The organism is Halochromatium roseum (assembly GCF_016653315.1).
Lineage (GTDB): Bacteria > Pseudomonadota > Gammaproteobacteria > Chromatiales > Chromatiaceae > Lamprobacter > Lamprobacter roseus.
The window spans coordinates 1-115,343 of the sequence record NZ_NHSH01000046.1; the positions used below are offsets into that span (position 1 = coordinate 1).

A 115,343-nucleotide genomic window follows, 5' to 3' on the forward strand; every position below is an offset into this window, starting at 1 on the left:
GGGTGGCTTGTCCTTCGCCAAGGTGCCTCGTCCGGGAGCCCCCTTGAGCCGCCGTCGACGTGGTGGACGTCCCAGGATCCGATCCGCTCGACTCTTGTGTCCGGCCACGATGTACACCTCATCGCACTCCACCTTGCCGCTCAGGCGCACCGTGCGACGGCGTTTGACGATCCCCTCGCGCAGCTGCTCGGCCATCCACTGACCGTCGCTTTCATTCAGACCGAGCGCTTCGGCGATCTGCAGGTTCGACTGGTTCAGGCCCATCAAGTACAGAGAGGAAAACCACACCGACAGCGGCTGGTGGCGTCCCATGAAAATCGTCCCTGTCAGATCATCGAAGCGTTTCTCGCAGTTTCGACAGGTGTAGCGGCGACAGGCCCTGTGTCGGTGGTTGCGGCCACGCTTGACGATCTTGTTGGAACCACAACGTGGACAATCAACGACGTACGGCCAACGCATCCGTCGGATTTTGTCGTCGCATTTCTCTTCGTCGATCAAGTCGTTGAGACGGCACATCGGAGCAGCACGTGTTGAGTCAGATGCCTGACCTTAGCATGTCCTCAAAACCCACTATGAGCCTCTTGTCTTTGCCTGCGACAGCTGCACCGGCTAGGCCTTGCTTGCTCTTGACGCCGATTCAGCAACACAGAAATCTCGATCTATATAGAAGCAACGCTCGATATCCACCACGCATGATATCGCCGCGTCAAGCTTGAAGCTGTCGTGCAGAAGGTAGTTTTGGGCGAACGGCAAGACTGAGTCCCTGCAGGCTGACCAAGCCTGATGACGTTTGGCGTTTGCGAGCGCTCAGCCTAGCCTGTTGGCAGCGTAAGGCTCGAGGCTGGCGTTCTTGCGCTTGCGTGTATGTCGCTGCAGCACGACTGACTTAATTAGGGAGCGAGGCGTTCAATCTGCCAAGGAGCGTCGGGCGCTTCTCGTCGGTAGCGGAAGCGATCGTGCAGCCGGCTGTCACGTCCCTGCCAAAATTCGATGCTGGTCGGAACTACGCGATAACCGCCCCAGAAGTCTGGGAGCGGTATCTCGCCTTCGCTATATCGGTGCTTGATCTCGGCGACCTTCTGCTCGAGTAGCGAGCGTGAGCGAATCACCTGACTCTGCGGTGAGGCCCAGGCACCGATGCGGCTGCCGCGACCGCGGGTCATGAAGTAGCGCAACGACTCGCTGGTCGGGATGCGCTCGGCGCTGCCAAGGATGCTGACCTGCCGCGCCAGCGCAACCCAGGGAAACAGCAGGGCGACCTGGTTGTTGACGTCGATCTGCTGGGACTTCGCACTTTGGTAGTTGGTGAAGAAGACGAATCCCTGAGTGTCATACAGTTTCAGCAAGACGGTGCGCAGGCTCGGCTGACCATCGCTGTCGACCGTGGCGAGGGCCATTGCGTTGGGCTCCGGGAGCTGGGTCGCAAGGGTCTCTTGGTACCAACGCTGGAACTGAACAATGGGGTCAGCATCAAGATCCGCGCGGTCGAGCCCTCGCTCCATCGCTTGCGTGCGAAAGCGGGCCGGGTCGGGATTCGTCTGCTCCGGGGTTGCGAGATAGTGCATGGCTGCTGCGCGAGGCGTGGCTGTTCCTATGGCGTGCCTTTGCTCAGGATCGCGTGCTCAGGATCGCTGGCTCAGCAGGGCGTCGATTTGAGCCTCGGCAGCGGCCCAGTCGTCGGCGTGGTTGCCGGGTGCGAATCCGCGTTTCTCTGCGATGTAGTAGGCGGCTTCTTGAATCATGCGGTAACGTTCTTCTGCGCTGACCTCAGTTACCGGGCTTAGGGTCACTGGGCGCTCTTGGCGCGGTTTTGCGCTGGCCTTTTTGCTGGTTGTTTTCTTGGTGACCGGCTTGGTGGCGGGCTTGGCAGCCGCTGAGCTAGGAGTGGCTGGGGCAGCCGGACTCGGGCTCGATGCTGTGGGGGCCGCCTTCTTGGTCACCGTCTTCTTGACGACTCCGCTGGGGCTGGGTGCACTGCTGGTCTTGGCCGGCACGGTTTTCTTGGCCGCGGTCTTCTTGCTGCTGGTCTTTTTGGTGACCGGTCTGTTAGTGGCCGGCTTGTTTTCGGCCGCGGCGGCCTTTGTGGTTGTTTTCTTGGTTACGACGGTCTTTTCATCAGCCATGTCGCTCACTCGCCTCCGAGTACTGCATTGGTATTCAGCTCTGGTAGAGAATACACGACCTTTATGGTCAATCGAAGCATGTTGGTGTGCAGACTGTTATCGGGCTTTCCGCTTGCGCGTCTATTCTTCACGAAGCGCACGGGCGGGAACGGCTCTGGCGGCTCGGATAGCCGGGTAGATGCCAGCGAAGATGGCCGCAAGCCAGGCGAGCACAAGCCCCGAGATCAGCGTCTGCGGCTGCACCTGCATGGGCATGGTCCAGCCGAAGGAGCGCAGGTTGATGACGCTGATCAGCAGATCGCCCATCGCCAGGCCGAGCGGGATGGCGAAGAGGCCGGCGGCGAGGCCCATGGCCGAGGTCTGAATCAGGATGAGCGCGCGCAGCTGGCCGCGGGTCATGCCGGTGGCGCGCAGTACCGCGTAGTCGCGGGCGCGCTCTAGCTCGAGGGCCATGAGGGCGCTGAGGATGCCGACGAAGGCGACGCCGATGGCGAGCAGCCGCAAGACCTTGGTGATGGTGAAGGTCTGGTCGAAGATATCCAGCGAGAGCTCGCGGATGGCGCGATTGGTCTGGACGCTGGTGGTGATGTCGAGCTGGGCGAGGAGCGTCTCGACCTGTCGGCTGACGGCGTCGGCATCGGCCTCGTCAGCGAGGGTGATGCCGAACGAAGAGACGGCGGGATCATCCCATTTCTCAGCGTAGAGGGGGCGGGGCAGGATGAGGGTGCCGCTGTCACTGCCGTAGTCTTGGAAGATGGCGCCGATCTCGAAGCTCTGCCAGCCGCTGGTGGTGAACAGCTCGAGGTCGTCGCCGACCTGCAGCTGCCGGCGATAGGCAAGCGGTTGCGAGATGAGGATGAGCCTTCCGGCCTGCCAGCCTGGCCAGAGATCCGCTGCGGTCGGGCCTTGAAAGCGAAAGCCGCGTGGCTGGCCGGTGCTGGATTCGAGCGCGAGGCTGAGGACGGGGCCGTCTCGGGTCTCGATGCGGTTGCTGCGGCCTTGGCTCAGGGCGTCGACCTCGGGGAGCGCGAGCAGTTGATCAGCCAGCTCGGGGGGCAGGTCGCCACCGCGACTCGCGCCGCTGCTGGATTCGGCCGAGATGTAGATGTCGCTGGTCAGGGTGTTGGCGAGCCAGTCGGAGACGCTGGCGCGGAAGCTGCCGATCATGATGCTGACGCCGAGCGTTGCCGACACGGCAACGGCGAGCGCGGCAACGGCGAGGCCGGATCGCGTGATGGAGGCGGTGATGCCGCGCGCCGCGAGCCGGCCCTGGGTGCCGAACAGGCGACCGAAGAGGGGCGTGGTCAGGCTGGCGAAGCCATGCACGGCCAGCGGCATCAACAGTGCAGTCCCGACGATCACCAGGAACAGGGCGAGGAAACCGACGCCCATCGAGCGGGCCGAGAGGGCGATGAGGCCGAGCCCGATAAGGATCAGCAGAACGCCGCTGGCGGCGAGCCAGGGCAACAGCCGTCGGGCTTGGCCTTCGACGCGGGTGCGACGGATGACGTCGCGCGGTTGCGAGCGCGCGGCCTCGAGCGCAGGGCCGAGCGCGGCGAGCAGGGTCACGCCGAGACCCAAGCCAATCCCCTTGAGCAGTGACAGCGGCGCCAGGTGCAGGCTGCGGACACTGAGCTGGAAGTAGATATCGTTGATGGTGCGGGTGACCAGCTGGACAAGACCGGCGCCGACAGCGATGCCGAGCAGGACACCGAGCAGGGCGCCAATGAGGGCGAGGGCGAGGGTCTCCACCAGCACCAGCGCAAAGAGTTGGCTGCGGGTGGTGCCGAGCATGCGTAGGGTGCCGAGCAACGGTCGGCGCTGAAGCACGGCGAAGGTCATGGTGTTGTAGACGATGAAGGCGCCGACCAGCATCGCCAGCAGGCTCATCGCGGTGAGGTTGGTGTGGAAGGCGCGGGTCATCTGGGCGATGGCATTGCTGCGCTGCGCCGAGGCCTCGAGTCGCACGCCGTCGGGCAGGGCGGCGGCGACGCGCTCGGCCTCAGCGTCAGTCAGGATGAGATCGATCCGCTCGATCTCGCCGAGTCGGCCGAGCACCTCCTGGGCGGTGGCGATATCGGTGATGGCGAGTCCGCTCAGATTGGCCTGTTCAGGCAGGATGGCAGCGACTGTCATCGGCACGCTTGCGGCGCCCAGATCGAGCTTGAAGGTGTCTCCCGGCTTGAGCCCAAGGCGTGTTGCATCGTCGCGACTCAGCGCCAAGGTGGCTGGGTCGCGGAGCAGACGCAGCAGGCCGACGAGGCCGTTCGAGGTCCTAGTTTCGCCGCTACTGTTCGGTTGGCTAAGGGTTTCGCCGCTGGTTTCGGTCGCGGCCTGGTTGCTGGTTGGGCTGCTCGTCTGGCTGCCGGTCTCGGAGTCAGCTTCGGCATGCATAGGCCCTTCGGTCGATGCCGCGCGCGGTGGCGAGCCAGCGGGGCTTGCTGGCGCTGCTGCAGTGCCCGCGCTGGCTCGATTGAGACTGGCACGCAGATCCGGGCGCATCGAGGCGGCGGCGAGCAGGTCGAGCCCGAGCAAGGTCAGGCTGCGCTCGCCGATGCGCACCGGTGCATCGATGACCGGCGTTGCCTGGGTCAAGCCCTGCTCTAGGCGCAGTTCCGCGTACAGCGTTTCTGGGAGACTGCCGCCGGCGCTGATGACCTGATGGGTGGCGGGGCCAGTGACCTGTTCGACCGAGAGCCGAAAGCCGCGCTTGGCGCTCTCGTTGGCCAAGTCGACCGCGATGACGACGGCGACGCCGAGCGCGATGCCGGCGATCGACAGCCAGGTCTGCCAGGGGTGGCGCGTCAGATAGCGCCGGCTGGCGCTGAGAAGGGACTTGGTCAGCATGCCAGGCTTCGCCGTGCGCTCTGCATTGCGCTCTGCATTGCGCTCTGCATTGCGCTCTGCATTGCGCTAAGCGTTGCTCCCAGTGTTGCCCATGGCATTGCCCCAGGTATCGCTCCCGGTGCTGCCCACAGTGTTGCCCCCTGTGCTGCCCCCTGTGCTTCCCATAGCATTGCCTCCGTATCGAGCTTGCTGCGCGGGCCGCTGGCGCGCGTCTGTTCGACCGACGTCGGTTGGTCGTGGAGGAGTCCGAGATTTACCATGACAGTGCCTCGGTGTCGGTGCTGAGGCGACCGTTATCGAGCGCGAGCACGCGATCGGTGATCTCTGAGACCTTGCGGCTATGGGTGACCAGGATCAGGGTGCGGCCCTCATCGCGAAACAGGTGGGCGAGCAGTTCGAGCACCACTTGACCGGTGCGCGCATCGAGGTTGCCGGTCGGTTCATCGGCTAGAACCAGCGCCGGGTTGTGAATGAGGGCGCGGGCGATGGCGACGCGCTGCTGCTCGCCGCCGGAGAGTTCATCGGGGAAGGCGCCTTCGCGGCCGTCGAGCCCAACCTTTGCGAGCCAGTCGCTGATCTGGCCTCGGCGCTCGCGCGGCGGCGTGCCATTGAGTTCGAGCGGCAGGCCAATGTTCTCAGCCACCGTTAGGGTCGGGATGAGATTAAAGAACTGGTAGATGAAGCCGATGTGCTCACGTCGCAGCAGCGTGAGCTCTGGCTCGCCCATCGCCGCGACGCTGCGCCCCATGATCTCGACGTCGCCGGTATCGGGCTTGTCGATGCCGGCCAGCAGGTTGAGCAGGGTCGATTTCCCAGAGCCGCTCTGGCCGACCAGTGCAATGCACTCGCCGCGAGCAACCCCGAAGCCGATGTCGGCCAACACGGTGCGCCGCTGGTGGCCCTCAGCGTAGGATTTGCCAAGACCGGCGACGGCCAGTATAGGCGTTTGATCGCTATCGTTGCTATCCATTAGGGTCAGAGCCAACGGACCAGGTAATATAATCGCTGACTCTCAGACGAGGACGAGGGTCCGTAGACCACCGCGGGCTCGAGCTTTTTCGTCTGATCACGGCCGGCTCGCGCCGCCTCCTCGCTCTCGACGAGGGTTACGCACCCCTCCGGGAAACGGGCGCGTCGTTTGCTTGGCGCCTTGATCAACGCAAAGCGTTCGGCGAGCGATGTCGAGTCTGGGTCGATGATGACATGCGGCATGGTTGATTCACACTGGTTGCTGCGTTGGTCAGAGCGCTCGCGCGCTCAGCACAGGCCATTCAGCGCAGGGCCATGGCCTTAGTCTTGACCCTCTATGTCGCGTGGTTAGCCGTCTAGATCAACCCGGTTGGGCAGGATTGGCGAAAGAGCCGCCGGTTGCGTCGCCGGCCTGTCTCGGTCTGACTGGACCATAGCTCGAATCCATGACGATGCAGGGATTGTCAGCGACTGGAGCGAACGCTGATCAGGGTATGGCCGATCTGATCAACGGCCCCTGCTACAGCATGCCCTATTGATCTCGGGCGATGATGCGATGGCCTAATCCGCTATCATCTCGTCCTCAGCTGTTACCTCGGAGACCCCAGCCTCGATGCACGCCCATCATGCCCTGGTCCTGAACCTTCATCAGCCACCCGGCAACCTCGAGCACTTGCTCGATGAGCAGACCTGGGAGGCTAAGGAGATCCTGTTTGCGCTCGACCGCATGCCGCGCAGTCTATGGGGTCAGGAAGACCTGGCGCGGGTGCATCTGTCGCTCTCCGGCACCCTGCTCGAGACCCTCTCCAGCCCCGACTTCCAGGCCCGCGTCTACGGCATCGTCGACTGCGGCAAGCTGCTCTGGTTCCTGCAGAATCAACAACTGTTCGACATCCTCGGCACCGGCTACTACCATCCCGTGCTGCCGCTGATCCCGGCCGCCGACCGCCCCGAGCATCTGCAGCGCTGGCAGGGCATCGCCCGGCACCTGTTCTGGCGCTCACGCTTCGATGGCTTCTGGCCGCCGGAGATGGGCTTCTCGATGGAGCTGATCCCGCTGCTGCGCCGCTTCGGCTACCGCTACGTGCTGGTCGACAGCGAGCACGTCGAACCACTCACGCCGATGAGCTGGCAGGAGATCCGTTACCGACCCCACATCGCCCGCCATGGCGACGACCAGATCATCGTCGTGGTGCGCGACCGCGAACTCTCCGACGCCCAAGAGTCTGGCATGGACCCCGGCTGGTTCGTCAACGAGGTCGCCGAGCGCACCCGCTGGTGCGACTTCCCGCCACTGGTCACCACCGCCACCGACGGCGAGAACGGCGGCTGGTTCCGCAACGTCACCGACGGCGCCAACTACTGGTCCGCCTTCTACCGACCGCTCCTCGACATGATCCGCGCCGGCAAGGCCAACCTGAGACCCAGCTTCATCCACGACTATCTCGACACCCACGGCGCCCATGGCGAAGTCCATATCGCCACCGGCGCCTGGAACACCGGCTGGCATCACGGACGCGGCTTCACCCAATGGACCGGCTCACAGACCCAGCGCGACGTCATCGCCCGCTACGCCACGCTGAGCCAGCGATTACATGCCTGGCGCGAGCGCCAACTGGGCATCGAGGCCAGATCCGCTGGTGCCCCTGGCTCAGCCGTAGATGACACCATTGAGGCAGCCGCGGCAGCGACGGCCGCCACAGCCGCAGACACTACAGCTGAAGCCGCAGCCGCGGATGCAACGACCGCCGCCACCGATGCAACGAACGTAGCCACCGATGCAACGACCGCCGCCAGCGCCCCTGTTGGCAACGGTAATGCGATTCCGACTCCAGCAGCTCCCCCCGCACCTCCCGCAGCGCTCCCCGAGCGTCTAGACGACGCTCAATGGCATCTGCTCCGCGCCGAGACCAGCTGCAACATCTTCTGGGGCGAGGCCTGGTGCTATCGCGCGGCAGCCGATCTCGACCTCACCGAAGACATCCTCAACCGACTCGATGCTGAAGCCACCGAACAGGCGCGCACAACCGATCAGGGCGCCGAGAACCCAGCGTTGCCGGTAAAGCCTCACCAGACCTAATGCGAATGGCACAGCGCCACCTCGGAAGACTCTCCAGCCACCAAGCCAATCATCAACCCCAACAGGAGCCAAAACCTATGGCAGACCTCCCGGAACTCATCGACGGCCTCCCCAACATCTGCGGCCAAGAACCCAGCATCGAACAGGCCATCAAAGCCGGCCAAAGCAAAACCCTCAGCCAATCCCCAGGCGCCATCGACTTCGGCAGCATCCGCGCCGCCTGTGCGATCGCGCTGCATCAACACCAACCGCTGATCCCCGCCGGCGGCGACGACCTGCATACCGCCGCCATCATCAGCAACCTCAAATACATGATGGACCACCAGGACATCGGCGATAACTACAACGCGCCGGCCTTCGTCTGGTGCTACAAGCGCATGGGCGAGTTCATCCCGCAACTGATCCACGAAGGCAAATCCCCACGCGTGATGCTCGAATACTCCGGCACGCTGCTCTATGGCCTGCGGCAGATGGGCGAGCACCACGTCCTCGACGCCCTCAAGGGCATGACCATGAACCCCGATTACCACTGGGCCGTCGAATGGCTCGGCATGCCCTGGGGCCACGCCGTCGCGCCCTCGACCCCGGTGCAGGACTACCGGCTGCACGTGAAGGCCTTCCAGCACCATTTCGCCGCCCTGTTCGGCACCGAGGCCCTCGAGCGCGTGCGCGGCTTCTCGCCCTCCGAGATGGCGCTGCCGAACCATCCCGATGTCGCCTACGAGTTCGTCAAGACCCTCAACGACTGCGGCTTTCAATGGGTGCTGGTGCAGGAGCACAGCGTCGAGCAGACCGACAACGGCTGGCATCCGCAACGCCCGCATCTGCCGCACCGGCTGGTTTGCACCAACTCCAAGGGCGAGACCGCCAGCATCATCGCGCTGGTCAAGACCCAGGGCTCGGATACCAAGCTGGTCGCGCAGATGCAGCCCTGGTACGAGGCACAGAGCCTGCAACGCTGGGAACTGGCCGGCAAACAGGTGCCGCCACTGGTGACCCAGATCGCCGACGGCGAGAACGGCGGCGTGATGATGAACGAGTTCCCGGACAAGTTCTTCGAGGCCGCGCGCAACGCCTCGGGCTCCGATGTGCCGCTGATGAACGGCAGCGAGTACCTGGAGCACCTGTTCGCGATGGGCATCAAAGAGAGCGACTTCACCGAGATCCGGCCGGTGCAGCAGGGCAAGCTCTGGGCGCAGATGCAGCCCGGCGATGGCCCGGAGAAACTGGCCAAGGTGATCGAGGAACTGAAGCAGTCCGACCATCAGTTCCACATGGACGGCGCTAGTTGGACCAATGATCTGTCCTGGGTCAAGGGCTACGACAACGTGCTCGGGCCGATGGAGGAGGCCAGCTCGGTGTTCCACGAGAAGGTGCTGAAGCCCAAGACCCCGACTGATGATCCGAACTACCGCAACGCGCTCTATCATCTGATGGCGTCGCAGACCAGCTGCTATCGCTATTGGGGCCAGGGCCTCTGGACCGACTACGGTCGCGAGATCTGCCGGCGGGTGACCGAGATCGTCAAGCACGACTTCGGTTGATCGGCCGCTACCGATCCGCCGCGTCTGGATTCAACCTGTCGCGGCGGGTGTTGCGGTTTAGTGCTTAGAGATTGGTCACATCGTCCGCGTAGCCAAACACCTCGATGCCAAGACGCTCGGCCACCGGCCGAGCCTCAGGCCGGACCATCGGTGAGATGACCAGCTTGCGGGTCACCTCGCGGCCATGGCGGCGTTGGTAGTACTGAACCTTGCGCTCGAATGTGTAGATGTCGGATTTCGACATCGACGACTTGAGTTCACAGAGGATCAGGTCACCGTTACGGATGATGATGTCGATCTCGACCTGATCGGGCACGCCGAAGACCGTGCCTTCATCATCGAACTCGTTGACGTTGATGACCTTGACGCCAAAGGACTCCTCCAAGATCCCCTTGAGGGCGGAACGGAAGCTGGCTTCGGAGGCCAAGCCCCAGCGGGCGCCGACCGCGCCGAGACCCTGTTCCTGACGGATACGGGTCTTGCGGATCTCATCGAGCAATTCATGATTGAGACGGTTCTGCTCGTCCCACTTACGGTTCTGCTCGTCCCACTTACGGTTCTGCTCGTCCCACTTACGGTTCTGCTCTTCCCACTTACGGTTCTGCTCGTCTAAATGGCGATTCTGTTCTTCCCACCTACGGCTCTGTTCTTCCCACCTACGGCTCTGTTCTTCCCACTTTCGGTTTTGCTCGTCTAGATGACGGTTCTGTTCGTCCCACTTGCGCGCCTGCTCTTCGCGGTCAGCGGCCAGCTCTCGGAGCACCCGATCGAAGCGATCGTCGAAGCGCTCGGTGGTGACTGCGGTGCGGCGGATCAGGTCTTCTAGCCAGCGGCGAAAGCCGCTGTCTTGCTGCAGCAAGGTCGGTAGGTCTTTCTCAAGCTGGGATTTGATCTCATCGATAGACATTTTGGGCAGTCCTGGTCGCAAGCTTTATCAACCAAGGTTATATCGCGTGGTCTCGGCTTCGGGATAAGCCTAGGACAGTAAGAAACTGTCCATCAACTTCTTCCTGATTTGAGGGTCAGTGTTGGGCGATGATCGGGAAGTAGATAATGGACAGTCACTCAGCGCGATTTAGTCCACCTGCAAGAAATCACTCCCCGCCGGGCGCTCGAAGCGGAACATGGCGTAGTCGAGCTGCGGGTTGCGCTTCAGGTTGGTGAAGATGAACCGCGTGAGCTGGCCGAAGCGGTCTTCCATCAGCAGATTGTCGAGCTGACCGTCGGTAAAGGCGATACGGAGCTTCACGACCTCGGTGTCCTCGGTCTTGGGCACCAGTTCGACCCAGGTGCGACCGTCGCCCTCATCGAGATTGCTGAGTTTGAAATAGTCCTCGACCGGTTGCTCGCTGGCCAACAGCTGCGCCGGGGTGCCGTCGAGGATCTTCTTTTGGCTGCTGTGGGTGACCTGGTTCAGATCCTTGTCATGGACATAGATGCGCGAGCCATCGGCGAGGATCTGCTGATCGGTCGGCGTCTCATAATCCCAGCGGAAGCGGTTTGGCCGCAGCAGATAGAAGGTGCCGGTGGATTCGATCATCTGGCCACCATCAGCGCTGATCGTGATCTGGCGGAAGTCGGCGCTGAGGCTGTTAAGGCCGCGCAGATAGTCCTTCAATTCATTGATGCCATCGGCAACGGCGAAGGGCGATGTGAGCGCCATCAGCGCCATTAGCGCCAGGCTCAGGGGCAGGCTGCGTCGCGCGATCGCCCTCAGGGTCTGTCCGATCAAGTGCATGGTGACCTCAGCAGTCAAGGGTTGGGCGCTGAGCCCGAAGCGCAAGCGATTCAGGCTCAGCGGTGGCAGGGCAGGAAGCGCATGAGGGTTGATCTCAAGTGCCTCATCGTCCGGGTTGGTGGTGCGTCAGTTGTGCGGGCAACCGCATCTTATCGTCAGGGGTTGGCGAGGCGCCATCCGCGTGTGCGGGTGCTTGGACCATGATCGTCACGAGCGGTCATGGTCATGGCGCGCTCCGATCAGTCCACGGGCGCTGGCACCAACACCTCGCGGTTGCCATTGGTCTCGGCGGGACCGACGATCCCGATGCGCTCCATTTCCTCGACCATGCGCGCGGCCCGGTTGTAACCGATCTTCAGCCGTCGCTGCACCCCGGAGATCGAGGCGCGACGGCTCTCGATGACGATCTGCACCGCCTCGTCGAACAGCGGATCTTGATCCTCGACATCGCCACCGCCACCGCCCTTGGGTTCCGGATCGATGCCCGGCAGATGGTCCGACGGCTCTTGCAGGATGTTCTCGATGTAGTCGGGCGTCCCCTGCTGCTTGAGGAAGTCGACCACCCGATGCACCTCATGATCATCGACGAAGGCGCCATGCACCCGCTGCGAGATGCTGCCGCCCGGTGGCAGATAGAGCATGTCGCCATGGCCGAGCAGATGCTCGGCGCCCATCTGATCGAGCACAGTGCGCGAGTCGACTCGGGCCGAGACCTTGAACGCCATCCGGGTCGGGATGTTGGCCTTGATCAGGCCGGTGAGCACGTCGACCGAGGGGCGCTGGGTCGCCAGCAGCAGATGGATGCCCGAGGCACGGGCCTTCTGCGCGAGGCGCGCGATCAGCTCCTCGACCTTCTTGCCGACCACCATCATCATATCGGCCAACTCATCGATGATGACCACGATGTTCGGCAGCTTCTCCAACGTCGGGACCTCGGGCGGCGCGAGGCCCTCGGCGATGGCGGCGTTGACGATCGGCGCGTAGGTCGGGTCGGTGATCGGCTGACCGGCGGCGATCGCATCCAACACCTTGCGGTTATAGCCGGCGATGTTGCGCACGCCGAGCGCGGCCATCAGCTTGTAGCGGCGCTCCATCTCGCCGACGCACCAGCGCAGCGCGTTGGCGGCCTCCTTCATATCAGTGACCACCGGCGTGAGCAGATGCGGGATGCCCTCATAGACCGAGAGTTCGAGCATCTTTGGATCGACCATGATCAGGCGCACATCATCCGGGCCGGCCTTGTAGACCAGGCTCAGGATCATCGCGTTGATCGCCACCGATTTACCCGAGCCGGTGGTGCCGGCGATCAGCGCATGCGGCATCCGGCCGAGGTCGGCGACCACCGGCTCGCCGGAGATGTTGGTGCCCATGCTGATGGTGAGCGGCGATTTCGCCTCCTGATAGACGCGTGAGCCGATGATCTCGCTCAGGGTGACCATCTCGCGTTGATCGTTCGGCACCTCGATGCCGATCACTGACTTACCGGGGATGACCTCGACCACACGCACGCTGATCTTCGACAGGGCGCGCGCGATGTCCTTGCTCAGACCAGTGATCTTGCTGACTTTGACACCGGGGGCGAGCTCAAGCTCGAAGAGCGCGACGACCGGGCCGGGATGCACCTCGACCACCTCGGCGACGACGCCAAACTCAGCCAATCGCGCCTCGAGCTCGTGCGACATGGCTTCGATCTGCTCTGGCGTGGCGGCATTGCCGCTGCGCCGGGGTGGATCGAGCAGGTCGAGCGGTGGCCGCTGGCTGAAGTCGCCGCGGATCGCCATGGTGCCGCTCAGCGCTGGCTGCGGAACTGCGGGCCGGGCCGCGGGCGTATGGGCGGAGGTCGGTGCGTCGGCCCAGGCCGGCTCGACCACCGGGGGCGGAGGCGCGAGCGGCGTCATCGGACGGCTGGGCGGCAGGCTTGAGGTCGCAGCGGCGGCTGGCATCGAGCGCTCTGCCATCGTCGGCGACAGGGTCTCGGTCGCAGGCGTTTGTGTCTCTTCTGTCCGCTCGTGCGTTGGCTGCCGCCAGCCTGATCTTAGCGAGTCGGCGTCATCGTGCTCGACCGGCTCGTTTACTGGTGCTGAAGCTGGCGCGGAAAGGGGCTCGCTCGGTCCTCCTCGGGTGACGGCTCGGGTCGGCGTCGACGAGGGATCGAAGCCCGATCCGATCCTGATCTGGAGGTTCGGCTCGGCGCTATGCAACGGCGGCGCGCCTATGGTCGAGCCTATCTTGGCCAGTTCGCTTGGATCGCCTTGCGCCTCGTCATCGAGGCTCTGAATCGCATTCTCAGGCGTCTGCCCTGTTGTCTGCCCTGTTGTCTGTACTAGCGTCTGCTGCCGAGCCGTGGCCTCTGGAAGACCGATCTCGTCAAATCGGCTCGCGCTACTGCGCCATGGCTCGACGCCGTTTACTACTGCGTTATGGTCATCGTCATCGATCTCATCGAGCCAGTCCTGTTCGGAGTCGTCCTCGTCCTCCCATTCGGCCTCCCAATCCTGTCGCTGACGGCGCTCAGCGAGCGTTGCGCTGATGCGCCGATAGAGCGGCACGGGGAAACGCAGTACCATCAGGGTCAGGTCGCCGATGCCATCGACGATGAGCAGCGGCGAGAGTCCGGTAAACAGCGACAGGCCAATCAGCAGCAGCCCGAGCAATAACAGCGAACCGCCGCCGAGGCCGATAGCAGCTGCGGCGAGTTCAGAGACCATCTGGCCAAGGCCGCCGCCGATGCCGTTTGGCAGATCGCCGAATGGGCCAGCAAACTGCAGGCTGGCGAGGCCAGCGCCGGCGGCGAGGGTGAGCAGCAGTCCGATCCAGCGTAACACCAGCCAATAGAGCTTGGTCTCGGGTTCTGGCTCGCGCTCGCGGAAGATGAGAAAGGCGCTCGCGGCCAGGCCGATCGGGATGAGATAGGCAAATATCCCGAATAGGAACAGCGATAGGTCGGCAAACCAGGCGCCAAAGCGCCCGCCGGTGTTGGCGATCGTGGCTTGTTCTCCGGCGAAGGACCAGCCGGGATCATCCGGTGAGTAGGTGGCGAGCGCCAACACCAGATAGAGCGAAATAATGACGACGGCCCAGAGTGCTCCTTCGCGCCAGGCACGCTCTAGATATTCACCGAGACGGGTGTGTCCGAGTCGAGTCGCTTGTTCCACATGATCCTCCTAACGTTTGGCGGATTATAGCCTTAGACGGGGAACTTCGTCGTGTTTCGATGATGTTGATTGGGTTGGGCTGAAGGCTATGATGCTGGCGTGCTGCTTTACCCTGGTCGGGTGCCTGCGTACCATCAACGGTTTGAATCTGGGCGCATTGGAGTATCACGATGAGCGACACCAAACACTGCCGGCTGCTGATCCTGGGCTCAGGACCGGCTGGCTACACCGCGGCCGTTTATGCGGCGCGCGCGAACTTGCAGCCCGTGCTGGTGACTGGCCTGGAGCAGGGGGGGCAGCTGATGACCACCACTGAGGTCGAGAACTGGCCGGGTGATCCGGATGATCTGCAGGGGCCGGATCTCATGGAGCGGATGCGGCGCCACGCCGAGAAGGTCGGCACCGAGATCATCTTCGACCATGTCAACAAGGTGGCGCTGGATCAGCGCCCGTTCCTGCTGAGCGGCGACTCGAGCACCTACAGCTGCGATGCCCTCATCATCGCCACCGGAGCCAGCGCCATGTACCTCGGGCTCGACTCGGAAGAACAGTTCCGTGGCCGCGGCGTCTCAGCCTGTGCGACCTGCGATGGCTTCTTCTACAAGAACCAAAAAGTGGCAGTGATCGGCGGCGGCAATACCGCGGTCGAAGAGGCGCTCTACTTGGCCAACATTGCCTCGGAGGTGACGCTGGTGCACCGTCGCGACGCGTTGCGCGCCGAGAAGGTGCTGCAGGATCGGTTGTTGGAGAAGGCCGACAGCGGCAATGTGCGCATCGCCTGGAACCACGTGCTCGACGAGGTGCTTGGTGACAGCAGCGGGGTGACAGGGATGCGGATCAAGAACGTGCAGGATGGCAGTACCGAGGAGGTTGAGCTGCAGGGCGTCTTCATCGCCATCGGGCATAAGCCGAACACGGGGATCTTTGACGGACAGCTCGAGATGTCGAACGGCTACATCAAGGTCAAATCGGGCACCGAAGGCAATGCCACGGCGACCTCGATCCCAGGTGTGTTCGCGGCTGGGGATGTGATGGATCATGTCTATCGGCAGGCGATTACCTCTGCGGGTAGTGGTTGCATGGCGGCGCTGGACGCCGAGAAGTATCTCGACGGACTCGCGGGTTGAGCCTGCGGCGGCTGGCTTGGAACCGAGTGCGGAACCGAGTGCGGAACCGAGGAGGAATGCGGCGATGAAGCGTCACCAGTTTCCGGCTATTGCGCTGACCCTGGCCGTGCCTCTTCTCGGGGTGCTCTGGATCGGTGGTGGGAGCCGGTCGGCTGATCCCGAGTCTGGTCCCTTGTTACCATTGCTGACGCTGCTGATGGTCAGCGAGTTTGGCTTGATCCTGTGTCTTGCCGGTGTCGTGCTCGGCATCCAGCACGGCCGGCACCAGGGCTGGACTGGCCGTTTTATCTTGATCACGGCCGGTTGCGCGCTGGCCGCTGTGGCCTTCCTCTTGCAACTGATTCGATGGTGGCCATTCTAAGGGGCGATGTATCAGCTCCGCGTTCACTCATCGATCGACCAATTCACTGCGGCCGACTGGAATCGGCTCGCGGGTGATGACCTGCCGCATCTGCGGCACGAGTTCCTCGCGGCGATGGAGCGGCACGGCTGCGTTGGCGAGCGTTTCGGTTGGCTGCCGCGTCATCTTGGCCTGTTCGATCAGGCCGAACGGCTGGTTGCGGTTACCCCCTGTTACCTGAAGTTCAATTCCTACGGCGAGTTCGTCTTCGACTGGGCCTGGGCCGATGCCTACCGGCGCTCCGGGCTCGAGTACTATCCCAAGCTCGTGGTTGCCTCGCCCTATACGCCAGCAACCGGGCAGCGTGTGTTGACCGGTGACGCGCCAAATCGGGCCGAGCTTGCGGCGGCCTTGATCCAGGGGGCGCTCGAAGCCGCCAAGCAGATGGGTGTCTCCGGACTGCACTGGCTCTTCAGTAGCGATGAAGAGACCGACTGGATGCGCACGGCGGGGTTGATGCCGCGGTTAGGCTGTCAGTTCCATTGGCAAAACCAGGGCTACGCCGATTTTGACGCCATGCTCGCCCGCTTCAGCGCCGAGAAGCGCAAGAAGATCAAGCGTGAGCGCCGTCGGGTGGCAGAGGCTGGCGTCTCGATTCGCCGGGTGCCGGGCAGCGAGGCGACTGCTGAGGAATGGACGATCTTCCACCAACTCTACGAGGACACCTTCGACAAGCGAGGGGGCATCCCGACCCTATCGTTACCCTTCTTTCGCGAGATCGGTGCTCAGATGGGCGACAATACACTGCTGGTGCTCGCAGAGCATGCGGGTGAGATCGTTGCCGCGGCCTTCTGCTTGGTCGGTGCGCGAACCCTCTATGGTCGACACTGGGGCTGCTCCAAGGCGTTCCACAGTCTGCACTTCGAGGCCTGCTACTACCAGGGGCTGGAGCACTGCATCGCTCATGGACTCAGCGGCTTCGAGCCAGGCGCGCAAGGCGAGCACAAGGTCGCGCGCGGCTTCTTGCCGACCCGCACCTGGTCCGCGCATTGGATTGCCGAGCCCGGATTTCGTGAGCCGATCGGCAAGTTTCTCGAGCACGAGATCGAGGCGGTGGAAGAGTACATCGCCGAGATGAATGAGCGCAGCCCTTACCGGCGCGATCTCGGTTGATTGGGACATTCGTGGAGGGAGCCCGGTCGGGGTCAGCAATGTCGATGCCCTACCTCTTAGCACCGAATGACCCCAGCGGGTCGTTTCCTGACCCAGCCGAGGCCATGCGCGACCCCGATGGCCTGCTCGCGGTGGGAGGGGATCTGAGCAACGGGCGCCTGATCAACGCCTATCGGCAGGGCATCTTCCCTTGGTACAGCGAAGGCGACCCCATTCTGTGGTGGTCACCGGACCCGCGCACCGTCTTGATTCCGAGCGATCTGCATTGTTCGCGCAGCTTGCGCAAGCTGCTGCGTCGGCGGGCGTTCGCTGTCACCATGGATCGCGATTTCCCGGCGGTCATCCGCGCCTGTGCCGGGCCGCGGCCGGGGAGCCAGGGAACTTGGTTGCTACCGGAGATGATCAGCGCCTACTGTGGCCTCCATGTGCATGGGATCGCTCATTCCATTGAGGTCTGGCAAGACGGCCACTTGGTGGGCGGTCTCTATGGGGTCGCGATCGGCGGCGCGTTCTTCGGCGAATCCATGTTCAGCCGGGTCGACAATGCCTCTAAGGTGGCACTGGTACACCTGTGTGAGCACCTGATCCGCCACAAAGTCGAGCTGATCGATTGCCAGGTTTTGACCTCGCATCTGCAACGCATGGGGGCCGAACTCATGCCACGCGAGCGCTTCTTAGCCCGCCTGCACGCGCTGCGCGATCGACCGTCGCCGATCGGTCACTGGGATGATGGCCAACTGCATTATCCTGGGTGTTCGGACGCTTGTTCAGACGCTTGCTCAGATGAGCGCGTTTGCGCAGACTGAGGTCTGCGACCGCTGTAGGACGTCATTGCAATGAACGCGAATCGGACCATCCCGGGCCATCTGCAGCTCTATCTCACTGGCGAGCATGACTGTTCCTATATCGAAGGGCTGCGAGCACGGACCCTGTTCGTCGATCCCATGGCGCGGATCGATCGCGAGCGGGCGCAGTGGCTGCAGCAGATCGGCTTTCGGCGCAGCGGGATGCACTTCTATCGTCCCGCCTGTCGCGGCTGTCAGCGTTGTATCCCGGTGCGGGTTCCGGTCGCCGACCTGGCGATGAGCCGCTCCCAGCGCCGAAATGCGGCCTTGAACGATACCGATGTGCGCATCGCCTTCAAGCCGGCGCAATTGCGGCCGGTGCATTACCAGCTCTACGAGCGCTATATCCTGGCGCGGCACAGTGACGGCGATATGGCCGACGATGTCTCGGTCGAGACCTACATGCGTTTCCTGCTCAGCCCTTGGGGTGGTCAAACCTGGTTCATCGAGGCCTATTTGGGCGAACGGCTGATGTCGGTGGCGGTCACCGATATCTTCCCGGACGGCCTCTCCGCACTCTATACCTTCTTTGACCCCGATCTCGCGGCGCGAGCGCCCGGCACCTATGCGGTGCTGACTCAGGCGCGCGAGGCCGCACGGCTGGGCCTGAGCCACCTGTATCTGGGGTACTGGATCGAGGAGAGTCCGAAGATGGCCTACAAAGATCGATTTCGGCCGATCGAGGCCTGGGATGGCCAGCAGTGGCAGCGTTTCGAGCGCGCTGAGCCGATCCGTTTCGCGTCTTGAGGGTATCCCCGATCCCAAGTGGCGGATTGGCCTGTGATATACTCGCGCGGTTTTACGGCGGCGATTCGCTAGGGCTGGTCGCCCTTGGCTGATCCTGAGTCCGCACGCGATATCACGACACAGATTTCATAGTCATGGCAAAAGAAGACGTAATCCAGATGGAAGGTGTGGTCACCGAGACCCTGCCAAATACCGTATTTCGGGTTGAACTCGAGAACGGTCACATCGTCACCGCCCATATCTCTGGCAAGATGCGTAAGCATTACATCCGCATCCTCACTGGCGATAAGGTCACGGTGGAGTTGACCCCTTATGATCTGACCAAGGGGCGTATCACCTACCGCGTTCGCTAATGCTCTTCTGGCGTGGTGATGCGGCTTCGACCGAAGCCATCTCTCGCTATTAGATCCCGCTTATCGCGATCAGCCTGCGCGGCTTGCGCATGATGGGGGCCTAAACGGTCGCCTTTCGGCTTGCTTCGCTCGGTCAACGGTGGCAAACATCCTATCCCTGTCGAGCCTTGAGTAAGCAGATCATCCTTGATTCCTGGCTCCTACTAAGATGCTGGCGTTACGCTTGGTAGAGGTTGTCCGTTGGGCCTTAGCCTCTCGCTCAAGCGGCGGTTTTCTCGGTCTCGAAGCTGAAGGTCAGCTCGTCGTCCTCACCAAGACGTACCACCACGGTTCCACCACCGCTGAGTTCGCCGAACAGCAGTTCGTTCGCGAGTGGTTTCTTGATGTGATCTTTGATCACGCGTGCCATCGGTCGGGCGCCCATCTTCGGGTCGTAACCCTTCTCGGCTAGCCAGGCACGGGCTTCTGGCTCCACCATCATCGCCACCTTCTTCTCAGCCAGCTGTGCCTCGAGTTCGAACAGGAACTTGTCGACAACGCTGCCGATGGTCTTGGCGTCGAGCGCACCGAATTGAACGATGGCGTCGAGCCGGTTGCGGAACTCAGGCGTGAAGTATTTCTTCAGCGCCTCCATGCCGTCGGTGGAGTGATCCTGCTCGGTGAAGCCGATCGAGCGACGGCTGGTCTCCTCGGCGCCGGCGTTGGTGGTCATCACCAGCACGACGTTGCGGAAATCCGCCTTGCGGCCGTTGTTGTCGGTCAGGCTGCCGTGATCCATGACCTGCAGCAACAGGTTGAAGACGTCCGGGTGGGCCTTCTCGATCTCGTCGAGCAGCAGCACTGAATGCGGATGCTTGGTGATCTCCTCGGTCAGCAGGCCGCCTTGGTCGAAGCCGACATAGCCGGGCGGGGCGCCGATGAGCCGTGACACCGTATGTCGCTCCATATATTCGGACATGTCGAAGCGGATCAGCTCCAGGCTCATGATGCGCGCGAGCTGGCGCGTGACCTCGGTCTTGCCGACGCCGGTGGGGCCAGTGAAGAGGAAAGAGCCGATCGGCTTGTCTTCGGTGCCGAGGCCGGAGCGATTCATCCGAATCGCCGAGGTGAGGGCATCGATGGCCTCTTCCTGGCCATAGACCACCATCTTCAGGTCGCGATCGAGATGGCGCAGCGATTCGGTGTCGGAGCTGGACACCTTGCGCGTCGGGATGCGCGCGATCTTGGCGACGATGGTCTCGACATCGGTCACGTCGATCCGCTTCTTACGCTTGGCGGCGGGTCGCAGTTGCACGTTGGCGCCAGCTTCGTCGATCACATCGATGGCCTTATCTGGCAGATGCCGGTCGTTGATGTACTTGGCCGAGAGTTCAGCGGCGGCGCGCAGCGCCGGGTTGGTATAGCTGACCTGATGATGCTCTTCGAAGCGGCTCTTGAGGCCCTTGAGGATCTCGATGGTCTCTTCGACCGAAGGCTCGTTGACATCGATCTTCTGGAACCGCCGCGCCAGTGCGCGATCCTTCTCGAAGATGCCGCGATACTCCTGATAGGTAGTGGAGCCGATGCAGCGCAGCTCGCCGGAGGCGAGCACCGGTTTGATCAGATTCGAGGCGTCCATGACGCCACCGGAGGCGGCGCCGGCACCGATGATGGTGTGGATCTCGTCGATGAACAGGATCGCGTGCGGCTTGCGCTTCAGCTCAGCGAGCACGGCCTTGAGGCGCTTCTCGAAGTCGCCGCGATACTTGGTGCCGGCCACCAGCGAGCCGAGGTCGAGCGCGTAAATCACGGCGTCGTTCAGGATCTCCGGCACCTCGCCGTCAACGATCTTCTTCGCCAGCCCTTCGGCGATGGCGGTCTTGCCGACGCCGGCCTCGCCGACTAGCAGCGGGTTGTTCTTACGCCGCCGACAAAGGATCTGCGCGGTGCGTTCGACCTCGCTGGCGCGGCCGATCAGCGGATCGATGCGGCCTTGGCGGGCCATCTCGTTGAGATTCGTAGCGAAGTTCTCGAGCGCGCTCGGCGCTTCTTTCTCGTCGCTGCGCACCTCGTCCGGCTCGGCATGCGCATCGTCATCTTGGTCCTCGCCCGGTACCTTTGAGATACCGTGGGAGATGTAGTTGACCACATCCAGTCGGGAGACGTCTTGTTGGCTCAGAAGATAGACGGCTTGGCTGTCCTGCTCGCTGAACAAGGCAACCAGGACGTTGGCGCCGGTGACCTCCTTCTTGCCGGCCGATTGCACATGGAACACGGCGCGCTGCAGGACGCGCTGGAAGCCGAGTGTGGGCTGGGTCTCGCGTTCGTCGTTGTCGGCGATCAGTGGCGTCGTCTCTTCGATGAAGGTCGCCACATCGATGCGCAGTTTGTCATTGTCCGCGGCACAGGCGCGAAGCACCTTGGCGGCAGCTGGATTGTCGATGAGACAGAGCAGTAGGTGCTCAACCGTCATGTACTCGTGCCGCTTCGCCCGCGCCTCTTTGAAGGCCTGGTTCAGCGTGAATTCAAGCTCTTTGCTCAGCATGGACTGTGACCCCGGAACGGTTCGTTGAAGACGGATTGCTGTTCAAGCGCATCTCAAGCCTCCTCCATCGTGCAGAGCAGCGGATGGTGGTTCTGGCGCGAAAAATCATTGACTTGTGAGACCTTAGTCTCGGCGATGTCGCGTGTGAAGACGCCGCAGACGCCGACTCCGCGCGTGTGTACATGCAGCATGACTTGGGTTGCCTTTTCCGGCGACATGCTGAAGAAGGTCTCGAGCACATGGACGACAAACTCCATTGGCGTGTAGTCGTCGTTGACGAGAAGCACCTTGTAGAGCGGCGGGCGCTTGAGCGCGGGCTTGGCCTCTTCCACCGACAGTCCAGTGCCGTCGTCACCTTCTTCCTGATTCGACAGGTGTATCTGGGTCCCGCGGATGACGTCGAGGGTGAAAGCTGTGGTGAATCGGTGCGGCATCGACCTAATGAGCGTGTTTCTGTGCCGGCGGGAGTCGCCCGTACGGCGCAAGGTTGGTGATAAGACGCTTGTCGCGCTTCTGGTTACGTTTCTGATCGCGTTTCTGATCGCGCTTCCAGATGAGTAGGGGCCATGAGCAGAAAAATACAGCCCCGAAGTGACATCGTCTACGCCTTGAATACCGTCTCCTCGCAGCATCCGGGCCGCACCTCCCTCATCATGACCGTGCTTGGCCACGGCAGATACCGGCTTTGTCCCGGCAAGATTGACCAAGCGGATCAGACAACTATACTTTCTAAACGCGCCGCCGACTCATCTGTGCGTGTGGGTGCGTCGAGGCAGTGCCGTTCAGCGTCGGCCTTGCCTACAACAACAAGCTGAGAAAACCAACCGAAGAAGTATGAAGGCGTAGAGGAGTTTCCGATGATCACAGGTATCGTCAAATGGTTTAACAACGCCAAGGGCTATGGCTTCGTCCAACCCGATGGTCGTGATGAAGATGTCTTCGTGCACTTCTCGTCGATCGAGATGGACGGCTACAAGACCCTGAAAGAGGGGCAGAAGGTCCAGTTCGAGGTCTCACAGGGGCCAAAGGGGCTGCATGCTGCAACCGTGCAGCGGGCGATGCAGTAGTCGCAATCGAGGACTCAGCTCAGGCCCTGCCAAACTGGACGCTGGGTCTGTCAATTGGCAACAGAAACCGCCGCGGCTCGCGCGAGCCGCGGCGTATCAGCGTCAGCCCATCTTGGCAATGACGGCGTTGCCGAAGGCCGAGCAGCTCAACTTGGTCGCTCCCTCCATTAAGCGTTCGAGATCGTAAGTCACCGTCTTGCTGGCGATCGAACCCTCGATGCCCTGAATCACCAAGTCCGCTGCCTCAGTCCAACCAAGGTGGCGCAGCAGCATCTCGCCCGAGAGCAGTAACGAACTGGGGTTGACCTGATCCTTGCCGGCGTACTTGGGTGCCGTGCCATGGGTCGCCTCGAACATGGCCACGGTGTCTGAGAGATTGGCGCCCGGCGCCATGCCGATACCGCCGACCTGAGCGGCGAGGGCATCGGAGATGTAGTCGCCGTTGAGGTTGAGGGTGGCGATGACGTCGTAGTCCTTCGGCCGCAGGAGGATCTGCTGCAGGAAGGCGTCGGCGATGACATCTTTGACGACGATCTCCTTGCCGGTGGTTGGATGTTTGAAGCGACACCAGGGGCCGCCATCGATCAGCTCGGCGCCGAATTCCTCGCGCGCGAGTTCGTAGCCCCAGTCTTTGAACGCGCCCTCGGTAAATTTCATGATGTTGCCCTTGTGCACCAGGGTCACCGAGTCGCGCTGGTTATCGATCGCGTACTGGATCGCCTTGCGCACCAGGCGTCTGGTGCCATCACGCGAGACCGGCTTGATGCCGATGCCGGAGCTGGCTGGGAAGCGAATCTTGGTCACGCCAAGCTTGTCTTGGAGGAAGTCGATGAGGGTCTTGGCCTCATCGGAGCCAGCGGACCACTCGATGCCGGCGTAGATGTCTTCTGAGTTCTCACGGAAGATCACCATGTCGGTGTCTTCAGGGCGTTTCAGGGGGCTTGGCGTGCCCTGAAAGTAGCGCACCGGGCGCAGGCACACGTAGAGGTCGAGGCGCTGGCGCAGCGCGACATTGAGCGAGCGGATGCCGCCACCGACAGGCGTGGTCAGCGGGCCCTTGATCGAGACCACATAGTCACGAACCGCGTCGAGGGTCTCGTCCGGTAGCCAGACATCTGCCCCGTAGACCTTGGTCGCCTTCTCGCCAGCGTAGATCTCCATCCAGGCGATCTGGCGCTGTCCAGCATAGGCCTTGCTGACAGCCGCATCCAAGACCTTCTTCAACACGGGAGTGATGTCGACGCCGATGCCGTCGCCCTCGATGTAAGGGATGATGGGCTGGTCCGGGACATTGAGACTGTGATCGGGATTGACGCGAATCGGCTCGCCGGTCGCTGGCACCTGGATCTGTTCGTAGGCCATGGTCGTGATGCTCCTGTTGATCGAATGCCCTGGATATTACCATCGCCGACGCGGCCGATGGGTTGCCGGTCGAGTCGATTGGTCTGCGGATACCCCCTTGTCTTAGCAGCATGGACATGTCATATCAGCGGCAATTCTGAGTCTATATGCTATTTGGGGAATCCTTGATGTCTGATGCCCGTAATGTCCTGGGTGAGCCACTCGAGATCTGCTCCACCGAGCCCATGACGGGCTTCATGCGCGATGGTGCCTGCGCGACTGGGCCTGAAGATATCGGCTCGCATACTGTCTGTGCGCGAGTGACGCGCGAGTTCTTGGAGTATTCGAGGTCGCGGGGCAATGACCTGATGACGCCAATGCCTGCCTTTGGCTTCCCAGGCCTGAAGCCCGGTGATCGTTGGTGTCTTTGCGCAGCACGTTGGCAGGAGGCATTCGAGGCTGGTTGCGCGCCGCGGGTGGCCTTGCGCGGCACCCATGAGCGTGCTCTCGAGGTTTGCGATCTCGGGGATCTGAAGCGGCACGCGGTCGACCTCTCTTAGGCGGCCTAGTGATGGCGTCGACTGCGTTGCGAGGTCTGCTGGCGCGATTGGGACTGACCCTGGTCGGTGTGTTGGGACTCAGCGCCTCAGTCGCGGCGATGTCGGTGCTGCCGGGCTGCGTGGTTCGCCAGGCTCAGGACGAACCTGCATTGGCCGCGCAGCCCTCGACGCCGCTGTTGGCCGATGAGGTCTTGGTCAAGAAGGGCCAGCGCCGGCTCTATCTACTGCGTGATGGCAAGCCGTTTCGCACCTATCGCGTCGCCCTTGGCTTTGCGCCGGAGGGCCACAAGGAGCGCGAGGGTGATGGCCGCACGCCAGAGGGGCGCTATGTGCTCGACTGGCGCAATGCGAGCAGCCGCTTCACCAAGGCGATCAACATCTCTTATCCCAACGCCGAGGATCGTGCTCGCGCGGCGATGCGCGGCGACAGCCCCGGAGGCGCGATCATGATCCATGGCGAGCCGCGTCGCCACATTGATCCGGCGTTGGCTGATCTGGTCCGCTACGAGGATTGGACCGAGGGCTGCGTGGCGGTCTCGAATCTGGCGATGGATGAGATCTGGCGCTATACCCTGGATGGTACGCCGATCGAGATTCGCCCTTGAGAGACCTGATATCGCGCGGGCAGGGTGTCCATTTCGGGGCGATTGCGGGGCGGGGTGGTTGGAGCAGGCTGCGACTTGACAGCGAGGCGAGTGATGATCAAAACGGCGATGGGCGATTGCAAGATCCGGAGGCGTCTACTGGGGCATTTCAGGCCAAGGCCGTTGCTATCGCTGCTGACCTCGGTGAGCTTGACGATGACGCTGCTGTCTTGCGCAACCGCCCCGGAAACGGGGCGGCGACAGCTGTTGCTCGTGAGTCCGGTGGAGGAGGCCCAGCTGGGGCTGCAGGCGTTTCAGCAGCTGAAGCAGCAGAAACCGGTGGTGACCAAAGGCAAGGATGCCGCCATGCTCCAGCAGGTTGGTGGGAGGATCAGCCAGGTGGCGCCGCTGCCGGATGCGCGCTGGGAGTTCGTACTGTTCAAAGACCAGTCGCCGAATGCCTTCGCGCTGCCCGGCGGAAAGGTTGGCGTGAATACCGGCATCTTGCCGATCACCAAGGATGAGGCCGGGCTAGCAACGGTGATCGGCCATGAGATTGCGCATGCGGTGGCGCGCCATGGTGCGGAGCGGATGTCGCAGGGCATGCTGGTGCAGTTGGGCGGAGCCGGACTCTCCGCCGCGTTGGGCTCGAACCCGGGCGCGACCGGCGATCTCGTCATGCAAGCGTACGGGCTCGGTAGCCAGCTGGGAGTGATGCTGCCGTATTCGCGGATTCAGGAGCTGGAGGCTGACGAGCTGGGGCTGTTGTACATGGCCCGAGCTGGCTATGACCCGCGCGAGGCGATCGGGTTTTGGACTCGTTTTGCGGCCTACAACGCGAAGCGGGGCGGGGCGCCGCCCGAGTTCTTGAGCACGCACCCGATGGATCAGCGGCGTATTGAGGCGCTTGATCGGGTCATGCCGCGGGCAGTCGCCGAGTATGAGCGCGCTCGGTCGCGATGAGCGTTCGCTGAGGCCGGTTGATTTTTTTGATCTAACTTTTTGGCCGAGCTTTTTTGGCCGAGCTTTTTTGGTCTAACTCTTTGGTCTAACGGTGGAACGTCTCGATGCGTTGGCTGGCATTGCCTGTGGCGTTGGTGATCTTGGCGGGGTTGGCCTACGGGCTCTGGCCGCGTGGTCCGATGCCCGCTTCAAGCGGCTTTGATGCGACTGCGCTGGCCGCGGCGCTTGCTGAGTTGTCCAGCGAGCCAGGGCCAGCGGCGGTCGCTGCTAACGCGCCGGTGTCGTTCCCCGCGGATCATGGCGCGCACCCAGAGGCTCGAGCGGAGCTTTGGGAAGTAAGCGCGGTGCTCCAAGATGCGAACGATCGGCCGGTCGCAGTGCGGCTGACGGTGGCGCGGCTCGGGCTGTCTGATCGGGCCGAGCCGCGAGCGTCGGCGATGGCTGCGGATGCCCTGTTTGCCGGTGAGCTGGTGGTGACCGCGGACGGCGACATGAAGGCCGGCGCGCTGCGCGAGCAACGCGTGAGCCGTGCCGCGCTGGGGCTGGCTGGTGCTGGGGCGGATCAGGCTGGTGTCGAGCGGGTTTGGATCGAGCAGTGGACGCTTTCGCGCGAGGCGGGGGACTCGGTGATGCTGCGTGCGGCCGCCGGCGAGGTTGAGCTGACGTTGGGCTTCTCGCCGCTGAAGCCGCCGCTGGTCCTCGATCCGCAGGCGTTCGCTAGTTCGACCTCTGAGGATGGGTCGGCAGCGTTGCGCCTTTACAGCCAGTCGCGTTTGGCCGTATCGGGGAGTCTGCGCCTAGAGGGCGTCGAGCAGCCGTTGCAGGGCTTGGGTTGGCTAGACCATGGCTGGGGAGACTTGTCAGAGGCACTGTCTGGAGGGCGCGGCCAGTTGGTGGCGAATCGCTTTCAGTTGCAGCTAGACGATGGCTCCGAGCTGGCCTGCTTGCATCTGCGTCGGCGCGGTGGCGGTGGCACCCCCATCCCGAGCTGCGTGCTGATCGGAGTCGATGGCAAGCAAGAGGTTTTGCAGCGCCGCGATCTGACACTGGCGGCAACAGACGCTGCATGGGTGGCTGTGGGTGGCGTTTCCTATCCTCTCGGTTGGCGGCTGATGATCCCCGCGCGCGAGCTGGAGCTGGAGATTAAGCCATTATTTGCTGGTGAGGGCTCAGGGCCGGCCCCGACAACACTGATGCAAGGCGATCAAACCTGGCGTGGCGCGGTCGAGGTGGATGGACGGCGCGGCGCCGAGGCGCTTGCTGGTCATGGGCGCATGGACCTTAATGGCTACGCTGAAGACGAGTTTGTGGGAACCTGAGCGATCCAGGGCCTGTCGGTGTTGAACAGAGAGGCCAGAGGCTGTCAACAAAGCAGCAGGGCTGTTACCAAAAGGGCGATTACTCGTGTTAACAAAGATCGACATTCGGTGTCATCGCCTCTGGCTCGCTGGCGTGATCCTGGTCATCAGTCTTGGGTTTCTGATCGGCTGTGATCGTGGTAAGCCGGTTGCGGTCACCAAGGCCGAGCCTGGGCCGATCCCTGAAACCCCGCAGCGCCCTGGTGATCCAGAGGTCGGCTACGACGTCCTGGTGAACCGGGCGGTGGTGACCTGCGGCCTACCTTACGACGCCTATGTTGAAGTGAGTGCTGGTGGAACCTTCGATCCAGCGTCCGATCATGCGCTTGCCGGTCGGCGTGGGCGCAACGCTGAGCTACCCTACGCGCTGACTGCCTTCACCGCTGAGAGTGGCGTGGAGCTGGTCACCAGCAACTGCCTCGGTTGTCATGCCGCGCCCTTGAATGGCAAATTGGTGATCGGACTCGGCAATGAGTTTCTCGACTTCACCGCTGATCCGGTGATGGCGGTCGAAGGTGCTGGCGCCTATGTTGATGGCGAGGCTCAGGCGGCAGAGTGGCAGCGCTGGGCGGATCGCATCGGGGCGATTGCGCCTTGGTCGATGACCGATACCATCGGTGCCAACCCGGCGCAGGCGATCACGCTTGCGTTGATGGCGCATCGCGACCCGGAGACGCTGGCCTGGTCCGATGAGCCGCTCTTGCCGCTGCCGCCGACTGAGGTTCTACCGGCCAGCGTGCCACCCTGGTGGAACGTCGGTAAGAAGCACGCGATGTTCTACAACGGCGAGGGGCGCGGCGATCATGTCGGCTACATGATGCTGGCGTCGACCACCTGCACCGATTCGGTCGCCGAGGCGCGTGAGATCGATGCCTGGTTCAAAGACGTGCGCGCCTATCTGGCAACGCTCGAGGCGCCCGCTTATCCCTATCCGATCGATGCGGAGCTGGCCGCCGAGGGCGAGCGCCTGTTCAAAGCGGAGTGCACCGAATGCCATGGTCGCTACGGCGAGCGTGAGCGGTACCCGAATGAGTTGGTTGCGTTGGACGAGGTCGGTACCGATCCGGCGATGGCTGAGCAAGCGTATCGGCATACGGACCGTTTCGCGCGTTGGTTCAATGCCTCGTTCTATGGTCGAAATGCCGATGCGCAGGCCGGGCTTGGCTATGTAGCGCCGCCCTTGGATGGCATCTGGGCGACGGCGCCCTACCTGCACAACGGCGCTGTGCCAACGCTGGCGGCGCTGCTCGACAGCCGTGAACGTCCGACCTACTGGCGCTTCGAGAGCGCCAGCCCAGACTATGACCAAGCCGAGTTGGGCTGGCGCTACGAGCGGCTCGAGCAGGGCCGAGAACAATTCGCGAGCCTGGATGAGCAGAAATGGGTCTACGACACCACCCGCCGCGGCTATAGTAATCAGGGCCACGATTTCGGCGATCTGCTCAGCGCTCAAGAACGCCTTGCGCTGCTGGAGTATCTGAAGACGCTATGAGCGAGCGCAATCGCGAGTATTGCGATATCGCGAGCATCCCGACCCACAACGCTTCGCCGCGAATCCTGATCGAACATCACGGTCGCAACGAAGTGACGGCAAAAGACGGCAAAAAAAGACTTGCGCAAATCTCGGTCTATGCCTATAGTAGGCGGCTCAGTTGCGGGGTGGAGCAGTCAGGCAGCTCGTCGGGCTCATAACCCGAAGGTCGCAGGTTCAAATCCTGCCCCCGCTACCAACTTATCCTACCAAAAGCCCAAATCGTCCAAAATCGACGATTTGGGCTTTTTCGTCGCAGTCGCGAGAATTCCCATCAAATCCCCGTAGAGATCGATCGCAAGTTGGTCTTTGCCGTCAATCGGGGTCGGTAGGATCATGTCGATCAAGCTCCCCAGCCTCGCCACGATGAACGTCACTCGTGAGCGCCGGGCTCGGATCTCCTCAAAGTAACCTGAGGCCATCATGGGGTGGACTAAGGTAGTGGGCTTCTCAGGCTGGTTGAGGATCGCTTCGAACTCCTCTCAACGCTGGGCGGTCTGCTCGAGCCCCCGGATTGCTTCAGCCCGAATGCCGTTATTGATCCTGGATGGATGAACTCAGGCGTTGACGTCGGTTCAAGCCTCGCCCACTCGCGGTTTTCATCCGAACGACTATCCTGTAAGACAGCCCTTTCAGCAATCCAAAAGGTTCGAGGGGGCTTGCATCGAACGTCGAACTCATCTAGGAGTCGATAGATGGCCGTCCACACTGACCTGAAGCCGGTTGCCCTGATCTGGATGTTACCTGCCATCCTGCTGTCATTCATGCCTGCAGCGGGATCGGCGGCTCTCTGCACGACGCGCGATTTCTCCGCTGCAGAGCAGCGCGTCACCGAGGCCTATGTCGCTTATTATGGGCGCCCCGCGGATGCGGCGGGACTGGCCTATTGGGCGGATCGGCTGGAGGCCGACGGCGGCGATTTGGCGAGCATTATCGACGCCTTTGGCGTCTCGGCGGAATTCGACGACCGCTTTGGCAGCCTCGATCATACCCAGTTGGTCACCAACCTCTATCAGCAGCTCTTCGGGCGTGATCCAGATCCCGCCGGGCTCGCCTTCTACACCGGTGAACTCGATGCTGGTCGCATGGGTTTGCAAACCATCGCGCTGAACATCCTCGACGGCACGCAAGGCGATGACGTGCCGGTGCGGGATCATCGGCTACAGGTGGCCAACTATGTCGTCTCTTGTCTCGAGCAAGGTCATGTCGTCTACCCACCCATCGATACGGCGGTTGCGATCATGGCCGATGTCGATGCCGAGAGCAGCTCGGTTGAGCGCGCCGTTGCTGCCGTCGACGCCTTAGCCCCGTCGACCAGCGCCAGGCTGCAGCCTGAGGACCTGGTCTATCAGGGCGCGTTCAGGCTGCCGGACAGCTTCGATTGGGGGGCGCGTGGCATGGGCTACACCCCCACAGGCGACAGCGGCAGCGGCTCCTTGCTGGTGACCGCTTTCCAGGGTCTGGTGAACGCGACGGGTGAGCCCTGCTGGGAGGGCATGACCGGTTGCGAGGCACGCTTCGGTGAGGTCGCGATCCCGGCGTCCGAGCGGGGAGCGAGCGCGTCGACCTGGGAAACGCTGCCCGTTGCGAGCCTGCTATTCGGCCCAACCGCCTTCGATGGTGGGCTTGCGGGCAGGGCGGACGATGAACATTATGTCTTCGTCGCTGGCATCGAGCAGATCGCCGTGCCGGGCTTGAGCGAACGGATGCTCTACGGCAGCCTGAATCAGTGGTATCCCGAGGGCGTGTTTGGCGACGCCAGTTTCCCAACCCTCTGGCGCAGCGACGAGAACGGCGCCAATGCCGAAGGACTGTTCCACGTTGGCCCAAGCGCCGACCCGATCTATCACGGACGCAAGATGGGCGAGTATCTGTTCGCGGTTCCGCAGTGGTATGCCGATGCCGCGCTCGGCGGCCGAAGGCTGATCACCGGCCGCGCACGCGGCACACCGCTACAAGCCGACCCAGACACCAATCCGGCGGCTGGTGGCTCGCAAGGCCCCACCCTGTTCGCCTTCCCGGCCGAGGCCAGCGCGCCCGCCGGGGCCGAGCTTGACGCCTTGCCCTTGCTCTACTATCGCGCCCGCTACCCGGACTGCGCCGGACCGGACATCGGCGTCGGCGGGCAAGTCGTCAGCTGCGATTTCCCCGGCTATAGCATGTCGGATGACTGGACCGGCGCCGGCTTCGTCAGCGATGGCAGCCGGCATGCGATTGTGATCCTCGGTCTGAAGGCCAGCACCAACTGCTACTACTGCGACCCTGCTGAGCCCGATCCAGAGTGTCCGGTCAGTCCCGCGCCCGAGGAGTGCCGGCGTTGGTGCAACGAAAGCCGCGGCTACCACGGCGGTCCCTATCGCCGCCAGGTCCTGTTCTACGACATCGATGAGCTGGCCGCAGTGGCCGCCGGCAGCCGCGAGCCTTGGTCAGTGCTGCCCTATGCCACCTGGGAGCCCCACGAGCTGCTGCTCCAGCCGGTCGATGGCAACGTCTGCGCCGGCACGGGTGGCGTCGCCTTTGATACCGATGGTCAGCGCCTATTTTTGGTCGAGCGCGGCTTGGGTGGTTACGACAACATCAACGCTGCTGTGGTCCATGTGTGGCAAATACCCTAAGCCAGGGTGGAGATAACATGACGATCAATGCACTCGACGCTGGCCTGCTTGGCCTGCAGCGCGGTTTCCAAACGGTGGGCAATGCTACCGGCAACATCGCGCGGCACACCAGCGGCTGCTCGCCAAGCGCACATCGCTCTTGCTGCCGTGCTTCCATGGCAGCGCCGGCAGGGTTGATTTGCACCCGGCAGTCACTCAGGATACGAATCCCTTTTGCCGTTGGATAACCTGCTCACCCATGCCCCTGTTTCATGCTCGACAAGGTCGCCTGACGCTACTCGCAACGCTTGGCCTCATCGGTTCGACGCTCGTGTTCGCGGCTGATCCACCCAAAGCCCCGCCCAAGCAGGGCTTGGCGAACCCGGCATCGGTGAACTGCATCAAGCTTGGAGGGACGCTGGACATACGCACGCGCCCCCATGCCGGCCAGTATGGCGTCTGTGTCTTCGAGGACAATCGCCAGTGCGAGGAATGGGCCTTGTTGCGCGGCGACTGCCCTGCAGGTGGCATCAAGGTCACCGGCTACGACAGCGATGCCGAGATCTACTGCGCCATCACGGGTGGCGAGGTTGATATGCAGACTGGCAGTTGTCAGAGCGCCGAGGGTGTGCGTTGCGGGCTGGAGGCCTTTTTTGCTGGACGCTGCCCAGCGTCTCGCTGAGTATCACGGGTCTCCTGCTTGGACCAACGACCCAGGTTGGCGATCACAGACTGAGGCGCGGTTGAGACCGCCACACCGAGACGGGCGATGAGCATGCAACCGCATGAGCGGCATTCACTGCTTGCGGCAGCTTGGCACGCGCTGATCGACACCGAACAGCGACCGGCGAAGCTGCGGCTAAACGGCCTTTTGGGCGCCTTACCCCTCTTGCTATGCCTACTGACGGGGTGCGCCATCGATGGGGCTCAAGACGTCCGCTTCGTGACTGATCCTGTTGGAGGATCAGACTCGACGTCGAACGTTTCCTGGACGGAGGTGGTCGGCATCGAGCGCGGCCTTCCTGGCGGCCGGGCTTACTGACCGCGCTTGCCTCTCTTTGGTCGTGACAGTTCCTTTAGTCTTCGCGTTCATCTTTGGGGGTGTTTTCATGAACACGTCCGAGCGACCGACCGTCAAGAAACCGACGTACTCCAGAAATCGTTCACGTGGCGCATCTCAAACCTGGCCGCGGTGTCAGGCCGATACGGATCTAGACCCGGAAGACGATCTGATCGTTTCGGCGAGACTCATTGAACGGGTTCTCGGTGGCGATCCAGAAGAGCAGCGTCACCGCGCTGAGCAGGATCGACTCATGCAATTGGAGCGTGCGTGCAAGGAAACCAACCAGCAGGTGAGCCAGCTACTGGACAAACTGAACGCGCGCAGCAAAACGCCGAGCAACCGCCCAGCGTCGCAGGAGCTGCAGGAGTTGTCGCGTCCGCAGGAAAAGACTGCAGCGGTCGCGCAGCAAACGGACGACATCCCGCGACACCAGTCACTCCTCTTCTGGCGCGATATTCAGCAACTGATCGACGCCTGCTATCACGTCAGCACCACACTGCTTGAAGGCGGCCCTGAAGCTCAACGAATTGCCCGGCGATTGCAGACGCGGTCAGTCGGGCTCGCGACGCTGATCGCCGATGGTTATCCGGGGTCGGCAAGTGGTCATCACACTGACAAAGGCCCACCATGGCAAGCCGTGCTCGTTGAGGTCGATGCGGTGATCGCAGCCATCAAGAACGATCTGGAGCAAAGCATAGAACTGGCTGCCGCAGCGGATGTTACGAACGCCCTGTGCGCCTGTGGCGCGGCGTCGGCGAAGATCGCCTTGGAATTTGGCGAATGACCGAGTGCGAGAATCCCGATGGGCTTGACCAACAATGCCGCTTATGCCGCGCGCGGCATAAGCGGCATTGTTGTTGCCAACGCTGTCGAGCTGGATCGGCCTCTCCTGAGCCGCGCCTTCCCGCGATGCTTCAAACCTCAACGCTTGAGAATCACTGCGAGCATGAATTACCAGCCAACGCTGTCATCCTTCGTCTCAAGACCGACGCTCTCGGTGCGGCTGCGCTGGCTGCTGTTGGCGATGATGATCTCCATCACCGCCGTCCAAGCCGAAGACGCCGAGATCGCTGCCCTGTTCGCAGAGGCAGGTGTGCAGGGCACACTCGTGCTCAGCCGTCTCGATGGCCAAGCGGTTATCGTGCACAACGCAGCACGGGCCAAGCAACGCCTGCCAGTTGCCTCTACCTTTAAGATCTTCAATACGCTGATCGCCTTGGAAGAGGGCGCGATCAGCGGCATCGACGAAGTCATGCGCTGGGACGGCCGCCAGCACCCTTATCCGGCCTGGAACCAGGATCAAACCCTCAAGAGCGCCTTTGCCGTTTCTTGCGTCTGGTGCTATCAGCGCCTGGCCGAGCGCATTGGCGCAGAACGCTATCGCGTCCATCTGGCTCAGGCCGACTATGGTGTACTTGAAGAGCCCTTTGTCACGAACGCGTTCTGGCTCGACGGCAGCCTCACCATCAGCGCCCAAGAGCAGGTGCGCTTCCTGCGCCAGGTTATCGAGCGCCGGCTGCGCTATCGCCCCGAGACCTACGCTGGCCTGCGCGCCATCATGCTGGCCGATGAGGGCCAGGATTACCGCTTGTTTGCCAAGACCGGCTGGGCCGCGCGCGCGACACCCCAGATTGGCTGGTACGTCGGTTACGTCGAGACAGCCGATGCCACCTGGATCTTCGCTCTGAACATCGACATCCAGGATGAGTCCGATCTGCCCTTGCGTCAGGCCCTGGCCCGCGCGAGCTTACAGGCGAAAGGGATCATTGACCGATGAGCCTGTTCGCCTGAGCCTAAGTCCGGCCGACGGCGGAGCCGGGTCTGGAAGGAGAGATCGAGGCCATAGGCGAGATGAACACCCAGCAGTGTCAGCAGCCCGAAGGCCAGGGCAATACCTGGATGATGGCCAAGCAGCATCCCGAGCTGTCCGCCGATGAGTGCAACCAGCGCTGCGATGGCGGCGGGCAGAGGAAGCACGAACAGGGGCCAATCCGCTTGTGAGGCGCCCGCTTGTGTCAGGTCGCGTTTGGTCTTGTCGGGTACGATCACGGCCAGGACGATCGGCCGCCGCTAGAGTGCCGAAGGCCTGCGCGTTGAGATCACTTCAGGCTGCAAGCCGAGGCATGGATGGTATTGCCCATGCGGTACTTGATCCTGCAACTGAAACTCACTGGGTCGCCGATCTGCAGCTTGGCGATCTCGGCCTGGGCCTTTTGAGGAAAGTGACAGCTGATCCACTGGTTGGGCGCGCCCGCGTCGAGCAGGACGATGGGGGCCCCCATGATCGCCTGCTTGAGCCCCGCCACCCGGCCGTCGATGCCGATACGGCGGCCGTTGTAGCTGTCTTCGGCGACGATCTCGTTTTGCTCGTAAGCCTGAAAAAGCGCACTTGCCGTGATGGTTTCCGCGTGCGCTGAGCTTGGCAGGATCAGTACAAGGATGAGCGTCAGCGCAAAAGGGTGTCGGCTCGGGATCATCGGGTCGATGCTTCTGATCAGCCGGCTGCTGCTGTCGATGATGTTTCGGACAACGATGCTTGGTAACGCGTTCAACCTTGCACTCTCCCAGACGGTCTATGGTGATTTCGGTCGTGACACAGGCCAATCGTAGCGCATCTTTACCAAGGGTTTCGGCGTTCAACCGGCGGTGCGAGCGCTGCCGCCCCTACAATCCCAGTTTGGCACGACCTAGTTTGGCACGAGCATGACGAACCGATCCCGCAGGCGGTCGGCAGAGATAGATCGTGCTCCTTTGCGCCTGCGCGGATGGTCCCCATGATGTCTTTATTCATCTAGGTTCATTCATCTAGGGTCATCCTGCTCGGCTCGCCATTCGCGGTTGGTCGGCGCGTTCGCCAAGGGTTGTCGACAATGGAGCCGAAAGACGCTACAAAAAACCAAGGTTTCAAAGGGTTTACGAACGAAAATTGTCCGTTTCTGCCCTGTCATTCTGGGGTCAAACGAGAATTTAACTGCCTTTTTTGTTATTGTCCCCTGATCGCGTACGACTGTCCTGGACCCTACGAGGTCTTCACCGACGCTCAGGGTGTGACCAGAAAGGACTGCACCGCTTGCACGCTTCCCCATGATGGCTACCAGGCCTCTTGGGCCTTCATCCAAAAATGGCTCGCGAAGCCTGTGGTCTGGGATGGCCAGCCTCAGCATGAGCGATATAGGCGCAAGGCGCGCCTCAAGCCGGATCAGCTTCCGGAACAGATACCGAAGGCGGCAGACGGCAGGGAAGACTGATTGCCGCGATGGACACTACATGCCGCAGTTGCGCCGGCGATAGGCTGATAGCCTAGCCGCCGGCCTTGTTAACCGGAATCTCACGCGATTCATCTTTCGGGGTGACGGCGCGCCATCTGATACTGGCGCTTGCGCGGCTGCGATCTGAACGCGGCCCGTCTTGGCCTGCTGACCGCCAGCGGCTGCGGACCCTCATTTAACCACCGGACCCAGCAACTTGTTATGAGTGATCGAACCAACCTCCTGAAGCAACGCCTCGAACAGACCATCCTCATCCTCGACGGTGCCATGGGTACCATGATCCAGCGCCGCAAGCTGGAGGAGGGCGATTACCGTGGCGAGCGCTTCAAGGATTGGCCGAGCGATCTCAAGGGCAACAATGACCTGCTGGTGCTAACCCGGCCTGACCTGATCGCCGACATCCACGGTGAGTACCTGGCCGCCGGTGCCGACATCCTCGAGACCAATACCTTCAACGCGACCCGCATCGCGATGGCCGATTACGGCATGGAGGAACTGGCGTACGAGATCAACGTCGAGGCCGCGCGACTGGCCCGCAAGACCGCCGACGGCTACGCAACGCCCGACAAGCCGCGCTTCGTCGCCGGCGTGCTCGGCCCGACCAACCGCACCGCGTCGATCTCGCCGGATGTCAATGATCCGGGCTTCCGCAACATCGATTTCGACACCCTGGTCACGGCCTATGCCGAGTCGACCCGCGGGCTGATCGAGGGCGGTGCTGACATCATCCTGGTCGAGACCGTGTTCGACACGCTGAACGCCAAGGCGGCGCTGTTCGCGGTCTGGAAGGTGTTCGACGAGGACGGCGTTGAGCGGCCGATCATGATCTCCGGCACCATCACCGACCAGTCTGGCCGCACCCTGACCGGGCAGACCACCGAGGCCTTCTACAACTCACTGCGGCATGCCCAGCCGCTGAGCATTGGTCTGAACTGCGCGCTCGGGCCGCAGGAGCTGCGTCCTTATGTCGAGGAACTGGCGCGGATCGCCGAGTGCCGGGTCTCGGCGCATCCTAACGCCGGCCTGCCGAACGAGCTCGGCGGCTATGACCTCGGCCCCGAGGAGATGGCCGAGGAGGTCAGCGACTGGGCGCGCAGCGGCTTCCTGAACATCGTTGGCGGCTGCTGCGGTACCGGCCCTGAGCACATCAAGGCGATTGCCGAGGCGGTCGCCGGGATGACCCCGCGCGAGGCCAAGGTGCTGGAGCCGGCCTGCCGGCTCTCTGGTCTGGAGCCGATGAACATCAAGGCCGACAGCTTCTTCGTCAACGTCGGCGAGCGCACCAATGTCACCGGCTCGGCGCGCTTCAAGCGGCTGATCAAGGAAGAGGATTACGATACCGCGCTGAGCGTGGCGCTGGAACAGGTCGAGGGTGGCGCCCAGGTCATCGACATCAACATGGACGAGGGCCTGCTGGAGTCGGCCGAGGCGATGCACCGGTTCCTGAATCTGACCGCCGCCGAGCCGGACATCGCGCGGGTGCCGGTGATGATCGACTCCTCGAAATGGGACGTGATCGAGACCGGCCTCAAGTGCGTGCAGGGCAAGGCCATCGTCAACTCGATCTCGCTCAAAGAGGGCGAGGAGAAGTTCATCGAGCAGGCGCGACTCTGCCGGCGCTATGGCGCGGCAGTGATCGTGATGGCCTTCGACGAGGTCGGTCAGGCCGATACCCAGGCGCGCAAGGTCGAGATCTGCACCCGCGCCTACAAGATTCTGACCGAGCAGGTCGGCTACCCGGCCGAGGACATCATCTTCGACCCCAACATCTTCGCCGTCGCCACCGGCATCGAGGAGCACAACAACTACGCGGTCGACTTCATCGAGGCCACGCGCGAGATCAAACGCACCCTGCCGCATGCCAAGGTCTCTGGCGGCGTCTCCAACGTCTCGTTTTCGTTCCGCGGCAACAACCCGGTGCGCGAGGCGATCCATGCCGTGTTCCTCTACCACGCCATCAAGGCTGGGATGGACATGGGCATCGTCAACGCCGGCCAGTTGGCGATCTACGATGATCTGCCCGAGGAGCTGCGCGAGGCGGTCGAGGATGTGATCCTTAATCGCCGCGACGACGCGACTGAGCGGCTCTTGGATCTGGCGCCCAAGTACAAGGGCGACGGCTCCAGCGCCGAGAAGGTCGAAGACCTCGAATGGCGCGGCTGGCCGGTGAACAAGCGGCTTGAGCACTCGCTGGTCAAGGGCATCACCGAGTACATCGAGGAAGACACCGAGGCCGCGCGCCAGGCCGCCGAGAAGCCGCTGCACGTCATTGAAGGGCCGTTGATGGACGGCATGAACGTGGTCGGCGACCTGTTCGGCGCCGGCAAGATGTTCTTGCCGCAGGTGGTCAAATCGGCGCGGGTGATGAAGAAGGCGGTGGCCTATCTGTTCCCCTATCTGGAGGCCGAAAAAGAGGCCTCTGGCACCCAGCACGAGAGCAACGGCCGCTTCCTGATCGCGACGGTGAAGGGCGATGTGCACGACATCGGCAAGAACATCGTCGGCGTGGTGCTGCAGTGCAACAGCTACGAGGTGATCGATCTGGGTGTGATGGTGCCGACCGAGACCATCCTGCAGCGGGCACGCGAGGAGAAGGCGGACATCATCGGCCTCTCCGGTCTGATCACGCCGTCGCTCGATGAGATGGTCCATGTCGCCAAGGAGATGAAGCGTCAGGGCATGACCCAGCCGCTGCTGATCGGCGGCGCGACCACCTCCAAGGTGCATACCGCGGTGAAGATCGCGCCACAGCGCGAGGAGCCGGTGATCTATGTGCCCGATGCCTCGCGCGCGGTCGGCGTGGTCTCCAACCTGCTGAGTAAGACCCAGCGCGATGGCTATGTCGCCGGTATCGTCGAGGAGTACGAGCAGGTGCGCCAGCAGCGCGCGGCCAAGGGCAAGACCAGCAAGCTGATGAGCCTGGCCGATGCGCGCGCGAACAAGACCGAGATCGACTGGGCCAGCTATGAGCCGCCAAAGCCGGCGATCCTGGCGGCTGGCGCTGAGCGAGGGCAGGGCGTTGATGCGGCTGCAGCGGCACAAGCGGCACAGGCAGCTGGTGGTGCAGCCGATAAGCTAGCCAAGAGTGCAGGCAGTCCAACGGGAGCGGGCGGCAGCGATCCAGCGACGGCACTCGCGGCTGCGCTGCCGGGGCTCAATGCCAAGGACATCAAGCTCGAGCGCAGCGGCGATGCGGTGATCCTGACCCTCGACAACTACCCGCTCGACGATCTGGTCAACTACATCGACTGGACGCCGTTCTTCAAGGCCTGGGAGCTGGCTGGTAAGTATCCCGCCATCCTCACCGATGAGATCGTCGGCAAGGAGGCGCAGCAGCTATTCGATGACGCGCGGCCCTTCCTCGAGCGGATCGTCAAGGAGCGCTGGCTGCAAGCACGCTGCGTCTGCGGCTTCTTCCCGGCCAATCGGATTGGCGATGACGATATCGCCATCTACTCCGACGAGACCCGTAGCGAGGTCAGCGCAACGCTGCGCATGCTGCGCCAGCAGATGCAGCGCACCGCCGGTCGCGGCCAGCCGAACGTCAGCCTCGCCGACTACGTGGCCCCAGCGGATTCCCGCAAGCGCGATTGGATCGGCGGCTTTGCGGTCACCGCCGGCATCGGCATCGACGAGCACCTGGAGCGCTTCGAGGCCGATCACGACGACTACAGTTCGATCATGCTCAAGGCCCTGGCCGACCGCCTCGCCGAGGCCTTCGCCGAGCGGCTGCATGAGCTGGTGCGCACGACGCTCTGGGGCTACAAGCCCGGCGAGCAGCTGGATAACGACGCGCTGATCGCCGAGAAGTACGAAGGCATCCGCCCGGCACCCGGCTATGCCGCCTGCCCGGACCACACCGAGAAGGGCACCCTCTGGGATCTGCTCAAGCCCGATCAGCGCATCGGCCTGACCATCACCGAGAGCTTCGCCATGCTGCCCACTGCGGCGGTCTCCGGTTGGTACTTCGCGCACCCGCAGTCGCGTTACTTTGGCACCGGCAAGATCATGAAGGACCAGGTCGAGGACTACGCCCAGCGCAAGGGCTGGACGCTGGAGCAGGCCGAGCGCTGGCTGTCGCCGGTGTTGGGCTATGATCCGGAGTAGGAGCGCTTTCGCTCAGCGTCGCATCAGGTAACCAACCATGACCGATAACATTGAGCATCTGATCTTGGAGCAGTTTCGTGCCTTACGAAATCAGATCGCGAGCCTTCAAACGGAGATGCGCGGTGAGTTTTCTGAGGTCAAACATCGGCTGAATCGGCTCGAGACCTCGGTTGCCGGCGTGCGACGCGATGCAGTTGGACAGGCGGAAGACGTCGCGCTTCAGCAGGCGATGATCGATCGGCTTGTTGAGCGGATTCAGCGCATTGAGCAGCGTCTTGAGCTACGCGAGGGTTAGGGAAAGGTAGAGCGGAGGTCAACATGTCGACTGATCTAACGATTGAGATTTTGCGCGAGATCCGTGACGGCATTAGTGGTCTGCGTACTGAGTTCATCGAGCGGCTCGATCAGACGAACGCGCGGCTCGATCAGACCAATGCCAGGCTCGATCAGACGAATGCCAGGCTCGATCAGACCAATGCGAGGCTTGGTAACGTTGAGCAAGGGCTTGCCGACCTCGGCAAGTTCATGCGCCAGATCGCGTTAGATCAGGCCAAGCATGAGCGTTTCCATACGCATCATGTCGAGATCCTCGAGGAAGACGTGAAGGACCTGAAGACCCGCGTCGAGAATCTGGAGGCCAGGCACTGATCGACCTCGACTGCCGACGCTGTCTTGATCGAGGAGAGCCGGTCGCGTCGATCAGCTGCAAGGGAATGGGTGGCGACCAGTGCTTTGGGTGCTGAGTAGACCAATGACCAACCACGTCTGATCTGAATGCGTGTCATTGTTGCTGAAAAGCCCAGTGTCGCCCGCGATCTCGCGCGCATCCTTGGCGCAACCTCGCGGCGTGAGGGTTACCTCGAGGGCCAGGGCTGGCGGGTGACCTGGGCGCTGGGCCATCTGGTGCATTTCGCTGAGCCGGATGCCTATGGCGAGGCCTGGGCCGGGCGCTGGTCGTTCGCGCAGCTGCCGATGCTGCCGGAGCGCTGGCGGCTGCGGACCGACAAGAAGACCGCGGCCCAGTTCAAGGTCGTCAAGGCGCTGCTCACCGATCCCGGCACCGAGCGGGTGATCTGCGCGACCGATGCTGGGCGCGAGGGCGAGTTGATCTTTCGTCTTATCGCTGAACATGCGCGTTGTCGCAAGCCGGTACAGCGGCTGTGGATCTCGAGCCTGACCGATGCAGCGATCCGCGCTGGTCTCGCGCAACTGCGCGACGGTCATGACTATGATGCGCTGGCAGCAGCGGCACGCGCCCGTGCTCAGGCCGACTGGCTGATCGGCATGAATCTGACCCGTGCCTATACCGTCCACAATCGGGTGCTCTGCACCATCGGACGGGTGCAGACGCCGACCTTGGCGATGATTGTTGTCCGCGATCAGGCCATCGATGCCTTTGTGCCGACGCCGTTCTATGAACTGATCGCGCAGTTGGCCGAGGGCTTCGAGGCCAAGTACCACAAGCCGCCGCCCAGTCAGCAGGCGGGACAGCAAACAGGCCAGCAGGCGGGACGACAAGCAGACGGGCAAATCGCCAAGCGAGCAGGCCAGCGCGGAGAGCAGCAGGGAGGTCCGCAGAGCGGCCCGCCGCGAAATCAGCATGGAGACCAGCAATCCGATAACCGGTCGGGTCAAGCAGGCCAGCCAGTCCAACCAGGTCTGCCAAGCCAGCCAGGCCAGCCAGCGAACAGCGATGCGCGTGAGCATCCGACTCGGCTCGACAACAAGGCCGAGGCCGAGGCACTGCGCGATCGACTGCGCGAGCGCATTCGCCCGGAGAACCTGGGGACGGTCGTCTCGGTCGAGACCAAGCCGCAGCGCAACCGCCCACCGCCGCTGTTCGACCTCACCACGCTGCAGCGCGAGGCCAATCGGCGCTACGGCTTCACCGCCGCCAAGACCCTGGAGCTGGCGCAGAGCCTCTACGAGACCCATAAGCTGATCAGCTATCCGCGCACTGAGAGCCGCCACATCGGCGAGGATCTGGTGCCGCAACTGCCCGGCATCCTGCAGCAGCTCGACCATCCGCTTGCAGGCGAGGCCCTAGCGCGATTAGCCGGTGGTCATCGGCTCGGGCGCGCCTATGTCGACCAAACCAAGCTGACCGACCACCACGCCATCCTGCCGACCGCCACGCGGCCACCATCCGCGCTACCCGAGCCGCTGCGGCGCATCTATGACTTGGTGGCCGCGCGCTTCGTCGCCGTGTTCCTGCCTGATCAGCGCGTCGATGAGACCGAGGTTCAGCTCGATATCGGCGGTGAGACCTTCATCGCCAAGGGTCGGGTGGTGACCGATCCAGGCTGGACGCGCGCCGATCCGCGCCAGCTCGGGCGAGTCGATGGAGCGGCCGCGGCTGGCGCTGCTGGACGGCACCAGGGCCGATCACAGCCCGGAGGCTCGGCACAACAAGCGCATGAGCAACAAGCACGCGGGCCACAGGCGCAGGCAGGTCGCTCCAGCGCTGATGAAGCCGACTTACTGCCGGCTTTGACTCAGGGGCAGAAGGTGCATGTCGCCTCATTGAGTCTCGTTGAGCGGGAGACGCAGCCGCCAAAGCGATTCGAGGACGCGACCCTGCTCAACGCGATGAAGTATGCCGGCCGCGAGATCGAGGACAAGGCCTTGGCCGCGGCGATGAAGGGCGCCGGACTTGGCACCCCGGCAACCCGCGCCGAGACCATCGAGAAGTTGATCCGCACCGGCTATGTCGAGCGCCAGCGCAAGCAGCTCGTCGCGACCGAGAAAGGGCGGGCGCTGATCGGTCTGGTCGCCGAGCCGCTGAAGAGCGCCGAGCTGACCGCCGGCTGGGAGCAGCGCCTCAAGGATATCGAGGAAGGGCGCGCCGAGGCGGCTGCCTTTCATGCCGATATCAATCGCTTCGTGACCGAGCTGATTCCGCAGGTAGCGCGCGGCGCCACGCTGCCACCTGAGCAGGTGGCGGCAGCGCGGGCGGCGCGTGGGACAGCCACATCGACCTCCTCCGGTCGTTCGCGCAAGAAGGCGTCTCCTGGCGACAGTGCGGGACGTCGAGGGCGTTCCGGGGGGCGCCAACTGCAAGGCGCGCGCCCCTCCGATTCAGGTATTCGCGGGCGCGCCACTGCGCCCGCGCCGCCAAAGCTAACAACGCCGCGAGAGCCGCGAGCGGATGCGGCGAGCGCGTTTTCAGCGCAGCTCGCCGAGATCCGCACAGCCTTGCACTTGAGGCCACTGGGCTGTCCGAAGTGTGGTCAAGGCCAGCTCATCGTCGGGCGCCGCGGCTATGGCTGCTCACGCTGGCGCGAGGGCTGCGACTTCGTGATCTGGCAGGTCATCGCCGGACATGCGTTGAGTGAGGCCGAGCTGCGCGCCTTGGTCGAACATGGCAAGACAGCGCCGATCGAGGGACTGCATGCGGATGACGGCCGCTCCGGCCGCGCTGTCCTCAGTCTTGGCCAGGATGGCCAGGTGGCTCCGGTCTGGTAACGCCTGCGATGCCTTGCGACAATCGGCTGATGACGGTGATCAAACAGCTGGCCTTTGGAGACATGATCAATGGAAGCCCATAAGCTCAAGACGATCGATGATCTGCTGATGTCTGACGATGAGCGCGTCGAGCTGATCGGCGGCGAGATTGTTCAGCGGCCGATGGCGAGGTTTCAGCATGGGATGGTGCAGGGCAATGCCCGCGCCGAGCTCAATGCGCTCACCCGCAGCTCCGGTCCCGGCGGCTGGTGGATTGCCACCGAGGTCAGCGTTGCTTACGAAGCGCACGAATGTCCATCGCACGATCTCGCAGGATGGCGCAAAGAACGGCTGCCGGGCATGCCGAGTGGAGTCATGGATCTGGCGCCGGATTGGGTGTGCGAGATCGTCTCTCCCGGCCATGAGCGCAAGGACACGCTGCACTTGCCGCTGCTGCTGCAGCGACACAAGGTGCCCTATTACTGGCTGATCTGGCCTGAGGACCGCACCCTGATCGCGCACGCCCTCGAAGACGGCCACTACAAGGTCATCGCCACCCTCAAGGATGAGACCAGCGCCCGCATCCCGCCGTTCGAGGCGATCGAGTTGGACCTGGCCTATATGCTTGGCATGGAGTAGGAACGTTATGCGCAACAGCTTGAGCAGCTCGCTATCCGTCTCGCTATCCGCCTCGCTATCCGTCTCGCTCATCACGGGCAGCGGCCAACAGCGCTTCGGCCCAATCCGGCAGAGGATCAAGATGCTGCAGGACACGGCCATCTTCGATCGACAAAACGGGCACAAAAGGATTGTCCGCGAAGGAATTATCGTAGACCCGGAGCTGATCACAGAGCGCAAGGGATGTCTTGACCTGCGCGAGCATTCTCGGGATTCGGCTGATCACCTTTTCATCCGGCACCCGATGGCCGCCTTCGGCGACCCGTTCCGCGATCCGGGCCTGGTTGAGCTGGGCGCTGTCGAGGTGAATCAGCACCATGATCACCCGGTATCCCAAGGCCTTGGCATGAGCGACGAAGTCGATCTTCGAGGGATGGGAATAGACTGTCTCGAAACAGAAGCTCGCGCCACTGAGCAGCAGGCGGTGGCGCTGCTGCTCGGCGAGCCTGGCGGCGTCGTAGCTGTGTGCTTCGGGTGCCTCTGGATAGACAATCCGAGCGAGGATGTCGGCATTGACGAAGGGCAGGCCGAGCGGCTCTAGGTAGAGGTGATAGAAGGTGCTTTTACCCGCTCCGTTGCCGCCGACGAGCAGCCAAAGCTGTTTAGCGTTGGTCAAACCGCCTGCTCTTCGAGCGGGACGAACACACCCTGGCGCAAGGTGCCAAGGGTACGCAGGCCGTTGGCGTCGATCTGCTCCAGATAGCCTGGATGCGTGCGCGAAGCCTGATAGCGTATCGCGGCCTGAGTGACCTTCTGCTGCAGCGCCCCGGAGCGCCGATCCGTCTCTACAGCCGCGAAGACCGCCTCGGAAGCGATGGGCTGAGCCATGATCGGCTCGACGCGCAGCCGTGCCAAGCCTGCGGCGACATCTAACAGGCTCTGTGGATCGACAAAACCGGCGATTTGCTGCCCCAGCGAGGCCCAGTATTCGATCTGTTCAGCGGCACTGCGATGAAGCTGCGATCCAGCCAGGCTAGCGCTTTGCATCAGGTTTTCTTGGAGCCGGACAGGGGAGGCGGATTTCGGCATGGTCCTGTTCTGCTTGCTTGCGCAGACTCTGCTCGGGTTCGGGGACATCAGCACTGTAGCAGATTGCTACAACGCGTCATAGACCCCGGTGCGGCGATCCTTCAGCTCATAGTCGCGCACCGTTTCTAGCAGCTTGAGTACCTTGTCCAGTCTAACGCCGTGCTGTTCGCGCAGCGCTCGCAGCAGTTGCCGGTCGTCATCAGCCAGTGTCATAGAGGCCTCTCCCTATTTGCCAGAGGGCTTGCCGGCAGGCAGGCGTTCGATCAGTTTATCGAAGTCGCTGCCCGCCTGGTCCTGCTTGCTGATTCGTCGTTGGCGGAATTTCGCATACTCGTCTTCCGCCCGCTGCTGCGCCATCTGGTGCGAGATCTTGCCCGCATGGGTCAGGATCTGGCGGTCGTTGATGTTCAGGAAGGCGTCGAGCTTGGCGACCCAATCGCCCATGTGCATCGGGATGCGGCGCATGGCCTGGCCCTCGGCGAAGATCAGGTATTGCTCAACCAGGTTGTTCAGGGCTGCCAGCTCGTCTTCGGTCAGGTAGTTCTTGGCGATGCCCGCGTCCTGCTTGCGGATCTTGGACCCGCGCCAGTTGGTCAGGCCCATGTTGGGCTGCTCGGCATCGGCGCGGCTATGGACGATCTCGGCGGCGGTCTGGCCGGTAATGGCCCAGTGCATCTTGTTCTGCACCGTCTGAAAGAAGCGGATGCTGATGTCCAGCGTCGGGTCGTAGTCGATGCTGGTGGCGTAGATGTCGGTGATCTTCTGGTAGAAGCGCCGCTCCGAGGTGCGGATGTCCTGGATGCGACGGGTCAGCTCCTCGAAGTAATCGAAGGGCTGGTCCGGATTCCGCAGACGCTCGTCGTCCAGCACGAAGCCCTTGATGATGTATTCCTTCAGCCGCTGGGTGGCCCAGATCCGAAAGCGCGTCGCCACATGGCTCTTCACCCGGTAGCCGACCGAGATGATCATGTCGAGGTTGTAGTGGTCGAGGTTGCGCTGGACCGCTCGACCACCTTCCTGGCGAACCGACAAGAATTTCTTGTTGGTTGCCTCCGCAGCCAACTCTCCCTCGTCATAGACGTTGCGGATATGCTGGCTGATGTTCTGCTGTGTCGTCTGGAACAGATCGGCCATGAGCGGCTGCGTCAACCAGACGGTCTCATCCGCCAACCGCACATCGATCTTGATGCGCCCGTCCTCGGCCGCGTAGACCAGGAACTGGCCCCTGGCGTCGTCGTCAGATGGCTGGTCCTTCTTCATCGTGTATCCTCCCAAATCTCGACCAAGAGATGCCGGACGCTGGATTCCACGTCACGCGGCATAGACCAGCTCCCGCGTCGCTGGAATGGCGAGGCCGCCTTTATGTCGAAGCATGCTCGTCTCTCAATTCATTCGTCGTTGGCGGATACTCGTACTTGATGATCCCGTCCTCGGAATAGACCACCGGCACGCCGTGGCGCCACGCCTTCTCGCGGGCGCGCAGGGCGGCACGCTGCAGAGCGATTTCGGCATTGACCAGATCGGGATCGCGTTCGCGCGGGACAGCTGGCGCTTGAGGATCGGTCATGCGTTGACTCCTTCTTCGTGCCGTTGCTGTTTGGAGCCTGCGTTGTCGTATAGTCTAGGACGCCGTGTGAATAACGCGGGCACGGTCTTCGCCTGGAAGGCGAGCATGGGCACAACTGAGATGATACATTCACTGAATTTCGAGCACCTGCGGCCACGCTGGCCTGAGCTGGCGTCGCTCTGCGGGTTTGCCGAGCAGTATGTCCACGGTGACCCTGAGAGCGCGGTCGTGAAGCTGCGCGCGTTCGCCGAGCGCTGCGTCAGCATTGTCTACCAGCAGGCAGGCCTGCCGCGTGCGCCCATGTCCAGCTTCATGGACCTGCTCAGCAACGATGCCTTCAAGTCCATGACGCCGGCCGTGGTCGTGGAGAAGCTCCACGCCATTCGCATCCACGGCAACAAGGCCGCCCACGGGGATACCGTCTCCAGCACTAGCGCGCTCTGGTTGGTCCGGGAAGCCTGGGATCTGGGGCGCTGGCTGTTCGCCACCCATGGCAATGGCGACGCCTCCGCGTTGCCCGACTTTGAGTCGCCGCAGCCTCCCGTCTCGGCCAAGAACCAGTACAAGAAGGAGCGCAAGGCACTGCTGGAACAGTACGCCAAGCAGGAAGCCCAGATGCAGGCGCTGCTCGGCGAACTGGAACAGCAAAGAGACAAAGCGGCGCGGCTTGAAAAGACCGCCCAAGAGCTGACCGCGCTGCAGGTCAAAGCGCGGAAGGTCGCCGATCAGCTGCAATTCAGCGAGCAGGCAACCCGCCACCGCCTGATCGATACGCTCCTGGCGGGGCGTGGTTGGGATCTTGGCGTCGAGGGCGCCAATACCGATCAGGTGACCCAGGAAGAGAAGGTTCTGCACCAGCCGACGAAAACCGGCGAGGGCTTCGCCGACTATGTGCTCTGGGATGACAACGGCAAGCCGCTCGCGGTGGTGGAGGCCAAGAAGACGGCGGTGGACGCGGAGCAAGGCCGTCACCAGGCCCGGCACTATGCCGACGGCTTGGAGAAGATGCATGGACAGCGTCCGGTGATCTTCTATACCAACGGCCACGACATCTGGATGTGGGACGATCACCCGGCCCAGGGCTACCCGCCGCGTCGTCTGTACGATTTCTACGCCAAGAGCAGCCTGCAGCACCAAATCAGGCAGCGCGCGGAGCGCCGCGCGTTCTCGACCGTCGCGCCGAAGCCCGAGATCCTGACCGATCGGCTGTACCAGCACGAAGCACTCAAGCGCATCTGCGAGCGCTACGAATCCAAGCAGCGCAAGGCGCTGGCGGTGCAGGCAACAGGGACCGGAAAGACCCGCCTGGCGATCGCGCTGTCCGATGTCTGCATGCAGGGCGGTTGGGCCAAGCGCATTCTGTTCCTGTGTGATCGCAAAGAACTGCGTAAGCAGGCCAAGAATGCCTACTCGGCGTTTCTCACCGCGCCCGTCACGGTGCTCAGCAGCAAGAGTGTCGATGACACCGCCAACCAGGTGTTCGTCGCCACCTATCCGGCCATGCTCCAGATCTACGGCACATTCGATCCGGGCTTTTTCGACCTGCTGATCGCCGACGAGTCGCATCGCAGCATCTACAACATCTACGGTGACCTCTTCCGCTACTTCGACGCGCTGCAATTGGGCCTGACCGCCACCCCGGTCGAGATGGTCAGCCGTTCGACCTGCCGCCTGTTCGATTGCGATTTCAAGCAGCCGACCTCGAACTACGACCTCGAACGCGCCATCGAAGAGGGCTATCTGGTTCCCTACCAGGTCGTGAAGCACACCACCAAGTTCCTCCGCGAGGGGATCAAGGGGCACGCCCTGACCCCGGAACAGGTCGCCGAGCTCGAAGACAAGGGCATCGACCCGAATGCGCTGGATTTCGACAGCCAGGAGATCGACCGCGCCATCTACAACAAGGACAGCAACCGCAAGATCCTGCAGAACCTGATGGACCATGGCATCCGCCAAGCGGATGGGCAGACCCTGGGCAAGACCATCGTCTTCGCCCGCAACCATCGTCACGCCAAGCTGCTCGAAGCACTGTTCGACGAGCTGTTTCCGCAGTACGCGGGCAAGTTCTGCCAGGTCATCGACAACTACGACCCGCGCGCCGAAGACCTGATCGACGATTTCAAGGGCGAGGGCAGCAACGACCAGCTCACCATCGCCATCTCCGTGGACATGCTCGACACCGGCATCGATGTCCCGGCAGTGGTCAACCTGGTCTTCGCCCGGCCGGTCAAGTCACCGGTGAAGTTCTGGCAGATGGTTGGTCGCGGCACCCGTTTGTGCAAGAACCTGTTTGGTCCGGGCAAGCACAAGACCCACTTCCAGATTTTCGATCACTGGGGCGTGGTCGAGTACCACGGACTCAAGCCGCGTGATGTCACGGTCAGCCAGTCCAAGTCCACCATGCAGCGCCTGTTCGAAGCACGGCTCACGCTGGCGAAAGCGGCCCTTAATGCGGCGGAAGTCGATTTCTTCGATGAACTGGCCCAGTGGATGCACAAGGCCGTCAACAGCCTCGATGAGAAGGCGCTGGCGGTTCGCGACAAGTGGAAGATCAAGCAACGGATGAGCGAACTGGACGTGATCCGGCAGTTCGCCGCCAACACGGTCGTCCTGCTCGAAACCGAAATCGCTCCGCTGATGCAGTGGGTCGATATCCGGGGTCATGCCGAAGCCTATCAGTGGGACCTGCTGATCACCAAGATCCAGCAGGAAAAGCTCAAGCAGTCTTCACGCTTCGATGATCATGTCGGTGAAGCGATCGGCCAGCTTCACCAGTTGCAGATGAACCTGAACCAGGTGAAAGCCAAGGCCGCGGAGATCAAGCAGGCGCGCGAGCCCGGCTGGTGGAGCAAGGCATCGCTGGAGGAGATCGAACGGGCACGGATTGCGTTGCGCGACATCCTCAAGTTCCGGGACACCGGCGGTGGCGGCTCCTCCGACCCGCCCATCATCGACATCGAAGACGGGGATGAGGTGCGCGAAGCGCAGACGACCTATCTCGCCACCGTGGACCTGAAAGCCTACCGCGTCAAGGTTGAGCAGGCGCTCAATGCGCTGTTCGACAAGGACCCGGTGATCGCCAAGATTCGCCAGGGCATGCCCGTGACCGAAAAAGAGCTGGAAGCGCTCAATGCCCTGGTCCATACCCATCATCCGGACATAGACCTGAATACCTTGAAAGGCTTCTACGACACCGCCGCGCCCATGGAGCAGATCCTGCGTGCCGTGATCGGCATGGATGAAGAGGCCGTGAACCAACGCTTCGCGGAGTTCGTGCAAGCCTACCCGAGCCTGAAGGCCAAACAGGTCCAGTTTCTCGGTATGCTCAAGCGCCAGATTGCCCGCAGCGGCGCCATCGAGCTCGAAAGCCTCTACGAGATGCCGTTCGTCTCGCTCGGCGATCCGGATAGCCTATTCGACAGCGACGACCAAATCGACCGGCTGCTGGCGATCGTCCAAAGTTTTGGTCGCCAGCCGGCTGAGCGCCGCTAACGCGGGAAAGCCGTCCCGACCATCAACCAGTCACCCGCGCCGAGGAGAATGAGCAACATGCAATCCATCACCACTCGAGACGCCAGCCGCCAATTGACCGAGCTCATCGAACAGACCGCCGCCAACCATCAACCCGTGGTCATTACCGGCGAAGGCGGTAATGCAATCCTGCTGTCCGAGGATGATTGGAACGCCATTGCCGAAACCCTCTACCTGAACGCCATCCCCGGCATGGCGGATTCCATTCGCGAGGCCATGCAGGCACCCGATAGTGAGTATTCAGAAAAGGTCGAGTGGTAGAGCATGATTACCGGCCAACTAAAGAACAAGATCGACAGACTCTGGCTCGAATTCTGGCAGGGCGGCATCGCCAACCCGCTCACCGTCATCGAGCAGATCACCTTCCTGATGTTCGCCCGCCTGCTCGACATCAACGAGACCCGCGACGAGAAGCGCCAGGCCCGCACCGGCAAGAATTTCACGCCGCGCTTCGCCAGCGACCAGCAGCACCTGCGCTGGAGCCAGTTCGTCCACGAGGGCGACCCGGACCGCTTGCTCGCCCTGGTCCGCGACCAGGTGTTCAAGCACTTTCGCGAGCACACCAGCGATATCCGCTTCGGCGAATTCATGAAGGATGCCCGCCTGGTCATCGAAAAGCCCAGCCTGCTGGTCAAGGCCATCCAGATGATCAACGACCTGCCGCTGGAGTCCGGCGACACCAAGGGCGACCTGTACGAGTACCTGCTGAGCAAGCTCACCACCGCCGGCATCAACGGCCAGTTCCGCACGCCGCGCCACATTATCAAGCTGATGGTGCGCATGCTCGACCCCAAGCCCGAGGAAACCGTCGCCGACCCGGCCTGCGGAACCGCGGGCTTCCTGGTCAACGCCATGGAACACCTGCTGGAGACCTACAGCTCCGAAGACGGCGTGATCCGCGAGCAGATCGAAGGGCCGGACGGCAAGCCGGCCGAGGCCGTCACCTACACCGGCGACCTGCTCGACCAAGCCCAGTGGAACCACATCAAGACCGCCATGTTCCATGGCTTCGACTTCGACAACACCATGCTGCGCATCGCCGCGATGAACCTCTACATGCACGGCGTCGAAGACCCGGACATCCACTACCAGGACACCCTGGCCCAGAGCTTCGCCGACCGCTTCCCGGCCAAGGAGAAGGACGCCTTCAACGTCGTGCTCGCCAATCCGCCGTTCAAAGGATCGCTGGATGAAGACACGGTCAACCCGGCCGTCTCTCGTCTGGTCAAGACCAAGAAGACCGAGCTGCTGTTCGTCGCCCAGATCCTGCGCATGCTCAAAACCGGCGGGCGCAGCGCCACCATCGTGCCGCAGGGCGTGCTGTTCGGCTCCTCCAAGGCCCATCAACAACTGCGCCAACTGCTGGTGAACGACAACCAGCTCGACGCCGTCATCAATCTTCCCAGCGGAGTGTTCAAGCCCTATGCCGGTGTTGCCACCGCCATCTTGATCTTCATCAAGGGCGGCGAGACCGACCAGGTCTGGTTCTACGACGTGCAGGACGACGGCTACTCCCTGGACGACAAGCGCGACCTGCTTTACCGCGACGAGCAAGGCCGCCCCCTGAGCTTTGCTGGGGACATGCCCAAGGTCCTGGCGGCCTGGAAGCGGCGCGACAAGGCGGTGGCGGAGACGGACGCCAACGACCGCACCGCACCCAGCTTCTGGGTCAGCCGGGCCGAGATCGCCGGAAACAAGTACGACCTGTCGATCAATCGCTACAAGGAAGTGGCCTATCAGGAGGAGGCATACGACCCGCCGCAGGAGATCCTGGCGCGGATGAAGGCGCTGGAGGGGGCGATTATGAAGGACATGGAAGAGTTGGAGGGGATGTTGTGAGTTGGCCGGTCGCGTATCTAGGAGAGGTAGGGTCGCTTCAGGCGGGATATGGCTTCCCGAACAAATACCAAGGGAAAAAAGCAGGAGATTATCCCTTTGCGAAGGTTGGAGATATTTCTGCGGTAGCCCGTGCCGGACAGAAATACATAGGTTCTGCGGGAAATTACATCGACAAAGAAGAACTGAACCAGATTCGGGGGAAGCCTCTGCCGGTTGGCAGCATTGTATTCGCAAAAATTGGCGAAGCGATACGGCAGAACTTTCGCGCTGTCACCACTACCGAGATGATTGTCGATAACAATTCGATGGGATTGGTGCCGAGAGAATCGATAGTCGATACAGATTATCTATATCACTTTATGTGTAGATTGGATCTCTACGCATATACAGGTGCAACGACTGTCCCCGCGTTACGCAAGAGTACTTTGGAAGCGATTGAAATCCCGTTGCCCCCGCTGTCTGAACAAAAACGCATCGCCGCGATCCTCGACAAGGCCGATGCCATCCGCCGCAAACGCCATCAAGCCATCGAACTCGCCGATCAGTTCCTCCGCTCGGTCTTTCTGAATCTCTTTGGTGATCCGGTTACGAATCCAAAGGGGTGGCATTCCAAGCCCTTTGGCGAGCTTGTAAGAGACGCCAAGATTGGGCTGGTTCGAAGCGCCTCCGAGTTCGGAGAGAGTTTTGAGTATCCGTATGTCCGTATGGATGCCATCACTTCAAGGGGCGGGTTCTTGCGAGAGCTTGTTCAATCGACATCTGCCACTGCGGCCGAAGTCAGTGAATACTCATTGAGAAACGGAGATTTCTTGTTCAATACAAGGAATTCGAAGGAGCTGGTCGGAAAATGTACCGTATTCAATTCTGATGAAAGAGATGTTTTGTTCAACAACAACATCATGCGCGTTCGCTTTGTCGATGGAGTGTCTCCGCACTTCGTCAGCTATTTTCTGAATTCGAAAGGTGGCCAACGGGAACTAGATAAACTCAAATCGGGGACCACAAGCGTTTTTGCTGTGTATGCAAAAGATTTGAACCGCTTGCCGATTCCACTTCCGAATTCAAATGTCCAACAGCAGTTCGAAGCTATGGTTCGCCATGTCGACGGCCAGATTGCAAAAGCATTTTGTTCAGCCGCGAGGAACGCTGGTGACCTAGCTGACGCGCTTAGTAAGCGAGCATTCGCTGGCGAACTTTGACCGAAGGAGAGCAAAAACAATGAACGGAATCTCAGCCAAAAAGCTTGCCCGAGACCGAGGCATCCCCATCAAGCGCCTGATGGCCCAGCTCAAAGAGGCAGGGATCGCAGTCAGCAGCGAAGACGACCCGATCTCCGGCAACGACCAACTGAAGTTTCTCCAGCATATCCGCGCTAATGAGAGCAAGGACGAACCCGGCAAGGAGGTCACCCTCAGCGACATCGAGCTCTCTGCCGATCTGCGCGAGTTGAATCAACTACTCACGCAGGCCATGGCCGAGCGGAAGATCCAGGCGCTGATCAAGGACAACAACCTGGATTCAGTCGTCGAGAAGGTGGTTGAGCTGAATCAGGAAACCGACGAGCATGAGCTGCTGTCCGCCGCGATCCTCGGGCGCCTAGCAGCGGTTGCGCGTAGCAGCCGCGAGCAGGTCATCTTCGATCGTGCCGACGAGATCTTCAGCAGTGAGCCAGCATCCATTGAGACGTTGGAGGACGGTGACGCCAAGTCCTACGCTGCCACTGTCATCAGCTACTGCAGCGCCTCCTGGACAAGGGAGTATTCCTACCGTGAAGCGCTTGCGATCGATACGGCGGATAACGCCAGGGGGGAGTTACTGGCTGCCAACCTTGTACGTGAGGAATCAATCGCTGCTTGGTTGAGCGCGATTACGGATCATGTCACTGTCCTGCGTGGTTTCGAGAACGCAGAGGCCCGTCTGAAGCGGGTGCGCCGGATCTTTGGCGTCATGCGGGATATCGCCGAACGCTGGCGGGGCGATGTGGGCGCGGAGGTCGGCGCGCGCCTGGCCGACTGCATGAAAGCCTTTCTGACAGGAAAGCTGGGCGAGTTGGACCAAGCTGTTTTGTTCGGGTCGATTGATCATCTGCTGACCATCTTGCGGCGTGTGATCGAGTTACGTTTCTCCACAGCGCTCTATGCGACGACTTACGGCATGCTCGACCAAGGAAAGAAGCTGCTTGGCCCGGGTGTCTGGGGGCGTTTCATTGACCAATCGGTCGTGCTCCCCGAGATTCGTGTCGCGTTGTTGGAAGCTGCATTGGTGCTTGCCCGCCAGAACCGTCAGTACAAGGAGATCCTGTCTTGTCTGCTGGCCTGCTATACCTCGCGTCCACAGGTTGCTGCGGCGATCAAGCGCCACTTCCAAGACGCCCGAGATCTCGACCCTGAGGTTGCGGAGTGGTGGAGAACCGCAGGGGGTGAATCGGAAGGGCGGCGGCATGTCGAGCACAAGGTAGGCAACAATGAGGATGCCCAGATCGGGGCGTTACTCATCGAGGTGGACAGCAACCGCGAGGCCATGGGCAAGGTGGGGCGTGCGGTCGTACCTTTGCTGGAGATATCAGAGCCGGTGCTGGCGTCCACCGTTAAGAAGGCCGTGGATGGCTATCAGGGCATCGACCAGACCGCTCGGCGTCTGGCACGAATGCGTAAGCTGACGAAGACAGATCTGAAGGGCGAGCGCCTCGAGTACAACCCGCTCGAGCACGAACTGCTTGGTGGCCACAAGGCCGGCGTGCGCCGGGTCAAGGTGGTCCGCGACGGCATCAAGAAAGAGTTTGCGGGCAAGATCAAGACCCTGGTCAAGCCCTGGGTGGAACCGGACGAGGAATGAGGAAGGGAACGAAGTGGACTCAGTCGAAGCCAAGATACTGTTGCGCAATCTGCTGAAGCGTATCAAGACGCAGGATGACGGTAGCCATCAACTGCCAGGGGTGCTGACCGACGCCGAAGTCGAGGCGTTGCAGTTGGCACTTGGGCTGTTTGATGACCCGGTCGCTCCGTCAATACCGATAGCGGTTAAACCGCCGGTCGCGCCGGTCAGTGCTCCGATATCCCCGATTCCTGCGTTTCCGGGACAAGAGGGATCAACTCCGGCGCCAGTTGAAACTCCGGAAGAACTAGAACCGCCTCCAGCGAGGCCGCGAATCGATCTGGATCTCAGTGCGCTGACGCGACCATCGCCCCCTAAGAATGTTCGCCTATGTCTCGATTTCGGTACGGCGATGTCAAAGGCAACCCTTGTGCAGGACAACGACGATACGAATTCCGAGGATATCCATGTTCTGCGCCTCGGCGTGCCGGGTGATCAGGAAGAAGTCAGCGAGGTGATGCTGATTTCCTCCGTCTATATTGATGCAAACGGAAAGCTGTGGTTCGGCAAGGCCGCAGTTGATCGATCGATGGTCGAAGGTGGAGATGGTTCCCGGCAGCGTCTCGACAATATCAAGCGTCGCCTCTCGGAAGAGGGTTGGAATGAACAGGTGGGGCCGCGCCTGAATCCGACCGATCTGGCGATCACCTACGGCGACATGGTGCTCGCTTATCTGATGTTCATGACGTGGGCGGTAAATTCCTGTCTCGAGGAAATAGGCTACCCTTGGAATCTTCCAAGGCGGTTTGCGATGCCCTGTTTGCCGGGAGAGAAGGGTCGGGAAACTGTTCACCGCCTGGGTCGGGTGGTGGGTGAGGCGCAGGTGCTTGCCGACACCTTCTACTCGACACTAAAGAACGGTATTGCCCTGGTTGAATTTCTGGCTGCGGTTGAAGAGCTCCGCAGCAAACCGCGCGACTATGTCTATGTGGCTGAGGATATCACCGAGCCACTGGGCGTCGCGGGTTCAATCTTGAGCTGGAAGACAGTCGTGGATATGTTGATCCTGGTCGTGGATGTTGGTGCCGGAACAAGCGATCTGAGTCTCTATCGCGTTCACTTCGACCCGACGTCCGACAAAAACGTGGCGTTAGAGATCAAGGACTCGTCGAGGGGGCTGACCGAGGCGGGAAATCACCTCGACCGGATGCTCATAGAGTTGATCATCAAGAAGAGCGGCATGACTTCTGATGATCCGATGTGGGTCAATGTTCGGAGCGCGCTGGAGCTACAAATTCGCGATCTGAAGGAATCGCTGTTCAACGACGAGTTCATCTTTGTATCGTTGATGAATGGAACTGAGGTGGACATCGAGCTTTCGGAGTTCCTTGAGCTGGACGCCGTGGCGCAGTTCGGCGCCAATCTGCGCGGAGCCATGGTCGATATTCTGGAAGCAGTCGATCCAAGCTGGATCAACTGGATCCTGGCTCATCCGAGCAGGCGGCTGGTAGTGGCGCTCACAGGTGGTGGTGCAGAGCTGCCCATGGTCAAGGCGCTGGCAGCGGGATCGATTAAAGTGAACGGACAGCACATTCCGGTGGCGCAGGCACTATCATTTCCGAACTGGCTGCGCAAACTCGATGAGAACCTGGAAGCAGATTATCCGCGAATTGCTGTCTCCCTCGGTGGTGCGCGCCGCCGATTGATTCAACGGGGCGCAGCCGCGCGTATTACTGCTGGTGATGTGACCCAGGCCCCAAAACTGGGGGGATACTACGTGAAGGGCAACTAGTGGAGCCTGTCATATTTGGAGAGGTGCCTCTATGAGGCCGACGCGGCTTCAACTCAGAAACTTCAAGGGGATCGGTGCCCATGCGCAACCGATTGACTTGGCACCGATCACACTGCTTTTCGGTCCGAACAGCGCGGGAAAGAGCACCGTTCTGCAAGCGCTGATATACCTGCGAGAGGTATTGGTCCACGGCAACTATGACCCTGATACCACCACGCTTGGTGGGAACTGGCTAGACCTAGGTGGCTTTAGGAATCTCGTCCATCAGCGCAAACTTGATGAGGCGATGACGATCGCGGTGGCCTTTGCCCTAGAGAGTGGTGAGGATTTGCCGGCTTACCTCACGGATCATGAGCGGCAGGAGCTTGAGCAGGCGGCATTGGATACAGGGGCTGCATTTCTGCCTGATGAGTGGTTGGATGCCGTCAGTGAGTTCTCGGTGGCTATCTCGCTCCGCTGGAGCGAGTTCCTGAATGCCCCTTTCTGCGAAACGCTGGATGTTTCTTTGAACGGCAGGCGCTTTGCCCGTCTGACCTGTACCACCGATCAGAAGCAGGTCTATTTCGATGCACTGGATTTGTCCCATCCGGTGTTCGCCAATGACTCGGACGACGAAAGTCTGCAAGAGCGATTGGCCCAGGTGTTCCAACCTAGTTTGGGGGAACGGGAGGCATATGGTGCCGGTCTTGGAGAACTGCTGAACGAACAGCAGCCGTACGCCAATCGGTCGTTGGACGAGCTCGCGGAGTTGATCGAAAGCGGTGTCCACCGCAATCGAAAACTTTTCGACAAGCTCCACGCTGAGCTTCGCAGCCGACCCTCCCGGAGGGCAGCCGAGTTGCGACAGCGGCTGGAGTCAGAGGCTGGCAACCTCGGAAAAGACAAAGAGCTGGTTTATATTGGCGTCCAGGACCAGCCTGATGCGCTGCCGAATCTGACCAAGGGAATACGGTTTGACGAGGCAGTTTGGGTGGACAAGACCGACTGGGTGGCTGGTGACGGTGCCGAGACCGCAGCTGAGTTCGTTTTCTCGTCAACAAAGTTGCTCGCCGAGTCCCTGATTTCCAGTCTCGTCGCTGGTGGCGTCAGCCTACTAAAGGATTGGGTGGATGATGTTTTCTACATCGGACCCATCCGCGATCTACCACCCAGAAACCTCCAGCCGCAGATCACACCGGATCGATCGCGCTGGGCCAAGGGTCTGGCGGCCTGGGAGTCTATCCACACGGCCTCGGACACCGTTGTCAGTGAGATCAACTATTGGCTCAGTGAGCGGTGCCTCAAAACCGGCTACCAGCTTGATGTCCAGCGGTACCGGGAACTTGCGGTCAACGAAGCGGCTTTGACCTTGCTCGATCGTGAGATGGACATGGACGACCAGTTGCTGCTGAAGGAGGCGATTGCGAAATTGCCCATTCGGACTCGCGTTGCGCTTCTGGAGGATGAAACTGGCCTCTCGGTCATGCCACAGGATATCGGAGTTGGTTTCTCGCAGGTCTTCCCGGTGGTGGTGTTGGCGATTAAGCAGAGAACGGGTGTTATCGCCATCGAGCAGCCAGAGCTGCATATTCATCCGGCGGTTCAAGTGGAGTTGGCGGATCTCTTCGCCAGGTATGCCCTACAGCACAATAAGCTGATGCTGATCGAAACCCACAGCGAGCATTTGTTGCTCCGGCTCTTGCGCCGGATTCGGACCAGTCAGGCGACAGTCAGCGACGCGTTGCCCGAGCAGGCACTAACGAAAGAAGACGTTTCGGTTCAGTATGTCCAACCCTCACCAGAAGGTACATCTTTTACTCGATTGCGGATCGATTCTGATGGCGATTTCGTCGATGAGTGGCCGAACGGCTTTTTCGATGAACGGGATGAGGAGCTGTTCTGATGTACAAGGAGGTTGCCTTTGATCCACGCTGCATGGCGGACATCGAGTATTACAATCTGGTCAAACAACACTTCGGGTTCGAGAAAGGGCGGTATATCTCGGCTGAAATCAAGTCATGGGCCAGGGAGGCCATGACTCATGTCAAGGAGTCCGATCTCAAGACGATCAGAAAACAATCGGTCAAGAACTATCTGAACAAGCTCGGTCGGTCAAAAACAAGCGAGGAATTTTTGCTAACCAGAGACAGGCAGGGCGTTGCTGCAAACTGCTGGCAGGATTGGGCCGAAGCGCAACGGAAGATCCGAGGGTTCTCGTGCATTGTTTCTGATGGAAGTGGCGAGGACAGAATCGACATTGACCAGGTCAACGAAGGGTGCGGAGAATGGAATGTCCCTGCCTCGATATCCGTGGACAGAAGCGACCCAAAAAGCATTGTCGAAGGCATTTTAACCCTTCTAGTGTTGAGTGATTGCGTTACGATCGTAGATCAGTTTTTTCGGCTTGCTGGGAATGCGGTCTTGGTGGAGCTATTCAAGGCTATTCCTAACACATCCGTACGCTGTTTACGGATTGCTACAGCGATGGAGACATGTGGCATCGAGGATGTGTATGACCGTGAATTTAGGTCCATGCATGCCAATGTTCGTTTTGAATGGATCAAGGCGCCGGATAGATATTTTCACGATCGATACGTGATTACTGAAGTGGGAGCTGTCCGTTCTGGTCATGGATTCATGACGGACGTTAAAAAGGGAACCCACGCTGATCTTGCAAACATCAATATTGTCGCCCGAGATGAAGCTCACAGAACATTGGCAGAACTGGATCAGTTGCTGGAAGCTGGTAAAGCTACTTTGGAGCTTTCCAGGTAAGTGATCGAGCCAATTAGTACCTGCTCCAGGGTAATCGCATCAACTTATTCGCGGATGCTGCTAACTTTCTGAGATCGCGTTTGGCTCGGGGTTTTGGCTGTTGCTGAAGATCTCGCGCAATAGATCGTCGGCGTATCAGCTCCCATCCTCAACCCCGCCGCTGCCGCAACCAACTCAACAGCAGCACGATCAGCCCGCTGAGCGAGAAGCTGAGCGCGATGGTCGCCTTGCCCCAGTGGCGGTGCAGATAGGGGCGCGCGGCTTCGACTTGCGCGCTGATGGAGCAGGTCCAGGTCTCGTAGTCGAAGGCGCCGCCGCGATCGAGGCAGGCGTCGGCGATCCAGGCTTCGTAGCCGTAGTGTAGGCCGAGCAACAGCAGCGGCAGTAAGAGTAGGGCGAGCCCGCCCGGCGGTGGGCGGAAGGCGGCTGTGGTCATGGGCAACTCCCGTGATAGTGCTTGCTGAGCGGTTTGGCCGACAACAGGGCTTAGCCGAGCCGGGGGGCCTGGAAAGCTTGGACGGCTTGGACGGCTTGGACGATCTTGCGATATTAAGCTGATCCGCTGGATCGGCTCCAATCTGGCTCGCGGTTTGCTTGTTCTTGCGCGTCCCTGTTTGCAGCAAGGCCGGTTCGCGAACGCCTGCGGTTTCTGTTCCAGCGAGGCTGGTTTGCCAGCGCCTGCGGTTCCTGTTCGAGAGAGGCTGGTTTATCAGCCTACGCGCATCCCTGGTCCAGCGAGGCTAGCTGGCGGCCGATTGCCGAGATGCACGGCGCTCGGGCCGTGGAGACGCCGCGCTCTGGCCAAGATTACGCGGCGCTCGGGCCGCGATTTCAGGGTAGAGTACCGCCCATCCCGTCCGCCTTTTCAGTGAGGAGCCACGCCGTCGATGGCCATCCTAGTCGCGCTTAATCATAAGACCGAATACCGCTTCGATCGATCAGTCGCGCTCGCGCCACATACCGTGCGCCTGCGCCCGGCGGCGCATTGTCGCACGCCGATCCGCTCCTACTCGCTGCGCGTCGAGCCGAGCGGGCATTTCCTCAATTGGCAGCAGGACCCCTTTGGTAACTATCTGGCGCGGTTGGTGTTCCCGGAGAAGACGCGGTCGCTGAGCGTCGAGGTCGACGTGGTCGCGGAGATGATCACCATCAATCCGTTCGATTTCTTCGTCGATGAGTATGCCTTCCACTATCCGTTCGAGTACGACCCGCAACTGATCAAGGAACTGGCGCCCTATCTGGAGCTGAAGGATCAGGGCGATCGGCTCGATCAGTGGATCGCCAGCATCGACCGCACCCGACGCGAGACGGTCTACTTTCTGGTTGATCTGAACAAGCGCCTGCAGGAGATGATCGGCTACGTGATCCGCATGGAGCCCGGCGTGCAGACCTGCGAGCAGACCCTGACCCTGGGCCGTGGCTCCTGCCGCGATACCGGCTGGCTGCTGGTGCAGACGCTGCGCCGACTCGGGCTGGCGGCACGCTTCGTCTCTGGCTATCTGGTGCAGTTGACCGCCGATGTGAAGGCGCTCGATGGCCCCAGCGGGCCGGAGCAGGATTTCACCGACCTGCATGCCTGGGCCGAGGTCTATATCCCGGGCGCCGGTTGGGTTGGGCTCGATCCCACCTCGGGACTGTTTGCGGGCGAGGGCCATATCCCGCTCGCCTGCACGCCCGATCCGGTCTCGGCGGCGCCGATCACCGGCGCGACCGATGAGTGCGAGGTCGAGTTCTATTTCCATAACCGGGTCAAGCGCATCCATGAGGACCCGCGGGTCACCAAGCCCTATACCGATGAGCAGTGGACGGCGATCGAGGCGCTTGGTCATGCCGTCGATGCCGAGCTGCAAGCCGGCGATGTGCGCCTGACCATGGGCGGCGAGCCGACCTTCGTCTCGATCGATGACATGGAGGGCGCGGAGTGGAACATCGCCGCGCTCGGGCCGACCAAGAAGCTGTTGGCCGAGGAGCTGTTGCTGCGCTTGAAGCGCCAGTTCGCGCCAGGCGGGATGTTGCACATCGGCCAAGGCAAATGGTATCCGGGCGAGCAGTTGCCGCGCTGGGCCTTGTCCTGCTACTGGCGCCAGGATGGCGAGCCGGTCTGGCGGGATGAGGCGCTGATGGGCGATGAGCGCGCCGATCGCGGTCAGGGGCCGGAGCAGGCGGAGCGGTTCATCCGCACCCTGGCGACCAAGCTCGGGGTCGATCCGAGCCATGCGCAGCCGGCCTATGAGGATGTCTTCTACTATCTGTGGCGCGAGGCGCGGCTGCCGGCGAATGTCAATCCGCTCGACAGCAAGCTGAAGGACCCGATCGAGCGCGCGCGCTTGGCGCGGCTGTTCAGTCAGGGCCTGGATCGGGTCGCCGGTTATGCGCTGCCGTTGCGCTGGGCGGGGTTGACGCCGGCACCCTTGGGGCCGGATGGCCAGCCGCGCTCGGGCTGGGTCAGCGGGCGCTGGGCGCTGCGCGATGGCAATCTGTTCCTGATCCCCGGTGATTCGCCGATGGGCTATCGGCTGCCGCTCGACGCGCTGCCCTATGTGCCCGATGGCGAGCTGGATACGCATCCGCCGCGCGATCCATTCGAGCCGGTGGCGCCGCTGACCTCGCCGCGTCGCGCCAGCGACTCGAAGGGGGTTCCGCAGGCCGCCTATGATGAGATCGCCCAGCGCTACAGCCGCTTGGTCGAGCCGACGCAGCCGCGCCAGATCATCAACGAGCAAGGGCCGCGGCCCGATGAGCTGGCCCGACGCCATGGCCGCGAGGCGTTGCCCGAGGATCATCGTCAACCGCTCGCCGAACAGGCCTCGCTGCCCGATGACTACCCGGCCGAGCTGGTGCGCACCGCGCTCTGTATCGAGCCGCGCGAGGGTCGGCTGTACTGCTTCATGCCGCCGCTGACCCATCTCGAGCACTGGCTGGAGCTGGTCGCCGCGCTCGAGGCCACCGCCGCCGAGACCGCGCAGCCGATCATCATCGAGGGCTACGAGCCGCCGCGCGATGCCCGGCTGCGCAAGCTGGCGGTGACCCCGGACCCAGGCGTGATTGAGGTCAATGTGCATCCGGCCAGCGCCTGGGATGAGCTGGTGCGCGATACCCAGATCCTCTATGAAGAGGCACGCCAGACCCGGCTCGGCACCGAGAAGTTCATGCTCGATGGCCGCCACACCGGCACCGGCGGTGGTAACCATGTGACCCTCGGCGGTCCGACCCCAGCCGACAGTCCGCTGCTGCGCAAGCCGGATCTGATCCAGAGCCTGATCACCTACTGGCAGCATCATCCAAGCCTGTCGTACCTGTTCTCGGGCACCTTCATCGGCCCGACCAGTCAGGCGCCACGGGTCGACGAGGCGCGCGACGATAGCCTCTATGAGCTGGCGATCGCCTTCCAGCAGATGCCGGCCGGGCAGGTGACCCAGCCCTGGATCGTCGATCGGGTGCTGCGCAATCTGTTGGTCGATGTCACCGGCAACACCCATCGCACCGAGTTCTGCATCGACAAGCTCTACTCGCCGGATTCGGCCAGCGGTCGCCAGGGGCTGGTCGAGTTTCGCGCCTTCGAGATGCCGCCGCATGCGCGCATGAGTCTGGCGCAGATGCTGCTGCTGCGGGCGCTGGTGGCGCGGTTCTGGAAGCAGCCCTACACCCGCGCGCCGATCCGCTGGGGCACCGAGCTGCATGATCGCTTCTTGCTGCCGCATTTCGTGCGTCAGGACTTTGAAGATGTCATCTGCGATCTGCAACGCGCCGGCTATGCCTTCGACGCGGCTTGGTTCGATCCGTTCTTCGAGTTCCGCTTCCCGCACTATGGCGACCTGATCACCGGCAATGGCATCAAGCTCGAACTGCGCGGCGCGATCGAGCCTTGGCATGTGCTAGGCGAGGAGGTGACCGCGCAGGGCACGGCGCGCTTCGTCGATTCGGCGGTGGAGCGGATGCAGATCAAGGTCGATGGCCTGACCAGCGCGCGTTACATCGTCAGTTGCAATGGCCGTCGGCTGCCGCTGCGCCCGACCGGACGCAAGGGCGAGTTCGTCGCCGGCGTGCGCTTCAAGGCCTGGAGCCCGCCCTCGGGGCTGCATCCGACCATCCCGGCGCAGAGCCCGCTGATCTTCGATGTGGTCGATCTCTGGAATCGGGCCAGTCTGGGTGGCTGCAGCTACTATGTCTCGCATCCGGGCGGGCGCGCCGAAGAGCGCTTCCCGGTCAATAGCTACGAGGCCGAGAGTCGACGCATCGCCCGTTTTCGGCACATGGGACATACCCCGGGCGAGATCGATCCGCCGCCCGAGGAGCCAGCGGGCGAGCATCCCTATACGCTGGATCTGCGGTGGACGCCGGGTTGTTTGTGACTGATGAGCGCGAGCCGGCCGTATGGAGCTGGGCGGCTTTGCGCTTGGCTTTTGGGGTGATGCTGAGCGAAGGGGGCTGAATTGGAGCCGATGAGGTCGACGGACGAGGCGAGAGGTTTGATGACGAGAGGAGGCCAGGCTTGAGGTTGTCGATCATCATTCCAACGCGGCAGTTCAGTGAGTCGCTGGCGGCGCGCATCGAGGGGCATCGGCGGTTGTTTCCCGAGGCCGAGATCATCGTTGTCGAACCGTCCGATCTGCCGCCTCTGGACGCGGAACCGCTGGACACGGCGGCTACCACGGCTACCACGGCTACCACGGCTACCACGGCTGGCACCGGCATTCAGCGGCTACGGGCAACGCGCGGGCGCGGGACCCAGTGCAATGCGGGTGCCGCGCGCGCGCTGGGGTCGTTGCTGCTGTTCCTGCACGATGACACCGATCTGCCTGCCGAGGCGCCCGCGCTCGCGCGGGATGCCTTCGCTGATCCCAGGACGCAGCTCGCCTGCTTCCGGCTGCGCTTCGACCAGGCGCATTGGCTGCTCGCTAGCTATGCCTTCTTCTCGCGCTTCGACAGCTCACTGACCAGCTTTGGCGACCAGGGGATTCTGATTCGCCGCGCCTTCTTCGGCGCGATCGGCGGCTTTCCCGACTGGCCGCTGTTCGAGGATGTCGACCTGCTGAGCCGCGCGCGCCGTCGCACCCGGATCAAGAAGCTGCCAGCGGCGGTGACCACCTCAGCGGTGCGGTTCCTGGAAAACGGCATCCTGCGCCAACAAGTGTTGAATGCCGAGCTGATGCTGCGCTATTCACTGGGCGCCTCTCCGGAATCGCTGCGACGACGCTATGAGGGGCGGCGCGGATTGGAGCCGTCGCCAGACCCGCGATATCAACAAGACCCGCAAGACCACGATTGACCGATCCCGATGACCCCAGACCTCATTATTGGCCTGATCGCGCTTACGCTGCTGTTGGTGCTGGAAGGCAGCATGCCGTTCTACCTCGGGCGCGAGCAGCGCTGGCGCCATGGCTTGCGCAACGGCACGCTGGCGGCGCTGAACGGCGCGATCGGCGTGCTGCTCGCGCCCTTGCTGCTGGCTGTGATCGCCTTTGCTGAGCAGCAGGGCATCGGACTGTTGCATTGGCTGTCGCTCGATCAGCGACTCGGCGCGGGTCCGATCACGACCCTGATTGAGCTGGCCTTGGCAATCCTGCTGTTCGATCTCTGGATGTATGCCTGGCATCGGGCCAACCATGAGATCCCGTTCCTCTGGCGCTTCCATCAGGTCCACCATACCGATCCGGCGATGGATGCGACCACCGCCCTGCGCTTCCATCCGGGCGAGTTGATCATCTCATCGCTGCTGAACCCGCTCATCATCCTCGCGCTAGGCATGGGCCTGACCCAGCTGATCCTGTACAAGGCATTGATGCTGCCGGTGATCCTGTTCCATCACAGCAATCTGCGGGTGCCGAGCCGATGGGATGCGCGGCTGCGCGGGCTAATCGTGCCGCCCTCGATGCACCGGGTGCATCACTCCAACATCCGCGCCGAGACCGATTCCAACTATGGGACGCTGTTCTCGTTCTGGGATCGGCTGTTCGGCAGCTTCCGACTGCGCCCGGATCTGGATCAGATCGTCTTTGGCACCGGTCATCATGACGAGCCTGCCTGGCAGACCATCACGCGGCTGTTACGGCTGCCGCTGGCGCCGATGCGAACTCCGGCTCAGTCAAGATAGCCAGACGTCAAGCGCGTCAGGCTCTGACGACGCGATGCACAAAGCGCAGTTTCTCGATCGCCGGGGATGCCAGCACGAACGGATAGGCATGCTCGTGGCCGATACTGCGATTCAAGCTATTGAGCGCCAGGGTCAGCGGTAGCCAATGCTGAAGGATGCTGTCGAAGGACATCGCCCGATAGGCGTCGAAGCCGTGGTCGACAGCCAGTGAATCGTCATTGCCGGCGCGCGGGCGGATGCTGAGGCCGAATTGGTAGGCGGTCTCCAGCGCGTCGACCATCAACAGATAATGCGCCCAGCTCTCGGCCCAATCTTCCCAGGGGTGCATGCTGGCGTAGGCGCTGATGAAGTGCTCGGGCCAGGTGCTGGGCGGACCGGTCTGGTAGTGCTGCTCGAGCGCTTGTCCATAGTCCCGCGTCTCATCCCCAAACAGCGCGCGAAACGGCGTCAACCATTGGCTGTCGCGGATCAGTCGATCCCAGTAGTAGTGGCCGGACTCATGCCGGAAATGGCCAAGGATGGTCCGATAGGGCTCGTCCATCTGCTCGCGCATGCGCTCGCGCTCGGCCGGATCGGCCTCGGCGAGATTGATGGTGATCAGCCCTTGGGCATGGCCGGTGATCACCTTGCCGCGCTCGCTGAAGCTGGCCGGCGTATCGGCGAGGAAGGCGAACTCGAGCCCTGCCGGGTCGAGCCGGCGCGGCACCACGGGGAGGCCGAGTTGGAGCATCGAGTAGATCAGGCGCCGCTTCTCGGTCTCCATCGTCTGCCAGCGTTCATGATTGCCGGCCACCGAGAGATCCGGGATGGTGCCGTTGAGGTCGCAGGCCGCGCAGAAGGTCTGCTCGCGCTCGGCCTCGATCATCCAATTGCAGACCCCTTGGTGGGCATAGTTCTGGCACATCCGATAGTGGCCCTGCCCGCCGACCGGCTGCCAGAGGTCGGCATCGACCTGCTTGAGTGGCGTGAGGCACAGCGGGTCCGGAAGGAAGCCGAGCGGCAGCCCGCAGTGCGTGCAGGCGGTGTTCTCGAAGTAGAGGACATTGCCGCAGTTCGCGCAGCTGAAGAGTTTCATGCGGACCTCGTCGGTGGCTCGGGGGATGCTTCGGCCTGAGTGGCCGGCGATCTCATCGGAGCATCGCGATCAGCGATTCGGCGCGCGTGGATGTCTTGCGCGTGACGAACGACCATGGCGACATGCGACCCCGACGGATGAATCGGAATCGGCCAAGATTCAGGTCAACGATGCAGGTCAACGATGCAGGAAACCCATGAATTCCGCGCGGGTGCGGGCATCGGATTCAAAGGTGCCGCGCATCGCACTCGACACCGTCGTGCTGTTCTGTTTCTGCACGCCGCGCATCATCATGCAGGTATGGCTGGCCTCGACGACGACGGCGACGCCGTGCGCGCCGAGGTGATCCATCAAGGCATTGGCGACCTGGCTGGTCAGGCGCTCTTGCACCTGCAGCCGGCGCGCGAACACATCGACCACGCGGGCGATCTTGCTCAGGCCGACGACCTTGCCGTTGGGTAGATAGCCAACATGCGCATGGCCGAAGAAGGGCAGCATGTGATGCTCGCAGAGGCTGTAGAACTCGATATCGCGCACGATCACCATCTCGCGGACATCTTCCTCGAACAAGGCCGCCTTGATGATCTCCTCGGCCGACATTGCATAGCCACTGGTGAGGAAATCGAAGGCCTTGGCGACGCGCAGCGGGGTGCGCTTCAGACCCTGACGCTGCGGATCTTCGCCGAGTTCGGTCAGCATCTCGTGGATCAGGTGCTCCTTGCGCGGGTCATAGACCTCCTGTTCGTTGGTTGGCTCAAAACTATCAGCGTAATGTCCCTCAGTGGTGAGGCGCGAGCGCTTGGTGTTTGCGGGCATATGTTTTTCTTCCAATCTGGCCTCCAATCTGGCCGGACGCCCCTGGGCGACCGACAGCTATGCTAGCGAAGACTCGAGCTCCTCGCATTGAAATGTGACCATCTGGTGACCGACCTGGTGACCGACTGGCGAGCGGTTGGCCTGCGGATCGGCAGCCCTGGATGGAAGGCTCGGGTCGGATTCGTTAAACTAGTGCTCAATCTGACGGTGCAGCCGTCTTCTCAGTGCGGCCCGATGTTCAACCTACGAGCTTGGGCAAGTGGGGCTGTAGACGCTCCCGCGCGATCAAATCGACCGGAGTCGCCTCATTCGATCTCCGCTAGTGCGTTCCCAGCGAGGGTGCACGACCGCCTATCGGTGCCCACAGCTCGAAGCTTGCAGACCGACTGACTGCAGCGACGGCCTCTTGGCGCCGTCTTGGTCTCTTGGCTCGGGCCTCCCTGTGTCCGGCCCGGCGCTTGCTACCCTCCATTGGCGATGCCCCTGGCACGCCGATTCGATACCCGTGCAGCCATTGCCTCGGCTTGAGAGCTGGCGACGCGCGATGCAGGCTACCGTGACGCAAGCGCGCCCTCTTCCGGGCAGGCGAAGCAGGGTGAAGCTCAGCCCTAACCCAATCTAGTCTTGAGGATGTCCAGATGTGTGGATTCTGCGGTGAAATCCGTTTTGACGGCCAGGCCATCGATCTTGGTGCGCTGGCGGCCGTTAACCAGAGCATGCAGGCCCGCGGACCCGACGGCAGTGGTCTCTTTCAGCAGGCGCAGATCGCGCTCGGCCACCGCAGGCTCAGCATCATCGACCTCAGCACCCATGGCAATCAGCCCATGGTCGACAGCGAGCTGGGGCTGACCATCGCCTTCAACGGCTGCATCTACAACTACAAGGCGTTGCGCGAGGAACTGATCGGCAAAGGCTATCGGTTCTTCTCGCACAGCGACACCGAGGTCATCATCAAGGCCTTCCATGCCTGGGGGCCGGACTGCGTGCAGCGCTTCCATGGCATGTTTGCCTTTGCGATGGCCGAGCGCGACAGCGGGCGGCTCACGTTGGTGCGTGATCGGCTCGGCATCAAGCCGTTCTACTATGCCGAGTTGCCCGGCGCCTTGCGATTTGCCTCGAGCCTGCCGGCGTTGCTCGCCGCCGGTGGTGTCGAGACCGACTTGGACCCCGTGGCGCTGAACTACTACATGAACTTCCATGCCGTGGTGCCGGCGCCTTACACCATTTTGCGTGGCGTTCGGAAGCTGCCGCCAGCGACGATTCGGGTTATCGAGCCCGATGGCCAGGTGCGTGATCATCAATACTGGCAACCGAGCTTCGTCGCCATTCCCGAAGAGCAGGCCATGAGCTTCGAGGACTGGCAGGAGCAGCTGCTGGCCGCGCTGCGCACCGCGGTCGAGCGCCGTCTGGTGGCCGATGTCGACGTCGGTGTGCTGCTCTCTGGTGGTTTGGACTCGAGCCTGATCGTTGGCCTGCTGGCGGAGCAGGGCCAGCGCGGGCTGAATACCTTCTCGGTCGGCTTCGAGAGCGTCGGCGATGAGGTCGGCGATGAGTTCCAGTACTCGGACATCATCGCCAAACACTATGCGACTGACCATCACAAGATCCAGGTCGACTCGCGCAACCGGCTGCTCTCGAGCCTGCCTGGCTGCGTGCGGGCGATGTCGGAGCCGATGGTCAGCCATGATGTGATTGGCTTCTATCTGCTCTCGCAAGAGGTGGCTAAGTACGTCAAGGTGGTGCAGAGCGGGCAGGGCGCTGACGAGGTCTTTGGTGGCTATCACTGGTATCCACCGATGCTCGAGAGCCAAGATCCGGCGGCCGATTATGCGCGCGTCTTCTGCGACCGCGAGCATGCCGAGTATCTGCAGGCGGTGCATCCGCGCCTGCATGGCGAGGACTACAGCCGCGCCTTCATCCGCGAGCATTTCGCGATCCCGGGCGCCGAGGCGGCGGTCGATAAGGCGCTGCGCATCGATCAGCAGATCATGCTGGTCGATGATCCGGTCAAGCGTGTCGACAACATGACCATGGCTGCCGGCCTGGAGGCACGCGTGCCCTTCCTCGATCATGAGCTGGTCGAGTTGGCGGCGCGGATGCCGGCGCGGCACAAACTTTGCGATGACGGCAAATGTGTGCTGAAAGCGGTTGGGCGGCGGATCATCCCGAGCGAGGTCATCGACCGACCCAAGGGCTACTTCCCGGTCCCGGCCCTGAAGTACCCGCGTGGCGAGGTGCTCGAGATGATGCGCGAGACGGTGCTCAGTCAGCGTGCCCGCGAGCGTGAGCTGTTCCAACCGGCCTATGTGCAGCAACTGCTCGATGCACCAGATGAGCACATTACACCGTTGCGCGGCTCCAAATTGTGGCAGGTGACGCTGCTGGAGCTCTGGCTGCAAGAGCAGGGGATCTGACGTGCTCGGCCTGCGGCGGAAGTTGTAACGAGAAACGATAACCGGACAATCCGGGCGAGGGGACAGCGCAATGAGCACGCGAGAGCACATCCATCACCGGCTCGAACGTCGGCGAGCGCAGTCGGTGAGTAGCTGGGACAACAAGCGCCGACACGAAAACGAGATCTGGTCGGAGACCGCTGTCGACTGCGGCTGGGGTCGGCTGATCTTTGGCCAGACCTTCAATGATCCGCAGCAACTGGCGCAGTGCCTGCAACAGGAGGGCGACGGCCGGCGCGACGTGGCCATGTACCTGCGTGATCCTCACGTGGTGCTTTCCTATGCGCCGCAGGATCTGTTTCTCGATCCCTCACATACCTTTCGCCTCTGGTTGGATCGCTATCAGTATTCGCCTCGCAGGCCAAAGGGCTTTGTGGTACGGCTGCTCAACAATCGTGCCGATGCCGAGGCGGTTCACCGGTTGTATGCATCGCGTCGGATGGTACCACCGAGTGCTGAGTTCATCTGGCAGCAGCGGGCCTCGCGGGTGGTGCAGTTCTGGGTTGCGATGGATGAGCAGGACGGTGGCATATTGGGCTGCGTCAATGGCATCGATCATGTCGAGGCCTTCAGTGACGTCGAGCGTGGCGCGAGCCTCTGGGCATTGGCGGTTGATGCGCAGGCGCCTTATCCTGGCATTGGTGAAGCGCTGGTCCGTCAGGTCGCTGAGTTTTATCAGGCGCGTGGCCGTGCGTTCTTGGATCTCTCGGTGATGCATGACAACAAGGGCGCGATCCGCCTCTATGAGAAGCTCGGTTTTGAGCGCGTTCCGGTGTTTGCGTTGAAGAACAAGAATGCCTACAACGAGCCGCTGTTCATCGGCAGGCAACCAGCGGCGAAGTTGAATCCCTATGCGGCGATCATCGTCAACGAGGCGCGGCGGCGGGGCATCGGGGTCGAGGTGGTTGACGCTGAGGCCGGCTACTTCGCCCTCGGGTTGGGCGCGCGACGGATCGTTTGCCGTGAGTCGCTGAGCGAGCTGACCACCGCGGTGGCGATGAGCCGTTGCGATGATAAGGCCGTGACCCAGCGTCTGTTACGAGGTGCTGGCCTGAAGGTGCCGGATCAGTGCGCCTATGAGGCACTGGATCAGGCGGAGGCCTTCCTGACCCGGCACGGCAGTGTGGTGGTGAAGCCGGCGCGGGGCGAGCAAGGCGCGGGTATCAGCGTCGATATCCGCGATCCGAATGATCTTGAGCGGGCGATCAAGAATGCCCGTCGGATCTGTGAGACCGTCATCCTTGAGCAATTCTGCAGCGGGGCGGACTTGCGTATTATCGTGATCGATTTCCAAGTGGTGGCCGCGGCCATTCGCAAGCCAGCGCAGATCGTCGGCACCGGGGCGCACAGTATTGGCGAGCTGATCCAGATCCAGAGCCGGCGTCGGCGTGCAGCCACCAGCGGCGAGTCAAGCATTCCGGTCGATGACGAGACCGAGCGCTGCGTGCGCGAGGCCGGCTTCAAGATGGATGACACCTTGCCTTATGGGCAGACGCTGATCGTGCGCAAGACCGCCAACCTCCACACCGGTGGCACCATCCATGACGTTACCGCTGATCTGAGCCCAGCATTAGCGCAAGCCGCCTGCAAGGCGGCTCGCGCACTTGACATTCCAGTCACGGGCCTGGATTTTCTAGTGCCAGACGTCACCGCGTCCGATTACGTCATTATCGAAGCCAATGAGCGTCCGGGGCTGGCCAATCACGAGCCGCAACCGACCGCTGAGCGCTTCGTTGACCTGCTCTTTCCGCAGACCGCAGCCCGGGAGCTTAGCGCTTGAAGCATCTTCGAATCGACACCGAGTACCTGCTCGAGATCCTGCTCAAACTTCTCTTCACGCCGAGTCCGGCCGGCTATACCGACCGCGTCGTGCACCTCGTCTGCGAAGAGCTGGAGCGTCTTGACGTGCCCTTCGAGTTGACCCGCCGGGGTGCCATCCGGGCGACCTTGAAGGGCGAGTCCGCGCGGCCGAACAAGGCCATCGTCGCGCACATCGATACCCTCGGGGCGATGGTCAAGGCGTTAAAGCCGAATGGGCGCTTGCAGATGGTTCCGGTCGGCCACTGGAACTCCCGCTTTGCCGAGGGCGCGCGTTGCACCCTGTTCACCGATATAGGCCAGCACCGCGGCACCATTCTGCCGCTGAAGGCCTCGGGGCATACCTTTGGGCCTGAGATCGACAAGCAGGAGGGCGGCTGGGATTTTGTCGAGTTTCGCATCGACGAGCGCGTCTACGACCTCCCCGGTCTGCTGCAGCTCGGGGTGCATGTCGGCGATTTCATCGCGATCGATACCTCGCCGGAGATCACGGCGACCGGCTACATCAACTCGCGTCATCTCGATGACAAGGCGGGTGCGGCCTTGTTGCTGGCGGCGGTCAAGGCGGTGCGGGAGAGTGAAGTCAAGCTGCCGGTTGATTGTCATCCGCTGTTCACGATCTCAGAAGAGGTCGGCTCCGGTGCGTCAGCGGCCCTACATAAAGATGTTGCCGAGATGCTGACCATCGATAACGGCACCACCGCGCCGGGGCAGAATTCGAGCGAGTTCGGCGCGACCATCTGCATGGCGGATATGGGTGGCCCGTTTGATTATCACCTGACGCATCGGATCATCCAGATCTGCCAGGAATTCCAGATCCCGCATCAGCGCGATGTGTTTAAGTATTACCGATCGGATAGTGCTGCGGCGCTCGAGGCCGGTAATGATGTGCGCACGGCCCTGGTGACCTTCGGCATCGATGCTTCGCATGGGTATGAGCGCATCCACCAGGAGGCGCTGGAGTCGCTCGCCGAGCTGGTCGCGATCTACATGCAATCGCCGCCACTGTATGCGCGTGACCGCTTCGAGATGGGGCCGCGCGCTGGGTTTCCGACCGTGCCTGGTTAACCTTCATTACGCCAGCGGTCCTTGGCGCTGCCATCGCTGTCGCGCGCTTCAACCCAGCGCTCGCCGTGCTCGGTGTGCTCCTTCTTCCAGAAGGGGGCGTCGGTCTTCAGGTAGTCGATGATCAGCTCGCAGGCGCGGAAGGCGTCACCTCGGTGCCGGCTGGTGACCGCGACCAGCACGATGGGGTCTTCCGGCTCGAGCCGGCCGACGCGGTGCAGGATACGAATCCCCTCAAGCGGCCAACGGCGTCGCGCCTCGTCGGCGATCGCCGCGAGGGCGCGCTCGGTCATGCCAGGGTAGTGTTCGAGCGTCATCGCGCGGATGTCTGCGCCCTGGTTGAGATCCCGCATCAGGCCGACGAAGGCGACCAGGGCGCCGATCTGCGGTTGGCCGCGGCGCAGTTCATCCTGCTCCGCAAAGGGGTCAAAGGGGGTCGCTTGGATGCGAATCTGCGTGTCGTTCATCGTTTTATCTCCCAATTACGTTCGCTCAATCAGATTGTCGCTCAATCAGATCGTCGCTAAGCGGCCGCCTTCAGGATCAGGATGGTCTGATCGCCATCGGTGCGTCGGTCGCTGGGTGTTGGCTGATCAGGTCTGAACCAGGGCGGCGATGACTGTCTAACCGGTGGCGGCTCAGGGGTGGGCCTAGTGCACCAAGACCAGTCGTCATTTCGCACCGAATTGGTGCGATTGCTTGACGTCAGGGCACCTGATGCTGGCATTATCGGGGCTGAACATCGAGTGCCGGCGCGCCACTCCGGAGCGTGGCGCAGAGTTTGCACAGATTGTCATGACTAGCCCGGCTGCCGAGGCAGACTCCCCGAGCAGATCCGGCTGTTCCCCGCAGAAGCACCGGTGGGGTCCCGGATGGCGTAAACGAAGGAGACGCTTGCATAACGGGCCTGGGGCGTTCATCTCTTAGAGAGCACAGGCCGAGATAACAGAATGACTGGCGCGCCCGTGCAGCGGCGGCGAAAGCCACGCTAAGGCAGCGCCTCCCGATCGTGATTTCCGAGCGAGGTATCTTGAATGTCGATCTTTGAGCGCTATCAGGCCAGATATGAGTCCTCCCGCGAAGAGGACATGAGTCTGCAAGAGTATCTGGATCTGTGCAAAAGCGACCCGATGGCCTACGCGGGGTCCGCTCAGCGCCTGTTGGCTGCTATCGGCGAGCCCGAGCTCATCGATACCCATGATGATCCGCGGCTGAGTCGCATCTTCCAGAACAAGGTCATCAGGCGCTACCCGGCCTTCTCTGACTTCTACGGCATGGAAGAGTCGATCGAGCACCTGGTCTCCTATCTCAAACACGCGGCGCAGGGGCTTGAGGAAAAGAAGCAGATCCTCTACCTGCTCGGCCCTGTCGGCGGGGGTAAGTCGTCTCTGGCTGAGAAGCTCAAGGAGCTGATGCAGCAGAAACCCTTCTACGCCATCAAGGGCTCTCCGGTGTTCGAGTCCCCGCTCGGGCTGTTCTCGCCCGAGGAGGATGGCAAGATCCTCGAGGAGGACTATGGCATCCCGACTCGCTACCTGCGCAGCATCATGTCGCCCTGGGCGGTGAAGCGGTTGCAGGAGTACAACGGCGACATCACCAAATTCCGCGTCGTCAAACTCTATCCATCGATCCTCGAGCAGGTTGCGGTTGCGAAGACCGAGCCTGGGGATGAGAACAATCAGGACATCTCCGCGCTGGTCGGCAAGGTCGACATCCGTCAGCTTGAGCATTTCGCCCAGAACGACGCCGATGCCTATAGCTACTCGGGCGCACTCTGCCGGGCCAACCAGGGCATGATGGAATTCGTCGAGATGTTCAAGGCGCCGATCAAGGTGCTGCATCCGCTACTGACCGCGACCCAGGAGGGCAATTACAACGCTACTGAGGGGCTTTCAGCGATCCCGTTCCAGGGCATCATCCTGGCGCATAGTAATGAATCTGAGTGGCAGTCGTTCCGTAACAACAAGAACAATGAGGCCTTTCTTGATCGCGTCTTCATCGTCAAGGTGCCTTATTGCTTGCGGGTCACCGAAGAGAAACAGATCTACGACAAGCTGCTGCGCCACAGCTCATTGAATCAGGCACCCTGCGCGCCAGGGACGCTGGAGATGATGGCGCAGTTTTCGGTATTGACGCGGATGAAGGAGCCGGAAAACTCCAGTATCTTCTCGAAGATGCGCGTCTACGATGGCGAGAATCTCAAGGATACCGATCCAAAAGCGAAGTCGGTACAGGAATACCGTGATTACGCCGGTGTCGATGAGGGCATGTCTGGCATCTCGACACGGTTCGCGTTCAAGATCCTGTCGCAGGTGTTTAACTTCGATCACACCGAGGTCGCCGCGAATCCGGTGCATCTGCTCTATGTGCTCGAGAAGCAGATCGTGCGTGAGCATCTTCCGCAAGAGGTGCAGGACCGCTACTTTGGCTTCCTCAAGCAATACCTGGCACCACGCTACGCAGAGTTCATCGGCAAGGAGCTGCAGACGGCGTATTTGGAATCCTACGCTGAATACGGTCAAAACATCTTCGACCGCTACGTGACCTATGCCGACTACTGGATTCAGGATCAGGAATACCGCGATCCAGACACCGGCGAGATGATGAATCGCGGTTCGTTGAATGAAGAACTGGAGAAGATCGAGAAGCCGGCTGGCATCTCCAATCCGAAAGACTTCCGTAACGAGATCGTCAACTTCGTGCTGCGCGCACGGGCCAACAACAATGGTTCCAATCCGCGCTGGACCAGTTATGAGAAGCTGCGCGTGGTGATCGAAAAGAAGATGTTCTCGAACACCGAGGAGTTGTTGCCGGTGATCTCGTTCAACACCAAGGCGTCAAGCGACGAGAAGAAGAAGCACGAACAATTCGTCGATCGGATGGTCGAGAAGGGCTACACGCCCAAGCAGGTGCGCCTGCTCTCCGAGTGGTATCTACGCGTGCGCAAGTCGCAGTAGCCTAGAGGCTCGTTAACCAATAGGTCGCCAGGTCAAAGGTCGCCAGGCCAAGATTAGTAACGTCAGCGAAGGACGAGTAACCGGAATCACACAGCCGCCTATGTCTCACTTCATCGACCGCCGTCTCAATAGCAAGAACAAGAGCACTGTCAATCGGCAGCGCTTCTTGCGACGTTATAAGACGCAGCTCAAGCGGGCTGCGTCCGATGCGGTCAATCGCCGGAGCATTACCGATATCGACGGTGGTGAGCAGGTCGGTATCCCGTCCAAGGACATCTCGGAGCCGCAGTTCCATCATGGTCCGGGCGGTCAGCGGGATATGGTCCATCCGGGCAATAAGGAGTTCGAGGCCGGTGACCGGGTGCAGCGCCCAGAAGGTGGCCAGGGTCAAGGGGCCGGGCAGGGGCGCGCTGGCCGCGGTGGTAGCGGTGAGGACGATTTCGTCTTCGAACTGTCGCGCGAGGAGTTCCTGGATCTTCTGTTCGACGACCTTGAGCTGCCGAATCTGGTGCGCAACCAGTTGGTTGGTACGACCGAGTTCAAGACCGTACGCGCCGGCTATGCGACCGAGGGCGCGCCGAGCAACATCGATGTGGTGCGCTCGTTGCGTGGTGCCATTGCTCGGCGGACGGCGTTAGGGGCGCCTTATCGTGGTCGTATCCGCGCGCTCGAAGAGGAACTGGCGACACTGCTGGCCTCCGGGATCGCGGAGACCGATGCACAGGTCGTTGCGCTGCGGGAGGAGATCGATCGGCTCAAGACCCGCATCGCGGCATTGCCCTTCATCGATACCTTCGATCTGCGTTACCAATCCTTCACCAAGCTCCCCGAGCCGACGAGTAAGGCCGTGATGCTCTGTATCATGGACGTCTCCGGTTCGATGGATCAGGTGCGCAAGAATCTCGCCAAGCGCTTCTTTATCCTGTTGTACCTCTTCCTGCAGCGCAACTATGACAAGATCGATGTCGTCTTTATCCGCCATCACACCATCGCGCAAGAGGTCGATGAGCAAGAGTTCTTCTACTCACGCGAGACCGGTGGCACGGTGGTGTCCAGCGCGTTGCAACTGGCCCATGAAGTGATCCGGGATCGCTACGATTCCGAGACCTGGAACATCTATGCCGCGCAGGCCTCGGATGGCGATAACTGGGATTCCGACTCGAGCATCTGTCGTGATCTGCTGATTCAGGATCTATTGCCGCTGATCCGTTATTACGCCTACGTTGAGATCACGCCGCGGCAGCATCAAAGCCTGTGGTATGCCTACCAAGACGTGAAAGCGGTGCATCGGCACTTTGCGATGGAAGAGATCAATGGCGCCGAAGACATCTTCCCGGTGTTCCGCGAGCTCTTCAAACGACAAGAGGCTTAGTGGTAAATCGCTATGGCAAGCGCAAGCAAGCAGATCATCTCCGATAGCTCTGAGTGGACATTTCCGCTGCTGAAACGCTTTGATCAAGCGATCGCGCGGGTGGCTCATGATGAGTTTGGCCTCGATACCTATGCCAATCAAGTCGAGGTGATCTCATCAGAGCAGATGATCGATGCCTATTCTTCGGTTGGGCTGCCGATCAACTACCATCATTGGTCGTATGGGAAGCAGTTTGTTGCAACCGAGCAGACCTATCGGCGCGGGCAGATGGGTCTGGCCTATGAGATCGTGATCAACTCCGATCCCTGCATCGCCTATCTGATGGAGGAGAACACGCTGCCGATGCAGGCGTTGGTGATCGCGCATGCCTGCTATGGTCACAACAGCTTCTTCAAGGGCAACTATCTATTCCGGACCTGGACCAGCGCCGACGCTATCATCGATTACTTGGTCTTTGCGCGCAATTACATTGCCGAGTGCGAAGAGCGTTACGGCACTGAGCAGGTCGAGCTACTGCTCGACTCCTGTCATGCGCTGATGAACTATGGCGTCGATCGTTATCGACGGCCTTCACCCTTGTCGATGGCCGAAGAAAAACGTCGGCAGGCCGAGCGCGAGAACTATCTGCAGTCACAGGTGAATGACCTCTGGCGCACCTTGCCGGTGATTGATAAGGAGGAAGGACGGCTCGATGAGCGTCGTTTCCCGGCTGAGCCGCAGGAGAACCTGCTCTATTTTATCGAGAAGAACGCGCCGCTACTCGAGCCCTGGCAGCGCGAGATCGTGCGCATCGTGCGACGGGTTGCGCAGTATTTCTATCCGCAGCGCCAGACCCAGGTCATGAACGAGGGCTGGGCGACCTTCTGGCATTACACACTGCTCAACCGGCTCTACGATCAGGGTATGGTCGGAGACGGCTTCATGATCGAGGTGCTGCAGTCGCATACCAACGTGGTCTATCAGCCGCCGTTCGATTCCCCGTACTACAGCGGCATCAATCCCTATGCGCTCGGCTTTGCGATGATGCGCGATATTCGTCGCATCTGCGAAGCGCCGACTGACGAGGATCGCTACTGGTTCCCCGACATGGCCGGACAGGATTGGCTAAAGACGCTCGACTTTGCGATGCGCAACTTCAAGGACGAGAGCTTTATTGCGCAGTTCCTGTCGCCCCATCTGATGCGCGAATTTCGTATGTTTGCCGTCTCTGACGACGATCGCGAAGACACCCTCGAGATCACCGCGATCCACGAAGAAACCGGTTACCGGCAGCTTCGGCAACGGCTCGCCGACCAATATAATCTTGGCAGTCGCGAGCCCAACATCCAGGTCTATAATGTCGATGTGCGTGGCGATCGTTCACTGACGCTGCGGCACTTTCGGTACAATCGTCGTCCATTAGGCGATTCTCTCGACGAGATGCTGAAGCACATCCACCGCCTGTGGGGCTTTGACGTGCGGATGGAAGCAGTCGACGAGCATGGTCGCGTTCAGCTCGTCGGAGAGACCTAATCGGGCTCGCTATCGGCACAGATTGGGTCGGGAAGGCGAGGCATTTGATCACCAAACGGGGTACGCGGTCGATGTCGAATTACTTCCCGGTCGGCGCCTTTCCGATCGGTTGTCTGCTGATCGGGCTCTCCATCGCGATGCTCGGCCCGTCCTGCGTTTTCGCACAGGATCGGGAGGTTATTTCGACCGCCTCGGTTGTCTCAGAAGCCGCGGCCGAGTCCGGTTCTGGGCGGCGTGCGACAGCGCAAGGCGCCGCTCCTGAATCGCCGTTGCCGTCGCCTGCTGAGAGCCCACCGTTCGCCGGGGCGGTTCTCGATGCGACCGGGCCTGCGGCGGACTCACCCGAGCCCCCGCTTGAGGGCCTCCTCTCCGGTGAGGGTCTGCTCTCTGACCAGCCGACTGCCGATGATCTGGCGACGTTACAGGAAGTCGGTGTCGCGAATGCTGGCGACGCGCTTGAGCAGGCGATGGAGGATCTGTCGCTGTTCTCTCCGCGCCTGCTGCGTGAGTTCTACGCGGCACGCGATTTTCGCCACGCCTGGAACCCCGCTCAGGCCGCCTCGATGCGCGACCTCGCGCAGGGCAGTGTCGCCCACGGCCTAGACCCCCAGGACTTTAATGCCGACGCGATTCAGGGACTCTTGGCGGCGCATGACTTGGATGCGCATGATCTGGAGGCGAATGACGCTAGCTCCGCACGCTGGCGTGCTGAGCTGATCCTCAGCGATGCTTTACTCCGCTATCTGCATCATCTCCAGTACGGTAAGTACAACCCGAAAGAGATCAATCCTGATTGGACCTTCGTCGCCTCGGTCGATGCCGCTGCGTTACAGGCCGAGATGCAAGAGGTTCTCGCTGCGGATGCGCTGTCGGCGGCAGTCGACGCGGTGTTGCCGGATGCGCCTTTCTACGAGCAACTCAAGCTCGGCTATGCGCGCTATCTGGCGCTGAGTGAGCGACTGCAAGGCGAGGGCGGTTGGACGCCGCTGCCTGCTGGGCCCAATCTCAAGATTGGTATGCGCGATTCGCGCGTGCCGCGAATTCGCGAACAGCTTGCGTTGCTCGATGGTGATGAGGTCCCGCTGACGGCGGATGCGGATCTCTATGATAAGGCCCTCTATGAGGCGCTGCGGGAGTTCCAGGGCCGTTCTGGCTTAGCCCAGGATGGCGTGATTGGGCCACGCACCTTAGCGGCCTTGAATCATCCATTGGAAGATCGCCTTGCCGAGATTCGCGCCAACCTGGAGCGAATGCGCTGGCTCTACCACGAACTACCAAGTGATTATCTGTTGGTCGACATTGCCGCCTACCAGATCGAGCTGGTGCGTGATCATCAGCCGGTTTGGAGCACGCGGGCCGTTATCGGTACCGCCGAGAATCAGACGCCGATGTTCCGTGACGAGATGGAATATTTGGTGTTCAATCCGACTTGGTCGGTGCCGCCCTCGATCCAGAAGAAGATGCGCGGCGTTTCGAGTGACTATCATGTGATCGATCGGCGCACCGGTCGGCGGGCTTATCCGGCGACGCCGACTGACCATCGTCGCTATCGCCTGGTCCAGCAGCCTGGCCCGAAGAACGCGCTCGGGAAAGTCAAGTTCATGTTTCCGAATGGTCATGCGATCTATCTGCACGATACACCGAGCCGCCATCTTTTCGCGCGCGGTCGCCGCGCTTATAGTCACGGCTGCGTGCGCGTTCAGGAACCGCTCGACCTGGCTCGAGAGGTTCTGATCGGGCAGAATTGGGACATGAGCGTCATCAACCGTGTCGTCGATAGTGGCCGCACCCGCTATGTGAATCTCGACGAGCACCTGCCCGTGCTGCTCTACTACTTGACCGCGCGCGCTGACGAGCAGGGCCGCGTCAGCTTTAGAAACGACCTCTATCAGCGCGATGCAAGCCTGCTCGCCAGGCTCGGCGGCCCTAGTCGAGCTGACCGTATTGTGTTTAGAGAGCCTCCAGCGACTGAGCCCGAACTGCAGTCTTCGGCGACGACGACGGCGATGCCAACGCCAACCGCGACCGGTAAGAGGGCTGATAAGAGGGCTGATAAGACGGCTGAGTCGCTTGCGTCCAGCTTGACCACTGAAGCGGGGCTTAAGCCAAGCGTAGCTGCTCACAATGACGGCGAGGCTGATGAGTTGTTGTCACCCGATCGGGCCGCGCCGAGGACGGCACAACCTGCCGGGCAGGCGCCGGACTCGAGTCAGCCGGATGCCACTTCGCCGGAGGCATCGTCAAATCAACAGCCCGTGCAGAAGCCTTGGCGGGGTTTATCGATGAATGAGCGCTTCACCAGTGCCGACCTGGGTCTTGACCAGCCGATGGCGCGCTGGCATTCACCGGATTCCAGCATGCAAGCGATGGATGCCAATGGGCTCATCCAGTCACGGGGGTTTTGATGCTGCTCGCTTCCTTCCTTCTGGGTGTTGTTGTCTTCGTCGTCGTTAAGGTCTTCATCCGGGCGCTCTACACCGTGAAGCCGAACGAGCGCGCGGTACTCACGTCCTTTGGTCGCGCTGTGCGCCTCGGCGAGCAGTGGGTCGCTGACGAGAATCTCAATGAAGACGAGCGGGAGCGGTATCGTTTTCCGCAGCTGCGGGTGATCGGCCCGGGTGGACCTTACTTCAAGTGGCCCTGGCAAGAGGTCCACAAGGTCGATGTCGCGACCCAGTCCATTGATCTGACCTGGGACCCAACCAAACGCCAGACCACGATCGAGGCGGTGACCAAGGATAATCTCACCACCGGCGTCGACGGCCAGATCCGCTTCCGCGTCGCCGAGGGTAATCTTTACGCCAACTGCTTTGGCGTCGATAGCCCCCTTGAGCACGTGATGGGCTATTTCATCGCGGTGCTGCGCGAGCGGATCGCGAACTTCGTTGACCCGAAAGGGCAGAGCCTGGTCGACACCGGCGATGTTTCAGGCGAGGCGGGGGCCGCGGCGGTGGATCTGACCGAAGGGGTCTCGATCAATGACTTGCGCAAGAACCTGCCGCTGCTCAACGACTATATGGAGAGCCAGTGTCGCTCCACTGCAGCGCGCTATGGGATCGAGCTGGATGCGGCTTTGATTACCCAGATCGACCCACCGCACGAGGTCGACCGAGCCCTCTCGGCGATCAATAGCACGCGCAATCAGGTCGCTGCCGATATCAGTACGGCCCGCGCCGATGCGGAGCAGCAGATCACCATGAGCAAGCGCGCCGTCGATATTGCCAGCAATAATGCTCAGGCCGAGGTCGCGCCGCTGCGCGAGCTGGCGGCGACCTTGATGGGCATTAAGCGCACAGGGGGTGCGGCCGCCTTGAGCGCCTACATCCGTAACATGCGTATCCCGCTGCTGAAGCAGGCGAAACGCATCGTGCAGGTCGCGGGTCCGAGCGCCCATGAAGGCGCGGCGATCGTGACCGGAACTGCCGGCGCTGATCATGCTTCGCGCGGAGGTGCCTGATCATGCCAGTGTCGAGCATGGCCCCGTTGATTGCCTTCGTGTTTGGGATCATCGCGATCCCAGTCGTGCTGAGCATCGCGCGCCAGCTCGGTCTCTACGCTGTCGTGCGCGAGCGCGAATCCCAGGTGTTTACGCTGTTCGGTAAGGTCATCGGAACCCTCGATGAGCCAGGACTTCGCTTTCCTATCGCCTATTTTGGCCCCAAGGCCCTGTTGGTGGCCTTCTTCGGTAAACGGTACTTGGTGAATACCGCGCTGCGGCAGTATTACCTGCGTGATCTGATGGTGAACTCCGAGGAGGGCACGCCGATGGGGGTTGGCATCTGGTATGAGATGCAGGTCTGCGACCCCGTGGCCTACCTGTTCACCAACGCCAACCCCGAAGGTTCGCTGCAGGCCAATGTTGCCAGCTCCACCATCTCGACGCTCTCCAATCTGGAGATGGACAAGATGCTCGAGGATCGCCATCAGCTCAGCCGCAAGGTCCGGGCCACAGTCTCGCCTTTGTCGGAGAAGTGGGGCTACAAGCTGGGTTCGGTGTATATCCGCAAGGTCGCCTTTACGGATCGCCAGATGGTCGACAACATCACCGAAAAGGTGGTCAAGCGCCTGATCCAAGTGACCAGCGCGATGAAGCAGGATGGCGAGAACCGGGTCGGGCTGATCAAGAGCGAGACCGCCTTCAAGGTCTCACAGAAGATGGCCGAGGCGGCGGCAACCCGGCCGCGGGTGGTCGGTGAGGCCCTGAATGAGATCGCGCGCGAGGACCCGGAGACGCTGGCGGCGGTGATGGAGGTGATGGAGACAGAACAGCTGATCGCCTCCGGTGCTGAGGTCGACGTGCTGCCGCGCGATGCCCAAGTGCTGGTCTCGGTGGGTGCCGCGGGCCGCGGGGCCAGCGCCAGTGGCGCTGCGGCCTCGGGACTCTCTCTGGACCCGAGTGTCTTCTCCTAGTATCAGGTTTCAATGGGGTCAGCGCACGTTGTAATTTTTCGCGTGGACTCGGACAATGCGTCTAGCGGAGGCGCAGCTGTTTTGGCTCGGCTTCGCTCGTTTTATTCCAAGGCCGCCTGCCGCGGCTCCAGTTTCGGAGACAAGCGATGTCCAACGAGGGTTATCACGAGCCGATCACTGAACTGTCGGACGAAACGCGCGATATGCACCGCGCGATCCTGTCGCTGATGGAGGAGCTTGAGGCCGTCGACTGGTACAACCAGCGCGTCGATGCCTGCAAGGACGCGGAACTGCGCGCGATCTTGGCGCACAACCGCGATGAAGAGAAGGAGCATGCGGCGATGGTGCTTGAGTGGATTCGGCGGCGTGATTCGAAATTCGACGACGAACTTAAGGATTACCTGTTCACCGACAAGCCGATAGCGCATGCATAGCCTGCGCCATCGCGCGACCGGTGCCGCTTTGTTGGGTACCTAGTGCATGATGATCAAGCAGCTGGCTGGTCTCTCTGGTCGGCTGCGCCTGCGGTCAATCGTGCCGCAATCCATGGCAGGAGTTGATAGCGCATGGCCGATTTTCACCAAGAGCCCCAGATCACGACACTGCACGGGCTGCATGAGGCCTTTGATGCTGATCATTATCTGACACGGCTGGAGTGCAAGCTCGAGGCGCATGCCAAGCAGGATCATATGTGCCTGCTGCTGCCCTCATTGTTCAGCGAGATCAGTAATGGCGATGTGCTCGATCGGATCGTCGAGCGGATCGGCGAGGTGCGTTATCTCCGCAGTATCGTCGTCGCCCTCGGCGGGGCACCTGAGGAGCAACAGTTCCGCGAGGCGCAGGCCTATTTCGGGCGCTTGGCGAGGCCGGATTGTCTGGTGCGGGTGGTCTGGGTCGACGGGCCGCGCGTCCAGGGATTGCTGTCTGAGCTGGGCGAGCGAGGTATACCCACGGGGCAGAAAGGCAAGGGGCAATCGGTGTGGGTGACCCTCGGCTATCTGTTTGCACGCGCGGAGGCCAATACCATTGCCTTGCACGATTGCGATATCGTCACCTACGACCGCACCATGCTCGGACGGCTGATCGAGCCGGTTGCTAACCCGAACAACGCGTTCCAGTTCTGCAAAGGCTACTACGCGCGCATCTCGCCGAGTGAGCGTTCGATGAAAGGGCGCGTGACCCGGCTTTTCGTGACCCCCTTCGTCGATACGCTGTCACGCGTGATGTGCAATCAGGGGCTGCCCGAGCTGCAACGCTTTTTCGAGTACCACCGCGGATTCAAGTATCCGTTGGCTGGCGAATTCTGCTTTACCTCAGACCTCGCTCGGGGCCTCAACATTGCCTATGACTGGGGGCTCGAGGTGGCAACCCTGTCACAGGTCTACGATCAGCTGACGCGTCGACAGGTTGCGCAGATCGATCTGGCCGCGAATTACGAGCATAAGCACCAGGAGCTGTCGCCCGATGATACCTCTAAGGGGCTGCATCGGATGGTGGTCGACATCGCCAAGTTCTATCTGACCTACATGCGCTCGCATGGCGTCCCGCTCGACGATGCCTATGTCGACATGCTGCTGCACACCTACTATCAGACTGCGCTGACCTATGTGCGAAAGTACAGCTATGACGCGGATGTGAACGATCTTTCCTACGATCTCTATCAGGAAGAGGCGGCTGCTGGTCATTTCCGCGGGTTCCTCTGGGATGCCTGGATGCAGACCAAGGGTCCTCAGGAGGCAAAGCTCATCCCTTCCTGGAACCGCGTCGCCTATAGTTTTCCCCTGGTCTATGAGCGGCTGCTAGAAGCGGTTGAGGCGGATCATGTGTCTGCTTGAGCCCGGTCAGGCGCTGCAGCGAATGCGCGAACAAGTGCAGTGTTGTGCTCATGTTCATGGCGCGTCGCAATCCGGAACAATGGGGCACTTATTTTACGCTAACCGATCGTTGTTCTGGTTGGTCTCGGGGATACCCGCGTTGATACTATGCTTAAAGCGGCGGTTTTTTTGATCGCCGCTTGAGCTGTGCCTCGGTCGTCAACCGACATGGGCGACACTCCATGCTCAGCCCTGCACAGTCTTAACCCACTCAATAGAGGAGACATAATGTGCCCGAAGCTGCTATGAACAACGACCCGCAGGCCAAACCGGTTAGCTGGACCAAGGTGCTTTTCGTGAGCCTGCCTTATCTGGTGCTGTATATTGCAGCCATCGTACTGGTCGCCATGACCGACGCCGACCCTGAGCGAACGGCTGATCTCTGGAAACTGTTCATGCCGGTTGTGGCGCTGGTTTCGATGATCGGTGGTTGGCGTTTTTCCGGCGACGACACCAAAGAGAAGGCGCTCTACATTGGCAAGCAGGTCCTGTACTGGGCGGCGGTGCTGGTCGGGATCTACCTCCTGTTCATGGGCGATACGCCGCATTTCCTGAATGCCGAGAGTCAAGGCTTCGTGGTTGCCTATATCCTGGGCCTGTCCGCGTTGCTGTCCGGCATCTATGTCGACTGGAAGATGTCGGTCTTTGGTGCTTTCCTGATTGCAAGCGCCATTGGTATCGCCTTCGTCGATGACAATGCGATGCTGATCAGCATTGGTGGCATTGTCGTGGCAGCTATCACTGTTCTGCTGATGCGCTGGCGCGGCAAGAACGCTTGAGCTGAAGGCTCGGCATTTTTGCGCCTCCGGCTGCGGACCTTATGGTTCGCGTCGGAGTGTCTCGAGTCGCGAGCTTTGGGAATCGCTTCTACTGCCTGCCTGAAACTGGGCGTGACCCGCCTCTAGAGGAATCCATCGATGCGCATGTTCGACGCGGAGAAGCAGGTCGTCGCCGACCTCAGAGACGAGGGAACCGTTGTGACGGTGAAGCAGCTACCTCTGTTTCAGATCATCATCGTACGCCATCCGACGCTTGGCAAGCTGGTGCTGATCGAGGGCAGTGACGGTCATGGTGCTGTCGTCGAGGTCGACAACTAAGAAAGTGTCCATCAACTTCTTCCCGATTTTAAGGCCAGTGTTGAGCGATCATCGGTCAGTAGAAAATCGACAGTCACTAAGGAGCATGGCGCGGCACCACATCCTGGAAAATGACTCGCGTGAGATGCACGTTGACCCTGGTGTTGTCATGGAGCAGGCTCGAGTAGGTCTGTCCTAAACGACTCGGGGGCGTTGCGCGTGCCGAATCGGGCTTAGTCCACCAGTATCAAGATTCTGCAACGGCCCGCTCAGCGGGCCCTATCGAAGGTTTAATGGATAATAAGACACCGATCACCGACGAACATTGGGTCCGCGAGCAGGCCGAGCGGTCGCTCGCACGCCTGCTGCCGCGGCTCGAGCAGCGCTTCAGTACTGCCGTCGATGAGGTCGAATGGCTTGGCTATCGCGAGCGACTCGAACGCCACTTTCCACGCTTGTTCAAGCGCCTGTACGGGCTCTATGGCGGCTATTACGACTTCTTCTACCATCTCGAGAGCATCGTCGCATCGGCCACCGAGATGTGGATCGCGCGCTCGCCAGAGCTCAAGGCGCTGGACGCGATGCGTGGCGCCGATCCCTACTGGTATCAGTCCAACCGGATGGTCGGCGCCATGTGCTACGTTGACCTGTTCGCCGGCGACCTGGCGGGTCTGCGCGAGCGCATCCCCTACCTGACCCAGCTCGGTGTCACCTATCTACATCTGATGCCGGTCTTCCGCTCGCCCGAGGGCGATAATGATGGCGGCTATGCGGTCAGCAGCTATCGCGAGGTTGATCCGGCGCTGGGTACGATGGATGATCTGGCGGAGCTGGCGACGGAACTGCGCCATCATGGTATTTCGCTGACGCTGGACTTCGTCTTCAATCACACCAGCGACGAGCACGAGTGGGCGCGTGCCGCGCTGGCGGGTGATCGCACTCACCAGGGCTACTATCGGCTGTTTCCCGACCGCACCTTACCGGATCTCTACGAGAAGACCATGCCTGAGGTCTTTGGTGAGGATCACCCGGGCGCCTTCACCTATCGCACCGGCATCAAGAAGTGGGTCTGGACCACCTTCCACACCTACCAGTGGGATCTGAATTACGAGAATCCGGAGGTCTTCAACCGGATGCTCGAGGAGATGCTGTTCCTGGCCAACCAGGGTGTCGAGATCCTGCGCTTAGACGCGGTTGCCTTCCTCTGGAAACGCCTTGGGACGAACTCACAGAATCTGCCTGAAGCGCACTGGGTGATCCAGGCCTTCAATGCATTGGTCAGCATCGCCGCGCCGGCCATGGTGTTCAAGTCTGAGGCGATCGTGCATCCGGACGAGGTGCGCGAATACATCAGCATGGACGAGTGCCCGCTGTCCTATAACCCGCAGCTCATGGCGCTGCTCTGGGATGCGTTGGCGACGCGAGATGTGCGCGTGCTGCAGCGGGCCATGCAACATCGCTTCTCGGTGCCGTCGGGCTGTGCCTGGGTCAATTTTGTCCGCTGTCACGACGATATCGGTTGGGCCTTCGCCAACGACGACGTCGAAGCGGTTGGTTTCGATGCCGATCGGCACCGTCAATTCCTGACGCGTTTCTACACCGGGCGCTTCGAGGGTAGCTTTGCCCGTGGCGCACCCTTCCAAGAAGACCCGGTTACTGGAGATGCGCGCATCTCGGGTACCTGTGCCTCACTGACCGGGATCGAGAAAGCCCTCGCCGAGCAGGATACGGCGGAGCTCGAGCTGGCCATCGGCCGCATCTTGCTGATCCATGGCATCATCATCATGATCGGCGGCATCCCACTGATCTATCTCGGTGATGAGATTGCGACCCTCAACAACTATGGCTACGACCAGGATTCGGAGAAGGTCGGTGATTCGCGCTGGCTCCATCGCGGTACCTTTGATTGGGAGCTTGCCGAGCAGCGCCGCGATGTCGAGACGGTTGCCGGGCGCGTATATCAGGGCCTGTTGCGGTTGTTGCAGGTGCGTAGCCACAACCACGCCTTCGCGCGCGGTGATACCGAACTGTTGGATACCGGCAATCGGCAGGTGTTCGGCTTCCTGCGCTCCAGCGAGCAGTCGACGGTCTTCGTCATCGGCAACTTCAGCGAGCATCCGCAACGCTTAGAGGCGCGTCGGCTGCGCCAGATGGGCATGCGCAAGACCATGGTCGATCTGTTCGCCGGCCAGACCATCATTGCCACCCAAGAACTTCTGCTCGAGCCGTATCAGCTGATGACGCTTGCCCGTTCGGCCTAGCCGCGGCGGCGGCCTAAAAACGCCATGTTGCTCAGTGAGACTGATCATTACCGCCTGCATCGTCGAGGTCGCTTTCTCTGGGCGGCGCTCAAGCGGCCCCACCGCGTACTCAGCACCTGTAAGGTCAACGGCGGTCTGCGCGAGGATCTCAGTCATGTCGCCAACCACCAGAGCTGCGAAGGGGTTGCGCATCTGACGCGCGATGCGCGCAAGCAGTCACCACTGCCGGGGCTGGATGCGTTTCATGCCCAAGCCTGTCTGGATGCCGGCCTGCCGCCGGCGACGACAGCGCTGATGTCGACCGCCGCGAATATGCAATGTGCGGTGCTAACGCAGGCCGAGCACGAGGATCTCGCCGTCTCGGTGGCGGCAACGGCGGGTGTGCTCGGCAATGCGACCCGGGCCGGTGATCCTGCAGACTGGCACGAGCATCGTGACGGCAGCCGACCGATCCAGCGTGCAATGGCTGGGGATGAGGCGGTTGGGGTTAAGCCTCCGCCCAATGTTGATGATTGCTCTCGGCTGCAGCCTGGGTCGATGCCGATGCGCTCGCCGGACGAGGCCGGCTCGGGCACCATCGTGCTACTGGTCTTCATCAATCAGCCTTGTACGGCACCCTGCCTGATCCGTGCTGCGACCCTAGTGACCGAGGCCAAGAGCGCAGCGCTGCTTGACCTGCGGATGCCGAGTCTGCAGTCAGCGGGGCTGGCGACCGGCACCGGGACCGATCAACTGGTGATTGCAGCGCCTTTGCCGGCGGCGGGCGACTGGGAGCGCAACTGGGCTGGCGGCCACAATAGCCTTGGCGAATTGCTGGGACGGGCCGTGCACGCGGCGGTGACCCGCTGCATCCTGCTGCAGAATGGGGTCTGCGCCGAGCTGCGTCGCTCGGTCTGCAGCGCGCTCGGCCGCCATGGCTGCGATGAGGCGCAGCTGCTGGCTCAGGCTGAGGCTGAGCTCGAGCGGGCCGACGCCGAGCTGTTCGCGCACAATCTGATGGCGCTCATCCATGATCCGCAGACGGCGGCCGCGGCCTATGCCTTGGCCGAGATCATCGATCTCGCTCGAGCCGGTGTGTTGCACGCTGAGGTGGCGCAGGAGGCGATCTTCAATCAGGCCGCGCTGCTGGCGGCGGCGGTTGCGGTCGATCCCGCGCAGTTCCCCGCGTTGCGCGAGGCCTTGCAGCAGCATCGCGACCTGGCCCCTGGTGTGCTCGCGGCTCGCGCCATTGCGCAGGGTTTCGCGCGCAAATGGGGCTGACGCAGCATCTTTTGCTGATCCTCGCCGCTTGCGCGCTGGATGCGCTGGTTGGCGATCCGGTTTACCGCCTGCACCCCATCCGCGTGCTCGGTGTCTGGACGCTGGCCTGCGAGCGCTGGCTGTTTGCGCTTGGGTTCGACGGGCGCCTGGGTGGTGTCTTGCTCTGGGCTGCGACCGTCGGCGGAGCGCTTGGCAGTTGGTGGCTGGTGCATGCGGGGCTGACGTTGTTGCATCCCTGGCTGGCCTTTGTCTGGGACCTGTTCATCGCCTACAGCCTGCTCTGCGCGCGCGATCTGCTGAATCAGGGCCGGCGCGTGCTCCTGGCCTTGGATGATCTGCCACTGGCTAGGCGTGAGCTACAGATGCTGGTCAGCCGCGATACCGAGACCCTGCCGCGCGCTGGGGTGGTTCGGGCGACGATCGAGAGCCTGTCCGAGAACCTGACCGACGGCGTGCTGACGCCGCTCTGGGCGCTGTGCCTGTTCGGGCTGCCGGGGCTGATCCTGGTCAAGGTGGTCTCGAACCTGGACTCGATGGTCGGCTATCAGAATGCGCGCTATGCGCGTTTCGGCTGGGCCGGCGCGCGCTCAGATGATCTGGTGCACTGGCTGCCGGCGCGCCTCTCGGTGCTGGTGATCATGCTCGCCGCCGCCCTGCTGCGCTTGCATCCGCGCCTGGCGTTGTCAGCGGCCTTGCGCGACCACGCGATGCTGCCTAGCCCGAACTCGGGCTGGAGTGAGGCTGCCTGCGCCGGGGCGCTGCGCGTGCGCCTGGTGGGGCCGATCTGGCACCAGGGGCGCTTGGTCAATGAGGCCTATATGGGGGAGCCTGAGTGGCCCGCCGAACTCGATGCTGAGGATCTGCGTCGGGCCCTGTTGCTGGTGTTGGTGGCCTGTCTGATTGCGCTCGCGGTCGGGCTTGCGCTCGCGCCACTGCGCAGTCTGATGCCCTGGTGATCATCGCGGCCTTGATGATCAATGCAGCTGCCGTCGCCAGAGGCTGTCGCCCCGTGGTTGTTCATGAGCGCGCGCGGCTAGCTGGAGCCAACTCGCGGTTTCAGATCCGGACATGGGGCCCGCGATCAGGTGGCCTTGGCCGTGCTCGAAGCCAAGCTCAAGCAGGGTTTCGAGCTGAATATTGGTCTCGATGCCTTCGGCGATCGCAAGGCAGCCGGTCTCGGCGGTGAACAGGCGGGCAGCGCGCGCCAGATGCTGAGCGCGCGGCAAGGTTGCCATGACGGCCACGAGCCGCTTGTCGATCTTGATGTAGTCTGGCTGCAGATCCGTGAGCATCGTCAGCGAGGCTAAGCCGGCACCGAAGTTATCGATGCCGAGCAGCACCTGCTGATTCAGCAACCGCGGCAGGACATGATGCGACCAATCGAGGTCGACGCCCAATGAACGCTCAGAGAGTTCAAGTCGAATCGCGCCGGCGTCGACGTTCAGGCGCTGCGAGGCGCGGTGTAGAGACTCGAGAAAACGGCCGTCGATGAGCTGCTGCTGGCAGACATTGAGACTGAGAAAGAAGCTCGTTGACCAAACGCCTTGGCGTTGCCAGTCGACGATCTGCGCCAGCGCGAGTTCAATCACGCGCTCGCCGATTGATTTGAGCATGCCAGCCGACTCCGCCGAGGCAAAGATCTGCTCGATACCGATACCCTTTTCGCTGAGGTGTGGGCAGCGGAGCAGGGCCTCGAACCCTACGGGAGACATGTTCTCCAACGCGACCATGGGCTGATAATGGAGGTCGAGTTGGTGGTTGCGGATGGCCTCTTCGAGTGCATCGAGGAGATCTTGCTCGATCTTTGCGCGATCGCGCATCTGTGGCTCGAACAGTGTTGCGCGCCGACCCCCGAGCTGGGTTGAGACCCTCAGCGCCCGACTCGCATCTTCCATGACCTCGTCGACGTCTGAATACTGAGCGCCGATGCGCACGATGCCGATATCGGGTCGGATGAGGATGCTTTGGTTGTCGAGCTCGAGCGCTTCCTGGAAGCGGGAGAGGATCGTCGCGGCAGCGCCTTCTGTCTCGCTCCAGTGCGCGTCCTGATGCATCAAGATCACGAATTCGTGCCCCCCATAGCGCCCGATTGCATCGACATTGAAGCCCATCCCCTGCAGCAGGCTGGAGAACCGGCGTAGGGCTTCATCGCCAACGGCTTGGCCGAAGCGGTCTCGGATGTCTTTGAAGCCGCACAGATCGATGTAGAGCAATCCGCTGGCGCCGCTGTCTTTGCGGCTGTTACTGGTGCGTTTGGCTTTGGCGATGGCGAGATCGATGCGTTTTCGCACATAACGGCGATTATAAGAATCGGTCAGCGAGTCATATTTGGCCTCGGAGAGCTGGCGTTCCAGCAATGCCAGGTGCTGCGCCTTGAGTCGTAACGCGATGGCGGTGAGCCAACAGGTCGACTCGATGAGATTGCCGAGGGGGAATGCAAATGCGGTCATGGGCGGAAGCCAGGCACCTTGGGTGACCACGGATGTTGCTTGGATACCGCCGCCGAATAGCGTGACCGCGAGGCCTGCCGCAAACCAGCGCACGCCTGGCTCGTCGTCACGCAGACGCGTCGCTAATAACAGGATCACCAGTATCGCGAGCAGGGGCAAGATGGCGGCACCGAAGCGATAGGCCATGGTGACCTGTGCCGACAGATAGAAGCCAGTCGCGCTCAGGGCAACGCTGATCAGGAGTAGGCTGCGGAGTCGGCCGCGGGGACGCAGAAAGGCGAAGACAGGAAGCGACATGCCGACCACTGCGCTGCCGACCGCGAGCGCTTGCAGCAGATGCTGAGTGTTCGGCGCAGGCCAGAACGGCAGCCATTCAGGGCCTAGCCCTGTGGCTTGTAGCTGATAGAACAAGAGTGCCGTGATATACCCGAGATAGGCCAGCGTCAGCGCGCTGCGCTGATAGCGAGTCATCAGAATGGCAATCAAGAAAAGGGTTGTCAGGACGCCAGTCAGCATCCCGAGCGCGATCCAGAGACGCTCGCTAAGGCGCCGGAACTGGGACTCAGGGACCAGCTCGATCCATGGGCGAATCGACTTGTGGTCCATCACGATCGCGATTGGTGAGGTCGTGCCAAAGCTCAAGGGCAGTCGGCTGTTCGGGAACGGACTGGAGATGCTGCGTTGATCGAATGGCACCAAGCGACCCGATTCGCCGATCTGGATGCAGCCGTCAGCGTCTTGCGCCAAGACGATGAAGCGCTCGAGAATCGGATCTTTCAAGGTCGCGACCAGTGGTTCTGAGGCTTGTTGAGCCGTGCTCGGCTCGAGCACGAACGCACGGATCGGTGCATGTTCATCGAGCACGGGGATGCTTGCGGGTGGGCAGCTTGCGGGTGCTGCGGCCGCCAATGCTCGATAACGCTGCAGCCAGTCTGCCGCGGAGATGGGCGTGGCGGGTTGGGCTGCGTTTGCGCTGCTGGTTTGCGTGGAGTCTGCGTTGCTGGCGGCGCTAACGGGAGTTGCGGGGACGGCCAAGAGCAGCAGCATCAGCGCGAGCCAACAGAGGCTTGCGATCGCTGCATCCGAGAACCTGACTGAGCGTCTGCTGGCTGAGGCGCAGGGTGCCGCTGCGAGCCATTGACCACGGCAGCCCCGGTAGCGAACCTTGCTCGTTGATTGATGGTCGCCAGAGGGCGCTATTGATCGAGGCATGAAGATACAAGGCAGAGGCTTGGCGATAAGCCCATCAAAGAGCTTCAGGGTTGGTCTACCCGATCTTGCAGGTATCCCGGGTACGTTACTTTGATGGGGAGCAACCGCCCGGGTCAACAGGGCGTGCGAAATTCGGCATCTGTGATCCTGTTCGCTGCCTACAGACAGCGCCTGGGGCTGTTCTTTGCGTCTGATAAAGCGCTCCCTATGCGCCTGTCCTTATGCGCCTGTCCTTATAAATCAACGCTTGATGAGTCAACTCTCTCATAAGCCCCCTCTTTGCTCGACTGATCGCGCCGTCCCGGCCAGATCAGCGCTCTGAGCGACGCAGCTCGCGGGTGAGCTTCTCGAGTTCGCGTTGCATCTCGAGGTTTTGGAATGGCCGGAGCGGCGGCACCTCGCGCTCGAGCAGCCCGTCGAGCAGGCTCTGGCTGGATTGTACGAGATCGACCAACTCGCCTGAGACACGAACCGTTTGATAGGTATTCCAGGCCGTTTCGATGTCGGCAGCAAGCGCGGATCTGGCCTGTTTGACCTCGTTGCGCTGTTCAGTGAGGTAGTCGCGGTAGACGCCAGCGGCCTCGATGGTCAGTTGCTGCGCCTTTAGGTTATTGCGCAGCAGCTGACCACGTTCTGGTTGCGAGCGCATCAGCGCGCGCGTCTCCTCACTGAGGTCGGCGGCGCGCCCGGCGATGGCGTTGATCTCTGGGATATAGCGCGCTTCGATCGCCTGTGCGACATCGCTGTGCATGCGCGCGAGGGCGCGCAGCAGGATCACGTACATGCCGTAATAGCGGCGAGCACTCTCGAGATCCTCGCCGCTCTCTTCGACCAAGGTCTCGAGCTGCTCGGTGATCGCCTTGACGTTGTCGAAGACGATGCCGAGGTCGATGATGTTGTCGCCGACCACGGTGGCGAGCAGCAGGTCGACCTGGTCGTTGCTGAGCTCGAGTCCCATCGAGCGCAGCTCGCGCACGAACTCGGCCTTGATCCGTTCGAGCTCGGCGCGGTACTCGCGGATATCGGCCTCGCGCTCGGCGATGCGCGCGTCGTAACCGGCGACGGTGGTTGCGATCAGCGACTCGGTCGGCGCGGCGATGCGTGCGCGTCGGAACTGATCGATGTCGGTGCGTGCCTGCGCGATCTGCGCACGAAGCGACTCGATCTGGGCGCGGTAGGCCTGCACGGGCGAGCCCGAGAGGATGGCGACCGAGGCGTCGAGCAAGGCATTGATATCGGCATCGGCATCTCGCTTGTCGCGGCTAAGCCAGGCCTGGTCGGGCAGCGCTGCCCGGGATTCTTCGATCTGCAGCGTCTCCTCAAGCTTGGGCACCAGCTGTTTCCAGAGGGCTGCGGTTGCCGGCGGATCGGCCGGATTCAGGGAGCGCCGAGCCTCATCCCAGGCCTCGCGTGTGGTCTCGCGCGAGCGTTGCCACCAGTTGTCTGCAGACTGCGTTGACTGCTGCCACAGCGAGCCAGCGCTCTCGAGCGAGCGCTCGAGCAGGGTCGAGAGACCGTTATCCGGGCTGTCGTTCGCCGCGCTCTCGTCCCAGCCCGCTTTCTGGTTCGCTTCCCGATTCGTCTCCTGGTCCGCCTCCTGGTTCGCCTCCTGGTCCGCCTCCTGGTCCGCCTCCTGGTCCGCCTTAGCGCTCACGCGAGCGTTCGGGTTGGCGTCTGTCGCGAACCCAGTGGCCTCTGAACTCGGCTCTTGTGCAGCGCTGCCTTGAGCCGCGACTAACAGCAGCAGGCTGAGCGCTAGGCTGAGCGTCATGTTGAACACCGGGCTGAGCACCGGGCTGAGCACCGGGTTGAGCGTCATGCCGTTGTCAGCGCCTTGGCGTGGTTGTCTCGGTGGCCTGTCTGCTGGCCCTGGGCCGAATATCCAATGCGTCATGAGCCTGTCTTGCCTTGTCTTTAGCTGCCGCGCCTGCGACTGAACACGATGAATCAGGGTGCAGAGATTAGCAAGATCGGACTGCGATCGTGCCCCGGTTTGGCACCTGATGCTTGCGGCAGCGCTCGGTGACTGCTAACTTGACGCGTCGCGTCTCGGCACTGTGCCGTTGAGCGTGAAGCAATGGTGGGCCGCGTCGGTCCCCTCGCAACACGAAACTGTGAACCCGGTCAGGCCCGGAAGGGAGCAGCCGCAGCAGTGGAAGTGTGTGCCGGGGTGTGGCTGGCGTGGCTCGCCACCCTATTTTCTGGCTGCGTCAGGCTCGCCTGTAACTGACCTCATGACCTATCAGGTCCTCGCGCGCAAGTGGCGTCCTCGGTCCTTCTCCGATCTTGTTGGCCAAGAGCATGTCGTGCGGGCGCTCGTCAATGGCCTCGAGCGTGGTCAGCTGCATCATGCCTATCTGTTAACCGGTACCCGTGGCGTCGGCAAGACCACGCTCGCCCGTATCCTCGCCAAGACGCTCAACTGTGAGCAGGGCGTGAGCCCCACTCCCTGCGGCGTTTGCTCGGCCTGCACCGAGATCGATGCCGGACGCTTTGTCGATCTGCTGGAGGTCGATGCCGCCTCGCGGACCAAGGTCGATCAGACCCGGGAGCTGCTCGATAACGTGCCCTTCGCGCCGGTGCGCGGGCGCTTCAAGGTCTATTTGATCGACGAGGTGCACATGTTTTCGGCGAGCAGCTTCAATGCGCTGCTCAAGACCCTGGAAGAGCCGCCGCCGCACGTGAAATTCGTGCTCGCGACCACCGACCCGCAGAAATTGCCGGCGACGGTTTTGTCGCGTTGTCTTCAATTCAATCTGAAGCGCCTGTTGCCGGAGCAGATTCGCGATCGGTTCGTCACTGTGCTCGAGGCCGAGTCGATTGGCTTTGAGAAGCCGGCGTTGACGCTGCTGGCGCGGGCTGCTGATGGCAGCATGCGCGATGGGCTGAGCCTGTTGGATCAAGCGATCGCCTACGGCGCAGGCCAGGTCAAGGTGGATGATGTACGGGCCATGCTCGGCACTCGGGGCGGCGAACTGACGCTCGATCTACTCGAATCCATGGCCGTTGGCGATGCCGCGCGCGTCCTCGCCGAGATTGGTCGCATCGCCGAGTTGACGCCAGATTTTTCAGCCGTGCTCGTCGATCTCATTGGCGCCTTGCATCGCCTTGCGCTTGCGCAGCAGGTACCCTCAACCCTGCTCAGCGACGACCCCGACGACGCGCGCCTCGACGCACTGGCCAAGCGTCTATCGACCGAGGACGTGCAGCTCTACTATCAGGTGCTGCTGACCGGGCAGGGCGACCTTGAGCTGGCGCCTGATCCACGGGCTGGTCTAGAGATGGTGTTGTTGCGGGCGTTGGCGTTTCGGCCGGCATCGATCGACTCTCGCGCTCCAGCGCCATCAACGCCGCCGAAGGGATCGGGGACACTATCAGGCGCGGGCGCTGTTTCTGCGCCGCAGGGCGCAGGGGCAACATCAGGAGTGGACGCTCGAACTGCCCCTGCCACCGGTTCTGGCTTTGGCTCTAAGCCCGCACCTCTCGAGTCTGCTCCGAGCGTGGTGCCCGGGGGTGATGAGCTACCATTACGGGTGCCCCCGCAGACCCCCGACTCGGGCTTGGTCTCCGCTGCTCGCACGCTGCGCTCGGCTGAGGATTGGGAGCAGCTGGTGGCGAGCATTGACCTGGGCGGACTCGCGTTGGAGCTGGCGCGCCACTGCGCGCTCAGTGCCTGGGACGGAAAGCGGCTGCGGCTGGTGCTCGATCCGGGACATCTGCACCTGCGTGCCGCAGGCGCAGAGCAGCGGCTCGGGGCGGCCTTGGCCGCCGCGCTCGCCAGCGATCTGCGTTTAGAGATCGTGGCCGATGTGGTCTCGGATGAGACGCCAGCGCTGCGCCGCGCGCGCGATGACGCGAACCGCTTGAGCGCCGCCGAGCGTGCCTTGCAGGCCGACCCTGTCGCCCAGCTTGTGCGCGAGCGCTTCGAGGCAGAGTGGATACCAGGCACGCTTGCCGCGCCGCCTGCCTCTCCTAATCTTGGCGGCTGAGCTGATGAGGTAGGCCGGTTTAGCTGTGCGTTTTGGCGCCGACTTGGCTGGCTAAGCTAAGGCCGCTGAGCTGGATTTTTGGATCATCTGACGAGAAGAGGTTGAGCAATGAAGAACGGATTGGGCGGGATGCTAAAGCAGGCCCAGAAACTGCAGGAGGAAATGAAGAAGTCGCAGGAACGGCTCGCAAGCGAAGAGACCATCGGCGAGTCCGGTGCCGGTATGGTGAAGGTCACCATGACCGGCCGCCATGAGGTCAAGCGAGTTGAGATCGATCCTTCATTGATGGCAGATGATAAAGAGATGCTCGAAGATCTGGTCGCCGCGGCTGTCAATGATGCCGCGCGTCGCGTTAGCGAGAAGTCGCAAGAGAGCATGGCGGAGTTGACGGCTGGACTGCCATTACCGCCTGGGATGAAGCTCCCGTTTTGATGCCTCAGTCAGCGCCGAATGCGGACCGGCTGAGATGGACGGTGGGGTACGGCGTTGGCGGAATGCTCTGAGTGAGTTGTTTGCCCGTCGCCTATTTCCAGTGACCGGTGGTTGCTCGCAGTGTCCGAATCCAGTCTGCTGAATCAGCTTGTGGAAGCATTGCGCCGGCTGCCCGGCATTGGGCCGAAATCCGCCCAGCGCATGGCCTTCCACCTGCTAGAGCGTGATCGGGATGCCGGGCGCCAGCTGGCGCAGGTGATGGCGGCAGCGATGGATCGGATTGGTCGATGCGAGCGCTGTCGGACGTTGACCGAGCATACGCGTTGCCACTTGTGCGCGAGCGAGCGGCGCGATCCGCGCCTACTCTGTATTGTTGAGCAGCCGTCGGATATCGTTGCGATTGAGCAAGCGACGCATTACCAGGGGCTGTACTTCGTACTCGGTGGCCGGCTGTCGCCGCTCGATGGCATTGGACCCGAAGAGCTGGGCCTCGATCGGCTCGAGGCGCGTTTCAAGGAGCCCGATCTCGGCGAGGCGATCCTCGCCATCAGTCCGACAGTCGAAGGCTTGGCGACGGCCCATTACATCGCTGATCTGGCACGCGGCTCCAAGCTGCGCCTGAGTCGCATTGCGCATGGTGTGCCGCTTGGCGGTGAACTCGAGTTTGTCGACGGCAGTACCCTGGCACATGCCTTTGCGGGTCGGCAGGGGCTTTGATCCATATCCAAAGCAAGAGCGGAGAGACCGATGTCTGATACGATCTTCGGCAAGATCGCCAATGGCGAGGTCGCGGCGGACCTTATCTATGAAGACGACGCGGTGGTGGCGTTCCGCGACCTCAATCCGCAGGCGCCGGTGCATGTGCTGGTGATCCCGCGCAAGCCAATCCGAACCCTCAACGACGCGGGACCGGAGGATGCTGAGCTGCTCGGGCGTTTGATGCTGGCCGCGGCGAAAGTGGCTCAGCAGGAAGGGATTGCCGAGCAAGGCTATCGGACCCTGATCAACTGTAACGCTGGCGGCGGCCAGACCGTTTACCATCTACACGTCCACCTGATCGGCGGGCGACCACTGCAATGGCCACCAGGATAATCGATGTGGTACGTCACCACCCCGCGCAATGACGCGCTTGTTTCACGCTGAGCGCATCGGGCTGATGCAGCCGCTTGCAGCGTCTTTTGGAGTATCGTCGAGACTATGTCATTGACAATCGGAATACCAGCCAAGGATCAGACTGTGGATAGCGAGCTGGCAAGCACTGCGCCGGCATTTGAGCTAAAAGCGGCGGGGTTCACCTTACCCGTGATTCGGCTATTGCGGCTCGATATGGATGCTGTTGAAGCGCAGCTGCTGCCGAAGGTGCAACAAGCGCCAGGTTTTTTTCAGCATACGCCGGTGGTAATCGAACTCAACGCCCTGCCGTCTGCGGACGAAGAGGTTGGGTTTCCACAGCTGGTCGGTCTTCTGCGTGGGCTGGGCATGATCCCGGTGGGGGTGCGTGGTGGCGGCGCTGCCCAGCATGAGGCGGCCAAGGCGATGGAGCTGGCCATACTGAGCGATGCTGCTAAGCCCGGCGCCAAGCCCGAGGTTGTTGATGACTTGGCGCTTGAGCTGCCGGTGACCGGCCAATCCGCCAAGCCACAGATCGGCATCGAGACTGGCTCGCATTTGGTCGATCGCCCGGTGCGCTCGGGCCAGCGGGTCTATGCTGCTGGTGGCGATCTGACCGTGCTTGCCGCGGTCAATTCTGGTGCTGAACTCATGGCCGATGGCAATATCCACGTCTACGCGCCGATGCGCGGGCGGGCGATCGCGGGTCTGCACGGGGACAGGGCGGCGCGTATCTTCTGCTCGGACCTCCAGGCGGAGCTGGTGTCGGTGGCGGGTCATTATCGGGTCAGCGACAGCATCCCCGCGAAGCTAAAGGGTTGCCAGACCCAGGTCTTTCTAGATCATGATGTTTTGCGCATAGAGCCGTTATAGTGTGTGCCGGCTGCCGTTATAGTGTGTGCCGGCTGCCGTTATAGTTTGGCCAGCTGCAGTTATTGTTTGTCCCGGCTGCCGCTTTAGACTGCGCTGGGCGCCGCTTTGCTTTAGTCTGTGCGGCCGGCCACCGAGATCAATGCAGTGGTCCAACTGGGCACTGGGAGTGGTGCGTCGAAAGCAGGGTTTCGAATCAGGTCAACACGAATAAGGGGAGTCCTTCTTGGCCAGAACTATCGTCATAACCTCGGGAAAAGGGGGCGTCGGCAAGACCACCACAGCGGCTGCGATGGCCATGGGTCTCGCGCAGCGCGGCCATCGCACAGTGGTGATCGACTTCGATGTTGGCTTGCGTAACCTCGACCTGATCATGGGTTGCGAGCGACGCGTAGTCTACGACTTTGCCAATGTCATCAATGGCGAGGCGAACCTCAACCAGGCCTTGATCCGCGACAAGCGCTGTGAGCATCTGTTCATCTTGCCGGCGTCTCAGACCCGTGATAAGGATGCGCTGACCCAAGAAGGGGTTGGCCAAGTGCTCGAAGAACTGCGCAAGACGTATGACTATATCGTCTGCGATTCCCCGGCTGGTATCGAGCATGGCGCCCTGATGGCAATGTACTTCGCTGATGATGCCGTGGTGGTGACGAATCCTGAGGTGTCTTCGGTGCGCGATTCCGATCGCATGCTTGGCATTCTCTCCAGTAAATCGCGCCGAGCGCTCGAGAACGATGAGCCGATCCGCGAGTTCCTGCTGCTGAGCCGTTACTCGCCAGAGCGCGTTGCCAGTGGCGAGATGCTCGGTGTTGAAGACGTGCAGGAGATCCTGGCCCTCAACCTGTTGAGCGTGATCCCGGAATCGAAGGCCGTGCTGAATGCATCGAACGCGGGGACTCCGGTGATCTTGGATGTCGAGTCCGACGCGGGTCAAGCCTACAGCGATATGGTAGCCAGATATCTCGGCGAAGAGCGGCCGATGCGCTTTCTCGAGATGGAGCGAAAAGGGTTGTTCAGCCGATTCTTCAGGGGGTGATCTGTGGGGCTACTCGACTATTTTCGCGCCCCCAGCGGGGCACGCAAGGGCTCGGCCTCTGTCGCCAAAGAACGGCTGCAGATCCTGGTCGCACATGATCGTGCCGCGCGTGATCGGCCCTCTTACCTGCCGCGGCTGCAGCAGGAGATCCTCGCCGTGATCCGCAAGTATGTGGAGATCGATAACGATGCGGTTTCAGTGCACTACGAACAAGAAGACAAGTACGAGATCCTTGAACTGAACATCGTGTTACCGGAGGCCGATGCTCGGTCTTGAGCCAGGGCCTGCTAGATCCGTTCAATAGCCGCCGGTTCGGAGTCCCGCCCGGTTAAGCTCATCCGTGCTCAAGGCCAAGGATGAACGCCCACTGCTGATCGGTGACCGGCATGATCGATAAGCGATTGCCCTTGCGCACCAGTGGAAAGCCGGCCAGTGCATCATCGGCATAGTCCTTGAGTTCGTTGAGGCTGATGTTGCGCTTGAGATCGCGCACAAAGCGAACATCGACCAGATACCAGCGTGGATGCTCCGGATCGCTTTTCGGGTCGTAATACTTGGCGTCTGGATCGAAGGCGGTGGGATCGGGGTGGCCCGTACTCACGATCTCGATGATGCCAACGATGCCCGGCTCTTTGACGTTCGAGTGGTAGAAGAAGCCGAGGTCGCCGACCTGCATCTGATCACGCATCATGTTGCGCGCCTGATAGTTGCGAACCCCGTCCCAAGGCTCGGTCTGGTCGCTGCGGTTCTTTAGGTCCTCGATTCCGAAGGCGTCGGGTTCGGATTTCAGGAGCCAATAGGCCATCTGCGTCTCCAATCGTTGTTCAGTGGTGTTAACGTACAAGATGATGCATTGCCACCCCGGACGATGAAGCGCTTGTTAGGGTAACGGTGATAGCGCGTCGCCGGTTGCTGACCTGAATCGCAGGCGATTCATGTTCTCGCTCCCTGTTTCAGGCTGGGGTTGCGTTACAGTGAGTCCGCGCTGCGGGTGATGTCCTTTGCAAGTTGCTGGAAGGCCAATAGCCGATCAGGCGCGATCGCGCCATCGGCGCTGGCAGCGAGGATGGCGCAATCAGGCTCGTGTTGATGATGACAGTTGCTGAATCGGCAGTGGCCGATGAACGGCCGAAACTCCGGGAACCCTTGCTCGAGTTCGGCGCGTGTAATGGGTCCAAGTCGAAAACTGCGCACACCGGGGGAGTCGATCAGACGGCCGCCGCTGTCGAGGCGATAACTGGTTGCCGCCGAGGTGGTATGCCGCCCGAGACCCGTGGTACCGGAGAGGGCCCCGATCTGGACTGACTGATCGGGCAGCAAGGCCTTGATCAGCGAGGACTTGCCGACGCCAGATTGGCCGACCAAGATGCCAGAGCGTCGGGCAAAATGCGCGCGCAGCGGCGCAAGGCTAGGGTCCTGTTTAAGGCTCAACGGTAGTAGTGGATAGCCGATCTTGGCGTAATGCTCAAACTGGCCGAGGAAGGCTGTGCGCTCGCTGTCATCGAGTAGGTCCATCTTGTTACAGAGGATCAGGGCCGAGACGCCGATCCGCTCCGCTGCTACCAGGTACTGATCGATCAGGAAACCGGTCGGCGGCGGCTGCGGAGCGACGACGATGATCAAGAGGCCGATATTCGCCGCGAGTGGCTTGTCGTGACCGCCGGTGCCGGGCCGGCTGAGTAGGGTGTCGCGCGCTTGAATGGCCGTGATGACGCCAGCGTTTGCGCCGCTGGGCTGCCAGACCACTCGGTCACCACAGACGGGATGACCGATGTGTTGTCTGGTGACGCAATAATGGCATTGTTCGTCCTGATCCTCGACGATCAAGGAGGCGCCGTGGCGGACGATGACGAGGCCGTTACGGCCGGCCTCATCATCGAGTTCGCTAAGCGCGAGTTCGGCACGGGCCTCGACCTTGCTGCGGCGACGCTCTTGTATGCGCTCGATGCGCGCGATCTGTCGTTCTGAGAGTCGCCGTCGAGGCATGCTAAGGGTGCCGGGAGCTGAGCTGGGGTCAAGGCTCGAACTTGTAGTATTCCCGATTGAGCAGGGCGGTGACGGCATCGACCTGATCGTCGAACCAGGTCAGGCCAAGGTTCTGCTCGCACATGCGCACTTGGCCGTGCAAGGCGTCGAGTGAGTCGATGCGCCGATCATCACGGGTATAGACCTCGGAGCCGTGACAGCTGGTGCAGTTCTGATCGAACAGTGCTTGCGCATCGACGGCGTCCTCGGCTTGAGCATGCACGCCGATGGTGATCAAGGACGCGGCGGTTAGGTTGAGCAGGAAACGCTGGATCATGAGATTCTCCGCGAGTGGAATGGGAAATGGGTTGAAGAGGCTGCAGTGATGCTCAGCCAGTTTGAGCTGAGTCCTGCAGTGCTTTGAGTAGAATCGACTTTCGAACCTTACGGGGTGACTGTGGTAAACGAAGACAACCTGATCTGGATTGATCTGGAGATGACCGGGCTTGAGCCGTCCCGCGACCAGATCATCGAGATCGCGACCCTAGTGACCGACTCAGACCTGAAGGTTGTTGCTGAGGGGCCGGTACTTGCGATCCATCAGCCCGAGCATGTCTTGGTGGCGATGGACGACTGGAACCAAACTCACCATGCGGCCTCTGGACTGCTCGAACGGGTCCGTTACAGCCGCGAAGACGAGCGCTCGGCTGAGATGAAGACATTGGCGTTTCTCGAGGCCTGGTGCAAGGCCGGGGCCTCGCCGCTGTGCGGAAACAGTATCTGCCAGGACCGCCGCTTCTTGGCGCGCTGGATGCCTCGCCTCGAATCCTTCTTCCATTATCGCAACCTTGATGTGAGCACAGTAAAGATTCTAGCGCAGCGCTGGGCGCCACAGGTGGCCGATGCGTTCAAAAAGGAGGGTGCCCATCTGGCACTGTCCGATATCAAGGAGTCGATCGCCGAACTGGCCCACTATCGCGCTGAGCTACTTCGGCTCTGATTCGGCTCTGATTCGGCCCTCATTCGGCCCTCATTCGTCTCTCATGTCGGTTGCCCTGAAACAAGCGCTTCATCGTCCGGGCTGGCGACCTGCTCTGTTCGCGAGGATGATCTCATGACCCGCGTGTTACCCGAATCTCAGCAGTTGCCGCGCGCACTCTATCGCGCTGAGCAGGTCAGGAGCTTGGATCAGGCTGCGATCGAGCAGCATGGCATCCCGGCCGAGCAGCTCATGGAACGTGCAGGAGCCGCGGCCTTTTCGTTGTTACGCGCACGCTGGCCGCAAGCGCGCTCGCTCGTCGTGTTGGCCGGAGCGGGCAATAACGGTGGCGATGGCTATGTGGTCGCCAGGCTTGCGCATCACTCTCAGCTCGGGGTGCGCGTGCTGACGCTCGGAGATCATAGCCGGCTGCAGGGGGCGGCCTTGAGCGCGGCTCAGGCCTACCAAGCGGCGGGCGGAACTATCGAGCCTTTCACGCGGCTGCCGCTAGACGCCGAGCTGATCGTCGATGCGATGCTTGGAACTGGCCTCGAGCGGCCGCTGACAGGGCTTTGGGCAGCCGCCGTTGCTCAGTGTCAGGCCTCGCGAGCGCCCGTCCTGGCGCTGGATATACCCTCGGGTCTGCATGCCGATACTGGTCGGGTGCTGGGCGCGGCGATTCAGGCTGCTGCCACTATCAGCTTCATCGGTCTCAAGTGCGGGCTCTATACCGGACTGGGCCCGGAGTATTGCGGCGAGCTCTGCTTCGATGCCCTGCGTGTGCCAGCGCTGATCTATGCCAGCGAGATCCCAGCCGCACGTCGGATCGACTGGAGCCAGCAGGGTCGATTATTGCCGCGGCGTCGGCGGTGCGCCAACAAGGGCGATTTTGGCTATCTTCTGGTGGTCGGCGGTAACCAGGGCATGAGTGGCGCGGCACGCCTTGCTGGCGAGGCCGCGCTGCGGGCAGGGGTTGGCCGCGTTGCGATTGCGACCCATCCCGCGCATGCAGCCGTGCTCAACCTTACCCGTCCCGAGCTGATGGTGCATGCGGTGGCGGAGGCCGCCGAGCTCGAGGCCCTGTTGCAGCGGGCCACCTTGGTCGCGCTTGGGCCTGGGTTGGGGCAAGACGGCTGGGGGCAGTCGTTGTACAGGCAGGTGCTTGCGGCCAACAAACCCTTGGTGCTGGATGCCGATGGACTCAACCTGCTCGCACAGGACCCGCAGCGCCGCAGCAACTGGGTGCTGACGCCGCACCCAGGTGAGGCAGCGCGGCTGCTGGGTTGTTCGGTCGCCGAGGTCGAGACTGACCGTTTTGCTGCACTGAAGTGCCTGCAGGAGCGCTATGGTGGTGTCGTCGTGCTCAAGGGTGCTGGTACCCTGGTCGACGGCCCCGGACTGCGTCCAGTCGCGGTCTGTATGGACGGCAATCCTGGTATGGCGAGCGCGGGTATGGGCGACGCCCTGACCGGTATCATTGCCGCGCTGATCGGGCAGGGCATGGAGCCGGTTGCGGCCGCTGAGGTGGGTGTTTGCCTGCACGGCGCGGCCGGCGATCGCGCGGCGGAGCAGGGTGAGCGAGGTCTGATCGTCAGTGATCTGATGGCCGCCTTGCAACCGCTTCTAGGCTTGGCGGATGAGGCGTTGTGAGGAAAATGGATCAGGTCGATGACAAGTCAGTAGCGGCCGAGTCTCCGGCCGAGGTCGAATTCGAGGTTGCCGGAGAGGCCGCGCAACTATCGCTCGGTGCGCGTCTGGCGACGCTGCTGCGGCCGCATCGCGGGGTCGTTTACCTGCGCGGTGACCTTGGCGCTGGCAAGACCACGCTGGTCCGTGGTCTGCTACGCGGGCTCGGTTACCAGGGGGCGGTGCGCAGCCCGACCTACACGCTGATCGAGCCCTATGAAGCGGTTGATCCGCCGGTGGTGCATCTGGATCTCTATCGCTTGGCTGATCCGGAGGAACTCGACTACCTCGGTCTCCGTGATCTGCTCGAGCGCCCCGGCTTGATCCTGATCGAATGGCCGGAGCGGGGCGCTGGCGCACTGCCGCCGGCCGATCTCGAGCTGTTGATCGAGCATGCCGGCGATCGGCGCCGGATCAGGTTGAATGCCTGCGCACATTTGACTTCCGTTCTGTCCGCGCTGTCGGACCAAGCGGCTGCGCTGGACTGATCAGGCTGACCTGCGCTCGGCAGGGCCAACGTGCCCGCTGAGCCTGTCGTTGGCGGCTCGCATGAGTGTGTCCGAATCCGAGTTGAGGGGTAGATAACCGTTTGATGCCCTGTTGCGCTGGCGCTACTCAAAGCTCGTTGAGCCGTCAAGAAGTGTCTTCAAGCGGCCGTTTCAACTTGGAAATCGTTTCAGATGCGTCTATGCTTTAGAGGTAAAAATACCACCTTGCCGAGCGGTGGTGATGACGGCGCAGGGGTACCTTGACTGATGCTTTGGACGCTGGCTCGAACCAGTCTCTTGATGCTTGTTGTATGCTTCACTGACCTGACCTTCGCGGGCCAGGTCGCTGTGAATGGCGCTCGCATGTGGACTGGCCCCGAGTACACGCGCTTCGTGGTCGATGTCGAGTCTCCGGTCGGGCACCAGGTGTTTGCGCTCGATGATCCGCACCGACTCGTGATCGATCTGATTGACGCGCGACTCCAGGGCGATCTTCCTGAGCCCGCAGCTGAGGACCCCGTCGTTGCCAACCTGCGCAGCGGTATTCGTGAGGGCGATGATCTGCGCATCGTGCTCGACCTGAAACAGCAGGTGCGGGCGAAGAGCTTCAACCTGGGGCCGAGCGGCTCGCATGGTCACCGGCTGGTGATCGATCTCTCGCCGCGGTCTGGCACGATGGTGGCGTCTAGCAAGGCGAGCCCGCGCTCTAGTGCGGCCAGCAGCGCCAAGGCTGCCGGGCTGGCGTCGATCAACCCAGGTGGGTCGATCAACCCGGGCGAGGAGCATCTCTCGATTCGCAGTACAAAGCCGTCGAATCGGGATCTCATCATCGCGGTTGATGCCGGCCACGGCGGCAAAGATCCGGGGGCGGTCGGTGGTGGTGGGACGCGCGAGAAGGACATCACGCTGGCGATTTCGCGCAAGCTGGCGCAACGCATCGATGCTAAACCGGGCATGCGAGCGGTGCTGGTTCGGGATGGCGACTACTTCCTCCACCTGCGCAAGCGGATCGAGATCGCACGTGAGCATCGCGCGGACCTCTTCGTCTCGATCCATGCCGATGCGTTCAAAGATCCACGGGTGCGTGGCTCATCGGTGTTTACGCTCTCGGCGGGGGGGGCGACCAGTGAGGCCGCGCGCTGGATTGCCGAGCGCGAAAATCGCGCCGACCTGATCGGCGGCGTTGATCTCAAGCAGCGCGATGACCTGCTCGCCAGCGTGCTGCTCGAGATGAGTCAGAACGCAACGATCGAGCTCAGCGGCATCGCGGCCAGCAAGGTGCTGTCGAAGCTACAACGGCTGGGTGAAGTGCATCAGCAACGCATCCAGCAGGCCGGTTTCGCGGTACTCAAATCACCGGATATCCCGTCGATGCTGGTGGAGACCGCCTTTATCTCGAATCCGGACGAAGAGAAGCGGCTGCGCAATGCGAGCTACCAGAACAAGCTCGCTGACGCAATCCTCGACGGCATCATCGAGTACTTCGCCGAGTACCCCCCACCGGGCACGCGCTTTGCCAAGACGCCGGCACAGACGCTGGCTCAGGCGACGACCTCGGGGGCGCGTCAACATCGCATCGAACCTGGCGATACCCTGTCCGAGATTGCGGGTCGCTATAACGTCAGGCTGAGTGTGCTGCGGGATATCAATCAGCTGCAGGGCGATCAGATTCGCGTCGGGCAGGTGCTGATCATCCCTGGCAGCTGAAGCGGCGCAGTGGGGGCGCGGCTGCAGCCTGGGGTTGTGGGTGTTTAGAGGTTAAGAAGTTGGGAAGTTAAGCGGCCGAGAGCGTCGGCTTGCTCGATCGCTGGGTTTCTGCTTCCATCGACGGATGCCACGCATCCGTTCGCTACCCCCGCTCCTCGTCAATCAGATCGCCGCCGGTGAGGTCATCGAGCGGCCGGCTTCGGTCGTCAAGGAGCTACTCGAAAACAGCCTCGATGCTGGAGCGCGACAGATCGTCATCGAGCTGGAGCAGGCCGGGATCAAACGCATTTGCGTGCGCGATGACGGCTCTGGCATCGGCCCTGATGATCTCGCCCTAGCTGTCTCTCGCCACGCGACGAGCAAGATCAGCAGCCTCCATGATCTCGAATCCGTCGCCAGCCTGGGGTTCCGCGGCGAGGCGTTGCCGAGTATCGCCTCGGTGGCGCGGCTCGAGGTGATCTCGCGCGAGCAGGGGGCCGAGCACGGCTGGCGCCTGAGTGCCGATGGCACCGATTGTGTGGGGGAGGCGGCGCCGGCCGCGCATCCGGTTGGCACCTCGGTGGAGGTGCGTGACCTGTTCTATCGCGTGCCAGCGCGGCGCAAGTTCTTGCGCACCGAGCGCACCGAGCTGGGTCACATCGAGCAGCTGATTCGGCGCATGGCGCTGGCCCGTGCTGATGTCGGCTTTCGCGTGCAGCACAACGGCCGCGAGCTCTTTGATCTGCGTGCTGCGCCTGAGCCGTTGTCAGCGCGTGCGCTCGACCAGCGCTTGCAGACGCTGCTCGGCGAGACCTTTGTGCAGCATGCGCTCGAGGTGGATGAGCAGGCGGTCGGACTCGCGCTCAGCGGTTGGGTGGCGCGTCCGGCATTCTCGCGCAGTCAAACCGACCTGCAGTTCTTCTTCGTCAACGGCCGCATGGTGCGCGATAAGCTGGTCGCCCATGCGGTGCGACAGGCGTTCCAGGATGTGCTCCATCATGGGCGTCATCCGGCCTATGTGCTCTATCTGCAGCTCGACCCCCGCCAGGTCGATGTCAATGTCCATCCGGCGAAGCATGAGGTCCGTTTCCGCGAGGGCCGGCAGGTGCACGATTTCCTGTTCCGCAGCCTGCATCGTCGCCTCGCCGACAGCTGTGAACAGGGCGAGGCGCAGGCAAGGATTGCGGTTGATCCGGCGCTGACTGGCCCTGGGGCGGAGGAGCAACCGGTTACTGCCGCGGCCGAGGTGAGGGCGCCAACGCAGTCTCGTCTGCCGTTGCGGATCAGCGATGGCCGTAGCACTTATGCTGCGGCCTTGGCGCTACAGATGCCGGACGCTGTGCCTGATGGCACGCTGGACCCCGCCTTAGCTGCCGCGCTGCTCGACCGTGGCGAGGTTGCGGGGCTCGATTCGCGGCCTACTTCGAGCGCTGATCTGAGCGCTGATCTGAGCGCTGGCCTCGGGGACAGTCTGACGCAGGGCTGGGGCAATGTCGGTCCTGAAGGTTCAGGTGATGACCGAGAATCAGATCGGGAGCTGCCACCGCTTGGCTTCGCCATCGGGCAGTTGAGCGGCGTCTACATCCTGTCGCAGGGTGCGGATGGGCTCATCTTGGTCGACATGCACGCTGCGCATGAGCGCATCGGCTATGAGCGGTTGAAGGCGGGCTGGGGGCAGGGCGCGGTGCAGCAACAGCCGCTGCTGGTCCCGATCGCGGTTGCCGTCTCAGGGCGCGAGGCTGATCTCGCCGAAGAACAGCAGGAATTGCTGTCAACGCTGGGTGTTAGCGTCGATCGGGTCGGCCCCGAGCGTCTGCTGCTGAGGGCGATCCCAGCCATTCTCAGTGGGGCCGATCCGGAGCAATTGCTGCGCGACCTGCTCGCCGATCTGGTTGCCGAAGGCAGTAGTGATCGCGTGCGCGCTGAGATCAACCGCGTGCTATCGACCATGGCCTGTCATGGTGCGGTGCGGGCGAACAGACAGTTGACCTTGCCGGAGATGAACGCGCTGCTACGGGCGATGGAGCGCACTGAGCGCGCCGATCAGTGCAATCATGGCCGTCCAACTTGGATTAAACTTTCGCTGCAAGCGTTGGATCGATTGTTCTGGCGCGGGCGCTGACGACGGGCTTAGCGTGAATCTCAAGCGATTCATTTTTCGGGGTGGCGCCGCGCCATGAGCACGAGGCTGCCGGCGATGACCACTCCTGATTCGGCTGGTGCAGCTGGAGAGACCGCGCCGCCGGCGATCTTCATCACTGGACCAACGGCGTCAGGCAAGACGGCGTTGGCGTTGGCGCTGGCGGAGCAGTTGCCCTGCGAGCTGATCAGCGTCGATTCGGCGCTGGTCTATCGCGGGATGGACATCGGCACCGCGAAGCCTGCGCCGAGTGTGCTCGCTCGCTTCCCGCATCGCTTGGTCGACATCTGCGATCCCAGCGAGGCCTACTCGGCGGCGCGCTTTCGCGTCGATGCGTTAGCGGCGATGGCTGAGATCACCGCTGCCGGGCGCATTCCGCTCTTGGTGGGCGGTACCATGCTCTACTGGCGCGCCTTGGTCGGCGGCCTGTCGCCGCTGCCGACCGCACAGCCGGAGGTTCGCGCGCAGTTGGCTGAGCGTTTTGCTGCGGAGGGCGCCGCCGCGATGCATGACTGGCTGGTCGAGGTCGATCCGTTGACTGCGGCAAGGGTGCATCAAAATGATCCGCAGCGTGTGCAGCGGGCGCTCGAGGTGTTCTTGGTCAGTGGTCGGCCAATGAGTGAGCTTTGGCGCCGGGACGCCGGCAGCGCGCTGCCATACCGCGTGTTGAGGCTCGTGCGCTCGCCACGCGAGCGGGCGACGCTGCATCAGCGCATTGAGCTGCGGTTGCAGGCGATGCTTGCGGCGGGGTTTGAAGATGAGGTCCGCGCTCTGTATGCGCGCGGCGATCTGGATGCGACGCTGCCATCGATGAGGGCGGTCGGATATCGGCAGCTTTGGGCCTATCTCAGTGGCGAACTGAGCTGGGAGCAGATGCGCGAGAAAGCGCTGGTGGCCACTCGGCAGCTTGCGAAGCGGCAGTACACCTGGTTACGCGCTGAGGAGAACGCGGTTTGGCTCTGGGATGGGGCTGAGGTCGAGCAGGAGGCATTGCAGCAGGTGGAGGCCTTCCGGTCTTAACGTGAATCTCACGCGATTCATGTTTTAAGGCGATGCCGCGCCATGGGAGTGAGTCCTGCCAGGTCTCTCTGGATCGCATGGCTCGGTCGTTCTCCAGGGGTAAGGCTTTTCCTGGGACGCTCTCCTGGCTTGCGGTTTGCTTGGGCATCTGCGCTGATCTCTGTGCTATCTTGCATTACTTTATCGGTTTCATCGCATGTCGCGCCGTGCTGATGCCGGTCCGTGATAACAACAAGGAGAATCGCCCATGTCTAAGGGGCAGAGTCTACAAGATCCCTTTTTGAACGCCTTGCGCAAAGAGCGGGTTCCGGTCTCGATATTCCTCGTGAACGGGATCAAGCTGCAAGGTCAGATCGAATCGTTTGATCAGTTCGTTGTGCTGCTGAAGAACAATGTCAGTCAGATGATCTATAAACACGCCATCTCGACCGTGGTGCCGACGCGCAATGTCAAGTTGCCGCTGCCCCAGGATGGGATCGAGGAGGACGACGGCTGATCGTCTCACGCGCAGACTCGAGGCCATCCAGCATTTTCGGTGGTCTGAGGCAATCCGATGCTTGAGCGTCCTGAGGCCGGTGAGCGCTCAATCCTGGTGCAGATCGCCATGGGTGGCCAGCGGACGACGGATGATGCAGCCGAGGAGTTTCGGCTGCTCGCCGAGGCCGCTGGTGCGGAGGTGGTCGGGATGCTTGGCGGGTCGCGAGATACGCCTGATCCGCGGCTGTTCATCGGCGCTGGCAAGGCCGATGAACTGAAGGCATTGGTCGAGGCCGCTGCTGCTGAGCTGGTGATCTTTGATCATGCACTGAGTCCGGCTCAGGAGCGCAATCTGGAGCGGCTGCTTGCCTGTCGTGTCGTTGATCGTAGCGGCCTGATTCTTGACATCTTTGCTCAGCGCGCCCGCTCTGCCGATGGCAAGCTGCAAGTCGAGCTGGCGCAGCTCCGACATCTCTCGACCCGGCTGGTACGCGGCTGGACCCATCTGGAGCGCCAGAAGGGCGGTATCGGGCTACGCGGTCCGGGTGAGACCCAGCTCGAGACGGACCGCCGGCTGCTCGGTCGTCGCATTGCGCTGCTGAACCAGCGGCTGACCCATGTCGAGACCCAGCGTGGACAGGGTCGACGGGCGCGAAATCGTGCTGAGATCCCTACCGTGTCGCTAGTGGGCTATACCAACGCGGGCAAGTCGACACTGTTCAATCGGCTGACCGAGTCGGACGTCTATCAGGCGGATCAGTTGTTTGCGACCCTCGATCCCACTCTACGTCGCTTGCGCCTGCCGGCTGGTCCGGCTGCGGTGCTAGCCGATACCGTCGGCTTCATCAACGGGCTTCCGCATGAGCTGGTCGCAGCCTTCCGCTCGACCTTGCAGGAGACGCGCGAGGCCTCATTGCTGCTACATGTGGTTGACGCGGCATCGCCGGAGCGCGACCGCCGCATCCGCGATGTCGCGTCGGTGTTGGCGGAGATCGGTGCGCAGGACTGTCCGCAGCTGTTGGTCTACAACAAGATCGATCTGGTTGATGATCAGATTCCACGCTTGGATCGTGATGCCGAGGGTCGGCCTTGGCGGGTCTGGATGTCGGCGCAGACCGGTGCTGGTGTCGAGCTGCTGACCGAAGCCTTGAGTGAGCGCTTGCGTGGCGAGCTGGTGCACGCATCGCTCCTGCTCGGCCCGGCGGATGGCGCCTTACGCGCCTGGCTGTTCGAGCACGCCAGCGTCCTCAACGATGTCGGTACCGACGAAGGTGGTTGGCGCATGGAGGTGGAACTAGCGCGGCAGCAGGTCGAGCGCTATCTTGAGGCCGATCCGCGTTGGCAGCAGTGTCGACTCAGGGGCGAGCCGGCATTGTCGTAACCCGCCGACGCCACGTACAATGCGCGGTTTTGGCTTAGAGTACGTCTTTAGATAACCGCGTCCTTGATAACCGCAGCGAGGGCGGCACTTTCCCACTCTAGACGCTGTCAGCATTCTCGGCTGAAGACTGCAGAGGCCGCCGAGAGGCGGTAACGGTCGACTGCGAGCCGCCCTGCAGAACGCAGGGCGCTCGCTTCGCGAACAGCGAGAGTCGACGTCACGACGCGACGCAACAACGTGTAATCGGAGCAAGTATGGCCTGGAATGAACCGGGAGGTGGCAACCGGGACCCCTGGGGTAGCAACCAGGGCGGCCCTGGCAATCAGGGTGGGCCGCCGGACCTCGACGAGATCGTGCGCAAACTTCAGGAGCGGGTCAGTGGCCTGTTCGGAGGCAGGGGATCGTCGTCGAGTTCTGGCGGTGGCGGGGGTCCGAGCGCGGTGGATTTGAGCCTGAAGACGATCGGCGTGATCCTCGCCGGTGTGTTCATCGTCTGGCTATTCACCGGGATCTACATCATCGATCCGGCCGAGCGCGGCGTCGTACTGCGCTTTGGGGCCTACGTGAAGACCACGGCGCCGGGGCCGCACTGGCACATTCCTTGGCCAATCGAGCGGGTCGAGGTCGTCAACGTTGATGAGATCTCCTCGTTCAGTCATAAGGCAGCGATGCTGACGCGCGACGAGAACATCGTTGACGTCGAGCTGACGGTGCAGTCGCGTATCCAGGACGCATCCAACTACCTGTTCCAAGATCAGGCGCCAATGAAGACCTTGCGGGATGCCACGGAAACCGTGGTGCGCAAGACTATTGGTGGCGCCAAGCTCGACTTCATACTGACCGAGGGTCGAAGTGCCGTAGCGGCGATGATCCAGCAGGGTGTTCAGTCCCTCATGGATGAATACAAGACCGGGTTGCTCGTGACCTCGGTCAACATGCAGCCAGCGAAGCCGCCCGAGCAGGTCAAAGACGCCTTCGATGACGCCATCAAGGCGCGCGAGGATAAGGAGCGGCTCGAGAACAAGGCTGAGGCCTACGCCAATGAGATCCTGCCGCAGGCTCGTGGTGAAGCGGCGCGCGCGATCGCAAACGCTAAGGCCTATCGAGATCAGGTCGTGGCTTCGGCTGAAGGTGAGACCTCTCGCTTCAATGCGATTCGGACTCAGTACGAGAAGGCCCCAGAGGTGACGCGTGAGCGTCTTTATCTCGAGACCATCGAGTCGGTCTTGACTGGAAGCAATATGGTGCTGATCGATGTGCCGCAGGGGAACAGTCTGATGTATCTGCCGTTGGATCAGATCATGCGGAGCCAAACGGCGCAGGTCGCGCAGCCGCGGACCTCGATGCGCAATGGCCCTGATTCGAGCCAGTACAACGCGCCGCCAACCACGTCTCAGCTCCGCGACGTATCCCGCGATCGGAGTTCACGCTGATGGATGACACCAAGAAAATCCTGATTCCTATTGCGGTTGCGCTGCTTGCGCTGATTGTCCTCGCATCGACCTTCACGGTGCAGCAGTGGGAGACGGCCATCAAGCTGCGGCTCGGTGAGATCGTGCGCAGTGATTATGAGCCGGGCCTGCATTTCAAGGTGCCAGTGCTGAATAACATCATGCACTTCGATGCGCGCATCCAGACCCTTGATGCCAGACCGCAGCGGTTCCTGACCATTGAGAAGAAGGACGTCATCGTCGACTCTTACACGAAATGGCGCATCAACGACGCCGCGCAGTTCTTCCGCTCGACCGGCGGCGACAGTGCGCGCGCCGAGCGGCTGCTCTCCGAGCGGATCAATACCGCGCTGCGTGACGAGTTTGGTAAGCGCACCATCCAAGAGGTGGTGACCGAAGACCGTATCGAGCTGATGAAGGCGTTGACCAAGGTCAGTGATACGCAGGCCGGCGAGCTGGGTGTTGAGGTGCTGGATGTGCGGGTCAAGAAGATCGACCTGCCGCCGGAGGTCAGCGAATCGGTCTACAATCGCATGCGTGCCGAGCGTGAGCGAGTCGCGCGTGATCTGCGGGCAAAGGGTGCTGAGGCTGCTGAGCGCATCCGTGCCGACGCTGATCGGCAACGCACCGTGATCATCGCCGATGCCTACAAAGAGGCCGAAGAAACGCGCGGTGAGGGTGATGGGCGGGCGGCTGAGATCTACGCCACCGCCTATCAGCAAAACCCAAACTTCTACGCCTTCTACCGAAGCCTGAATGCCTATCGAAGCACCTTCGCCAATCAGGGCAGCACACTGGTGCTCTCGCCGGATTCGGAGTTCTTCCGGTTCTTTAACTCGCAGGACCCCGGCTCGGCTGCAGCCTTGAGTGGATCGCCCCGCTTGCCAGGAACGGCCACGCGCTAGCGTCTTGGTTGTCGCCAGCCACCAAGAGGCCCGGCAGAGACTGCCGGGCCTTATTTTTTGTGTCTCGTCAAGGCCTGGCATCTGACTCGCCGCATAGACAGGCCACAATGGTTCTGCAATCATCGCCGCTGTTGTCGCGCAGCGATTCGCTCCTGAGACGATTCAATCTTATTTACACATTCGTTGAGTGCGCCGGTTGATCCATGTGGCATGCCTTGCTCCTGGCACTGTCCTTGATGCTCGTGATCGAGGGACTGCTGCCATTTATCGCTCCCAATGGGTTCCGCCGACTCCTTCTGCAGGTTGCCTCTCAGGACGCTCGCAGCCTCCGGCTTTCGGGGCTCCTGAGTATGCTTAGCGGTGTTGCACTCCTCTACCTGGTTAACTGAGCCTGATCTGATGAACGACGAGCGTTGGCTTCTGCCGACCGGCATCGAAGAAGTACTGCCCGCTAGGGCCGCTGAGTTAGAGCGGTTGCGTCGACGCTTGCTCGATCTCTATCGAAGTTGGGGCTATGAGTTGGTCATCCCACCGTTCATCGACTACCTGGAAAGCCTGCTCACGGGGACCGGT

General features: G+C 61.9%; 96 protein-coding genes, 1 tRNA gene, 1 other RNA gene and 1 pseudogene (1 of these 99 running past the window's edge). 73 read left to right on the forward strand and 26 right to left on the reverse strand.

The window, feature by feature from the left end:
- The 6 genes and pseudogenes from CCR96_RS06525 to CCR96_RS06550 all read right to left on the reverse strand — a co-directional run.
- A pseudogene (locus tag CCR96_RS06525) lies at positions 1-516 on the reverse strand (IS1595 family transposase); the annotation flags it as partial.
- Between the two features lie 374 nt (positions 517-890).
- Positions 891-1,565, reverse strand: a complete 675-nt coding sequence (gene pdxH / locus CCR96_RS06530; RefSeq protein ID WP_201219036.1) for a pyridoxamine 5'-phosphate oxidase — start codon at positions 1,563-1,565, stop codon at positions 891-893.
- A 57-nt stretch (positions 1,566-1,622) separates the two neighbouring features.
- Positions 1,623-2,123 (reverse strand): DUF2934 domain-containing protein, encoded by a 501-nt coding sequence (locus CCR96_RS06535; protein ID WP_201219039.1) that lies wholly within the window; start codon positions 2,121-2,123, stop codon positions 1,623-1,625.
- 120 nt (positions 2,124-2,243) lie between these two features.
- Entirely contained in the window at positions 2,244-4,970 is a 2,727-nt protein-coding gene (locus tag CCR96_RS06540) for an ABC transporter permease (protein ID WP_201219041.1), read from the reverse strand.
- 253 nt (positions 4,971-5,223) lie between these two features.
- Complete coding sequence (locus CCR96_RS06545) at positions 5,224-5,940, reverse strand: ABC transporter ATP-binding protein (protein WP_201219043.1); 717 nt, start codon at positions 5,938-5,940, stop codon at positions 5,224-5,226.
- A 5-nt stretch (positions 5,941-5,945) separates the two neighbouring features.
- On the reverse strand, positions 5,946-6,182 hold the full coding sequence (locus CCR96_RS06550) for a hypothetical protein (protein ID WP_200241420.1): 237 nt from the start codon (positions 6,180-6,182) through the stop codon (positions 5,946-5,948).
- Between the two features lie 370 nt (positions 6,183-6,552).
- Between CCR96_RS06550 and CCR96_RS06555 the strand changes: the two genes are divergently transcribed.
- Both CCR96_RS06555 and CCR96_RS06560 read left to right on the forward strand, forming a co-directional pair.
- The gene (locus CCR96_RS06555) at positions 6,553-8,019 is read left to right on the forward strand and encodes a polysaccharide deacetylase family protein (protein WP_242518658.1); all 1,467 of its coding nucleotides are present in this window, start codon (positions 6,553-6,555) and stop codon (positions 8,017-8,019) included.
- A 77-nt stretch (positions 8,020-8,096) separates the two neighbouring features.
- Positions 8,097-9,563 carry a glycosyl hydrolase family 57 gene (locus CCR96_RS06560; RefSeq protein WP_201219045.1) on the forward strand — a complete coding sequence of 489 codons (1,467 nt, stop codon included), beginning with the start codon at positions 8,097-8,099 and terminating at the stop codon, positions 9,561-9,563.
- 64 nt (positions 9,564-9,627) lie between these two features.
- Here the strand turns inward: CCR96_RS06560 and CCR96_RS06565 are convergent, their stop codons facing one another.
- The 3 genes from CCR96_RS06565 to CCR96_RS25055 all read right to left on the reverse strand — a co-directional run bounded on the left by CCR96_RS06565 (position 9,628) and on the right by CCR96_RS25055 (position 14,456).
- Positions 9,628-10,470, reverse strand: coding sequence for a PD-(D/E)XK nuclease family protein (locus CCR96_RS06565; protein ID WP_201219047.1), 843 nt, complete (start codon positions 10,468-10,470; stop codon positions 9,628-9,630).
- 168 nt (positions 10,471-10,638) lie between these two features.
- On the reverse strand, positions 10,639-11,301 hold the full coding sequence (gene lolA / locus CCR96_RS06570) for an outer membrane lipoprotein periplasmic chaperone LolA (RefSeq protein ID WP_201219049.1): 663 nt from the start codon (positions 11,299-11,301) through the stop codon (positions 10,639-10,641).
- A gap of 239 nt (positions 11,302-11,540) precedes the next feature.
- Positions 11,541-14,456: a DNA translocase FtsK 4TM domain-containing protein gene (locus CCR96_RS25055; RefSeq protein WP_201219057.1), complete on the reverse strand. Its 2,916-nt coding sequence runs from the start codon at positions 14,454-14,456 to the stop codon at positions 11,541-11,543.
- A 170-nt stretch (positions 14,457-14,626) separates the two neighbouring features.
- Between CCR96_RS25055 and trxB the strand changes: the two genes are divergently transcribed.
- The 6 genes from trxB to infA all read left to right on the forward strand — a co-directional run bounded on the left by trxB (position 14,627) and on the right by infA (position 19,041).
- Positions 14,627-15,583: a thioredoxin-disulfide reductase gene (trxB, locus tag CCR96_RS06580; RefSeq protein WP_201219059.1), complete on the forward strand. Its 957-nt coding sequence runs from the start codon at positions 14,627-14,629 to the stop codon at positions 15,581-15,583.
- Positions 15,584-15,647: 64 nt separating this feature from the next.
- Positions 15,648-15,944 carry a hypothetical protein gene (locus CCR96_RS06585; RefSeq protein ID WP_200241394.1) on the forward strand — a complete coding sequence of 99 codons (297 nt, stop codon included), beginning with the start codon at positions 15,648-15,650 and terminating at the stop codon, positions 15,942-15,944.
- A 6-nt stretch (positions 15,945-15,950) separates the two neighbouring features.
- Entirely contained in the window at positions 15,951-17,096 is a 1,146-nt protein-coding gene (locus CCR96_RS06590; RefSeq protein WP_201219061.1) for a GNAT family N-acetyltransferase, read from the forward strand.
- A 38-nt stretch (positions 17,097-17,134) separates the two neighbouring features.
- Entirely contained in the window at positions 17,135-17,902 is a 768-nt protein-coding gene (gene aat, locus CCR96_RS06595; RefSeq protein WP_420827255.1) for a leucyl/phenylalanyl-tRNA--protein transferase, read from the forward strand.
- A gap of 30 nt (positions 17,903-17,932) precedes the next feature.
- Positions 17,933-18,688 (forward strand): arginyltransferase, encoded by a 756-nt coding sequence (locus CCR96_RS06600; protein WP_201219063.1) that lies wholly within the window; start codon positions 17,933-17,935, stop codon positions 18,686-18,688.
- Positions 18,689-18,822: 134 nt separating this feature from the next.
- A complete protein-coding gene (infA, locus tag CCR96_RS06605) occupies positions 18,823-19,041 on the forward strand; it encodes a translation initiation factor IF-1 (protein ID WP_200241386.1) in 219 nt (72 codons plus the stop codon).
- Positions 19,042-19,300: 259 nt separating this feature from the next.
- Here infA and clpA read toward each other — a convergent pair whose 3' ends face one another.
- Together clpA and clpS are read right to left on the reverse strand one after the other, a co-directional pair.
- Positions 19,301-21,565 carry an ATP-dependent Clp protease ATP-binding subunit ClpA gene (gene clpA / locus CCR96_RS06610; RefSeq protein ID WP_201219065.1) on the reverse strand — a complete coding sequence of 755 codons (2,265 nt, stop codon included), beginning with the start codon at positions 21,563-21,565 and terminating at the stop codon, positions 19,301-19,303.
- Positions 21,566-21,618: 53 nt separating this feature from the next.
- Positions 21,619-21,999: an ATP-dependent Clp protease adapter ClpS gene (gene clpS / locus CCR96_RS06615; protein WP_201219067.1), complete on the reverse strand. Its 381-nt coding sequence runs from the start codon at positions 21,997-21,999 to the stop codon at positions 21,619-21,621.
- A 423-nt stretch (positions 22,000-22,422) separates the two neighbouring features.
- Here clpS and cspD point away from each other — a divergent pair, with 423 nt between their 5' ends.
- Positions 22,423-22,632, forward strand: a complete 210-nt coding sequence (cspD, locus tag CCR96_RS06620; RefSeq protein WP_201219069.1) for a cold shock domain-containing protein CspD — start codon at positions 22,423-22,425, stop codon at positions 22,630-22,632.
- Positions 22,633-22,734: 102 nt separating this feature from the next.
- Here cspD and icd read toward each other — a convergent pair whose 3' ends face one another.
- Positions 22,735-23,994, reverse strand: a complete 1,260-nt coding sequence (gene icd, locus CCR96_RS06625; protein ID WP_201219071.1) for an NADP-dependent isocitrate dehydrogenase — start codon at positions 23,992-23,994, stop codon at positions 22,735-22,737.
- Between the two features lie 167 nt (positions 23,995-24,161).
- Between icd and CCR96_RS06630 the strand changes: the two genes are divergently transcribed.
- The 11 genes from CCR96_RS06630 to CCR96_RS06680 all read left to right on the forward strand — a co-directional run bounded on the left by CCR96_RS06630 (position 24,162) and on the right by CCR96_RS06680 (position 34,627).
- Positions 24,162-24,533: a DUF2237 family protein gene (locus CCR96_RS06630; RefSeq protein WP_201219073.1), complete on the forward strand. Its 372-nt coding sequence runs from the start codon at positions 24,162-24,164 to the stop codon at positions 24,531-24,533.
- A gap of 11 nt (positions 24,534-24,544) precedes the next feature.
- The gene (locus tag CCR96_RS06635) at positions 24,545-25,138 is read left to right on the forward strand and encodes a L,D-transpeptidase family protein (RefSeq protein WP_242518661.1); all 594 of its coding nucleotides are present in this window, start codon (positions 24,545-24,547) and stop codon (positions 25,136-25,138) included.
- Positions 25,139-25,231: 93 nt separating this feature from the next.
- Positions 25,232-26,080, forward strand: a complete 849-nt coding sequence (locus tag CCR96_RS06640; protein WP_242518663.1) for a M48 family metallopeptidase — start codon at positions 25,232-25,234, stop codon at positions 26,078-26,080.
- A gap of 104 nt (positions 26,081-26,184) precedes the next feature.
- Complete coding sequence (locus CCR96_RS06645; RefSeq protein WP_201219081.1) at positions 26,185-27,399, forward strand: lipocalin-like domain-containing protein; 1,215 nt, start codon at positions 26,185-26,187, stop codon at positions 27,397-27,399.
- 85 nt (positions 27,400-27,484) lie between these two features.
- On the forward strand, positions 27,485-28,930 hold the full coding sequence (locus CCR96_RS06650) for a c-type cytochrome (protein WP_338035833.1): 1,446 nt from the start codon (positions 27,485-27,487) through the stop codon (positions 28,928-28,930).
- 161 nt (positions 28,931-29,091) lie between these two features.
- Positions 29,092-29,168 (forward strand) — tRNA-Met (locus CCR96_RS06655).
- A gap of 496 nt (positions 29,169-29,664) precedes the next feature.
- Entirely contained in the window at positions 29,665-31,584 is a 1,920-nt protein-coding gene (locus tag CCR96_RS06660; RefSeq protein ID WP_201219082.1) for a DUF4214 domain-containing protein, read from the forward strand.
- A gap of 238 nt (positions 31,585-31,822) precedes the next feature.
- Positions 31,823-32,245, forward strand: coding sequence for a putative hemolysin (locus tag CCR96_RS06665; protein WP_201219084.1), 423 nt, complete (start codon positions 31,823-31,825; stop codon positions 32,243-32,245).
- A gap of 427 nt (positions 32,246-32,672) precedes the next feature.
- Positions 32,673-33,410, forward strand: a complete 738-nt coding sequence (locus tag CCR96_RS06670) for a hypothetical protein (RefSeq protein WP_201219086.1) — start codon at positions 32,673-32,675, stop codon at positions 33,408-33,410.
- A gap of 240 nt (positions 33,411-33,650) precedes the next feature.
- Positions 33,651-34,403 (forward strand): class D beta-lactamase, encoded by a 753-nt coding sequence (gene blaOXA / locus CCR96_RS06675; protein ID WP_338035837.1) that lies wholly within the window; start codon positions 33,651-33,653, stop codon positions 34,401-34,403.
- A gap of 74 nt (positions 34,404-34,477) precedes the next feature.
- Complete coding sequence (locus tag CCR96_RS06680; protein WP_201219090.1) at positions 34,478-34,627, forward strand: hypothetical protein; 150 nt, start codon at positions 34,478-34,480, stop codon at positions 34,625-34,627.
- Between the two features lie 98 nt (positions 34,628-34,725).
- Here the strand turns inward: CCR96_RS06680 and CCR96_RS06685 are convergent, their stop codons facing one another.
- The gene (locus tag CCR96_RS06685; RefSeq protein ID WP_201219092.1) at positions 34,726-35,103 is read right to left on the reverse strand and encodes an OB-fold protein; all 378 of its coding nucleotides are present in this window, start codon (positions 35,101-35,103) and stop codon (positions 34,726-34,728) included.
- Between the two features lie 393 nt (positions 35,104-35,496).
- Between CCR96_RS06685 and CCR96_RS06690 the strand changes: the two genes are divergently transcribed.
- From CCR96_RS06690 to CCR96_RS06715, 6 genes are all read left to right on the forward strand, one after another.
- Positions 35,497-35,874, forward strand: coding sequence for a cysteine-rich small domain-containing protein (locus CCR96_RS06690; protein WP_201219094.1), 378 nt, complete (start codon positions 35,497-35,499; stop codon positions 35,872-35,874).
- A gap of 222 nt (positions 35,875-36,096) precedes the next feature.
- Positions 36,097-40,002, forward strand: a complete 3,906-nt coding sequence (gene metH, locus CCR96_RS06695) for a methionine synthase (protein WP_201219102.1) — start codon at positions 36,097-36,099, stop codon at positions 40,000-40,002.
- Between the two features lie 37 nt (positions 40,003-40,039).
- Positions 40,040-40,297 (forward strand): hypothetical protein, encoded by a 258-nt coding sequence (locus tag CCR96_RS06700; protein WP_201219104.1) that lies wholly within the window; start codon positions 40,040-40,042, stop codon positions 40,295-40,297.
- A 23-nt stretch (positions 40,298-40,320) separates the two neighbouring features.
- Entirely contained in the window at positions 40,321-40,650 is a 330-nt protein-coding gene (locus CCR96_RS06705; RefSeq protein ID WP_201219106.1) for a hypothetical protein, read from the forward strand.
- A gap of 126 nt (positions 40,651-40,776) precedes the next feature.
- Entirely contained in the window at positions 40,777-43,467 is a 2,691-nt protein-coding gene (locus CCR96_RS06710) for a type IA DNA topoisomerase (protein ID WP_242518665.1), read from the forward strand.
- Positions 43,468-43,536: 69 nt separating this feature from the next.
- Entirely contained in the window at positions 43,537-44,085 is a 549-nt protein-coding gene (locus CCR96_RS06715) for a Uma2 family endonuclease (RefSeq protein WP_201219108.1), read from the forward strand.
- A 55-nt stretch (positions 44,086-44,140) separates the two neighbouring features.
- Here the strand turns inward: CCR96_RS06715 and CCR96_RS06720 are convergent, their stop codons facing one another.
- The 4 genes from CCR96_RS06720 to CCR96_RS06735 form a co-directional block, all read right to left on the reverse strand.
- Positions 44,141-44,740, reverse strand: a complete 600-nt coding sequence (locus CCR96_RS06720; protein ID WP_201219109.1) for an ATPase — start codon at positions 44,738-44,740, stop codon at positions 44,141-44,143.
- The gene (locus CCR96_RS06725) at positions 44,737-45,153 is read right to left on the reverse strand and encodes a TA system antitoxin ParD family protein (protein ID WP_201219110.1); all 417 of its coding nucleotides are present in this window, start codon (positions 45,151-45,153) and stop codon (positions 44,737-44,739) included. Before CCR96_RS06725 ends, CCR96_RS06720 begins: the two co-directional genes overlap by 4 nt.
- 66 nt (positions 45,154-45,219) lie before the next feature.
- A complete protein-coding gene (locus CCR96_RS06730; RefSeq protein ID WP_201219111.1) occupies positions 45,220-45,366 on the reverse strand; it encodes a DNA modification system-associated small protein in 147 nt (48 codons plus the stop codon).
- A 12-nt stretch (positions 45,367-45,378) separates the two neighbouring features.
- Positions 45,379-46,413, reverse strand: coding sequence for a virulence RhuM family protein (locus CCR96_RS06735; RefSeq protein ID WP_201219112.1), 1,035 nt, complete (start codon positions 46,411-46,413; stop codon positions 45,379-45,381).
- A gap of 85 nt (positions 46,414-46,498) precedes the next feature.
- Here CCR96_RS06735 and CCR96_RS06740 point away from each other — a divergent pair, with 85 nt between their 5' ends.
- The 8 genes from CCR96_RS06740 to CCR96_RS06775 are packed head-to-tail and all read left to right on the forward strand — an operon-like array spanning position 46,499 to position 59,450.
- A complete protein-coding gene (locus CCR96_RS06740; protein WP_201219113.1) occupies positions 46,499-50,212 on the forward strand; it encodes a DEAD/DEAH box helicase family protein in 3,714 nt (1,237 codons plus the stop codon).
- A gap of 57 nt (positions 50,213-50,269) precedes the next feature.
- Positions 50,270-50,512 carry a type II toxin-antitoxin system Phd/YefM family antitoxin gene (locus CCR96_RS06745; RefSeq protein ID WP_201219114.1) on the forward strand — a complete coding sequence of 81 codons (243 nt, stop codon included), beginning with the start codon at positions 50,270-50,272 and terminating at the stop codon, positions 50,510-50,512.
- 3 nt (positions 50,513-50,515) lie between these two features.
- Positions 50,516-52,090, forward strand: a complete 1,575-nt coding sequence (locus CCR96_RS06750; RefSeq protein WP_201219116.1) for a type I restriction-modification system subunit M — start codon at positions 50,516-50,518, stop codon at positions 52,088-52,090.
- Complete coding sequence (locus CCR96_RS25310; RefSeq protein ID WP_201219118.1) at positions 52,087-53,289, forward strand: restriction endonuclease subunit S; 1,203 nt, start codon at positions 52,087-52,089, stop codon at positions 53,287-53,289. The genes CCR96_RS06750 and CCR96_RS25310 overlap by 4 nt, the downstream gene beginning before the upstream one ends.
- A gap of 19 nt (positions 53,290-53,308) precedes the next feature.
- Complete coding sequence (locus tag CCR96_RS06760; RefSeq protein ID WP_201219120.1) at positions 53,309-54,925, forward strand: hypothetical protein; 1,617 nt, start codon at positions 53,309-53,311, stop codon at positions 54,923-54,925.
- A 13-nt stretch (positions 54,926-54,938) separates the two neighbouring features.
- The gene (locus tag CCR96_RS06765) at positions 54,939-56,696 is read left to right on the forward strand and encodes an acetate and sugar kinases/Hsc70/actin family protein (protein ID WP_201219121.1); all 1,758 of its coding nucleotides are present in this window, start codon (positions 54,939-54,941) and stop codon (positions 56,694-56,696) included.
- A gap of 31 nt (positions 56,697-56,727) precedes the next feature.
- Entirely contained in the window at positions 56,728-58,578 is a 1,851-nt protein-coding gene (locus CCR96_RS06770; RefSeq protein ID WP_201219123.1) for an AAA family ATPase, read from the forward strand.
- Positions 58,578-59,450 (forward strand): hypothetical protein, encoded by an 873-nt coding sequence (locus tag CCR96_RS06775; RefSeq protein WP_201219125.1) that lies wholly within the window; start codon positions 58,578-58,580, stop codon positions 59,448-59,450. Before CCR96_RS06770 ends, CCR96_RS06775 begins: the two co-directional genes overlap by 1 nt.
- Before the next feature lie 148 nt (positions 59,451-59,598).
- Here the strand turns inward: CCR96_RS06775 and CCR96_RS06780 are convergent, their stop codons facing one another.
- Positions 59,599-59,886, reverse strand: a complete 288-nt coding sequence (locus tag CCR96_RS06780; protein ID WP_201219127.1) for a hypothetical protein — start codon at positions 59,884-59,886, stop codon at positions 59,599-59,601.
- 451 nt (positions 59,887-60,337) lie between these two features.
- Between CCR96_RS06780 and CCR96_RS06785 the strand changes: the two genes are divergently transcribed.
- The 3 genes from CCR96_RS06785 (at position 60,338) to CCR96_RS06795 (ending at position 65,544) form a co-directional block, all read left to right on the forward strand.
- Entirely contained in the window at positions 60,338-63,802 is a 3,465-nt protein-coding gene (locus tag CCR96_RS06785; RefSeq protein WP_201219129.1) for a transglutaminase family protein, read from the forward strand.
- A 140-nt stretch (positions 63,803-63,942) separates the two neighbouring features.
- Entirely contained in the window at positions 63,943-64,719 is a 777-nt protein-coding gene (locus CCR96_RS06790) for a TIGR04283 family arsenosugar biosynthesis glycosyltransferase (protein WP_242518667.1), read from the forward strand.
- Between the two features lie 9 nt (positions 64,720-64,728).
- Complete coding sequence (locus CCR96_RS06795; protein ID WP_201219131.1) at positions 64,729-65,544, forward strand: sterol desaturase family protein; 816 nt, start codon at positions 64,729-64,731, stop codon at positions 65,542-65,544.
- Positions 65,545-65,560: 16 nt separating this feature from the next.
- Here the strand turns inward: CCR96_RS06795 and CCR96_RS06800 are convergent, their stop codons facing one another.
- Together CCR96_RS06800 and folE are read right to left on the reverse strand one after the other, a co-directional pair.
- The gene (locus CCR96_RS06800) at positions 65,561-66,619 is read right to left on the reverse strand and encodes a zinc-binding metallopeptidase family protein (RefSeq protein ID WP_201219133.1); all 1,059 of its coding nucleotides are present in this window, start codon (positions 66,617-66,619) and stop codon (positions 65,561-65,563) included.
- 177 nt (positions 66,620-66,796) lie between these two features.
- Complete coding sequence (gene folE, locus CCR96_RS06805; protein ID WP_201219399.1) at positions 66,797-67,435, reverse strand: GTP cyclohydrolase I FolE; 639 nt, start codon at positions 67,433-67,435, stop codon at positions 66,797-66,799.
- A 638-nt stretch (positions 67,436-68,073) separates the two neighbouring features.
- Here folE and CCR96_RS06810 point away from each other — a divergent pair.
- The 3 genes from CCR96_RS06810 (at position 68,074) to CCR96_RS06820 (ending at position 72,774) form a co-directional block, all read left to right on the forward strand.
- Positions 68,074-69,849, forward strand: a complete 1,776-nt coding sequence (locus CCR96_RS06810; protein ID WP_201219135.1) for an N-acetylglutaminylglutamine amidotransferase — start codon at positions 68,074-68,076, stop codon at positions 69,847-69,849.
- 70 nt (positions 69,850-69,919) lie between these two features.
- On the forward strand, positions 69,920-71,668 hold the full coding sequence (gene ngg / locus CCR96_RS06815) for an N-acetylglutaminylglutamine synthetase (RefSeq protein WP_201219137.1): 1,749 nt from the start codon (positions 69,920-69,922) through the stop codon (positions 71,666-71,668).
- Positions 71,665-72,774: an osmoprotectant NAGGN system M42 family peptidase gene (locus tag CCR96_RS06820; protein WP_201219139.1), complete on the forward strand. Its 1,110-nt coding sequence runs from the start codon at positions 71,665-71,667 to the stop codon at positions 72,772-72,774. The genes ngg and CCR96_RS06820 overlap by 4 nt, the downstream gene beginning before the upstream one ends.
- On the opposite strand, the gene moaE is transcribed toward CCR96_RS06820, so the two are convergent.
- The gene (moaE, locus tag CCR96_RS06825) at positions 72,771-73,238 is read right to left on the reverse strand and encodes a molybdopterin synthase catalytic subunit MoaE (RefSeq protein WP_201219141.1); all 468 of its coding nucleotides are present in this window, start codon (positions 73,236-73,238) and stop codon (positions 72,771-72,773) included. The two genes, CCR96_RS06820 and moaE, sit on opposite strands and share 4 nt — an antisense overlap.
- Before the next feature lie 567 nt (positions 73,239-73,805).
- On the opposite strand from moaE, the gene CCR96_RS06830 reads away from it, so the two are divergent.
- The 13 genes from CCR96_RS06830 to cbiB all read left to right on the forward strand — a co-directional run bounded on the left by CCR96_RS06830 (position 73,806) and on the right by cbiB (position 90,449).
- Positions 73,806-75,728: a PrkA family serine protein kinase gene (locus tag CCR96_RS06830; protein ID WP_201219143.1), complete on the forward strand. Its 1,923-nt coding sequence runs from the start codon at positions 73,806-73,808 to the stop codon at positions 75,726-75,728.
- 100 nt (positions 75,729-75,828) lie between these two features.
- Complete coding sequence (locus CCR96_RS06835) at positions 75,829-77,100, forward strand: YeaH/YhbH family protein (protein ID WP_201219145.1); 1,272 nt, start codon at positions 75,829-75,831, stop codon at positions 77,098-77,100.
- Positions 77,101-77,112: 12 nt separating this feature from the next.
- Positions 77,113-78,612 carry a SpoVR family protein gene (locus tag CCR96_RS06840; protein WP_201219147.1) on the forward strand — a complete coding sequence of 500 codons (1,500 nt, stop codon included), beginning with the start codon at positions 77,113-77,115 and terminating at the stop codon, positions 78,610-78,612.
- 71 nt (positions 78,613-78,683) lie between these two features.
- Positions 78,684-81,017 (forward strand): L,D-transpeptidase family protein, encoded by a 2,334-nt coding sequence (locus CCR96_RS06845; protein ID WP_201219149.1) that lies wholly within the window; start codon positions 78,684-78,686, stop codon positions 81,015-81,017.
- The gene (locus tag CCR96_RS06850) at positions 81,017-82,069 is read left to right on the forward strand and encodes an SPFH domain-containing protein (RefSeq protein ID WP_201219151.1); all 1,053 of its coding nucleotides are present in this window, start codon (positions 81,017-81,019) and stop codon (positions 82,067-82,069) included. The genes CCR96_RS06845 and CCR96_RS06850 overlap by 1 nt, the downstream gene beginning before the upstream one ends.
- 2 nt (positions 82,070-82,071) lie before the next feature.
- Complete coding sequence (locus CCR96_RS06855) at positions 82,072-83,022, forward strand: SPFH domain-containing protein (protein ID WP_201219152.1); 951 nt, start codon at positions 82,072-82,074, stop codon at positions 83,020-83,022.
- A 146-nt stretch (positions 83,023-83,168) separates the two neighbouring features.
- Positions 83,169-83,456, forward strand: a complete 288-nt coding sequence (locus tag CCR96_RS06860; RefSeq protein ID WP_201219154.1) for an encapsulin-associated ferritin-like protein — start codon at positions 83,169-83,171, stop codon at positions 83,454-83,456.
- Positions 83,457-83,588: 132 nt separating this feature from the next.
- Complete coding sequence (locus CCR96_RS06865) at positions 83,589-84,857, forward strand: glycosyltransferase family protein (RefSeq protein ID WP_201219156.1); 1,269 nt, start codon at positions 83,589-83,591, stop codon at positions 84,855-84,857.
- A 269-nt stretch (positions 84,858-85,126) separates the two neighbouring features.
- Positions 85,127-85,675, forward strand: a complete 549-nt coding sequence (locus CCR96_RS06870) for a hypothetical protein (RefSeq protein ID WP_201219158.1) — start codon at positions 85,127-85,129, stop codon at positions 85,673-85,675.
- A gap of 138 nt (positions 85,676-85,813) precedes the next feature.
- A complete protein-coding gene (locus CCR96_RS06875; protein ID WP_201219160.1) occupies positions 85,814-85,993 on the forward strand; it encodes a hypothetical protein in 180 nt (59 codons plus the stop codon).
- A gap of 272 nt (positions 85,994-86,265) precedes the next feature.
- Positions 86,266-88,233 carry an alpha-amylase family glycosyl hydrolase gene (locus CCR96_RS06880; RefSeq protein WP_201219162.1) on the forward strand — a complete coding sequence of 656 codons (1,968 nt, stop codon included), beginning with the start codon at positions 86,266-86,268 and terminating at the stop codon, positions 88,231-88,233.
- Positions 88,234-88,257: 24 nt separating this feature from the next.
- The gene (locus tag CCR96_RS06885) at positions 88,258-89,493 is read left to right on the forward strand and encodes an adenosylcobinamide amidohydrolase (protein WP_201219164.1); all 1,236 of its coding nucleotides are present in this window, start codon (positions 88,258-88,260) and stop codon (positions 89,491-89,493) included.
- Positions 89,484-90,449, forward strand: a complete 966-nt coding sequence (gene cbiB / locus CCR96_RS06890) for an adenosylcobinamide-phosphate synthase CbiB (RefSeq protein WP_201219166.1) — start codon at positions 89,484-89,486, stop codon at positions 90,447-90,449. Before CCR96_RS06885 ends, cbiB begins: the two co-directional genes overlap by 10 nt.
- A gap of 18 nt (positions 90,450-90,467) precedes the next feature.
- On the opposite strand, the gene CCR96_RS06895 is transcribed toward cbiB, so the two are convergent.
- Both CCR96_RS06895 and CCR96_RS06900 read right to left on the reverse strand, forming a co-directional pair.
- Complete coding sequence (locus tag CCR96_RS06895; RefSeq protein WP_201219168.1) at positions 90,468-92,990, reverse strand: EAL domain-containing protein; 2,523 nt, start codon at positions 92,988-92,990, stop codon at positions 90,468-90,470.
- Positions 92,991-93,465: 475 nt separating this feature from the next.
- Positions 93,466-94,974, reverse strand: a complete 1,509-nt coding sequence (locus CCR96_RS06900) for a hypothetical protein (protein WP_201219170.1) — start codon at positions 94,972-94,974, stop codon at positions 93,466-93,468.
- Positions 94,975-95,243: 269 nt separating this feature from the next.
- Here CCR96_RS06900 and ffs point away from each other — a divergent pair.
- From ffs to minE, 8 genes are all read left to right on the forward strand, one after another.
- Positions 95,244-95,340: signal recognition particle sRNA small type (gene ffs / locus CCR96_RS06905), an RNA gene on the forward strand.
- A 49-nt stretch (positions 95,341-95,389) separates the two neighbouring features.
- Positions 95,390-97,144 carry a DNA polymerase III subunit gamma/tau gene (gene dnaX / locus CCR96_RS06910; RefSeq protein ID WP_201219172.1) on the forward strand — a complete coding sequence of 585 codons (1,755 nt, stop codon included), beginning with the start codon at positions 95,390-95,392 and terminating at the stop codon, positions 97,142-97,144.
- Between the two features lie 108 nt (positions 97,145-97,252).
- Positions 97,253-97,576: a YbaB/EbfC family nucleoid-associated protein gene (locus tag CCR96_RS06915; protein ID WP_201219174.1), complete on the forward strand. Its 324-nt coding sequence runs from the start codon at positions 97,253-97,255 to the stop codon at positions 97,574-97,576.
- 120 nt (positions 97,577-97,696) lie between these two features.
- A complete protein-coding gene (gene recR / locus CCR96_RS06920) occupies positions 97,697-98,293 on the forward strand; it encodes a recombination mediator RecR (protein ID WP_201219176.1) in 597 nt (198 codons plus the stop codon).
- A gap of 30 nt (positions 98,294-98,323) precedes the next feature.
- A complete protein-coding gene (locus CCR96_RS06925; protein ID WP_201219178.1) occupies positions 98,324-98,668 on the forward strand; it encodes a histidine triad nucleotide-binding protein in 345 nt (114 codons plus the stop codon).
- A 105-nt stretch (positions 98,669-98,773) separates the two neighbouring features.
- On the forward strand, positions 98,774-99,559 hold the full coding sequence (gene minC / locus CCR96_RS06930; protein WP_201219180.1) for a septum site-determining protein MinC: 786 nt from the start codon (positions 98,774-98,776) through the stop codon (positions 99,557-99,559).
- A 223-nt stretch (positions 99,560-99,782) separates the two neighbouring features.
- Positions 99,783-100,592, forward strand: coding sequence for a septum site-determining protein MinD (gene minD / locus CCR96_RS06935; protein ID WP_201219183.1), 810 nt, complete (start codon positions 99,783-99,785; stop codon positions 100,590-100,592).
- A 3-nt stretch (positions 100,593-100,595) separates the two neighbouring features.
- Positions 100,596-100,868: a cell division topological specificity factor MinE gene (gene minE, locus CCR96_RS06940; protein ID WP_201219185.1), complete on the forward strand. Its 273-nt coding sequence runs from the start codon at positions 100,596-100,598 to the stop codon at positions 100,866-100,868.
- Positions 100,869-100,926: 58 nt separating this feature from the next.
- Here the strand turns inward: minE and CCR96_RS06945 are convergent, their stop codons facing one another.
- From CCR96_RS06945 to CCR96_RS06955, 3 genes are all read right to left on the reverse strand, one after another.
- Positions 100,927-101,397: an EVE domain-containing protein gene (locus CCR96_RS06945; RefSeq protein WP_201219189.1), complete on the reverse strand. Its 471-nt coding sequence runs from the start codon at positions 101,395-101,397 to the stop codon at positions 100,927-100,929.
- Between the two features lie 164 nt (positions 101,398-101,561).
- Positions 101,562-102,578, reverse strand: coding sequence for a ribosome small subunit-dependent GTPase A (rsgA, locus tag CCR96_RS06950; RefSeq protein ID WP_201219195.1), 1,017 nt, complete (start codon positions 102,576-102,578; stop codon positions 101,562-101,564).
- A gap of 28 nt (positions 102,579-102,606) precedes the next feature.
- Positions 102,607-102,894 (reverse strand): c-type cytochrome, encoded by a 288-nt coding sequence (locus CCR96_RS06955; RefSeq protein WP_201219197.1) that lies wholly within the window; start codon positions 102,892-102,894, stop codon positions 102,607-102,609.
- Positions 102,895-103,008: 114 nt separating this feature from the next.
- Here CCR96_RS06955 and orn point away from each other — a divergent pair, with 114 nt between their 5' ends.
- The 12 genes from orn to CCR96_RS07015 all read left to right on the forward strand — a co-directional run.
- Positions 103,009-103,557, forward strand: coding sequence for an oligoribonuclease (orn, locus tag CCR96_RS06960; RefSeq protein WP_338035834.1), 549 nt, complete (start codon positions 103,009-103,011; stop codon positions 103,555-103,557).
- Between the two features lie 114 nt (positions 103,558-103,671).
- Positions 103,672-105,186 (forward strand): NAD(P)H-hydrate dehydratase, encoded by a 1,515-nt coding sequence (locus CCR96_RS06965; RefSeq protein ID WP_201219199.1) that lies wholly within the window; start codon positions 103,672-103,674, stop codon positions 105,184-105,186.
- 5 nt (positions 105,187-105,191) lie between these two features.
- Complete coding sequence (gene tsaE, locus CCR96_RS06970; RefSeq protein ID WP_201219206.1) at positions 105,192-105,710, forward strand: tRNA (adenosine(37)-N6)-threonylcarbamoyltransferase complex ATPase subunit type 1 TsaE; 519 nt, start codon at positions 105,192-105,194, stop codon at positions 105,708-105,710.
- Between the two features lie 300 nt (positions 105,711-106,010).
- Positions 106,011-107,417, forward strand: a complete 1,407-nt coding sequence (locus tag CCR96_RS06975; protein ID WP_242518671.1) for an N-acetylmuramoyl-L-alanine amidase — start codon at positions 106,011-106,013, stop codon at positions 107,415-107,417.
- 124 nt (positions 107,418-107,541) lie between these two features.
- Positions 107,542-109,518 (forward strand): DNA mismatch repair endonuclease MutL, encoded by a 1,977-nt coding sequence (mutL, locus tag CCR96_RS06980; RefSeq protein ID WP_201219211.1) that lies wholly within the window; start codon positions 107,542-107,544, stop codon positions 109,516-109,518.
- Between the two features lie 75 nt (positions 109,519-109,593).
- Positions 109,594-110,556 (forward strand): tRNA (adenosine(37)-N6)-dimethylallyltransferase MiaA, encoded by a 963-nt coding sequence (miaA, locus tag CCR96_RS06985; protein WP_201219213.1) that lies wholly within the window; start codon positions 109,594-109,596, stop codon positions 110,554-110,556.
- 247 nt (positions 110,557-110,803) lie between these two features.
- Entirely contained in the window at positions 110,804-111,052 is a 249-nt protein-coding gene (gene hfq, locus CCR96_RS06990; RefSeq protein ID WP_201219222.1) for an RNA chaperone Hfq, read from the forward strand.
- Between the two features lie 57 nt (positions 111,053-111,109).
- Positions 111,110-112,414 carry a ribosome rescue GTPase HflX gene (gene hflX / locus CCR96_RS06995; RefSeq protein ID WP_201219224.1) on the forward strand — a complete coding sequence of 435 codons (1,305 nt, stop codon included), beginning with the start codon at positions 111,110-111,112 and terminating at the stop codon, positions 112,412-112,414.
- 254 nt (positions 112,415-112,668) lie between these two features.
- The gene (gene hflK, locus CCR96_RS07000; protein ID WP_201219226.1) at positions 112,669-113,847 is read left to right on the forward strand and encodes an FtsH protease activity modulator HflK; all 1,179 of its coding nucleotides are present in this window, start codon (positions 112,669-112,671) and stop codon (positions 113,845-113,847) included.
- Positions 113,847-114,770, forward strand: a complete 924-nt coding sequence (hflC, locus tag CCR96_RS07005) for a protease modulator HflC (protein WP_201219228.1) — start codon at positions 113,847-113,849, stop codon at positions 114,768-114,770. The genes hflK and hflC overlap by 1 nt, the downstream gene beginning before the upstream one ends.
- A 236-nt stretch (positions 114,771-115,006) precedes the next feature.
- Positions 115,007-115,159 (forward strand): DUF2065 domain-containing protein, encoded by a 153-nt coding sequence (locus CCR96_RS07010; RefSeq protein WP_420827256.1) that lies wholly within the window; start codon positions 115,007-115,009, stop codon positions 115,157-115,159.
- 10 nt (positions 115,160-115,169) lie between these two features.
- Positions 115,170-115,343, forward strand: the 5' end (the start) of a protein-coding gene (locus CCR96_RS07015) for an ATP phosphoribosyltransferase regulatory subunit (protein ID WP_476702833.1). 1,020 nt of this gene lie beyond the right edge of the window; the window shows 174 of its 1,194 coding nt (coding positions 1-174); it begins with the start codon at positions 115,170-115,172; its stop codon lies off the right edge, out of view.

What these genes read in the sequence shown, in the direction of transcription:
- pdxH (WP_201219036.1), bottom strand. Translation starts at nt 1,565, where the DNA reads ATGCACTATCTCGCAACCCCGGAGCAGACGAATCCCGACCCGGCCCGC.
- CCR96_RS06535 (WP_201219039.1), bottom strand. Translation starts at nt 2,123, where the DNA reads ATGGCTGATGAAAAGACCGTCGTAACCAAGAAAACAACCACAAAGGCC.
- CCR96_RS06540 (WP_201219041.1), bottom strand. Translation starts at nt 4,970, where the DNA reads ATGCTGACCAAGTCCCTTCTCAGCGCCAGCCGGCGCTATCTGACGCGC.
- CCR96_RS06545 (WP_201219043.1), bottom strand. Translation starts at nt 5,940, where the DNA reads ATGGATAGCAACGATAGCGATCAAACGCCTATACTGGCCGTCGCCGGT.
- CCR96_RS06550 (WP_200241420.1), bottom strand. Translation starts at nt 6,182, where the DNA reads ATGCCGCATGTCATCATCGACCCAGACTCGACATCGCTCGCCGAACGC.
- CCR96_RS06555 (WP_242518658.1), top strand. Translation starts at nt 6,553, where the DNA reads ATGCACGCCCATCATGCCCTGGTCCTGAACCTTCATCAGCCACCCGGC.
- CCR96_RS06560 (WP_201219045.1), top strand. Translation starts at nt 8,097, where the DNA reads ATGGCAGACCTCCCGGAACTCATCGACGGCCTCCCCAACATCTGCGGC.
- CCR96_RS06565 (WP_201219047.1), bottom strand. Translation starts at nt 10,470, where the DNA reads ATGTCTATCGATGAGATCAAATCCCAGCTTGAGAAAGACCTACCGACC.
- lolA (WP_201219049.1), bottom strand. Translation starts at nt 11,301, where the DNA reads ATGCACTTGATCGGACAGACCCTGAGGGCGATCGCGCGACGCAGCCTG.
- trxB (WP_201219059.1), top strand. Translation starts at nt 14,627, where the DNA reads ATGAGCGACACCAAACACTGCCGGCTGCTGATCCTGGGCTCAGGACCG.
- CCR96_RS06585 (WP_200241394.1), top strand. Translation starts at nt 15,648, where the DNA reads ATGAAGCGTCACCAGTTTCCGGCTATTGCGCTGACCCTGGCCGTGCCT.
- CCR96_RS06590 (WP_201219061.1), top strand. Translation starts at nt 15,951, where the DNA reads ATGTATCAGCTCCGCGTTCACTCATCGATCGACCAATTCACTGCGGCC.
- aat (WP_420827255.1), top strand. Translation starts at nt 17,135, where the DNA reads ATGTCGATGCCCTACCTCTTAGCACCGAATGACCCCAGCGGGTCGTTT.
- CCR96_RS06600 (WP_201219063.1), top strand. Translation starts at nt 17,933, where the DNA reads ATGAACGCGAATCGGACCATCCCGGGCCATCTGCAGCTCTATCTCACT.
- infA (WP_200241386.1), top strand. Translation starts at nt 18,823, where the DNA reads ATGGCAAAAGAAGACGTAATCCAGATGGAAGGTGTGGTCACCGAGACC.
- clpA (WP_201219065.1), bottom strand. Translation starts at nt 21,565, where the DNA reads ATGCTGAGCAAAGAGCTTGAATTCACGCTGAACCAGGCCTTCAAAGAG.
- clpS (WP_201219067.1), bottom strand. Translation starts at nt 21,999, where the DNA reads ATGCCGCACCGATTCACCACAGCTTTCACCCTCGACGTCATCCGCGGG.
- cspD (WP_201219069.1), top strand. Translation starts at nt 22,423, where the DNA reads ATGATCACAGGTATCGTCAAATGGTTTAACAACGCCAAGGGCTATGGC.
- icd (WP_201219071.1), bottom strand. Translation starts at nt 23,994, where the DNA reads ATGGCCTACGAACAGATCCAGGTGCCAGCGACCGGCGAGCCGATTCGC.
- CCR96_RS06630 (WP_201219073.1), top strand. Translation starts at nt 24,162, where the DNA reads ATGTCTGATGCCCGTAATGTCCTGGGTGAGCCACTCGAGATCTGCTCC.
- CCR96_RS06635 (WP_242518661.1), top strand. Translation starts at nt 24,545, where the DNA reads ATGGCGTCGACTGCGTTGCGAGGTCTGCTGGCGCGATTGGGACTGACC.
- CCR96_RS06640 (WP_242518663.1), top strand. Translation starts at nt 25,232, where the DNA reads ATGATCAAAACGGCGATGGGCGATTGCAAGATCCGGAGGCGTCTACTG.
- CCR96_RS06645 (WP_201219081.1), top strand. Translation starts at nt 26,185, where the DNA reads ATGCGTTGGCTGGCATTGCCTGTGGCGTTGGTGATCTTGGCGGGGTTG.
- CCR96_RS06660 (WP_201219082.1), top strand. Translation starts at nt 29,665, where the DNA reads ATGGCCGTCCACACTGACCTGAAGCCGGTTGCCCTGATCTGGATGTTA.
- CCR96_RS06665 (WP_201219084.1), top strand. Translation starts at nt 31,823, where the DNA reads ATGCCCCTGTTTCATGCTCGACAAGGTCGCCTGACGCTACTCGCAACG.
- CCR96_RS06670 (WP_201219086.1), top strand. Translation starts at nt 32,673, where the DNA reads ATGAACACGTCCGAGCGACCGACCGTCAAGAAACCGACGTACTCCAGA.
- blaOXA (WP_338035837.1), top strand. Translation starts at nt 33,651, where the DNA reads ATGATGATCTCCATCACCGCCGTCCAAGCCGAAGACGCCGAGATCGCT.
- CCR96_RS06680 (WP_201219090.1), top strand. Translation starts at nt 34,478, where the DNA reads ATGAACACCCAGCAGTGTCAGCAGCCCGAAGGCCAGGGCAATACCTGG.
- CCR96_RS06685 (WP_201219092.1), bottom strand. Translation starts at nt 35,103, where the DNA reads ATGATCCCGAGCCGACACCCTTTTGCGCTGACGCTCATCCTTGTACTG.
- CCR96_RS06690 (WP_201219094.1), top strand. Translation starts at nt 35,497, where the DNA reads ATGGAGCCGAAAGACGCTACAAAAAACCAAGGTTTCAAAGGGTTTACG.
- metH (WP_201219102.1), top strand. Translation starts at nt 36,097, where the DNA reads ATGAGTGATCGAACCAACCTCCTGAAGCAACGCCTCGAACAGACCATC.
- CCR96_RS06700 (WP_201219104.1), top strand. Translation starts at nt 40,040, where the DNA reads ATGACCGATAACATTGAGCATCTGATCTTGGAGCAGTTTCGTGCCTTA.
- CCR96_RS06705 (WP_201219106.1), top strand. Translation starts at nt 40,321, where the DNA reads ATGTCGACTGATCTAACGATTGAGATTTTGCGCGAGATCCGTGACGGC.
- CCR96_RS06710 (WP_242518665.1), top strand. Translation starts at nt 40,777, where the DNA reads ATGCGTGTCATTGTTGCTGAAAAGCCCAGTGTCGCCCGCGATCTCGCG.
- CCR96_RS06715 (WP_201219108.1), top strand. Translation starts at nt 43,537, where the DNA reads ATGGAAGCCCATAAGCTCAAGACGATCGATGATCTGCTGATGTCTGAC.
- CCR96_RS06725 (WP_201219110.1), bottom strand. Translation starts at nt 45,153, where the DNA reads ATGCCGAAATCCGCCTCCCCTGTCCGGCTCCAAGAAAACCTGATGCAA.
- CCR96_RS06730 (WP_201219111.1), bottom strand. Translation starts at nt 45,366, where the DNA reads ATGACACTGGCTGATGACGACCGGCAACTGCTGCGAGCGCTGCGCGAA.
- CCR96_RS06735 (WP_201219112.1), bottom strand. Translation starts at nt 46,413, where the DNA reads ATGAAGAAGGACCAGCCATCTGACGACGACGCCAGGGGCCAGTTCCTG.
- CCR96_RS06740 (WP_201219113.1), top strand. Translation starts at nt 46,499, where the DNA reads ATGGCGAGGCCGCCTTTATGTCGAAGCATGCTCGTCTCTCAATTCATT.
- CCR96_RS06745 (WP_201219114.1), top strand. Translation starts at nt 50,270, where the DNA reads ATGCAATCCATCACCACTCGAGACGCCAGCCGCCAATTGACCGAGCTC.
- CCR96_RS06750 (WP_201219116.1), top strand. Translation starts at nt 50,516, where the DNA reads ATGATTACCGGCCAACTAAAGAACAAGATCGACAGACTCTGGCTCGAA.
- CCR96_RS06760 (WP_201219120.1), top strand. Translation starts at nt 53,309, where the DNA reads ATGAACGGAATCTCAGCCAAAAAGCTTGCCCGAGACCGAGGCATCCCC.
- CCR96_RS06770 (WP_201219123.1), top strand. Translation starts at nt 56,728, where the DNA reads ATGAGGCCGACGCGGCTTCAACTCAGAAACTTCAAGGGGATCGGTGCC.
- CCR96_RS06775 (WP_201219125.1), top strand. Translation starts at nt 58,578, where the DNA reads ATGTACAAGGAGGTTGCCTTTGATCCACGCTGCATGGCGGACATCGAG.
- CCR96_RS06780 (WP_201219127.1), bottom strand. Translation starts at nt 59,886, where the DNA reads ATGACCACAGCCGCCTTCCGCCCACCGCCGGGCGGGCTCGCCCTACTC.
- CCR96_RS06785 (WP_201219129.1), top strand. Translation starts at nt 60,338, where the DNA reads ATGGCCATCCTAGTCGCGCTTAATCATAAGACCGAATACCGCTTCGAT.
- CCR96_RS06795 (WP_201219131.1), top strand. Translation starts at nt 64,729, where the DNA reads ATGACCCCAGACCTCATTATTGGCCTGATCGCGCTTACGCTGCTGTTG.
- CCR96_RS06800 (WP_201219133.1), bottom strand. Translation starts at nt 66,619, where the DNA reads ATGAAACTCTTCAGCTGCGCGAACTGCGGCAATGTCCTCTACTTCGAG.
- folE (WP_201219399.1), bottom strand. Translation starts at nt 67,435, where the DNA reads ATGCCCGCAAACACCAAGCGCTCGCGCCTCACCACTGAGGGACATTAC.
- CCR96_RS06810 (WP_201219135.1), top strand. Translation starts at nt 68,074, where the DNA reads ATGTGTGGATTCTGCGGTGAAATCCGTTTTGACGGCCAGGCCATCGAT.
- ngg (WP_201219137.1), top strand. Translation starts at nt 69,920, where the DNA reads ATGAGCACGCGAGAGCACATCCATCACCGGCTCGAACGTCGGCGAGCG.
- moaE (WP_201219141.1), bottom strand. Translation starts at nt 73,238, where the DNA reads ATGAACGACACGCAGATTCGCATCCAAGCGACCCCCTTTGACCCCTTT.
- CCR96_RS06830 (WP_201219143.1), top strand. Translation starts at nt 73,806, where the DNA reads ATGTCGATCTTTGAGCGCTATCAGGCCAGATATGAGTCCTCCCGCGAA.
- CCR96_RS06835 (WP_201219145.1), top strand. Translation starts at nt 75,829, where the DNA reads ATGTCTCACTTCATCGACCGCCGTCTCAATAGCAAGAACAAGAGCACT.
- CCR96_RS06840 (WP_201219147.1), top strand. Translation starts at nt 77,113, where the DNA reads ATGGCAAGCGCAAGCAAGCAGATCATCTCCGATAGCTCTGAGTGGACA.
- CCR96_RS06845 (WP_201219149.1), top strand. Translation starts at nt 78,684, where the DNA reads ATGTCGAATTACTTCCCGGTCGGCGCCTTTCCGATCGGTTGTCTGCTG.
- CCR96_RS06850 (WP_201219151.1), top strand. Translation starts at nt 81,017, where the DNA reads ATGCTGCTCGCTTCCTTCCTTCTGGGTGTTGTTGTCTTCGTCGTCGTT.
- CCR96_RS06855 (WP_201219152.1), top strand. Translation starts at nt 82,072, where the DNA reads ATGCCAGTGTCGAGCATGGCCCCGTTGATTGCCTTCGTGTTTGGGATC.
- CCR96_RS06860 (WP_201219154.1), top strand. Translation starts at nt 83,169, where the DNA reads ATGTCCAACGAGGGTTATCACGAGCCGATCACTGAACTGTCGGACGAA.
- CCR96_RS06865 (WP_201219156.1), top strand. Translation starts at nt 83,589, where the DNA reads ATGGCCGATTTTCACCAAGAGCCCCAGATCACGACACTGCACGGGCTG.
- CCR96_RS06875 (WP_201219160.1), top strand. Translation starts at nt 85,814, where the DNA reads ATGCGCATGTTCGACGCGGAGAAGCAGGTCGTCGCCGACCTCAGAGAC.
- CCR96_RS06880 (WP_201219162.1), top strand. Translation starts at nt 86,266, where the DNA reads ATGGATAATAAGACACCGATCACCGACGAACATTGGGTCCGCGAGCAG.
- CCR96_RS06885 (WP_201219164.1), top strand. Translation starts at nt 88,258, where the DNA reads ATGTTGCTCAGTGAGACTGATCATTACCGCCTGCATCGTCGAGGTCGC.
- cbiB (WP_201219166.1), top strand. Translation starts at nt 89,484, where the DNA reads ATGGGGCTGACGCAGCATCTTTTGCTGATCCTCGCCGCTTGCGCGCTG.
- CCR96_RS06895 (WP_201219168.1), bottom strand. Translation starts at nt 92,990, where the DNA reads ATGCTGCTGCTCTTGGCCGTCCCCGCAACTCCCGTTAGCGCCGCCAGC.
- CCR96_RS06900 (WP_201219170.1), bottom strand. Translation starts at nt 94,974, where the DNA reads ATGACGCTCAACCCGGTGCTCAGCCCGGTGCTCAGCCCGGTGTTCAAC.
- dnaX (WP_201219172.1), top strand. Translation starts at nt 95,390, where the DNA reads ATGACCTATCAGGTCCTCGCGCGCAAGTGGCGTCCTCGGTCCTTCTCC.
- CCR96_RS06915 (WP_201219174.1), top strand. Translation starts at nt 97,253, where the DNA reads ATGAAGAACGGATTGGGCGGGATGCTAAAGCAGGCCCAGAAACTGCAG.
- CCR96_RS06925 (WP_201219178.1), top strand. Translation starts at nt 98,324, where the DNA reads ATGTCTGATACGATCTTCGGCAAGATCGCCAATGGCGAGGTCGCGGCG.
- minC (WP_201219180.1), top strand. Translation starts at nt 98,774, where the DNA reads ATGTCATTGACAATCGGAATACCAGCCAAGGATCAGACTGTGGATAGC.
- CCR96_RS06945 (WP_201219189.1), bottom strand. Translation starts at nt 101,397, where the DNA reads ATGGCCTATTGGCTCCTGAAATCCGAACCCGACGCCTTCGGAATCGAG.
- rsgA (WP_201219195.1), bottom strand. Translation starts at nt 102,578, where the DNA reads ATGCCTCGACGGCGACTCTCAGAACGACAGATCGCGCGCATCGAGCGC.
- CCR96_RS06955 (WP_201219197.1), bottom strand. Translation starts at nt 102,894, where the DNA reads ATGATCCAGCGTTTCCTGCTCAACCTAACCGCCGCGTCCTTGATCACC.
- CCR96_RS06965 (WP_201219199.1), top strand. Translation starts at nt 103,672, where the DNA reads ATGACCCGCGTGTTACCCGAATCTCAGCAGTTGCCGCGCGCACTCTAT.
- tsaE (WP_201219206.1), top strand. Translation starts at nt 105,192, where the DNA reads ATGGATCAGGTCGATGACAAGTCAGTAGCGGCCGAGTCTCCGGCCGAG.
- CCR96_RS06975 (WP_242518671.1), top strand. Translation starts at nt 106,011, where the DNA reads ATGCTTGTTGTATGCTTCACTGACCTGACCTTCGCGGGCCAGGTCGCT.
- mutL (WP_201219211.1), top strand. Translation starts at nt 107,542, where the DNA reads ATGCCACGCATCCGTTCGCTACCCCCGCTCCTCGTCAATCAGATCGCC.
- miaA (WP_201219213.1), top strand. Translation starts at nt 109,594, where the DNA reads ATGACCACTCCTGATTCGGCTGGTGCAGCTGGAGAGACCGCGCCGCCG.
- hfq (WP_201219222.1), top strand. Translation starts at nt 110,804, where the DNA reads ATGTCTAAGGGGCAGAGTCTACAAGATCCCTTTTTGAACGCCTTGCGC.
- hflX (WP_201219224.1), top strand. Translation starts at nt 111,110, where the DNA reads ATGCTTGAGCGTCCTGAGGCCGGTGAGCGCTCAATCCTGGTGCAGATC.
- hflK (WP_201219226.1), top strand. Translation starts at nt 112,669, where the DNA reads ATGGCCTGGAATGAACCGGGAGGTGGCAACCGGGACCCCTGGGGTAGC.
- hflC (WP_201219228.1), top strand. Translation starts at nt 113,847, where the DNA reads ATGGATGACACCAAGAAAATCCTGATTCCTATTGCGGTTGCGCTGCTT.
- CCR96_RS07010 (WP_420827256.1), top strand. Translation starts at nt 115,007, where the DNA reads ATGCTCGTGATCGAGGGACTGCTGCCATTTATCGCTCCCAATGGGTTC.